Source organism: Denitromonas iodatirespirans, from assembly GCF_018524365.1.
GTDB lineage: Bacteria > Pseudomonadota > Gammaproteobacteria > Burkholderiales > Rhodocyclaceae > Nitrogeniibacter > Nitrogeniibacter iodatirespirans.
On record NZ_JAEKFT010000015.1, the window covers coordinates 1 to 114,049 of the forward strand.

The 114,049-nt window shown below is 65.6% G+C and carries 103 protein-coding genes, 1 tRNA gene and 1 riboswitch (1 of these 105 cut by a window edge); of the genes, 66 read left to right on the forward strand and 38 right to left on the reverse strand.

All coding sequences use genetic code 11. The features are described 5' to 3' along the window. Positions 1–164: 164 nt before the first annotated feature. The 3 genes from I8J34_RS25205 (at position 165) to I8J34_RS13720 (ending at position 3,057) form a co-directional block, all read left to right on the forward strand. On the forward strand, positions 165–524 hold the full coding sequence (locus tag I8J34_RS25205; RefSeq protein WP_370661889.1) for a type IV pilin protein: 360 nt from the start codon (positions 165–167) through the stop codon (positions 522–524). A 785-nt stretch (positions 525–1,309) separates the two neighbouring features. Next, positions 1,310–2,677, forward strand: a complete 1,368-nt coding sequence (gene purB / locus I8J34_RS13715; protein WP_214362183.1) for an adenylosuccinate lyase — start codon at positions 1,310–1,312, stop codon at positions 2,675–2,677. Positions 2,678–2,739: 62 nt separating this feature from the next. Then, the gene (locus I8J34_RS13720; protein WP_214362184.1) at positions 2,740–3,057 is read left to right on the forward strand and encodes a DUF2322 family protein; all 318 of its coding nucleotides are present in this window, start codon (positions 2,740–2,742) and stop codon (positions 3,055–3,057) included. A 65-nt stretch (positions 3,058–3,122) separates the two neighbouring features. Here I8J34_RS13720 and I8J34_RS13725 read toward each other — a convergent pair whose 3' ends face one another. From I8J34_RS13725 to queA, 7 genes are all read right to left on the reverse strand, one after another. Continuing rightward, entirely contained in the window at positions 3,123–3,497 is a 375-nt protein-coding gene (locus I8J34_RS13725) for a hypothetical protein (protein WP_214362185.1), read from the reverse strand. Positions 3,498–3,535: 38 nt separating this feature from the next. Next, positions 3,536–4,468, reverse strand: coding sequence for a protein translocase subunit SecF (gene secF / locus I8J34_RS13730; protein ID WP_214362186.1), 933 nt, complete (start codon positions 4,466–4,468; stop codon positions 3,536–3,538). 21 nt (positions 4,469–4,489) lie between these two features. Then, entirely contained in the window at positions 4,490–4,867 is a 378-nt protein-coding gene (locus tag I8J34_RS13735) for a four helix bundle protein (protein ID WP_255553129.1), read from the reverse strand. Positions 4,868–4,904: 37 nt separating this feature from the next. After that, positions 4,905–6,767: a protein translocase subunit SecD gene (gene secD / locus I8J34_RS13740; protein ID WP_214362188.1), complete on the reverse strand. Its 1,863-nt coding sequence runs from the start codon at positions 6,765–6,767 to the stop codon at positions 4,905–4,907. A gap of 72 nt (positions 6,768–6,839) precedes the next feature. Continuing rightward, positions 6,840–7,163 carry a preprotein translocase subunit YajC gene (gene yajC, locus I8J34_RS13745; RefSeq protein ID WP_214362189.1) on the reverse strand — a complete coding sequence of 108 codons (324 nt, stop codon included), beginning with the start codon at positions 7,161–7,163 and terminating at the stop codon, positions 6,840–6,842. A 57-nt stretch (positions 7,164–7,220) separates the two neighbouring features. Then, positions 7,221–8,336: a tRNA guanosine(34) transglycosylase Tgt gene (tgt, locus tag I8J34_RS13750; RefSeq protein WP_214362281.1), complete on the reverse strand. Its 1,116-nt coding sequence runs from the start codon at positions 8,334–8,336 to the stop codon at positions 7,221–7,223. A gap of 2 nt (positions 8,337–8,338) precedes the next feature. Further along, complete coding sequence (gene queA / locus I8J34_RS13755) at positions 8,339–9,367, reverse strand: tRNA preQ1(34) S-adenosylmethionine ribosyltransferase-isomerase QueA (RefSeq protein WP_214362190.1); 1,029 nt, start codon at positions 9,365–9,367, stop codon at positions 8,339–8,341. Between the two features lie 46 nt (positions 9,368–9,413). On the opposite strand from queA, the gene I8J34_RS13760 reads away from it, so the two are divergent. Together I8J34_RS13760 and I8J34_RS13765 are read left to right on the forward strand one after the other, a co-directional pair. Then, a tRNA-Leu gene (locus I8J34_RS13760) sits at positions 9,414–9,498 on the forward strand. Between the two features lie 106 nt (positions 9,499–9,604). After that, the gene (locus I8J34_RS13765) at positions 9,605–10,549 is read left to right on the forward strand and encodes an alpha/beta hydrolase (protein ID WP_214362191.1); all 945 of its coding nucleotides are present in this window, start codon (positions 9,605–9,607) and stop codon (positions 10,547–10,549) included. A 57-nt stretch (positions 10,550–10,606) separates the two neighbouring features. Here the strand turns inward: I8J34_RS13765 and cobA are convergent, their stop codons facing one another. Further along, positions 10,607–11,557, reverse strand: a complete 951-nt coding sequence (gene cobA / locus I8J34_RS13770) for a uroporphyrinogen-III C-methyltransferase (RefSeq protein WP_230411833.1) — start codon at positions 11,555–11,557, stop codon at positions 10,607–10,609. Positions 11,558–11,702: 145 nt separating this feature from the next. Between cobA and I8J34_RS13775 the strand changes: the two genes are divergently transcribed. From I8J34_RS13775 to ahbB (I8J34_RS13810), 8 genes are all read left to right on the forward strand, one after another. Further along, entirely contained in the window at positions 11,703–13,373 is a 1,671-nt protein-coding gene (locus tag I8J34_RS13775; protein WP_214362192.1) for a cytochrome D1 domain-containing protein, read from the forward strand. A 103-nt stretch (positions 13,374–13,476) separates the two neighbouring features. Next, entirely contained in the window at positions 13,477–14,085 is a 609-nt protein-coding gene (locus tag I8J34_RS13780; RefSeq protein ID WP_214362193.1) for a NapC/NirT family cytochrome c, read from the forward strand. 58 nt (positions 14,086–14,143) lie between these two features. After that, positions 14,144–15,019, forward strand: coding sequence for an ethylbenzene dehydrogenase-related protein (locus I8J34_RS13785; protein ID WP_214362194.1), 876 nt, complete (start codon positions 14,144–14,146; stop codon positions 15,017–15,019). Positions 15,020–15,175: 156 nt separating this feature from the next. Continuing rightward, a complete protein-coding gene (locus I8J34_RS13790) occupies positions 15,176–15,538 on the forward strand; it encodes a c-type cytochrome (RefSeq protein WP_214362195.1) in 363 nt (120 codons plus the stop codon). Beyond that, entirely contained in the window at positions 15,535–16,716 is a 1,182-nt protein-coding gene (locus I8J34_RS13795; RefSeq protein WP_304513393.1) for a cytochrome D1 domain-containing protein, read from the forward strand. Before I8J34_RS13790 ends, I8J34_RS13795 begins: the two co-directional genes overlap by 4 nt. A gap of 3 nt (positions 16,717–16,719) precedes the next feature. Beyond that, on the forward strand, positions 16,720–17,751 hold the full coding sequence (ahbB, locus tag I8J34_RS13800; RefSeq protein ID WP_313799395.1) for a siroheme decarboxylase subunit beta: 1,032 nt from the start codon (positions 16,720–16,722) through the stop codon (positions 17,749–17,751). Next, on the forward strand, positions 17,748–18,218 hold the full coding sequence (locus I8J34_RS13805) for an Lrp/AsnC family transcriptional regulator (RefSeq protein ID WP_214362196.1): 471 nt from the start codon (positions 17,748–17,750) through the stop codon (positions 18,216–18,218). Before ahbB (I8J34_RS13800) ends, I8J34_RS13805 begins: the two co-directional genes overlap by 4 nt. A gap of 1 nt (position 18,219) precedes the next feature. Then, positions 18,220–18,702 (forward strand): siroheme decarboxylase subunit beta, encoded by a 483-nt coding sequence (gene ahbB / locus I8J34_RS13810; protein WP_214362197.1) that lies wholly within the window; start codon positions 18,220–18,222, stop codon positions 18,700–18,702. A 62-nt stretch (positions 18,703–18,764) separates the two neighbouring features. On the opposite strand, the gene I8J34_RS13815 is transcribed toward ahbB (I8J34_RS13810), so the two are convergent. Further along, entirely contained in the window at positions 18,765–19,898 is a 1,134-nt protein-coding gene (locus tag I8J34_RS13815; RefSeq protein ID WP_214362198.1) for an HD-GYP domain-containing protein, read from the reverse strand. Positions 19,899–20,053: 155 nt separating this feature from the next. On the opposite strand from I8J34_RS13815, the gene nirJ reads away from it, so the two are divergent. From nirJ to I8J34_RS13870, 11 genes are all read left to right on the forward strand, one after another. Next, positions 20,054–21,253: a heme d1 biosynthesis radical SAM protein NirJ gene (gene nirJ / locus I8J34_RS13820; RefSeq protein ID WP_214362199.1), complete on the forward strand. Its 1,200-nt coding sequence runs from the start codon at positions 20,054–20,056 to the stop codon at positions 21,251–21,253. Between the two features lie 8 nt (positions 21,254–21,261). Then, positions 21,262–22,821: a nitrite reductase gene (locus I8J34_RS13825; protein WP_214362200.1), complete on the forward strand. Its 1,560-nt coding sequence runs from the start codon at positions 21,262–21,264 to the stop codon at positions 22,819–22,821. Between the two features lie 202 nt (positions 22,822–23,023). Further along, a complete protein-coding gene (locus I8J34_RS13830) occupies positions 23,024–24,409 on the forward strand; it encodes a TIGR03013 family XrtA/PEP-CTERM system glycosyltransferase (RefSeq protein WP_214362201.1) in 1,386 nt (461 codons plus the stop codon). Positions 24,410–24,458: 49 nt separating this feature from the next. Then, positions 24,459–26,549, forward strand: coding sequence for an XrtA/PEP-CTERM system histidine kinase PrsK (prsK, locus tag I8J34_RS13835; RefSeq protein WP_214362202.1), 2,091 nt, complete (start codon positions 24,459–24,461; stop codon positions 26,547–26,549). Next, the gene (gene prsR / locus I8J34_RS13840; RefSeq protein WP_214362203.1) at positions 26,546–27,907 is read left to right on the forward strand and encodes a PEP-CTERM-box response regulator transcription factor; all 1,362 of its coding nucleotides are present in this window, start codon (positions 26,546–26,548) and stop codon (positions 27,905–27,907) included. Before prsK ends, prsR begins: the two co-directional genes overlap by 4 nt. A 2-nt stretch (positions 27,908–27,909) precedes the next feature. Beyond that, entirely contained in the window at positions 27,910–30,699 is a 2,790-nt protein-coding gene (gene prsT, locus I8J34_RS13845) for an XrtA/PEP-CTERM system TPR-repeat protein PrsT (protein WP_214362204.1), read from the forward strand. Between the two features lie 39 nt (positions 30,700–30,738). Beyond that, positions 30,739–32,019, forward strand: coding sequence for a nucleotide sugar dehydrogenase (locus I8J34_RS13850; protein ID WP_214362205.1), 1,281 nt, complete (start codon positions 30,739–30,741; stop codon positions 32,017–32,019). A gap of 10 nt (positions 32,020–32,029) precedes the next feature. Beyond that, on the forward strand, positions 32,030–32,944 hold the full coding sequence (locus I8J34_RS13855; RefSeq protein WP_214362206.1) for a lytic transglycosylase domain-containing protein: 915 nt from the start codon (positions 32,030–32,032) through the stop codon (positions 32,942–32,944). Positions 32,945–32,956: 12 nt separating this feature from the next. Then, a complete protein-coding gene (locus I8J34_RS13860) occupies positions 32,957–33,706 on the forward strand; it encodes a S1 family peptidase (RefSeq protein WP_214362207.1) in 750 nt (249 codons plus the stop codon). A 66-nt stretch (positions 33,707–33,772) separates the two neighbouring features. Then, on the forward strand, positions 33,773–34,393 hold the full coding sequence (locus tag I8J34_RS13865; protein WP_214362208.1) for a flavin reductase family protein: 621 nt from the start codon (positions 33,773–33,775) through the stop codon (positions 34,391–34,393). Between the two features lie 196 nt (positions 34,394–34,589). Then, positions 34,590–34,985: a hypothetical protein gene (locus tag I8J34_RS13870; RefSeq protein ID WP_214362209.1), complete on the forward strand. Its 396-nt coding sequence runs from the start codon at positions 34,590–34,592 to the stop codon at positions 34,983–34,985. 41 nt (positions 34,986–35,026) lie between these two features. Here the strand turns inward: I8J34_RS13870 and I8J34_RS13875 are convergent, their stop codons facing one another. From I8J34_RS13875 to I8J34_RS13915, 9 genes are all read right to left on the reverse strand, one after another. Continuing rightward, positions 35,027–35,476, reverse strand: a complete 450-nt coding sequence (locus I8J34_RS13875) for a regulator (RefSeq protein ID WP_214362210.1) — start codon at positions 35,474–35,476, stop codon at positions 35,027–35,029. A 12-nt stretch (positions 35,477–35,488) separates the two neighbouring features. Further along, positions 35,489–36,346 (reverse strand): SEL1-like repeat protein, encoded by an 858-nt coding sequence (locus I8J34_RS13880; RefSeq protein ID WP_214362211.1) that lies wholly within the window; start codon positions 36,344–36,346, stop codon positions 35,489–35,491. Next, positions 36,343–36,684 carry a DUF2149 domain-containing protein gene (locus tag I8J34_RS13885; protein ID WP_214362212.1) on the reverse strand — a complete coding sequence of 114 codons (342 nt, stop codon included), beginning with the start codon at positions 36,682–36,684 and terminating at the stop codon, positions 36,343–36,345. The genes I8J34_RS13880 and I8J34_RS13885 overlap by 4 nt, the downstream gene beginning before the upstream one ends. Next, positions 36,684–37,172, reverse strand: a complete 489-nt coding sequence (locus I8J34_RS13890; RefSeq protein WP_214362213.1) for a MotA/TolQ/ExbB proton channel family protein — start codon at positions 37,170–37,172, stop codon at positions 36,684–36,686. Before I8J34_RS13890 ends, I8J34_RS13885 begins: the two co-directional genes overlap by 1 nt. 1 nt (position 37,173) lies before the next feature. Then, complete coding sequence (locus I8J34_RS13895) at positions 37,174–37,893, reverse strand: SEL1-like repeat protein (RefSeq protein WP_214362214.1); 720 nt, start codon at positions 37,891–37,893, stop codon at positions 37,174–37,176. Between the two features lie 144 nt (positions 37,894–38,037). Beyond that, positions 38,038–38,673 (reverse strand): response regulator, encoded by a 636-nt coding sequence (locus tag I8J34_RS13900; protein ID WP_214362215.1) that lies wholly within the window; start codon positions 38,671–38,673, stop codon positions 38,038–38,040. Further along, positions 38,645–40,048: a HAMP domain-containing sensor histidine kinase gene (locus tag I8J34_RS13905; RefSeq protein WP_214362216.1), complete on the reverse strand. Its 1,404-nt coding sequence runs from the start codon at positions 40,046–40,048 to the stop codon at positions 38,645–38,647. The genes I8J34_RS13900 and I8J34_RS13905 overlap by 29 nt, the downstream gene beginning before the upstream one ends. 93 nt (positions 40,049–40,141) lie before the next feature. Next, positions 40,142–40,831 (reverse strand): hypothetical protein, encoded by a 690-nt coding sequence (locus I8J34_RS13910; RefSeq protein WP_214362217.1) that lies wholly within the window; start codon positions 40,829–40,831, stop codon positions 40,142–40,144. After that, positions 40,828–41,160 carry a thioredoxin family protein gene (locus I8J34_RS13915; protein WP_214362218.1) on the reverse strand — a complete coding sequence of 111 codons (333 nt, stop codon included), beginning with the start codon at positions 41,158–41,160 and terminating at the stop codon, positions 40,828–40,830. Before I8J34_RS13915 ends, I8J34_RS13910 begins: the two co-directional genes overlap by 4 nt. 216 nt (positions 41,161–41,376) lie before the next feature. Here I8J34_RS13915 and I8J34_RS13920 point away from each other — a divergent pair, with 216 nt between their 5' ends. After that, positions 41,377–42,420 carry a GGDEF domain-containing protein gene (locus tag I8J34_RS13920; RefSeq protein ID WP_214362219.1) on the forward strand — a complete coding sequence of 348 codons (1,044 nt, stop codon included), beginning with the start codon at positions 41,377–41,379 and terminating at the stop codon, positions 42,418–42,420. 9 nt (positions 42,421–42,429) lie between these two features. On the opposite strand, the gene I8J34_RS13925 is transcribed toward I8J34_RS13920, so the two are convergent. Next, complete coding sequence (locus I8J34_RS13925) at positions 42,430–44,226, reverse strand: ABC transporter transmembrane domain-containing protein (RefSeq protein ID WP_214362220.1); 1,797 nt, start codon at positions 44,224–44,226, stop codon at positions 42,430–42,432. Positions 44,227–44,347: 121 nt separating this feature from the next. Here I8J34_RS13925 and I8J34_RS13930 point away from each other — a divergent pair, with 121 nt between their 5' ends. Continuing rightward, on the forward strand, positions 44,348–45,622 hold the full coding sequence (locus I8J34_RS13930; RefSeq protein ID WP_214362221.1) for an oxidoreductase: 1,275 nt from the start codon (positions 44,348–44,350) through the stop codon (positions 45,620–45,622). 154 nt (positions 45,623–45,776) lie between these two features. Here the strand turns inward: I8J34_RS13930 and I8J34_RS13935 are convergent, their stop codons facing one another. From I8J34_RS13935 to I8J34_RS13955, 5 genes are all read right to left on the reverse strand, one after another. After that, complete coding sequence (locus tag I8J34_RS13935; protein WP_230411843.1) at positions 45,777–46,256, reverse strand: DUF3592 domain-containing protein; 480 nt, start codon at positions 46,254–46,256, stop codon at positions 45,777–45,779. Between the two features lie 105 nt (positions 46,257–46,361). Continuing rightward, complete coding sequence (locus tag I8J34_RS13940; protein ID WP_214362223.1) at positions 46,362–46,892, reverse strand: gamma-glutamylcyclotransferase family protein; 531 nt, start codon at positions 46,890–46,892, stop codon at positions 46,362–46,364. Positions 46,893–46,932: 40 nt separating this feature from the next. Beyond that, positions 46,933–47,328: a cupin domain-containing protein gene (locus I8J34_RS13945; protein WP_214362224.1), complete on the reverse strand. Its 396-nt coding sequence runs from the start codon at positions 47,326–47,328 to the stop codon at positions 46,933–46,935. Between the two features lie 212 nt (positions 47,329–47,540). Further along, complete coding sequence (locus I8J34_RS13950; protein ID WP_214362225.1) at positions 47,541–47,921, reverse strand: VOC family protein; 381 nt, start codon at positions 47,919–47,921, stop codon at positions 47,541–47,543. Between the two features lie 67 nt (positions 47,922–47,988). Further along, a complete protein-coding gene (locus I8J34_RS13955) occupies positions 47,989–48,684 on the reverse strand; it encodes a helix-turn-helix domain-containing protein (protein WP_214362226.1) in 696 nt (231 codons plus the stop codon). Between the two features lie 43 nt (positions 48,685–48,727). Between I8J34_RS13955 and I8J34_RS13960 the strand changes: the two genes are divergently transcribed. Further along, on the forward strand, positions 48,728–49,144 hold the full coding sequence (locus I8J34_RS13960; RefSeq protein ID WP_214362227.1) for a hypothetical protein: 417 nt from the start codon (positions 48,728–48,730) through the stop codon (positions 49,142–49,144). Here I8J34_RS13960 and I8J34_RS13965 read toward each other — a convergent pair. After that, on the reverse strand, positions 49,110–50,744 hold the full coding sequence (locus I8J34_RS13965) for a BCCT family transporter (RefSeq protein WP_214362228.1): 1,635 nt from the start codon (positions 50,742–50,744) through the stop codon (positions 49,110–49,112). The two genes, I8J34_RS13960 and I8J34_RS13965, sit on opposite strands and share 35 nt — an antisense overlap. Positions 50,745–51,191: 447 nt before the next feature. Between I8J34_RS13965 and I8J34_RS13970 the strand changes: the two genes are divergently transcribed. Then, a complete protein-coding gene (locus I8J34_RS13970) occupies positions 51,192–52,445 on the forward strand; it encodes a D-amino acid dehydrogenase (protein ID WP_214362229.1) in 1,254 nt (417 codons plus the stop codon). Between the two features lie 103 nt (positions 52,446–52,548). Here the strand turns inward: I8J34_RS13970 and I8J34_RS13975 are convergent, their stop codons facing one another. From I8J34_RS13975 to I8J34_RS13990, 4 genes are all read right to left on the reverse strand, one after another. Then, a complete protein-coding gene (locus I8J34_RS13975; protein WP_230411834.1) occupies positions 52,549–53,727 on the reverse strand; it encodes an acetyltransferase domain-containing protein in 1,179 nt (392 codons plus the stop codon). Continuing rightward, positions 53,724–54,434 carry a DUF4198 domain-containing protein gene (locus I8J34_RS13980; protein ID WP_214362230.1) on the reverse strand — a complete coding sequence of 237 codons (711 nt, stop codon included), beginning with the start codon at positions 54,432–54,434 and terminating at the stop codon, positions 53,724–53,726. Before I8J34_RS13980 ends, I8J34_RS13975 begins: the two co-directional genes overlap by 4 nt. A 30-nt stretch (positions 54,435–54,464) precedes the next feature. Further along, the gene (locus I8J34_RS13985; RefSeq protein WP_214362231.1) at positions 54,465–56,621 is read right to left on the reverse strand and encodes a TonB-dependent siderophore receptor; all 2,157 of its coding nucleotides are present in this window, start codon (positions 56,619–56,621) and stop codon (positions 54,465–54,467) included. 442 nt (positions 56,622–57,063) lie between these two features. Then, positions 57,064–57,372 (reverse strand): hypothetical protein, encoded by a 309-nt coding sequence (locus I8J34_RS13990; protein ID WP_214362232.1) that lies wholly within the window; start codon positions 57,370–57,372, stop codon positions 57,064–57,066. 322 nt (positions 57,373–57,694) lie between these two features. Here I8J34_RS13990 and I8J34_RS13995 point away from each other — a divergent pair, with 322 nt between their 5' ends. From I8J34_RS13995 to I8J34_RS14015, 5 genes are all read left to right on the forward strand, one after another. Beyond that, positions 57,695–58,618: a MurR/RpiR family transcriptional regulator gene (locus tag I8J34_RS13995; protein ID WP_214362233.1), complete on the forward strand. Its 924-nt coding sequence runs from the start codon at positions 57,695–57,697 to the stop codon at positions 58,616–58,618. A 56-nt stretch (positions 58,619–58,674) separates the two neighbouring features. After that, positions 58,675–59,457 carry an enoyl-CoA hydratase/isomerase family protein gene (locus tag I8J34_RS14000; RefSeq protein WP_214362234.1) on the forward strand — a complete coding sequence of 261 codons (783 nt, stop codon included), beginning with the start codon at positions 58,675–58,677 and terminating at the stop codon, positions 59,455–59,457. 2 nt (positions 59,458–59,459) lie between these two features. Next, on the forward strand, positions 59,460–61,634 hold the full coding sequence (locus I8J34_RS14005; protein ID WP_214362235.1) for an acetate--CoA ligase family protein: 2,175 nt from the start codon (positions 59,460–59,462) through the stop codon (positions 61,632–61,634). After that, positions 61,631–62,419: an enoyl-CoA hydratase-related protein gene (locus I8J34_RS14010; RefSeq protein WP_214362236.1), complete on the forward strand. Its 789-nt coding sequence runs from the start codon at positions 61,631–61,633 to the stop codon at positions 62,417–62,419. Before I8J34_RS14005 ends, I8J34_RS14010 begins: the two co-directional genes overlap by 4 nt. A 240-nt stretch (positions 62,420–62,659) precedes the next feature. Beyond that, positions 62,660–63,109: a hypothetical protein gene (locus I8J34_RS14015; protein WP_214362237.1), complete on the forward strand. Its 450-nt coding sequence runs from the start codon at positions 62,660–62,662 to the stop codon at positions 63,107–63,109. A gap of 10 nt (positions 63,110–63,119) precedes the next feature. On the opposite strand, the gene aqpZ is transcribed toward I8J34_RS14015, so the two are convergent. Then, positions 63,120–63,809, reverse strand: coding sequence for an aquaporin Z (aqpZ, locus tag I8J34_RS14020; RefSeq protein WP_214362238.1), 690 nt, complete (start codon positions 63,807–63,809; stop codon positions 63,120–63,122). A 193-nt stretch (positions 63,810–64,002) separates the two neighbouring features. Between aqpZ and I8J34_RS14025 the strand changes: the two genes are divergently transcribed. After that, a complete protein-coding gene (locus tag I8J34_RS14025; RefSeq protein ID WP_230411835.1) occupies positions 64,003–64,320 on the forward strand; it encodes an EthD family reductase in 318 nt (105 codons plus the stop codon). A gap of 5 nt (positions 64,321–64,325) precedes the next feature. Here the strand turns inward: I8J34_RS14025 and I8J34_RS14030 are convergent, their stop codons facing one another. Beyond that, positions 64,326–65,318, reverse strand: a complete 993-nt coding sequence (locus tag I8J34_RS14030; protein ID WP_214362239.1) for a bile acid:sodium symporter family protein — start codon at positions 65,316–65,318, stop codon at positions 64,326–64,328. A gap of 78 nt (positions 65,319–65,396) precedes the next feature. Between I8J34_RS14030 and I8J34_RS14035 the strand changes: the two genes are divergently transcribed. Next, complete coding sequence (locus I8J34_RS14035; RefSeq protein WP_214362240.1) at positions 65,397–66,215, forward strand: AraC family transcriptional regulator; 819 nt, start codon at positions 65,397–65,399, stop codon at positions 66,213–66,215. 6 nt (positions 66,216–66,221) lie between these two features. Here the strand turns inward: I8J34_RS14035 and I8J34_RS14040 are convergent, their stop codons facing one another. Beyond that, positions 66,222–69,518, reverse strand: coding sequence for a DEAD/DEAH box helicase (locus tag I8J34_RS14040; protein WP_214362241.1), 3,297 nt, complete (start codon positions 69,516–69,518; stop codon positions 66,222–66,224). 222 nt (positions 69,519–69,740) lie between these two features. Next, on the reverse strand, positions 69,741–71,684 hold the full coding sequence (gene thiC / locus I8J34_RS14045; RefSeq protein ID WP_214362242.1) for a phosphomethylpyrimidine synthase ThiC: 1,944 nt from the start codon (positions 71,682–71,684) through the stop codon (positions 69,741–69,743). Between the two features lie 34 nt (positions 71,685–71,718). Beyond that, a riboswitch (TPP riboswitch) is annotated at positions 71,719–71,824 on the reverse strand. A 102-nt stretch (positions 71,825–71,926) separates the two neighbouring features. On the opposite strand from thiC, the gene gtfA reads away from it, so the two are divergent. Further along, on the forward strand, positions 71,927–73,366 hold the full coding sequence (gene gtfA, locus I8J34_RS14050; RefSeq protein ID WP_214362243.1) for a sucrose phosphorylase: 1,440 nt from the start codon (positions 71,927–71,929) through the stop codon (positions 73,364–73,366). Here gtfA and thiD read toward each other — a convergent pair whose 3' ends face one another. Beyond that, positions 73,367–74,200: a bifunctional hydroxymethylpyrimidine kinase/phosphomethylpyrimidine kinase gene (gene thiD, locus I8J34_RS14055; protein ID WP_214362244.1), complete on the reverse strand. Its 834-nt coding sequence runs from the start codon at positions 74,198–74,200 to the stop codon at positions 73,367–73,369. 176 nt (positions 74,201–74,376) lie between these two features. Between thiD and I8J34_RS14060 the strand changes: the two genes are divergently transcribed. Then, on the forward strand, positions 74,377–75,927 hold the full coding sequence (locus I8J34_RS14060) for a carbonic anhydrase family protein (protein ID WP_230411836.1): 1,551 nt from the start codon (positions 74,377–74,379) through the stop codon (positions 75,925–75,927). 697 nt (positions 75,928–76,624) lie between these two features. Here I8J34_RS14060 and I8J34_RS14065 read toward each other — a convergent pair. Further along, positions 76,625–78,028: an aminotransferase-like domain-containing protein gene (locus I8J34_RS14065; RefSeq protein WP_214362245.1), complete on the reverse strand. Its 1,404-nt coding sequence runs from the start codon at positions 78,026–78,028 to the stop codon at positions 76,625–76,627. 526 nt (positions 78,029–78,554) lie between these two features. Here I8J34_RS14065 and I8J34_RS14070 point away from each other — a divergent pair. From I8J34_RS14070 to I8J34_RS14100, 7 genes are all read left to right on the forward strand, one after another. Then, positions 78,555–78,875 (forward strand): DUF2214 family protein, encoded by a 321-nt coding sequence (locus I8J34_RS14070; protein WP_214362246.1) that lies wholly within the window; start codon positions 78,555–78,557, stop codon positions 78,873–78,875. Then, entirely contained in the window at positions 78,872–79,525 is a 654-nt protein-coding gene (locus I8J34_RS14075) for a TetR/AcrR family transcriptional regulator (RefSeq protein ID WP_230411837.1), read from the forward strand. Before I8J34_RS14070 ends, I8J34_RS14075 begins: the two co-directional genes overlap by 4 nt. After that, positions 79,525–80,619, forward strand: coding sequence for an efflux RND transporter periplasmic adaptor subunit (locus I8J34_RS14080; protein ID WP_230411838.1), 1,095 nt, complete (start codon positions 79,525–79,527; stop codon positions 80,617–80,619). The genes I8J34_RS14075 and I8J34_RS14080 overlap by 1 nt, the downstream gene beginning before the upstream one ends. Next, positions 80,616–83,771, forward strand: coding sequence for an efflux RND transporter permease subunit (locus tag I8J34_RS14085; protein ID WP_214362249.1), 3,156 nt, complete (start codon positions 80,616–80,618; stop codon positions 83,769–83,771). Before I8J34_RS14080 ends, I8J34_RS14085 begins: the two co-directional genes overlap by 4 nt. Before the next feature lie 110 nt (positions 83,772–83,881). Continuing rightward, on the forward strand, positions 83,882–84,535 hold the full coding sequence (locus I8J34_RS14090) for a protein-L-isoaspartate O-methyltransferase family protein (RefSeq protein ID WP_214362250.1): 654 nt from the start codon (positions 83,882–83,884) through the stop codon (positions 84,533–84,535). 9 nt (positions 84,536–84,544) lie between these two features. Beyond that, on the forward strand, positions 84,545–84,868 hold the full coding sequence (locus I8J34_RS14095; protein WP_214362251.1) for a rhodanese-like domain-containing protein: 324 nt from the start codon (positions 84,545–84,547) through the stop codon (positions 84,866–84,868). Between the two features lie 24 nt (positions 84,869–84,892). Further along, positions 84,893–86,200: a TolC family outer membrane protein gene (locus tag I8J34_RS14100; RefSeq protein WP_214362252.1), complete on the forward strand. Its 1,308-nt coding sequence runs from the start codon at positions 84,893–84,895 to the stop codon at positions 86,198–86,200. Positions 86,201–86,327: 127 nt separating this feature from the next. On the opposite strand, the gene waaA is transcribed toward I8J34_RS14100, so the two are convergent. Continuing rightward, on the reverse strand, positions 86,328–87,590 hold the full coding sequence (gene waaA / locus I8J34_RS14105; RefSeq protein WP_214362253.1) for a lipid IV(A) 3-deoxy-D-manno-octulosonic acid transferase: 1,263 nt from the start codon (positions 87,588–87,590) through the stop codon (positions 86,328–86,330). 140 nt (positions 87,591–87,730) lie between these two features. Between waaA and I8J34_RS14110 the strand changes: the two genes are divergently transcribed. The 9 genes from I8J34_RS14110 (at position 87,731) to I8J34_RS14150 (ending at position 98,018) form a co-directional block, all read left to right on the forward strand. Continuing rightward, on the forward strand, positions 87,731–88,738 hold the full coding sequence (locus I8J34_RS14110) for an NAD-dependent epimerase (protein WP_214362254.1): 1,008 nt from the start codon (positions 87,731–87,733) through the stop codon (positions 88,736–88,738). A 33-nt stretch (positions 88,739–88,771) separates the two neighbouring features. Beyond that, complete coding sequence (gene gmd / locus I8J34_RS14115) at positions 88,772–89,899, forward strand: GDP-mannose 4,6-dehydratase (protein ID WP_214362255.1); 1,128 nt, start codon at positions 88,772–88,774, stop codon at positions 89,897–89,899. Positions 89,900–89,902: 3 nt separating this feature from the next. After that, entirely contained in the window at positions 89,903–90,895 is a 993-nt protein-coding gene (locus I8J34_RS14120) for a GDP-L-fucose synthase family protein (RefSeq protein WP_214362256.1), read from the forward strand. Between the two features lie 47 nt (positions 90,896–90,942). After that, positions 90,943–92,253, forward strand: coding sequence for a lipopolysaccharide biosynthesis protein (locus I8J34_RS14125; RefSeq protein WP_214362257.1), 1,311 nt, complete (start codon positions 90,943–90,945; stop codon positions 92,251–92,253). A gap of 71 nt (positions 92,254–92,324) precedes the next feature. Continuing rightward, complete coding sequence (locus I8J34_RS14130; protein WP_214362258.1) at positions 92,325–93,101, forward strand: DUF268 domain-containing protein; 777 nt, start codon at positions 92,325–92,327, stop codon at positions 93,099–93,101. A gap of 69 nt (positions 93,102–93,170) precedes the next feature. Continuing rightward, positions 93,171–93,902 carry a class I SAM-dependent methyltransferase gene (locus I8J34_RS14135; RefSeq protein ID WP_214362259.1) on the forward strand — a complete coding sequence of 244 codons (732 nt, stop codon included), beginning with the start codon at positions 93,171–93,173 and terminating at the stop codon, positions 93,900–93,902. Between the two features lie 5 nt (positions 93,903–93,907). Further along, complete coding sequence (locus tag I8J34_RS14140) at positions 93,908–95,080, forward strand: CgeB family protein (RefSeq protein ID WP_214362260.1); 1,173 nt, start codon at positions 93,908–93,910, stop codon at positions 95,078–95,080. 12 nt (positions 95,081–95,092) lie between these two features. Then, on the forward strand, positions 95,093–96,958 hold the full coding sequence (asnB, locus tag I8J34_RS14145; RefSeq protein WP_214362261.1) for an asparagine synthase (glutamine-hydrolyzing): 1,866 nt from the start codon (positions 95,093–95,095) through the stop codon (positions 96,956–96,958). A 1-nt stretch (position 96,959) separates the two neighbouring features. Further along, complete coding sequence (locus I8J34_RS14150) at positions 96,960–98,018, forward strand: glycosyltransferase family 2 protein (RefSeq protein ID WP_214362262.1); 1,059 nt, start codon at positions 96,960–96,962, stop codon at positions 98,016–98,018. Between the two features lie 21 nt (positions 98,019–98,039). Here I8J34_RS14150 and I8J34_RS14155 read toward each other — a convergent pair whose 3' ends face one another. Continuing rightward, the gene (locus I8J34_RS14155; protein ID WP_214362263.1) at positions 98,040–99,080 is read right to left on the reverse strand and encodes an IS630 family transposase; all 1,041 of its coding nucleotides are present in this window, start codon (positions 99,078–99,080) and stop codon (positions 98,040–98,042) included. A gap of 240 nt (positions 99,081–99,320) precedes the next feature. On the opposite strand from I8J34_RS14155, the gene I8J34_RS14160 reads away from it, so the two are divergent. From I8J34_RS14160 to I8J34_RS14220, 13 genes are all read left to right on the forward strand, one after another. Then, complete coding sequence (locus I8J34_RS14160) at positions 99,321–100,499, forward strand: O-antigen ligase family protein (protein ID WP_214362264.1); 1,179 nt, start codon at positions 99,321–99,323, stop codon at positions 100,497–100,499. Between the two features lie 62 nt (positions 100,500–100,561). Further along, positions 100,562–101,665, forward strand: a complete 1,104-nt coding sequence (locus tag I8J34_RS14165; protein ID WP_214362265.1) for a CgeB family protein — start codon at positions 100,562–100,564, stop codon at positions 101,663–101,665. A 2-nt stretch (positions 101,666–101,667) separates the two neighbouring features. Next, positions 101,668–102,372 (forward strand): class I SAM-dependent methyltransferase, encoded by a 705-nt coding sequence (locus I8J34_RS14170; RefSeq protein WP_214362266.1) that lies wholly within the window; start codon positions 101,668–101,670, stop codon positions 102,370–102,372. A gap of 48 nt (positions 102,373–102,420) precedes the next feature. Further along, positions 102,421–103,293, forward strand: a complete 873-nt coding sequence (locus tag I8J34_RS14175) for a methyltransferase domain-containing protein (protein WP_214362267.1) — start codon at positions 102,421–102,423, stop codon at positions 103,291–103,293. 341 nt (positions 103,294–103,634) lie between these two features. Further along, positions 103,635–104,468 carry a glycosyltransferase gene (locus I8J34_RS14180; protein ID WP_230411844.1) on the forward strand — a complete coding sequence of 278 codons (834 nt, stop codon included), beginning with the start codon at positions 103,635–103,637 and terminating at the stop codon, positions 104,466–104,468. Next, on the forward strand, positions 104,465–105,697 hold the full coding sequence (locus I8J34_RS14185) for a glycosyltransferase family 4 protein (protein ID WP_214362269.1): 1,233 nt from the start codon (positions 104,465–104,467) through the stop codon (positions 105,695–105,697). Before I8J34_RS14180 ends, I8J34_RS14185 begins: the two co-directional genes overlap by 4 nt. Continuing rightward, the gene (locus tag I8J34_RS14190) at positions 105,679–106,725 is read left to right on the forward strand and encodes a polysaccharide biosynthesis protein (protein WP_304513405.1); all 1,047 of its coding nucleotides are present in this window, start codon (positions 105,679–105,681) and stop codon (positions 106,723–106,725) included. The genes I8J34_RS14185 and I8J34_RS14190 overlap by 19 nt, the downstream gene beginning before the upstream one ends. Further along, on the forward strand, positions 106,722–107,825 hold the full coding sequence (locus tag I8J34_RS14195) for a polysaccharide biosynthesis C-terminal domain-containing protein (protein WP_214362270.1): 1,104 nt from the start codon (positions 106,722–106,724) through the stop codon (positions 107,823–107,825). The genes I8J34_RS14190 and I8J34_RS14195 overlap by 4 nt, the downstream gene beginning before the upstream one ends. Next, positions 107,822–108,952 (forward strand): non-hydrolyzing UDP-N-acetylglucosamine 2-epimerase, encoded by a 1,131-nt coding sequence (wecB, locus tag I8J34_RS14200; protein ID WP_214362271.1) that lies wholly within the window; start codon positions 107,822–107,824, stop codon positions 108,950–108,952. Before I8J34_RS14195 ends, wecB begins: the two co-directional genes overlap by 4 nt. After that, entirely contained in the window at positions 108,937–109,917 is a 981-nt protein-coding gene (locus I8J34_RS14205) for a UDP-glucose 4-epimerase family protein (RefSeq protein ID WP_230411839.1), read from the forward strand. Before wecB ends, I8J34_RS14205 begins: the two co-directional genes overlap by 16 nt. 49 nt (positions 109,918–109,966) lie before the next feature. Next, positions 109,967–110,971, forward strand: a complete 1,005-nt coding sequence (locus I8J34_RS14210; protein ID WP_230411840.1) for an MraY family glycosyltransferase — start codon at positions 109,967–109,969, stop codon at positions 110,969–110,971. 141 nt (positions 110,972–111,112) lie between these two features. Beyond that, positions 111,113–112,993 (forward strand): polysaccharide biosynthesis protein, encoded by a 1,881-nt coding sequence (locus I8J34_RS14215; protein WP_214362273.1) that lies wholly within the window; start codon positions 111,113–111,115, stop codon positions 112,991–112,993. Positions 112,994–112,998: 5 nt separating this feature from the next. Continuing rightward, the gene (locus I8J34_RS14220; protein ID WP_214362274.1) at positions 112,999–113,811 is read left to right on the forward strand and encodes a symmetrical bis(5'-nucleosyl)-tetraphosphatase; all 813 of its coding nucleotides are present in this window, start codon (positions 112,999–113,001) and stop codon (positions 113,809–113,811) included. A gap of 4 nt (positions 113,812–113,815) precedes the next feature. Here the strand turns inward: I8J34_RS14220 and I8J34_RS14225 are convergent, their stop codons facing one another. Then, on the reverse strand, positions 113,816–114,049 hold the end of the coding sequence (locus tag I8J34_RS14225) for a lysophospholipid acyltransferase family protein (protein WP_230411841.1). It continues 471 nt past the right edge of the window; the window shows 234 of its 705 coding nt (coding positions 472–705); the start codon falls outside the window, past its right edge; it ends in the stop codon at positions 113,816–113,818.

The window sequence follows — 114,049 nt, forward strand, 5'->3', positions numbered from 1 at the left end:
GGCCGCGTACTCAAGGTCGGAGAAGCTCGATTGCATCGGAATCGTCACCGTCGTGAAGGAACTATGCGTATTGTCTCAAACAGAGCCGCCCGTGGGGCGATATGCAAACGAAATAATCAGCGTTTCCCAAGCGCGCCCAGCAGGGCTTCACCCTGATCGAACTGATGATCGTCGTGGCCATCATCGGTATCCTGGCTGCTGTGGCACTGCCGGCCTACCGTGATTATGTGACCCAATCCGAAGGTGCTGCTGCCATGAAGGGCGTCACCAGCTGGGTGACCAAGGCGCAGACGTGTATTTCTACGGGCCTCGGCTGCGTTCAACTCAACGCTGAGATTGGTGCCGTGACCGAACTTACCAGCAACCCGGCTGCCGTAGCGGCGAACACCGCAGCCGCTCTGACTTGGAATACGGGCGTTTGCGCCGTGGCTGCGGCTATTTCCGCCGACGGCAATCTGACATACACTTCGAGTGCCACCAACGCCGCCAACAATACTCTTTGCCAAGAAGGCTCGGGTCTGTAATTGGCGAGAGGTCTCTCGATATCGAGATCTCACCAGTACAGGTTGCTTCAACCTTGAAAGACAAGCCCCACCCATCGCGGTGGGGTTTGTTTTTTAGCAAGCCCCGCTTGCGGAGTGAACCGAGCAAACTCTTGGACCCCGAACCTAACTGAGTTTAGGGTCTGGGCAGCGACTTGAACCACGATATCGTTCGTCAGGCAATTTTCCGGGGAGGTGCTCACCTTGGATGCGAGCCGTCATATGTGTCCCTCAATTCGGGGCGACTCTTCAAATTTTTGGCGGCCAGGTTTGGCCTGCTCGGCCTGCATCTCATGTGACGACTGGCACCATGTCAACTCCAGAGAGCCAGAATAGCGGCCTCCGTAATCGAGATCCGCATCGCTGCCCATTGTCTCGCTAAGGCGGAGATGCTTGTCGTCTGCACCGGTAAAGCTTAGCGATTTAGAGTGCGGCCCCGCCGAGATCCTTCAAGAATGTACCGATACCGGATTTGGTGATCGGAAATCTATACAGGGGCCGTTTCTCCGATAGCCTCGCACATCATGATGTCGACGGTTTCAGCGCGCTCTGGTCGCGGAAGCGAACATCTGTGCAGGTCAATCAGCCAGCGGGCAGGTGTGCCTACGAACAGATCGAGGCGCCGGAGAATAACGCTGATTCGATCCATTCACACCTCTGCCGTTCGTCGTAGCAAGTAACGGCCCTAGCACGCGTGAAGGTTCAAGGAGGCTTCCACTGGTCGGTGTCAGGGTAAAATAACCGATTACTTTCGATGGGGGGGCAGCATGTCCAGTTCGACGATTTCGGCAATCTCGCCGCTTGACGGTCGCTATAGCGCAAAGGTTTCGGGGCTTGGCGAGCACTTCTCCGAATTCGGCCTGATCCGCAACAGGGTCAAGGTCGAAGTCGCCTGGCTCAAGGCCCTGGCGGCCGAGTCGGCGATTGCCGAGGTAGCGCCGTTCTCGACCTCCACCCAGGTCAAGCTCGATGGTGTCGTCGAGAGCTTCCTGCCCGAGGATGGCGAGGCGGTGAAGGCGATCGAGGCGACCACCAATCATGACGTCAAGGCGGTCGAGTACTGGTTGAAGAAGCGTTTCGCCGACAATGCCGAGGTGGCGAAGGCGTCGGAGTTCATCCATTTCGCCTGCACGTCCGAGGACATCAACAACACCTCGCATGCGCTGATGCTGAACGATGCGCGCAGCCAGGTGATGCTGCCGGTGCTCGATCGTGTCATCGCCCGCTTCGTTGCCCTGGCGCATGACCTGGCCGATGTGCCGATGCTTTCGCGTACCCATGGCCAGCCGGCGAGTCCGACGACGATGGGCAAGGAGATGGCGAACATCGCTTACCGGCTCAAGCGGGCGCGCAAGGCGATTGCCGGGGTCGAGATGACGGCCAAGTTCAACGGGGCGGTGGGTAACTACAACGCGCACCTGTCGGCCTATCCCGACTTCGACTGGGCGGGCTTCAACCAGCGCTTCGTCGAGTCGCTGGGGCTGGTGTTCAACCCCTACACCATCCAGATCGAGCCGCATGATGCAATGGCCGAGCTGTTCGATGCGACGGCGCGTTGCAACACCATGCTGATCGACGCCTGCCGCGACATCTGGAGCTACATCTCGCTGGGCTTCTTCAAGCAGCGCCTGAAGGAAGGCGAGGTGGGTTCGTCCACCATGCCGCACAAGGTCAACCCGATCGATTTCGAGAACGCCGAGGGCAACCTCGGGGTGGCGAACGCGATGTTCCGCCACTTCAGCGAGAAGCTGCCGATCTCGCGCATGCAACGCGACCTGACCGACTCGACGGTGCTGCGAAACATGGGCGTGGCCTTTGGGCACACGCTGCTGGCCTATGACTCCCTGCTCAAGGGCCTGGGCAAGCTTGAGGCCGATCCGGCCAAGCTGGTGGAGGATGTGGATCAGGCCTGGGAAGTGCTGGCCGAGCCGGTGCAGACGGTGATGCGCCGTTACGGGGTCGAGAATCCGTATGAGCAGCTCAAGGCGCTGACCCGCGGCAAAGGGATCACCAAGGAAGGCTTGCATGCCTTCATCCAGACGCTGGCGATCCCCGAGGCGGAGAAGACCCGCCTGCTGGCGATGACGCCAGCGAGCTATATCGGGCTGGCGACGGAGCTGGCGCGGGCGATCTGAGGCCGCTCAGTGGTGCCACGGGCGCCCGCAAGGGCGCCTTTGTTATTTCTGCAGGAGAAGAGATGAGTTTTGCCGAAACCCTCAAGCAGTTGCCCAAGGTGTCGCATCTGGCCGCACTGACGCTGATCGATGCCGATGGTGCGGAAGTGGCGAGCATCGAGAACAAGGCCGGCCAGGCCGGGTCGCTGGCGGTCTACAACCACCTGGCGCAGCTCTATGGCGCGATCTCGCCGGATGCGGCGAAGAAGGGGCTGGAGCTGTACGCCGAGCATACGGAAGATGCGCGACTCAATCCGGGCAAGCATCCGAACATCGACCGCCTGATCGGGCTGATGGAGCGGGGCGAGACGCTGCGCGTGAAGCAGGTGTTTGCGGTGTGATCCTGGCGTTGCCCAACGAGAAGGGGATGCGTTCTGCATCCCCTTTTTATTGTTGCTGTGCGTGTTCAGGTCTTGGGCTGCTTGGCCTTTTCGGCCGCCTTGGCTTCGTTATGGGCGTTCTTCTTGGCGTTCCAGCCGAGGAACTGGTAGGCGAAGAAGTAGCTCCAGAAGATCAGCGCAGCGAGCGACACCCAGGTGCCGAAGGGCAGGCCTACCGCCAGCACCAGCCCGGCCAGGGCCAGCAAGGCGATGCCGCCGACGAGGTTGATGGTGATGTAGATCGGCTTGTAGCGCGCCGGGTTTTCGAGCTGGACGTTGCTCCAGTTGGCGACCAGATCCAGCCGGTTGCGCTTGCCGATGCGCCAGGCGCGCGACAGCATCAGGCCGGCTAGGCCGAAGATGCCGAGGTAAAGCAGTAGAACGAGGAAATTCACTTCCATCGGGGGCTTCCTTTTGCGGGAGTCCGGCGCGGGCGGTGTCAGACGACCGCTTCTTCCTTCGTCTTCTTGGGTTGGATGAACTGCTCGCGAGACACGCCCAGCCACATCACCAGCGGGCTGGCGACCAGCACCGAGGAGTAGATGCCGAAGCAGATGCCGATGGTCAGCGCCAGGGCGAAGTAGTACAGCGTTTCGCCGCCGAAGAGCAGCATCGACAGCACCATCACCTGGGTACTGCCGTGGGTGATGACGGTACGCGAGATGGTGCTGGTGATGGCATGGTTGAGCACGTCGGGGGTGCTCATGGCGCGCTTTTTCTTGAAGGTTTCGCGCACGCGGTCGAAGACCACCACCGATTCGTTCACCGAGTAACCCAGCACGGCCAGCACGGCGGCCAGCACGGCCAGCGAGAATTCCCACTGGAAGAAGGCGAAGAAGCCGAGGATGATGATCACGTCATGCAGGTTGGCGATGATCGCCGAGATGGCAAAGCGCCATTCGAAGCGCAGCGCCAAATAGATCATGATGCCAATCACCACCAGCAGCAGTGCCATGCCGCCGTCGGCCGCCAGCTCCTTACCCACCTGCGGGCCGACGAACTCGACCCGGCGCAGCTCGCCTTTCGGGCCGTCGATCTTGGCCAGCATCTCGGTCACCTGAGCGGAGACCCGGTTGCTGTCCAGGCCGTCGCGGTTGGGTAGGCGGATGAGGATGTCGCGGGCGCTGCCGAAGTTCTGCACCTGGGCATCGGGGTAGCCGCCTTCGCCGAGCGCGTCGCGGATCAGTTGCACCTGCGGCGCTTCGGCGTAGTTCAGCTCCACCAGCGTGCCGCCGGTGAACTCGACGCTGAGGTTGAGCCCGCGGGTGAGCAGAAACAGCACCGCCAGCACGAAGGTGACCAACGAGATGATGTTGAACACCAGCGCGTGCTTCATGAACGGGATGTCGTTCTTGATGCGGAAGAATTCCATTGTTCAGTGACTCGTAATGGGTTATTGGGGATTGGTCTCGTGCCCGGCGCGAACGCTGGACACGAGCCCGTTGATGAGGCGAAAGACCCGGTCGACCTGATCTTCAATGGCTTGGGTATCTGCCGTAAATCCAAGATCGCGGGCGAGGGTGATCTGGGTGTCGAGTTCGCTCAGAGAGCCGCGCGAGACCGTCAGAAAGTGGGCAAACTCCTTTTTGCTGCCGCGAGCGGCCCCTTCTGCGATATTCGACGGGATGGAAACCGCGGCCCGTTTCATCTGGGCGCACAGTGCAAAACGCTCGTCGGCGGGAAAGCCGGCGGTCAGCGCGTAGGTCAGCTGTGCCAATTTCATGCTTTCCTGCCAAGCAACGAGGCGGCGATGCGGTCGCTCATTTGGCACTGGGATTTCCTCCAATCACACATGACCCATCACCCAATCACCGCTCAGACGGCTTCCACACCTGTCCGATGGACAGGGCGGCGACTTTGCGGCGGCGGCCGTAGATCAGGTTGACCAGCGCGCGCGAGACCAGGATGGCGCTGAACATCGAGGTCATGATGCCCAGGCAGTGCACCACCGCGAAGCCGCGCACCGGCCCGGAGCCGAACACCAGCAGTGCGATACCCGCGATCAGGGTGGTGACGTTGGAGTCCAGAATCGTGTCGAAGGCGCGGTCGTAGCCGGCGGTGATGGCCGCCTGCGGCGAGGAGCCGTTGCGCAGCTCTTCGCGGATGCGCTCGTTGATCAGCACGTTGGCGTCGATGGCCATGCCGAGGGTGAGCGCGATGGCTGCGATGCCGGGCAGGGTGAGGGTGGCTTGCAGCAGTGACAGCAGCGCGACGAGCAGCAGCAGGTTGGCCGACAGGGCGACCACCGACACCAGACCGAACAGCGTGTAGTAGGCGATCATGAACACTGCGATGGCGACGAATCCCCACAGCGTGGAGTTGAAGCCCTTCTCGATGTTCTCGGCGCCCAGGCTGGGGCCGACGGTGCGCTCTTCGATGATCTCCATCGGCGCGGCCAGCGAGCCCGCACGCAGCAGCAGGGCGACGTCGGCGGCTTCGGTGGTGGTCATACGGCCCGAGATCTGTACGCGGCCGCCGGCGATTTCGGTACGGATCACCGGTGCGGTGATGACTTCGCCCTTGCCCTTTTCGACCAGCAGGATGGCCATGCGCTTGCCCACGTTCTCGCGCGTGATGTCGCGGAAGATGCGGGCCCCCGCGGCATCGAGGGTGAGGTGGACGGCCGGCTCGTGGGTCTGGCCGTCGAAGCCCGGCTGGGCATCGGTGAGCCGGTCGCCGGTCAACACCACCTGCTTCTTGACTAGCAGCGGCTGGCTGCCGCGCTCGGTGTACAGCTCGGTGCCGAAGGGCACACGGCCGGCCAGCGCCTCTTCGAGGCGGCCCGGGGTGTCGTCGACCATGCGCACTTCGAGGGTGGCGGTGCGGCCGAGGATGTCCTTGGCCTTGGCCACGTCCTGCACGCCGGGTAGCTGCACCACGATGCGGTTGGCGCCCTGCTGTTGGATCACCGGCTCGGCCACGCCGAGTTCGTTGATCCGGTTGTGCAAGGTGGTGATGTTCTGCTTGAGCGCGAACTCCTGCAGCGTCTTGGCGGCCGGCGGGGTGAGCGTGGCGATCAGCAGGGCCTGGTCGCCGTCGTCGCGATCGACCAGTTGCAGGTCGGTGGTGCTGCCGAGGATGGCCTGGCGGCCGGCCTCACGCACGGTGGCGTCGCGGAAGCGGATCTCGACCGCGTTGCCGTCGCGGCGGATGCCGGAGTGGCGCACGTCCTTGTCGCGCATCAGGGTGCGCAGGTCGCCGGCGGTGGCGTCCATGCGCTTGGTCAGGGCGCCGTCCATGTCCACTTCGAGCAGGAAGTGCACCCCGCCACGCAGGTCGAGGCCGAGGTACATGGGCAGGGCGCCGATCGAGGTCAGCCAGCTCGGCGAGGCCGAGAGCAGGTTGAGCGCCACCACATAGCTCGGATCGCGGGCGTCCGGGTTGAGGGCGCGTTCGATGGCGTCCTTGCCCTGCAGCTGCAGGTCCGTGGTCGCGAAGCGGGCGCGCACGCTGTTGGCGTCGGAGAAGATGCCGGTGTGCGGCAGCTTGGCCGTATCCAGGATCTCGGCCACGCGCGCTTCCATCTGGGCTGCGTCGAGCTTCAGCGTGGCTTTGCCGCTGGAGACCTGGACGGCCGGGACTTCGCCATAAAAGTTGGGCAGGGTGTAGATGAAACCGAAGATCAGCACGAGGCCGATCAACAGGTTTTTCCAGAGGGGGTAACGGTTCATGGGCGAGGGCGCCTGGTGTGGCGTGGATCAGAAACGGAGCGGGCGGCCAGGCCGCCCGTACGAGGTGAAGACTTAGATGCTTTTGATCGTGCCCTTGGGCAGCACGTTGGCCACCGCGAGCTTCTGGATCTTGAGGTTCACATTTTCGGCGACCTCGACCTCGCAGTAGGTGTCGCCCACGCTGGTGACCTTGCCGACCACGCCGGCGAAGATCACTTCATCGCCCTTGGCGAGGGCCTCGACCATGGATTTGTGTTCCTTGGCGCGCTTCATCTGCGGGCGGATCATCACGAAGTACAGCACCGCGAACATCAGCAGCAGGGGCAACAGGCCCATGAAACCGCCAGTGGGGTCCGCTGCACCGGCAGCTTGAGCGTAGGCGTTGGAAATCAGCACGTTGGGCTCCGATCACGTTTCAATGAAAAGGCGGCAAGTATAGCAGTTGCCGCCGACTCACACCTCGGCGCCGCGGCTGCGTTCAATGTGGAAGCGGCGCACGAAGTCGGCGAAGCTGCCGGCCTCGAGCGCCTTGCGCATCTGCGCCATCAGTGCCTGGTAGTAATGCAGGTTGTGGGTGGTGTTGAGCATGGCGCCGAGAATCTCGCCGGTGCGGTGCAGGTGGTGCAGGTAGGCGCGCGAGAAGTTCTGGCAGGTGTAGCACTCGCAGGTCGGGTCGAGCGGGCGGGTGTCGTTGCGGTGCTTGGCGTTCTTGATCTTGAGGTCGCCGAAGCGGGTGAACAGCCAGCCGTTGCGCGCATTGCGCGTGGGCATCACGCAGTCGAACATGTCGATGCCGGCGGCGACGGACTCGACCAGATCTTCCGGCGTGCCCACGCCCATCAGGTAGCGCGGCTTGTCCTGCGGCAGGCGCGGGGCGGTATGGGCGAGGATGCGCTGCATGTCTTCCTTGGGCTCGCCGACCGACAGGCCGCCGATGGCAAAGCCATGGAAGCCGATGTCCATCAAGCCGGCCAGCGAGTCGTCGCGCAGGGTTTCATGCATGCCGCCCTGCACGATGCCGAACAGCGCGTTGGGGTTCTCTTGCGCGTCGAAGGCATCGCGCGAGCGTTTCGCCCAGCGCAGCGACAGCTGCATCGACTTGGCCGCTTCATCCAGCGTGGCGGGGTAGGGCGTGCACTCGTCGAAGATCATCACGATGTCGGAATTGAGCGCGCGCTGGATGCGCATCGACTCTTCCGGCGTGAGGAACAGCTTGCTGCCGTCGATGGGCGAGGCGAACTTGACGCCCTCTTCGGTGATCTTGCGCAGGGCCCCCAGGCTGAACACCTGGAAGCCGCCCGAATCGGTGAGGATGGGTTTGTGCCAGCCCATGAAGTCGTGCAGGCCGCCGAAGGTGTCGAGCACCTCCAGCCCCGGGCGCAGCCACAAGTGGAAGGTGTTGCCCAGGCAGATCTGCGCGCCGATCTCGTCGAGCGCCTGCGGCGTCATGGCCTTGACCGTGCCATAGGTGCCCACCGGCATGAACACCGGCGTCTCCACCACGCCATGGTTGAGGGTGAGGCGGCCGCGGCGCGCGGCGCCGTCGGTGGCCAGCAGGTCGAAACTCAGGCTCATGACGGCCTCCGGGAGAGAAACATGGCGTCGCCATAGCTGAAGAAACGGTAGCGTGCCGCCACCGCATGGGCGTAGGCGGCGCGGATGGTGTCCATGCCGGCCAGCGCCGAGACCAGCATCAGCAGCGTCGACTTGGGCAGATGGAAATTGGTGACCAGCGCATCGACCACATGAAAGCGGTAGCCCGGCATGATGAATAGCTCGGTCTCGCCGCTGCCGGCCTGCAAGATGCCCGATTGCGCGGCCGATTCGAGGGCGCGCAGGCTGGTGGTGCCTACCGCCACCACGCGGCCGCCGCGGGCGCGGGTGGCCGCGATGGCGGCCACGGTTTCGGTCGGCACGATGTATTGCTCGCGATGCATCTGGTGCTCGGCCAGGTTCTTCACCCGCACCGGCTGATAGGTGCCGGCACCCACATGCAGGGTGACCGCCGCGGTGCGCACGCCTTTGTCGCGAATGCGCGCGAGCAGGGCGTCGTCGAAATGCAGGCCGGCGGTCGGCGCGGCGACCGAGCCGGGGTGGCGTGCGAACACCGTCTGGTAGCGCGCCTCGTCGGCTTCGCCGGCGGCGCGGGTGATGTAGGGCGGCAGGGGCAGGGCGCCGTAGCGCTCGGTGTAGTCGATCACCGTGGCGTCGGCAGGGAAACGCAGATGAAAGAAATCGCCCACCCGGCCCAGCACCTCGACCTCGAAGGCATCGGCCAGGCGCAGCGTGCTGCCCGCCTTGGGCGACTTGCTGGCGCGCACCTGGGCAATGGCTTCGTGATCGCCGATCGGCCGTTCGATCAGCACCTCGATCTGCCCGCCGGTGGCCTTCTGGCCGAACAGGCGGGCATGGATGACGCGGGTGTCGTTGAACACCAGCAGGTCGTCGGCGCCGAGCAGTTCGGGCAGGTCGGTGATGTGGCGGTCGCTCAGCGCATTGCCCACCACCAGCAGGCGGCTGGCGCTGCGCTCGGCCAGCGGCGCCTGGGCGATCAGAGCCTCGGGCAGGGTGTAGTCGAAATCGTCGAGCGTGAGGGTCATGTGCTTGATGCGGGATCCGGTTTTGGCGATAATGCGCGGCTAGCCAGCCGGGATGGCGGAATCGGTAGACGCAGCGGATTCAAAATCCGCCGCCGCAAGGTGTGGGGGTTCGAGTCCCCCTCCCGGCACCAGCGCTTCACATCGCGGGCGAAAAGCCCCGAATCTTATCCGTCACGCGACGGGCTTGCCAAGTGCAGCGGTACGGCCCTCCGGCGGAATCCTGCGGAGACTTCCTGCATGGCGCTCGACCCCAAGGCCCGGGCATTGCTCGACATGGTCTATCGCGTGGGGGCGCCGCGCTTCCACGAACTGAACGTGACGCAGGCGCGTCATGCCTCCGAAAAACTGCTGTTCGCCTTCCGCCCCGATGCGCCGCCGGTTGCCTCGGTGACCGAGGTGCCGATCCCGCGCGGCGACGGCTCGGTGCTGATGGCCCGGCTCTATCGCCCGCTGCAGGCCGCGTCCGGCCAGATCCTGCCGCTGCTCGTTTTCTATCACGGCGGTGGCTGGTGCGTGGGCGACGTGCCTTCGTATGACGTGGTGTGCCGCGAACTGGCCAACGGCGCGGGCTGTGCGGTGCTGTCGGTCGAGTACCGGCTGGCGCCCGAGCATCCCTTTCCCGCGGCCTTCGACGATGCGTTGTGGGCGCCCGAGTGGGCCATCGAGCAGGCGGATCTGCTGGAGATCGACCCCGAACGCGTCGCCCTCGGCGGCGACAGCGCTGGCGGCAACCTGTCGCTGGCTGCGGCGCTGGCCTGGCGGGGTCGTGCCGGCCTGCCGCCGCTGCGCTATCTGGCGGCGATCTATCCGTGCACCGAGATCCACAGCACCCGGCCCAGCCGCGAGACCTATGGCGAGGGTTATTTCCTCGATCGCGAGAGCCTGCGCTGGTTCTTCGAACGCTATCTGCCCCATGGCGAGGGCGAGGACTGGCGTGCCTCGCCGATGCGTGCCGAGACGCTGACCGGTCTGCCGCCGATGACGCTGGTGACCGCCGGCTGCGATCCGCTCACCGACGATTGCCTGGCTTTTGCCGAGCGCGCCGAGCGCGAGGGCGTGACGGTACGCCACCACGCCTACGCGGGCATGGTGCACGGCTTCTTCACGCTGGGCGGCTTCTTCCCGCAGGCCAACGAGGCGGTGGCGCAGGTCGCCGCCGATCTGGCCGAGGCGCTGTCCTAGGGCGGGTTTCGACCCGCCCAAATCCATGCCGACACCGATGGCGGCTTGAACCCCGCTCTACGCGTCGGCCGTGTCGAGCGCCTTCTGGTACCAGTCGAGCCGGCTGTGGAGCTTGACCACCTGGCCGACGATCAGCAGCGCGGGCGGGCGTAGCCCGGCGTCGGCCAGGGCGTCGGCCAAGGTGCCGAGCGTGGCGACCACGGTGCGCTGGCGGTCGGTGGTGCCGTTTTGCACCGCGGCGGCTGGGGTGTCGGCCGGCACGCCATGGGCGATGAGCTGGCGCGAGATCTGCGGCAGTGCGCCGATCCCCATGTAGATCACCACCGTCTGGTGCGGTCGCGCCAGCGCGGCCCAGTCCAGGTCGGCGGTGCCGTCCTGCAGATGGCCGGTGGCGAAGGTACAGGACTGGGCATAGTCGCGGTGCGTGAGCGGAATGCCGGCATAGGCCGATACGCCCGAGGCCGCGGTGACGCCCGGCACCACTTCGAAACGCACGCCCGACTGCACCAGCTCTTCGATTTCCTCCCCGCCGCGTCCGAAGATGAACGGGTCGCCCCCCTTGAGCCGCACCACATGCTTGCCGGCCTGCGCCAGGCGCACCAGCAAGGTGTTGATCTCGCCCTGCGGCAGGGTGTGGTTGCCCGCTTCCTTGCCCACGTAGATGCGCTCGGCGTCATCGCGGATGAGCGTCAGGATGTGTTCGCCGACCAGGTGGTCGTACACCACGGCGTCGGCCGCGGCGATGAGCCGGGCGGCGCGCAGGGTGAGCAGCTCCGGGTCGCCGGGACCGGCACCGACCAGGCTGACACGCCCGTCGATGCCGCGCCCGTCGCCCGAGGCCTGGCCGTCGGGTCGCCCGGTGTTGTTGTGGCGTGTCGGGATCGGCCGGCCGGCGACGCCGCGCGCTTCGAGCCGCTCGACGATGCGTCGGAGCAGCGAAGGCAGGGCCGGACCTTTCAATCCATCGTCGTATATCAGACTGCTGTTGCTGCCGGCCATGGTCGTCATCCTCAGGTTCGATGGGGTATGACTGTAACAACCCTTCTATCGGATCAAGATTGATTGGAGTCAAAGACGGGGCCTGTCGCGAGGTTCAACCTTCGTGTCCAGCGGAATGACCCGCAACTGCGTTTTCTTAGAAGGGAGACCGAGCATGAAGACCCGTGGAACCTGGCTGGCGAGCGCGCTGGCACTGGCGGCGATGCCGCTGGCGATCAGTAGCGTGTTTGCGGCTGATGCACCAAGCATGACGGATGCCGAAAAGGCAACCGCCAAGAAAATCTACTTCGAACGTTGCGCTGGCTGTCACGGTGTTCTGCGCAAGGGCGCGACCGGCAAGAACCTTGAGCCGCACTGGGAGAAAACCCTCAAGGACGGCACCAAGCTCGAAGGCGGCACGCTGAAGCTGGGCCAAAGCCGTCTGGAGAAGATCATCGCCTACGGCACCGAAGGCGGCATGGTGAACTTCGACGACATCCTGTCCAAGGATGAAATCAACCTGATGGCCCGCTACATCCAGAACGTGCCGGATGTCCCGCCCGAATTCTCGATGGCCGACATGAAGGCCACCTGGAAGCTCATCACGCCGGTCGACAAGCGTCCGACCAAGCAGATGAACAAGATCAACCTGAAGAACATCTTCTCGGTCACCCTGCGCGACACCGGCGAAGTGGCGCTGATCGATGGCGACACCAAGGAGATCGTCAGCATCGTCAAGACCGGCTACGCGGTGCACATCTCGCGTATCTCGGCCTCGGGCCGCTATGTGTACGTGATCGGCCGTGACGGCCGTCTGAGCCTGATCGACCTGTGGCTCGAGAAGCCCGCCGTGGTGGCCGAAGTCAAGGTGGCCTTCGACGCTCGCTCGGTCGATACCTCCAAGTTCAAGGGCTTCGAGGACAAGTACGCCGTGGCCGGCGGTTACTGGCCGCCGCAGTACTCGATCATGGACGGCGCGACGCTCGAGCCGCTCAAGATCGTCAGCACCCGCGGCATGACCGTCGATGGCGAGTACCACCCCGAGCCGCGCGTGGCCTCCATCGTGGCTTCGCAGACCAAGCCGGAATGGGTCATCAACATCAAGGAAACCGGCCAGATCAAGCTGGTCGACTACTCCGACCTGAAGAACCTGAAGGAAACCACCTTCGAGTCTGCCAAGTTCCTGCATGACGGCGGCTGGGATTCCACCCAGCGCTACTTCCTGGTGGCGGCCAACGCCTCCAACAAGGTGGCCGTGGTCGATACCGTCGAGCGCAAGCTGGCCGCGCTGGTCGATACCGCCAAGATCCCGCACCCGGGCCGTGGCGCCAACTTCGTGCATCCGACCTATGGCCCGGTGTGGACCACCGGTCACCTGGGCGCCGACGTGATCACCCTGATCGGTACCGATCCGGAGAAGCACAAGGACAACGCCTGGAAAGTCGTTCAGGAAATCAAGCACGTCGGTGCCGGCAACCTGTTCGTCAAGACCCATCCGAAGTCCAAGCACCTGTGGGCCGACGCGCCGCAGAACCCGGAGAAGTCGCTGGCCGAATCGGTGGCCGTGTATAGCATCGTCGACCTCTCCAAGGCGCCGACGATCCTGAACGTGGCCAAGGACTCGGGCCTGCCGGAAACCAAGGCGATCCGTCGTGCCGTGCATCCGGAATACTCGGCTGACGGCTCTGAAGTGTGGATCTCGCTGTGGGGCGGCAAGACCGACCAGTCCGCGATCGTGGTGTACGACGACGCGACGCTGAAGCTCAAGAAGGTGATCACCGATCCGAAGATGATCACCCCGACGGGCAAGTTCAACCTGTACAACACGCAGCACGACATCTACTGAGCCACATCCGGTAGACGCAGGACCCGGGGGCTTCGGCCCCCGGCTCACCACCGATTGAGATAGCCATGTTTGCCGTTTCGGGCAAGACAGAGAAGGACGAAAAATGACGGACCAATCCAACGAGAACGCGGACCGGAAAAAGGGCTTTCTGGCGAGCTTGCGCCGTCCGAGCGCCAAGTATTCCCTCCTGACGCTGCTCGCCGTCGGCTTTGTGTCGGGCATCCTTTTCTGGGGCGGCTTCAACACCGGCATGGAAGCGACCAACACGCTGGAGTTCTGTATCTCGTGCCACGAGATGAAGGACAACGTGTATCAGGAATACAAGCAGACCATCCACTATTCGAACCGTACCGGCGTGCGCGCCGTGTGCTCGGATTGCCACGTGCCGAAGGACTGGACGCACAAGATGATGCGCAAGATCCAGGCCTCCAAGGAAGTATGGGGCAAGCTGATGGGCACCATCGACACCAAGGAAAAGTTCGAAGAGAACCGGCTGCGTCTGGCGCGCAACGAGTGGGCACGCATGAAAGCCTCGGATTCGCGCGAGTGCCGCAACTGCCACAGCTTCGAGGGCATGGACCCGGAAGCGCAGAAGAAGCGCGCCGAGAAGAATCACAAGTTCGCCATCGAAGACAACATGACCTGCATCGACTGCCACAAGGGGATTGCGCACAACAAACCCGAGGGCATGACCGAAGAGGATGAAGGTTGATTCACCGGCCGCAGGCCGAATCGTAACAACGCAAGCCAAGACCTACAGGGGGCAAGAGATGAGCATGAAGATTTCCGCAATTGCACTGGGTGCCATGCTGGCCTTTGGGGCCGGCGCCGCGAGTGCCGCCGAACCGGCCGACTGGAGCAAGGTCGCCGCCAAGAAAATCACTGTGTTCTACCCGGGCGTGTCGCCCATCGAGTGGATCACCAAGGGCAGCGACCACGGCGGTGCCCGCCTGCTGAAGAAGGGCGAGACCTGTGTCGGCTGCCACGAGGAAGAGCTGGCCGACATGGGCAAGAAGATGGCCAGCGGCAGCAAGATCGAGCCGACCCCGATCGCCGGCAAGGCGCCATCGATCCCGGTCAGCGTGCAGGCCGCGCATGATGGCGAGAACCTCTATCTGCGCTTCAGCTGGAAAGAGCCGAAGGCCTCGGGCGCGGCGAAGATGGATGCCGACAATCAGGTGAAGGTGGCCTTCATGCTCGAAGCCAACAAGGTCGAGCGCGCCGATCAGTCGGGCTGCTGGGAAACCTGTCACGGCGACGCGCGCACCATGCCCGGCGCCGACGACAAGAAGACCAAGTACGTCAAGGGCGGCGACCTGGCCAGCGGCCAGTACTACGACCTGATGCAATGGCGCAGCGGCAAGGGCGACATGCATGACGGCTACGTGGCCGACAAGCGTGTGATGGAAGGCGGCAAAGGGCTGGTCAAGGCCGAGGGCAAGAAAAACGGCGACACCTGGACCGTCACCTTCACCCGCAAGCTGGCCGGTGGCGGGCAGGGCGACATCGCACTGGCAGCCGGCAAGACCTACAACTTCGGCTTTGCCGTCCATGACGATTTCGCCACGGGCCGCTTCCACCAGGTGTCCATGGGCTACACCCTGGGTATCGATGCCAAGGCCGACATCGTCGCCGCCAAACAGTAAGCCCGATCCCATCGGCTTCGAGGGCGCCTGCGGGCGCCCTTTTTCATCGGCCGCTCCGGGCAATGACCCGATCGCGGGAAGGGCCTTTGACGACCGTCAAGGGCGCTGGCAGGCGCATGGCCTAAGGTGGCGGACATGACAGGGGTGGAGGCAGGAATGCGGCACGATCGATCGCTCTGGGTGCATGTGCTGGTGCTGCTGGGCGTGGCCGTGGTGGCTGCGACGGCGCAGGCCGAATCGCTGAGCCCGCGCCAGCATGAGCTGGTCAACATGGTGCGCCAGGACTGCGGCTCCTGCCACGGCCTGACCTTCCGCGGCGGGCTGGGCCCGGCGCTGCTGCCCGAGGATCTGCATGACAAGCCCGTCGAGTCGCTGGTCGCCACCGTGATGATGGGGCGCCCGGGCACCGCCATGCCGGGCTGGTCGCCGTTCATGACCGAGGCCGAAGCCGAATGGATCGTCCGCCGCCTCAAACAGGGCTTCCCCCCGGTGGCGCAACAGAAGGAGTCGTCGCAATGAAGGGCTGGATGCGTTGTCGGATCGCAGGGCTGCTGCTGGCCGGCGCGCTGAGCGGTTGTGCGAACGGACCGGCGCTGCGCGGCACCGGCGACCTGGGCGTGGTGATCGAACGGGCTACCGGCTCGGTGCAGGTGGTCGAACACAGCGGCCGCACGAGCCTCGGCGCGGTGCCCGGCCTGGGCGACCTGTCGCATGCGCACGTCACCTATTCGCGCGATGCGCGCTATGCCTTCGTGTTCGGCCGCGACGGTGGGCTGACCAAGGTGGATCTGCTGACGCAGCGCATCGTCAAGCGGGTGATCCAGGCGGGCAACTCGATCGGCGGCTCGGTGTCGCAGGACGGCCGCCTGGTGGTGGCGCAGAACTACCAGCCGGGCGGCATCAAGGCCTTCGACGCCGAAACGCTGGAACTGGTCTCCGAAGTGCCGGCCGAGTATGCGCTGGGCCAGTTCTCGAAGGTGGTCGGCCTGGCCGACGTGCCGGGGCAGAAGTTTGCCTACGCCTTGTTCGAGGCGGGCGAGATCTGGGTGACCGATTTCAGCGATCCCAAACATCCCAAAACCGAGCGCTTCCCCGCCGGCAAGCAGCCCTACGATGGGCTGGTGACGCCGGACGGGCGCTACTTCATGGCCGGCCTGTTCGGCGAGGACGGCATCGCGCTGCTCGATCTGTGGCATCCCGAAAAAGGGGTGCGCAAGATTCTCGACGGCTATGGCCGCGGCGAGGAGAAGCTGCCGGTCTACAAGATGCCGCATTTGCGTGGCTGGGCCATGGCCGGCGGTTTCGCCTTCCTGCCGGCGGTCGGTCGCCATGAGGTGCTGGTGGTCGATACGCGGACCTGGACCGAGGCGGCCCGGGTGCCGGTCAAGGGGCAGCCGGTGTTCGTCATGGCGCGGCCGGACGGGCGCCAGGTGTGGGTGAATTTCGCCTTCCCCGACAACGGCTGGGTGCAGGTCATCGACACCCCGACACGCCAGGTGGTCAAGACCCTGGCGCCGGGCAAGGCGGTGCTGCACATGGAATTCACGCCGCGCGGCGACGAGGTGTGGGTGTCCTCGCGCGACGACAACCGGGTCACGGTCTATGACACCGACAGCTTCGCGGTGCGCCAGACGCTGCCGGCCACGGCGCCGTCGGGCATCTTTTTCAGCCACCGCGCCGGGCGCATCGGCTTTTGAGGGATGACCATGCTGCTCGACGCCTGTCTGCCCAAGACCACGCCGCAACCCGTGTTCGCTGACGACGCGGACTTTCGGCTGCTCAACGATTTCCAGCGAGACTTTCCGCTGGTGACGCGCCCCTTCGCGCGCATCGCCGGCGAACTCGGGATCACCGAATCCGATGTGCTGTCGCGCCTGGCGGCACTGCGCGACGGCGGCACGGTGAGCCGTGTCGGGCCGGTGTTTTCGCCGCGCCGGGTGGGCGCCAGCACCCTGGCCGCGCTGAAGGCGCCGCCCGATCATCTGGACGAGATCGCCGCGGTCGTCAGCGCCCACCCCGAGATCAATCACAACTATGCGCGCGAGCACGATTGGAACCTGTGGTTCGTCGTGGCTGCGCCGGATGCGGTGGCGCTGGCGCGGGTGCTGCGCGAGATCCGGCGCGAGACGGGCTGTCCGGTGATCGCCTTGCCGCTGCGCGTGGAGTACCACATCGATCTGGGCTTCGATCTGGCCGGCAAGGGCCGGACCGCGTCGAACGTCAGCTACGGGCCGGTGGAGCCCGAGGTGTTGTCCGCGTCCGAGGTGGCGGTGATGGGGGCGCTGCAAGCCGGCCTGCCATTGATCGGCCGGCCGTTTGCCGGCATCGGCAAGCGCGCCGGCGTGAGCGAGGCCGTGGTGCTCGATACTGTGCGCGACTGGCTCGCTCGCGGCATCGTCAAGCGCTTCGGGGTGGTGGTGCGCCACCATGAACTGGGCTACCGCGCCAACGCCATGTGTGTGTGGGATGTGCCGGATGCGCTGGTCGATGCCGTCGGCGAGCGTCTGGCGGCGGCCGATGGCGTGAATCTGTGCTATCGCCGCGCGCGGGCCGATGGGTGGCCCTACAGCCTGTATTGCATGATCCATGGCCATGACCAGGCGGCGGTGCGCGCGCAGCTGGCGCGCATCGTGGCGCAATGCGGCCTGGCGGACTACCCGTCCGAGGTGCTCTTTTCCACCCGCCGCTTCAAACAGTGCGGCGCGCGCTACGTGGCGGAGCGCCCGTCATGACTGAACGCCAGGCGCCGGTCGCGCTCTCCGACCTCGACCGGCGCATCATCAACGCCCTGCAGGGCGGTTTTCCGCTGAGCGACCGGCCGTATGCCGAGGTGGCCGAGACACTGGGCATCTCCGAGACGGCGCTGCTCACGCGCTTGCGCTCGATGCTCGACAAGCGCGTGCTGACCCGCTTCGGCCCGATGTTCCAGGTCGAGCGCATGGGTGGGCGCTTCGTGCTGGCGGCGATGGCGGTGCCGGAGGATCGCTTCGAGGTGGTCAACACACAGGTCAACGCCTTGCCCGAGGTGGCGCACAACTATCGGCGCGAGCACGCCTTCAACATGTGGTTCGTGCTGGCCACCGAAACGCCGGGCGGCATCGATGCCGCGGTGGCGCGCATCGAGGCGGAGACGGGGCTGCCGGTCTACCCCTTCCCGAAGCTGAAGGAATACTTCGTCGAAATGAAGCTCAAGGCCTGACATGGATGGAATCGATTCGCGCGATCGCGCCCTGATCGTCGCCACCCAGGGCGGGCTGCCGCTGGTCTCGCAGCCCTACCACTTGCTGGGGGAGATGCTTGACATGCCGCCGGCCGAGGTGCAGGCGCGCCTCGCCCGCCTGCTCGACTGCGGGGTGATCCGCCGCATCGGCGCGGTGCCCAACCACTACGCGCTGGGCTATGTGGCCAACGGCATGACGGTGTGGGATGTGGACGACGATCGCATCGACGCGCTCGGCGAGGCGGTGGGGCAGATGCCCTGCGTCACGCACTGCTACCAGCGTCCGCGCCACCTGCCCGACTGGCCCTACAACCTCTTCGCCATGGTCCATGGCCATGATCGCGACGAAGTGCTGGCACAGGCGGCGCACATCGCCGAGGTGCTGGGCGACGCGGTGCGCGCCCGCGACGTGTTGTTCAGTTCGAAGATCCTGAAGAAGACCGGCCTGCGGCTGGTCGGTTGAGCCGCGCCCTCGACGGCGCCCGGCATCCTGGGCGCTCGCCCCACAACTTCTGAGTAACCGTCTTACACCCCGTTGGCGGCGTAGTGCTGCCACATGGCGGTGATCTGCTTGCGCTCGCTGATGAAGGCGTGGACGGCCTCGCGGTCGAGCTGCTTGCCGGCCATCGACTTGAGCAGGTCGAAGGCGTCGTCGAGCGACCAGCGCTGCTTGTAGGCGCGCACATTGGTGAGCGCATCGAAGATGTCGGTGATGGTGATGATCCGCGTCTCGAGCGGGATGTCGTCGCCGCTGCGCCCCTCGGGGTAGCCGCTGCCGTCGACATACTCGTGATGCCAGGCGACGACCGCCCGCAGCAGGCCGACCCGCGGGTTGTCCTCCAGCCGGAAATCCTGCACCAGGCGGTCGATCAGGGCGGCGCCGTTGGTCACATGCGCCTTCATCCGCTCGCGCTCCGCCTCGTCGAACTTGCCCGGCTTGAGCAGGATCTCGTCGGGAATGCCGATCTTGCCGATGTCGTGCAGCGGCGCGTAGAGCGCGATCTCCTGCGCGAAGCTGTCGTTCATGCCGTGCGCCTGGCCCATCACCCGCGCCAGCAGGCCGGCGTAGCCACCGATGCGCAACTGGTGCTGGCCGGTTTCGGTGTCGCGCATGAGGGTGAAATCGCGCGCGAAGCGCACTGCGCCGAACAGGCCGTGGATGGCGTCGATCTCGTGCACCAGCAGCTCGGCCATCAGTGGCGCCCAGTCCACCAGCTCGGTCAGCCGTCCGCCGGGCAGGGGCGCGCCGGCTTGCTGCAGGAGCATCAGTGCGCCGAGGCATTCGTCGCCGCGCACCAGCGGCAGGCACAGCAGCGCTTCGCTGCTGTCTTCGGCCACCCAGCGCACCAGCGGGTCGCGCATCGACGGGCTGCGCACCAGGCGCCGCTTGCCGAGGCATTGGCGCAGCGTCGGGCTGTCGTCGACATGCACGGTGTCGTGCTCGCCGGGCGTTTTGTGTCGGCCGTGTGAATCGATGCAGGTGAGGATGCCGGTACCGGCTTCGTCGAGCCAGATCACGGCCAGCCGGGACGGCGCCGGTAGCCGTTTGACGAGGACGCGCTGCAGGGGGATGAGCAGATCGGGCAGGGCGCTCTGGACGAAGGCGTCGAGCAGGCTGCGATCGATGTGGTCGATGGGCGACAGGCGCCGTGGGTCCATGTTGAGGGGCGGAAATCCGTGTTGAGAATTTTTCTCGTTGTCGTGGTCGCACGTTAGCACCGATGGCGGCTTCTGGCCATGTGGTTGACCGCAATCAACGCGGGGGGACGGGGGGCGGGCAAGAATGGCCGAAGCCCGAATCTGGAGTCGTCCCGATGTTCCGTCTGTCGCAATACATGCATGAACTTGAGCACCCCACCCCGGTGGGGCCGCGCCGCGATCTGCCCGGCCCGGTGGTGATCTGGAACCTGATCCGGCGCTGCAACCTGACCTGCAAGCACTGCTACTCGATTTCGGCCGACACCCACTTCCCGGGCGAGCTGGGCACCGACGAGGTGTTCGGCGTGATGGACGATCTCAAGGGTTTCCGCGTGCCGGTGCTGATCCTGTCGGGCGGCGAGCCGCTGCTGCGGCCCGACATCTTCGACATCTCGCGCCGCGCCAAGGCGATGGGCTTTTACACCGCGCTGTCGTCGAACGGCACGCTGATCACGCCGGAGAACATCGACCGCATCGCCGAGATCGACTACGACTACGTGGGCGTCAGCCTCGACGGCATCCGCGACACGCATGACGAGTTCCGCCGCATGAAGGGCGCTTTCGAGGCCTCGCTCGATGGCATCCGCCTGTGCCGTGACCGCGGCCTCAAGGTCGGCGTGCGCTTCACCATGACCCAGGACAACGCCGCCGACCTGCCCGCGCTGCTGCGACTGGTGGCTGACGAGGGCATCGACCGCTTCTACTTCTCGCATCTCAACTACGCCGGCCGCGGCAACAAGAATCGCAAGGACGACGCCCAGCACCAGCTCACCCGCTGGGCCATGGACCTGCTGTTCGAGACCTGTCTGGACGACCTGAAAACCGGCCGAGTGCGCGAATTCACCACCGGCAACAACGATGCCGACGGCGTCTACTTCTACCAGTGGGTGGCGCGCCGCTTCCCCGACCAGGCCGAGCACATCCGCGCCAAGCTGGTGCAATGGGGCGGCAACGCCAGTGGCGTCAACGTGGCCAACATCGACAACCTCGGCAATGTGCATCCGGACACCATGTGGTGGCATCACACCCTCGGCAACGTGCGCCAGCGCCCGTTTTCCGAGATCTGGGCCGACACCTCCGACCCCTTGATGGCCGGCCTCAAGGCGCGGCCGCGGCAGGTCAAGGGGCGCTGCGGCGCCTGTGTGCATGTCGACATCTGCGGCGGCAACACCCGTGTGCGTGCGCAGCAGCTCACCGGCGATGCCTGGGAAGAAGACCCCGCCTGCTATCTGGACGACGCCGAGATCGGCCTGATGCCGGACGATGCCGCCCGGCCGCGCCTGACCGTCACCCCCTTCGAGCGCCGTCGCGCCTGAGCCCCGTCATGCCCACACTGATTCACGTCATCGTCCTGCTCGCCATCACGCTGGTGGCCAGCCATGCCTCGGCCGCGCCGGCCGACGCCACCCCCTTGTTCGCCCAGCACTGCGCCAGCTGCCACGGCGCCGACCGCCTCGGCGCGATGGGCCCGGCGTTGCTGCCCGACAATCTCTCCCGCCTGCGCAAGAAGGCGGCGCGCGACATCGTGGTCAATGGTCGAGCCGCCACCCAGATGCCGGCCTTCGGCGCCACGCTCGACGACGCGCAGATCGACGCACTGGTGGCCTGGATCTACCAGCCCACGGCCACCCCGCCGCAGTGGGACGCCGCCCACATCGCCGCTTCGCGCATCGTGCATGCCGACGTGGCCACGCTGCCGGCCAAGCCGAGCTTCGATGCCGACCCGATGAACCTGTTCATCGTGGTCGAGGCGGGCGACCATCATGTGTCCATCCTCGACGGCGACAAACTCGAGCGCATCCACCGCTTCCCCTCGCGCTTCGCGCTGCATGGCGGGCCAAAGTTCAGCCCCGAGGGGCGCTTCGTGTATTTCGCCTCGCGAGATGGCTGGGTCACCAAGTACGACATCTGGAACCTGACCCCGGTGGCCGAGGTGCGCGCCGGCATCAACACCCGCAATCTGGCAGTCTCGTCCGACGGCAAGGTGGTGGCGGTGGCCAACTACCTGCCGCATTCGCTGGTGCTGCTCGACAGCGACCTGAACCTGATCAAGGTGATGGACGTGACCGACAAGGAGGGCAAGACCTCGTCGCGCGTGTCGGCCGTGTATGACGCCGCGCCGCGCAAGAGCTTCGTGGCGGCGCTCAAGGACGTGCCCGAGGTGTGGGAGATCAGCTACGACCCGGCGGTCGAGGACATCCCGGTCGGCCTGATCCACGACTTCAAGTACAAGGAAGGCGCCTTCCTGCGCGGCTACCTCAATCCGCGCCGCACCCCGCTGGACGACGTGCTCGACGATTTCTTCTTTACCCAGGACTATTCCGAGCTGATCGGCGCCACCCGGGCGGACAAGAAGGGCCAGGTGGTCAATCTCGACGTGCGCAAGAAGATCGCCGATCTCGACATCGGCGGCATGCCGCACCTGGGCTCGGGCATCACCTGGGAATGGCGCGGCCGCACGGTGATGGCCTCGCCCAATCTCGAGGACGGCAAGATCACCGTGATCGATATGAAGGACTGGTCGGTGGTCAAGGAGATCAAGACCCTCGGCCCGGGCTTCTTCATGCGCAGCCACGAGCAAAGCAAGTACGCCTGGACCGACTCGATGATGAGCCCGACCGCGCGCGACACCCTTCAGGTGATCGACAAGGACACGCTGGAGGTGGTGGCCAAGCTGCGGCCCGAGCCCGGCAAGACACTCGCCCACATCGAATTCACCCAAGACGGCCGCTACGCCATCGCCAGCCTGTGGGAGGACGACGGTGCGCTCATTGTGTATGACGCCGTCACGCTCGAGGAGGTCAAGCGGCTGCCGGCCCGTCGCCCGGTGGGCAAGTACAATCTGCACAACAAAATCACGCGTTCCTCCGGAACGAGCCACTGATCATGAACTTTTATAATCGATTGTTGTTAAAGGGGATTTTTGGTCGGCAAAGCCGGCTAGGCTAAGCCTTCCAGGGCATGACAATGCCGTGCGTGATCTGATTCACGCACGCTTGTGCAGGGCTCGGGTATTGTTCCGTCCATATCGGATCGATTCCACCCGTCGCGCGGCGCGGGTGCAGCTCGATCGGCGAGGACAGACCATGCTCAAAGTATTCAGCCACTATTTTCCCGCGACCACGCTCTACCAGATCATCTTCGATGTCGTTGTGCTCTTCGCGGGGGTGGTGGTTGCGATCGTGCTGCAGCCCAACGTCGGTCTCGAGCACTGGCGCTTGATCGTGCCGTCGGCGTTGTTCTTCGCCATTGCCATGATCGTGCTCAACACGATCACCGGCTTCTACCGCCCGGTGGCCGGGCGACAGCTCCGTGACGTGATCGCCCGGGTGCTGGTCGGTGTCGTCGTCAGTATCCCGGTAGCCTACGGCGTGTTTCTCGTGCTGCCCTGGGGGGAGTTCGCTTCCGAGGCCGTCGAAGTGTCGATGATCCTCTTGATGGGGTTGATCTTGATGATGCGCGGATTGGCGAATCGTGGGCGTTTTGGGGCATTGATGTCGCGCCGGGTGTTGGTGCTGGGTACCGGCATCGAGGCGGAATCGGTGGAGCGCGTGCTGCGCGACCCGGCCTCGCGCGGATTGCAACTCGTCGGCTTTCTGCCCACCAGCGACGAAGATGCGCCCGCCGTGGCGTCCGATCAGATCGTGCGAAATCGCGGGGCGGTGGTGGATGTGGTCGATGAGCTCGGGGTGAACGAGGTCATCGTGGCGGTGCGCGAGCGCCGCGGCGGCGTGCTGCCGCTGCGCGAACTGCTCGACTGCAAGATGCGCGGCGTCAAGGTGTATGACTTGTCCACCTTCTACGAGCGTGTGCGGGGTCAGGTGCGTATCGACACCTTGAAGGCCAGCTGGCTGATTTTCGGTGACGGTTTCCGCCAGGGCTTCTGGCGCAGCCTGGTCAAGCGCTGCTTCGACCTCGGTGCCTCGCTGGTGCTGCTGTTGCTGGCCTTGCCGGTGATGCTGCTGACGGCGCTGGCGATTCTGATCGAGGACGGCGGGCCGGTGTTCTACCGCCAGCTGCGCGTCGGCCAGAACGGCCGCCAGTTCAAGGTGATCAAGTTCCGCAGCATGAGGACCGACGCCGAGAAGGACGGCCGGCCGCGCTGGGCCCAGTCCAACGATGACCGCGTCACCCGCATCGGGCGCATCATCCGCAAGCTGCGCATCGACGAGCTGCCGCAACTGTTCAACGTGTTCATGGGGGAGATGAGTCTGGTCGGCCCCCGCCCCGAACGCCCCTTCTTCGTCGACCAGCTCACCGGTGAGATCCCGTTCTACGCGGTGCGCCACTGTGTCAAACCCGGCGTCACTGGTTGGGCCCAGGTGCGCTACCAGTACGGGGCGTCGGTCGATGATGCGGTGCAGAAGCTTCAGTACGATCTGTACTACGTCAAGAACCACACCCTGCTGCTCGACATTCTCGTTCTCGCCGAAACCGTTCGCGTGGTGCTCACCGGCGAGGGCGCGCAATAAGGCGGCCTGCCTGTGCTTCCGGCCGGCTCGCTGGCCAAGGTGACTCATGATGGTTGAGCAGACGAGTGCGGCGGTCTGGGGTTATGCCCTGGCCGCCGTGGCATTCGGGCTTTTCGGGGTGTATCTCGCCGCCGCCTGGCGTGGCCGGGGAGCCGGCGGGCGCTTGCTGCTGGCGGTCGGGTCGAGCGCCGCCTGGTGCGTGGCCAGCGCGGCGATGATCTCCGGCCTGGCCTATGCCAGCGTCGCGGCGATCCTGCTATCGGTCGTGCGCGATGCCGCATGGCTGGCCTTCGTGGTCGGGCTGATCGGACAAATCGACGGCAGCCACCGCCGCTGGCCGGCACGCGTGGCCGTGGTGGTGGTGGTCCTGCGCCTGGCGACCGCGGTGATGGCGGTGCTCAACCTGCCCTGGCCGGTCGATCCTCAGCGGGCGCTCATCTTCCTGCATCTGGTCGCCGCCGTGTATGCGCTGGTGCTGGTCGAGCAGCTCTACCGCCTGCTGCCGGCCGAATCGCGCTGGGGGCTCAAGCCGTTCTGCCTGGCCATGGCAGCCTCGGCGGTGTTCGATCTCTACCTGTATGCCGACGCCTTCCTGTTCGGCGCCATCGACCGCGACATCTGGAGCATCCGCGGGCTGGCCCATGCGCTGGTGCTGCCGCTGATCGCCATTTCCGCCTCGCGGGTGCCGGGCTGGGCGATCCGTCTGTCGGTGTCGCGGGAAATGGTGTTCCACTCCACCGCGCTGGCGGCCTCCGGCCTGTATCTGCTGCTGGTGGCGGCGGCCGGCTACTACGTGCGCTACTTCGGCGGCGACTGGGGCCGGGCGCTGCAGGTCACGCTGTTCTTCGCCGCCTTGCTGCTGCTGGGCGTCGTGGCGGTGTCCGGTACGCAGCGCGCGCGCTTGCGGGTGTGGCTCAACAAGCACCTGTTCCCGTACCGCTATGACTACCGCAACGAGTGGCTGAAATTCACCCGAGCGCTGTCCGCCAGCGGCGACCACCAGGATCTCGGCCAGACCACCATCCGGGCGCTGGCCGATCTGGTCGAGAGTGCCGGCGGCGGCTTGTGGCTCGATGACGGGCAGGGCCGCTTCGTCATGCGCGCCCGCCTCAACATGCCGGAGTCGTCGGCCGAAGAGTCGGCCGACGATCCCTTGTGCCGCTTTCTGGCGGCCGAAGGCTGGGTGTTCAACCTCGAAGAGTACCGGATGAGGCCCAAGACCTACGGTAACCTGACCCCGCCGCGCTGGTTGTCGGAGATGGAAGACGGCTGGCTGGTGGTGCCGCTGACGGCGGATGAAGCGCTGATCGGTTTTGTGGTGCTGCTGGCGCCGCGCACGCCGGTGGATATCAACTGGGAGGTGCTCGATCTGCTCAAGAGCGCCCAGCGCCAGGCTGCCAGCTATCTGGCGCGCATGCAGGCGGCCGAAGCGCTGATCGAGGCGCGCAAGTTCGACGCCTTCAACCGCATGTCGGCCTTCGTGGTGCACGATCTGAAAAACCTGGTGGCCCAGCTGTCGCTGATGCTCAAGAATGCCGAGCGCCACAAGGACAACCCGGAGTTCCAGGCCGACATGCTGGAGACCGTGGCGCATGTCGAAAAAAAGATGCGCGACCTGATGCAGCAGCTGCAGAAAAAGACCACCATCGAGCGCGACCGGCCGATGGATCTGGGGCTGATGTTGCTGCGCATCGGCAAGCAGCGGGCACACCTGAAGCCGCCCGTGACGGTGACGCTCGACACCTCGCCGGTGCTGGTGAGCGCCAACGCGGAGCGGCTCGAGCGCGTGGTGGGCCATATCGTGCAAAATGCCCTCGACGCAACAGGGGAGAATGGTATGGTGACGGCATGCCTTCGCCGGCTTGACGCGGGCCGCGCACAGATCGAGATCGCGGATACCGGCTGTGGCATGTCGCCCCAATTCGTGCGCGATCAGCTGTTTCGTCCGTTCCAGACGACCAAGGCCAGTGGCATGGGCATCGGGGTGTTCGAGGCGAGGCAATACCTGCGCGAACTGGGGGGCGACATCCGGGTGGACAGCACGCCGGGGGAGGGGACCGTCATGCAGCTCACGCTGCCGGTGTTGCCGCCGACCGCCGATGACGTCGCTGCCATCGCCCAATCTGACGCGGAACCATGACTGAGAAACAACGAACCCTGATGGTGGTCGAGGACGATCCCGCGCTGCAAAAGCAGATGCGCTGGGCCTTCGGCGATTACGAAACCGTGCTGGCCAGCGACCGGGAAAGCGCCATTGCCCAATTGCGCCGGCACGAGCCGCCGGTCGTGACCATGGACCTTGGGCTGCCACCCGATCCCGATGGCGTCCGCGAAGGCTTCCAGCTCCTGCAGGACATGCTGTCGCTGGCGCCGGACACCAAGGTCATCGTGCTGACCGGCCAGCATGACCGCGAGAACGCGGTGCGCGCCGTCGGCATGGGCGCCTACGATTTTTTCGCCAAGCCCTTCGAGCCCGAATTCCTCACCCTGACCATCGATCGCGCCTTCCGCCTGTACGACCTGCAGCGCGAAAACCTGCGCTTGCAGGAAGAGCGCGGCTCGGCCCTGAACGGCATGCTGACCCGCGATCCGGGCATGCTCAAGGTGTGCCGCACGGTCGAAAAGGTAGCCTCGGCCAACAACGTGACGGTGGCTCTGCTCGGCGAAAGCGGCACCGGCAAGGAAGTGATTGCCCGCGGTCTGCACCAGCTGTCCTCGCGCAGCAAGCAGCGTTTCGTGGCGATCAACTGTGCGGCCATCCCCGAGGCCTTGCTCGAGGCCGAACTGTTCGGCCACGAAAAAGGCGCCTTCACCGGTGCGGTCAAGCAGACCCTGGGCAAGATCGAGACGGCCGACAAGGGCACCTTGTTCCTCGACGAGATCGGCGATCTGCCCATGCCGCTGCAGGCCAAGCTGTTGCGCTTCCTGCAAGAGCGCGTGATCGAGCGCATCGGCGGGCGCGCCGAGATCCCGGTGGATGTCCGGGTGGTGTGCGCCACGCACCAGGACCTCAAACGCTTGATCGAAGAAGGGCGCTTCCGCGAGGATCTCTACTATCGGCTGGCGGAGATCGTGATCGAGATTCCGCCGCTGCGCGAACGCCCCGGCGATGCCAGCCTGCTGGCCCATGCCTTCGTCCAGCGCTTTGCCGAAGAGAACGGGCGCGGCAGTCTGCGCCTGACCGATGACGCCGTCTCCGCGATCGAAGCCCACCGGTGGCCGGGCAACGTCCGCGAGCTGGAGAACTGCGTGAAGCGGGCGGTCATCATGGCCGACGGAAACCGTGTCACCTCCGACGACCTCGGGCTGGCACCGGTCGACGAATCGCTGGAATTGCTCAACCTGCGCCAGGTGCGTGAAGCGGCCGAGCGCTCGGCCGTCACCAAGGTGTTGTCGCGGGTGAATGGAAATATTGCCCGTGCAGCGGAAGTGCTCGGCGTCAGCCGGCCGACGCTGTACGACCTGATGAATCGCTACGGAATCAAGAAGGAGGCCTGACTGTGCCTTTCCGCGCCAATACTTCACGCCGTTTCCGGCCCAGCCGCCTGATCACCGTCCTGCTCAGCGTCGCCCTGCTCGCCGGTTGCGGCGGCAGTCCCGAGGACATGGTGGCCTCGGCTCGCGACTACCTCCAAAAGGATGACGCCAACGCCGCGGTGATCCAGCTCAAGAACGCCTTGCAGGAGAAGCCCGATCTGCCCGAGGCGCGCTACCTGCTCGGCAAGATCAACTTCGAGCGGGGCGATCTGGCCGGTGCCGTCAAGGAGCTGCAGTTCGCCCTGCGCCTCGGCTACGACGAAGCGCTGGTGACCCCCATGCTGGCGCGCGCATTGGTGCGTCAGGGGCAGCGCGAAGAGGTGATCCGCACCTATACCGGCACGGCGCTGAAAGATCCGAAGGCGCTGTCCGATCTGCTGACCGTGCTCGGTGACGCGCGCATCAGCAGCAACCGCGACGAAGCGGCCCGCGACTATCGCGAGGCGCTCAAGGCGAACCCCGACAACGCACTGGCCAAGGTCGGGCTGGCCCGGGTGCTGGCGCTCGACAGCAAATTCGCGGAGGCGCTCAAGGCGCTCGACGAGATCGTGGCGCAAACCCCGGACGTGCCCGAGGCACATGCCACCCGGGCCGAGGTGTTGTTCGCCTCCGGGCGTCTGGAAGACGGGCTGGCGGCGCTCAAGCAGGCCATTGCGCTGCATCCCAAAAACCCCAGCCTGCACTTCGCCCTGGTCAGCACCTTGCTGCAGGCGCGACGGGTGGACGAGGGCAAGACCAGCCTGGCCGAGATGAAGAACGCCATCGGCGGCTCGCCGGTGGTGACCTATCTGCAGGCCTATGTCGACTTCCTCGAGGATCGCCTCGAGCCGTCGCGCGACGGTCTGCAGGAAGTGCTGAAGGTGGCACCGGATTACATGCCCGCGCGGCTGCTGGCCGGCAGCGTGTTCTTCCGGCTGAACGACCAGCTCCAGGCCCAGGTGAATCTCAACAAGGTGCTCGAAGCCGCGCCCGGCAACCCGGTCGCCCGGCGCCTGCTGGTGATGTCCTACATGGCGCAGCGCGATGCGGCACGCGCCATCGAGGCGCTGCGGCCCTTGCTCGAAACCTACCCCGACGTGCCGGAGGTGCTGACGCTGGCGGGGCAGGCCTATTTGCTGGCCGGCGACTTCGAACAGTCCTCGGCCTTCTTCGCCAAACAGGTGGCGCGTCATCCCGAGGATGCCCGGGCGCGCACCCGGCTCGGCATCAGCCGCCTGGCGGCCGGCAATGTGGACGCCGGTCTGGCCGATCTGGGCGAGGCCAGCGCGCTGGATTCCGATGCCGGTTATGCCGACTTCGCCCGCGTCACCGCCTTGCTGCGCGAAGGCAAGTTCGACGAGGCGCTGGAGGCCCAGGCGACGTTGCAGAAGAAGCTGCCCGACAATGCGCTGACCCACAATCTGCGCGGCGGTATCATGCTCGGCAAGGGCGATCTGGACGGTGCCCGCAAGGCCTTCGAAGACGCCCTCAAGACTGACCCTGGCTTCCTGCCGGCGGCGACCAACCTGGCGCGGCTCGACTTCCGCGCCGGCAAGGCGGATGCCGCGCGGGCGATCTACCAGCGCATCCTCGAGAAAACACCGAAGCGCGCCGACGTCCTGTTGGCCCTGGCCGAACTGGAGATGGCCGCGGGCGGCAGTTTCGAGACCATCAGCGGGCTGCTGCGCGGCGCGGTCAACAACGCGCCGGAATTGCTGGCGCCCAAATTGCTGCTGACCGACTACCTGCTGCGCACCCAGCATCGCGCCGACGCGCTGGCCATGGCGCGCGAGGCGCAGACGGCGGCGCCCGGTCATCCCACGGTGCTCAAGCTGCTCGGCCATGCGCAAATGGCCAACGGGGATGTCCAGCAGGCGCTGACCGCCTTCCAGAAGCGGGTCGACCTCGAGGGGACCAACGCCGAGGCCTTGCTGGATCTGGCGCGTGCGCAACACCTGAACGGCAACAGCAAGGGCGCCGAAGCCAACCTGCGCAAGTCGCTCGCTCAGCGCCAGGATTTGTTCGAAGCGCAGCGCCTGCTGATCTCGATCCTCATCGCCGACAAGCGCTTTGACGAATCGGTGACGCTGGCCCGAGGCATCCAGAAACAGCTACCGGCCTCCGGCCTGGGCTTCGTCTTTGAGGGTGACGTGTATGTGGCCAAGGACGACTGGAAGGCCGCGCTGCCGCTCTTCGAGAAAGCCCACAAGCTCACCCCGAACGCGCTGACGGTGGTCAAGCTCCATGCCGGCCTGGCCCGTAACCAGCGCGCCAAGGAGGCCGACAAGCTGGCCGACGCGTGGCTGAAGGCGAATCCGAAAGACCTCACCATGCTCAGCTATACCGCCGAGTATCTGCTCGCCCAGCAGCGCCTGGACGAGGCCTACACGCTGTACCTGCAGATCAACGAGCTCACGCCGGACAATGCGCTGGTGCTCAACAACCTGGCCTGGATCGCGAGCGAGAAAAAAGACCCGAAAGCCAAGGACTTCGGCCTGCGGGCCCTGGAACTGGCGCCCGAAAATCCGGCCATTCTGGACACCGTCGGCATGATCGAAGTGGCGGGCGGCGGCGTCGAAGCCGGCGTCAAGAAGCTCGAAAAGGCCCATCAGTTGGCGCCCAAGTCGGCGATGGTGTCGCTGAACCTGGCCAAGGCCTATGTCAAGGCCGGTCGGGCCGGCGAGGCGCGCGAACTGCTGAACGCGCTGACTGGCGAGTACCCGGTCGGCCACCGCATCTACGAAGAAGCCAACGCGCTGCGCAAAACGCTTTGAACCATAATTTCACCCTTCATCGTTAAGGAATTTGCACCCGTGACCACCGTTGCAGTGATTGGCCTGGGCTATGTCGGTTTGCCGCTGGCCGTTGAATTCGGCAAGAAATTCAAAACCCTGGGCGTCGATCTTTCCGCCCAGAAAGTGGCCGCCTACCGCGAGTATCGCGATCCGACCGGCGAAGTGGCCAGCGACGACCTGCGCGCTGCCACGCAGCTGAGCTGTCACACCGACCCGTCGGTCGTGGCCGAGGCGGATTTCGTCGTGGTGGCCGTGCCCACGCCGGTCGACGCCGCGCGCCAGCCCGATCTGTCGCCGCTCGAGAAGTCCTCGGCCGCGGTCGGCAAGTACCTCAAGAAAGGTGCCATCGTGGTGTACGAGAGCACCGTCTACCCCGGCGCGACCGAAGAAGTCTGCATCCCCATCCTGGAGGCGAACTCCGGCCTCAAGTGGAAGCAGGATTTCTTCGTCGGCTACTCGCCGGAACGCATCAACCCGGGCGACAAGGAACGCACCGTCACCAAGATCGTCAAGGTCGTCTCCGGTGATACGCCGGCCACGCTCGAGAAGGTCAAGGACATGTACGGCGCGGTGATCACCGCTGGCGTCTATCCGGCCGCGACCATCAAGGTGGCCGAGGCGGCCAAGGTCATCGAGAACACCCAGCGCGACCTCAACATCGCGCTGATCAACGAGCTGGCGGTGATCTTCCATGAGGTCGGCATCGACACGCTCGACGTGCTCGAAGCGGCCGGCACCAAGTGGAACTTCCTGCCCTTCCGGCCGGGCCTGGTGGGCGGCCACTGCATCGGCGTCGATCCCTACTACCTGACCCACAAGGCCGAAATGCTGGGCCTGCACCCCCAGGTGATCCAGGCCGGGCGGCGCATCAACGACGGCATGGGCAAGTATGTGGCCGAGCAGACGGTCAAGCAGCTGATCCAGGCCGGGCACTCGATCAAGGGGTGCAAGGTAATCGTGCTGGGGCTGACCTTCAAGGAAAATTGCCCCGACCTGCGCAACAGCAAGGTCATCGACGTGATCCGCGAACTGCAGAGCTTCGGTTGCGAAGTGGTGGTGCACGACCCCGTGGCGGAGTCCGCCGAGGCCATGCACGAATACGGCGTCACCCTGGTGGACTGGGCGGATCTGCCGCCGGCGCAAGCCATCGTGGCCACGGTGTCGCACCGCGCCTATGCCGAGATGACTGTACCGGAGCTGACCCGCGCGCTCGACGACAATGGCGTTTTCATCGACGTGAAATCGTCCTTCGACCGCAAGGCGCTGGCCGATGCCGGCGTTCGCCTCTGGCGTTTGTAAGAGGGATGTCATGAAGCCCTTGCGTAGCCGCCTCGCCGTGTCGCTTGCCTTGCTGGCGAGCGCGGCCGGGGCGGTCGGCGCCGCGGGGTCGGCGCTGTCGCCCGAACAGGCGGCGGCCATGCGCCAGCATGCCGAGTATCTTCATGCGGCCGGTGTGGCCTTCGAGCATGGCGAAGGCGTGCCGCGCGAGCCCTTGCGGGCGGCGGCTTGCTATTGCGAGTCGGCCCGCCAGGGTAATGCGGACGGCATGTACGGGCTGGGCTGGATGTACGCCAACGGCCGCGGCGTGCCGCGCGACGATGCCTATGCCGGCACCTTGTTCGCCATGGCGGCCATGCTCTCGCACCCGCAGGCCGAGCGCATGCAGCGCTTCACCGGCCCCTACACCGGCGCGGTCCCCGACTGCCTGCTGGCCCCTGCATGGGAGCAGGACGATTCGTTGATCGACCGTCTGATGGCCGGCCTGCCGGCCGATCGCCACCCGATCATCGAACAGGTGGCACGCACGGCACCGGAGTTCGGGGTCGATGCCCGCTTCGCCCTGGCCATCGCCTCGACCGAATCGGCCTTCAATCCGCAGGCCCTGTCGCCGCGCAATGCCATGGGCGTGATGCAGCTGATCCCCGAAACCGCCGCCCGCTTCAAGGTGCGCGACGCGCTCGATCCGGCGCAGAACATCCGCGGCGGCCTGGCCTACCTGCGCTGGCTGCTGGCCTATTTCCGTGGCGATGTCCGGCTGGTGGCGGCTGCCTACAACGCCGGCGAAGGCGCCGTCGAGCGCTATCAGGGCGTGCCGCCGTATCCCGAAACCCGGGCCTACGTGAGCCGCATTCAGCATTTTTTCAGCGAACAACGCCACCCCTACGACGCAAGTGTGGTTGAATCGTCAGCAGTCATGGCCCCGTTTTTCGTGGCCGACCGCTAACGGAGCTTGCGCATGCATCGATGGTTTCGCCTTGCCGCCGGCCTGCTGATCGTCATCGCCATGGCGTCGGCACGGGCCGATCTGCCCGCCACCGTGGCGCGCATCAAGCCGTCGATCGTCGCGGTGGGCACCTACGAGCCGACCCGCAGCCCGGCCTTTCGCTTTCTCGGCACCGGCTTCGTCGTCGGCGACGGTCTGACCATCGCCACCAACGCCCATGTGCTGCCGGCCAGCCTGGACGCCAGTCTGCGCGAGTCCCTGGCCGTGGCCATCCCGCTGGGGGACAAGGTCAACGTGCGCTCGGCCGAGAAGCTGCGCTCGGACCCCGCCCATGACCTGGCCACCCTGCGCATTGTCGGCCCGGCCCTGCCGGCGCTCAACCTGTCGGATGTCGAGGTGCTGGAAGGCCAGTCGGTGGCCTTCACCGGCTTTCCGATCGGCAGTGCGCTGGGACTCAAGCCGGCCACACATCGCGGCATCGTTGCGGCAATTACCCCGATCAGTATCCCCCGGGGCAATGCGCGCGAACTCAACGCACGGCAGATCCGCAGCCTCGGCAGCGATCCGTTCTCGGTCTACCAGCTCGACGCCACGGCCTATCCGGGCAACAGCGGCAGCCCGCTGTTCGACCCTGAGTCCGGCGTGGTGATCGGCGTGCTCAACATGGTCTTCGTCAAGGAGACCAAGGAAAACGTGCTGAGCAAACCCTCGGGTATCAGCTACGCGATTCCGGCGCGCTACCTCAACCAGCTGCTGCCCTGAGGCCCCGGCGCCGGTCGCGCGCCGACGCCGGCAAGGCGCCGGCCATTCCCCCGCAGAACGCCACCCATGTCCGACACCGAACACTTCTACGAGCCGCGCCTGGGCCACGGCCTGCCGCATGACCCCTTCAACGCCATCGTCGGTCCGCGGCCGATCGGCTGGATCGCGTCGCGCAGCGTCGAGGGCGTGCTCAACCTGGCGCCCTACAGCTTCTTCAACGCCTTCAACTACACCCCGCCGATCATCGGTTTCGCCTCCACCAGCTACAAGGACACGGTGCGCAATATCGAAGAGACCGGCGAATTCGCCTGGAACCTCGCCACCCGCGACCTGGCCGAGGCGATGAACCAGACCTGCGCCGCGGTGCCGCCCGAGGTGGATGAATTCGCGCTGGCCGGCCTCACGCCGGTCGCCTCGCGCCTGATCGGCGTGCCGCGCGTGGCCGAAAGCCCGGTGTCCTTCGAATGCCGCCTCAGCCAGATCCTGCAACTGCAAAGTGCTGCCGGCGAGACGGTGCCGACCTGGCTGGTGCTGGGCGAAGTGGTGGTCGTGCATATCGACCGCGCGCTGCTCAAGGATGGCATCTACGACACCGCCAACGCCGGCCACATCCTGCGCGGCGGCGGGCCGGCGGACTATTTCACGGTCGGCCCGGCGCAGCTGTTCCGCATGAAGCGGCCGGGCTGATGTGGTCGCCCGCACGGGCGATGCATGTCGCACTGGCAAGTTGTGCGGCGCTGATCTAGGAGTAGAAGCAGGCACCCCGACATGCGGGTGCCGGCCTGACCGAGTCCATGACCATCGACCCTCGCGGCCCCTGGCCGTGCTCTCGAAGGCGGCGACGGGCGTCCTGCCCGCCGCCGGGTGACATGAGGAGAGCGAGATGAAACGTTGGCAATGGGGCCTCGGCGCGCTATGCCTGGGCCTGTTGTTCGGGGGTGGGGCGGCGACGGCCGCGGTGCCGCGGGTGGACCTGGGCCTGGCGCAAAGCCTGTCGATGTGTGACGGCAAGGCCACCTACACATACGTGATCACCTGGAAGGCGCGCGGCTCGGGCGGCCGGTACCAGATCAATACCGGCAACCAGTGCCGGCTGGCGGGCCAGGTGTGCGGCATCAGCAGCAAGACCTGCTACGCCCAGTGCGGTGCCAGCGGCGATTGTCGCGCCGAGGTGGCGGGCTGTCTGATCGGCCGCGGCTCGCCGTGGATCCAGGCCTACGGGATGGACGGCTCGGGCTATCAGCGCATCTCCGCGCCGGCCCCGGGGCGCTGTCTGTGAGGGCTGCGCCGGGGGCGCGGCGTTGCCCCCGGCGGTCAGCCCTACTGGCCGGCTTGGTTCCCTTGCTGGGCGAACAGGCCGGCGACATCCGCCACGCTGAGCGTGGCGACGGTGTCGCCGTTCGCATCGAGCACATCGAAGAGCACGCCGTTGGCGCTGCCGCGGGTGCTGTAGAGCACCAACGCGCCGTCGGGGCCGCCGCCTTCGCTGTGCGGCTCGGCGTCGGCGGCGGTGCGGGTGTGCCGGCCCACCGGGCGGGTGTCGGTCAGCGTGCCGTCGGGGGCATAGAGGCGGTGTTCGCCCGCGAGCACCAGGGTGTGGGTTTCCGAGCGGTGGCGGTGCAGGAAGATCGGCGCGTCCGAGTCGTAGCGGATGAGGAAGTCGGTGATCTGGCGCGCTTCGTCGACGGCCAGCACGTTGTAGTGGAAGTGCGGAAAGTCGCCGAGGCGGTGCCAGGCGAAGGCGGCGTCCAGGGGGCTGAGCGTGGTCATGACGGTCTCCGGTCACGGGTGGTCGGTGAGGGGTGTCCAGGCGGGGTCGGCATAGACGCTGCCGTCCTCGCGGCGCCAGGCGTAGTGCACGCCATGGGCGAGAAAGTCGCGCGCGTCGCGGTCGCCGGCTGATGCGGCGGCCTTGAACAGGCGCAGGGCGGCCTCGCGATCCGGCGCGGTGCCGACACCGAAATACAGCGCGGTGGCGTACTGGACGCGGGCGCCCTGGCTGTAGCCCGGGGTGTGGCTGGCTTCGGCCTGGCGCAGGTAGTCGGTCATGCGCTCGGGCCGACGCGGCACGCCGAGGCCGCTTTCGAAGAACTGCGCCAGCCGCACCAGGCCGCCGGCATGCCTTTCGCGGACGCAGGCGGCGAGGATCACCAGCGCCGACTCGTAGTCGCCGCATTTTTCCAGCTCGAACAATGCCGACGAGAAATGGCCGGTGCCGAATTGGCAGCTGGCCTTGAGGGTGTAGACGTCGGTGTCCGGCGCGCCGGCGGCGGTTTCCGGCCCCCGGCACAGGTGGTTGGGGCGCGGCAGGTGCGGCGCACGGTCGGCAACCTGGCCCATCCAGCGCTCGGCCGCGGCGCGCTGGCGCGCCTGGGGGGCGGGGAGGTGCCAGTCCAGGCGGGTGCCGCCGGTGGTTTCGTCCCAATCCACGCTGACCTCGACCGTGCCGGCCTCGGGCAGCTGGAGACGGCCTTCGAAGCGGTCGAGGTCGAGTTGTGCGTGCTCGCGCAGGCCGTCGCTATCGAGCTGGTCGAGCAGGGCACGCCATGCGCGTTCGGGGGCGACGGCGATCGGCACGGTGTCGGCGGCGGCGGGGGCGGCCAGCAGGGCGGTCAAGAGCAGGGCAGGGAGACGTGTCATCGGTGGACCTCCGGGGTGGGTGGGACGGTTTCGGGGACGTACACCATCGAACCGTCGGGCAGGCGGTAGGCGATGCCGGCGCGCACGCCCTGGCCGATGCCGGCGGTGCCGTCGGCGCGGTAGCGTTCGATGCGCTCGCCGTCCTTGACCACCAGTTCCATGTCGGCGGTGCCGGGGTTGCGGATCAGCGTCAGCGCCTCGGCGCCGTAAGGCGACAGCGGGCTGTTGGCGATGGCCAGCAGCAGGGCGGCGATGAGCACCAGGAACACGTCGATCAGATTGACTACCGACAGGATCGGGTCTTCGTCATGCGCGTCGTCGCGCAGCGGGGGGCGCATCAGGCCATCTCCGCGCGCTGTGCGGCAATGGCGTCAAGATCGCGCACATACCAGCGCCGCCGCCAGGTGAGCACGGTGTAGGTGATCGAGGCGGCGATCAGCGCCAGGATGACCGCCGAGAAGGCCACCGCCAGCGCCTGCGAGACATCGGCCAGCTGCCCGTCGCCGAGCGCGCGCAGCGCTGGCCCCATCGGAATCATGGTGGCGACCAGGCCGAGCATGGGGGCGATGCGGGTGGCGAGGCGGGCCAGCTCCAGGCGCTCGTGGGCGATGCGTTCGAGCGTGGCGGGGTCGAGTTCGGGGCGGGCCCGGGCCAGCGCCAGCAACTCGAAACCCGCGGCGTGGCTGCCGCGGCGTTGGCGGGCTTGCCAGGCCAGGGCGCCGAGCGCCGCGAAGGCGTAGGCGAACAGTGCGGCGATGGCGATCAGCACCGGCGCCAGGAACAACTGGCCCAGGCTGTACATGGCGGTATCGAGGGCGGCGACCATGTCAGCAGGCCCCCTGCCGTTCGCCGCGGGCGCGGGCAGCGGCACCCGCGGCGAGCAGCGCCGTCAGAACGGCGATCAGGCCGAGGGCCGGCGTGGGGGCGGGTGCAGAGGCCGGGGTGACGGGCGCCAGCCGTGGCCCGACGCTGTCGCGGGCGGCGCGCTGGGCGGCGACGGATCGGCCGCGCTGGTCGCGGTCGGCGGTGTGGGTGCCGCTGTCGAGAAAGGCCTGGGCGTCGGCGTCGCCCTCGGCGGCCGCCTCGCGAAACCAGCGCTCGGCCGCGGCCTCGTCGCGTTCGACACCGCGCCCCAGGTACAGGGCCGTGGCGTAGTGCAGCTTGCCGAGCGTGGCGTACTCGCGGTCGTCGCTGTGCGCGGCGCGGCGCATCAGATCGGTGGCCGCGGCGCTGTCCTGCGCGATGCCGGTGCCGTCTTCGAGCAGCAGCGCTTTCCAGATCATGGCGCCGACATAGCCGGCGGCGATGCAGCGGTCGAAGATGGCGTGGGCGGTGGCGTGATCGCCGCATTTCTCGGCCCAGTAGCCGTAGGCGCACATGGTCGAGCTGGGCGCCTGGCGGGCCCAGTGGGCGATCGACAGATCACTCTGGGCGGCGTCCGGCGCGCCGCCGCAGTGGGTGGGCGGGATTAGCGCCAGGGCCGGCGTGGCGGCACCGAAGGCGAGGGCTGCGATGAGCGTGTACAGCGGGCGAAAGCGGCGGGGCATAGGGCGCTCCGTGGGGATGACGGCGCCCATCGTGACCGGCGCCGCGATGCGCCGGAAGGGGGGAAAGCCGGTGCGGGCAGATTGCCCGGCCATGCTCGGGTGCATCGCCCACCGGCGGTGGTCAGTCGCGGCCGGGGAGGTCTTTCAGCTACCGTCGAGGCCGTGCCGGGCGGCGATGCGCGCCAGCTCGATGTCGTTGCGGGCGCCGAGCTTGCGCTTGATCTGGTAGTGGCTGTTCTGCACCGTTTTTGCGCTGATGTGCAGCCGCACGCCGATGTCGGCATGGCTGGCGCCATCGAGCAGCTGGCGCAGGATCTCGAACTCACGCGGCGACAGCGTGTGCAGCGGGTCGTCGGCCTGGTCGAGCAGGGCCATGGCCAGTTCGGGGGCGATGTCGGGGCTCAGCGCGCGCTCGCCCGCCGCCACGCGATACACCGCCTGCACCAGCACCGCCGGTTCGCTGCTCTTGGTGATATAGCCGAGCGCACCGGCCTTGAGCGCCTGGGCGGCGAACAGCGCTTCGCGATGCATGCTGAAGGCCAGGATGCGGGCGCTCGGCGCGCGCTGGCGCAGCCGGCCGATCAGCTCCACTCCGCCCATGTCCGGCAATGCCAAGTCGAGCACGATCACGTCGGGGGGGTGCGTGCGCAAGGCGGCCAGGGCCTCGGCGGCGCTGGCCGCTTCGGCGACGATGCTCAGATCGCCGCGCCGCTCCAGCAGGCGGCGGTAGCCCTCGCGCACCACGGCATGGTCATCGACCAGCAACAGTCGGAGGCTCATCGGCACTCTCCCCGCAGATCATGGCCGCCGCCGGAAAACGGGCGACCAGCCGCATGCCCCGCGCCGGGCGGGGCGTCAGCGAAAATTCACCGCCGAGCGCCTCGACCCGCTCGGTCATGCCGAGCACGCCGAGCCCGCTGCCGGCGGTGTCGTGCGCCGTGCCGGTGCCGTCGTCCTCGAGCGTGAGCACGATGCCTTGCCCACCGCCGACGATGCTCAGGTGGACATGCGCGGGCGCGCCGTGGCGCAGGGCGTTGGCCAGGCCCTCCTGAGCGATGCGGTAGAGGCTGACGGTGAGCGCATCGGGCAGCGTGTCGAGATCGTCGGCCATCGTCAGTCGGATGTCGCAGCCCGGTTGGTGGCGGAGGGCGGTGTCGACCAGCTGGGCCAGACTGGCGCGCAAGCCGAAGGCCTCGAGCCCGGCCGGTCGCAGCTGGTGCAGGATGCGCTGCAGGTTGTCCATCATCCCGGCCGCCGTGCGGGCGATGGCGTCGATGGCCGCCCGGCGGGCCGGTGCCGGCGCATCGGCGGCACAGGCGGCCTCGGCGCGAATCGACGCCAGCGACTGGCCGAACTCGTCATGCAGCTCGCGTGCCAGCCGGCGGCGCTCCTGTTCGCGCACCGACAGCAGGCGCCGGGCCAGCTGGCGCTGGCGGCGGTCGGTGTGCTGCAGGCGGTCGGCCAGGTGGTCGAAACCTTCGGCGATGCGGCGCAGTTCGACCAGCGCCGGGCGCGGCATGCGTGCCGCCAGATCGCCGCTTTCGAGCTGTCGCAGGGTGTCGAGGATGCGTTCGGTCGGGCGCAGGGCGCGGCGCACCGGCAGGTAGATCAACAGGTTGAGCAGCAGCACGCCGGCGGCGATGGCCAGCACCAGGCGCATCTGCTGCCACACTGCGGCGGCTTCGGCGTCCAGGTCGGGGGTGACCACCACGTCGCCGACGGTGATGCCGGGGTACTGGCGGATGCGGCCGCTGTAGCGCGCGCTCGCGCCGAGGCGCCAGCCCAGCAGCGCGCGCACCGGGGCGGGGGCCGCGGCGGTGGTGTCGGAGAAACAGCGCCGGCGCGATTGCCCGGTATGGAAGGTGTTGACCTCGATGCACAGCTTGAGCAGCTGGCCGAGTTCGTCGGTGAGGGCGAGCTGCAAGGCGTCGAGGCTGCGGTCGAAGCCGTCGCGCGGGGTGTCGAGCTCGCGGCCGATCAGCTGCTCGACGGTCGGGCCGCTGTGGACCACATGCTGGCCGATGCGCTGCGCCGCCTGTTCGACAACGGCCGCCGCGGCCAGCGCGCCGATCAGGCCGGCGAACAGGGTGACCCGCAGGATCAGGTGGCGCTTGAGGTCGAAGCCCGGCGTGGGCGGAGCGTCGGCAGACGTCATGGGGTCGGTCTTGCGAGGCGGGGCCGCCAGTGTACTGCGCGTCGGGGGTGGCGGGCAGGGGCCGCGGCCACGGCGGGCAATTTGCCCGGCGCCTCAGCGCGTCGCGTAGTGGCGGATCATCTTCAGCGACCGCCCGTAGCCATGGCGGATCTGCGCTTCGTCGTAGCGGTGTTCGGTGCCGACCGGGCAGGCGAGCCGTGCCAGGCAGGTGGTGGCGCAGGGGGAGTCGGGCTGGCTGCGGTAGGCGATGCAGCGCGCCAGCGAGAAATCGCGGTCGGTCAGGGCATCGGCTGGGCAGGCGCTGACGCAGGGGGTGTCGGCGCAGCGTGTGCAGGGGGACTCGGTGTCGAGCGGCGCGGTGAGGGGCAGTGCGGTGTCGGTGACCAGCACCACACGGTAGGCGAACCAGCTGCCCCAGCCGGGCTGGATGCCGACGCGAAACGGGCTGGCGTGGTGCCAGCCGGCGAGCTGGCCGAGGCGTTGGAGGCCCACCGGGCTGTCGCCGGGGTAGAGCAGGCGGGCGCGGTAGCCGGGGCAGTGCTCGGCAAACCATTGGCATACCGCCTGCCGGCTGAAGTCGTCGATCGGGTCTGAGCCGCCGGTGCCGGCCGCGGTGATCGCCCGCCACAGGGTGGGGCCGGCGTTGCCGATGAGGATCAGCTGGCGTTCCCCGGGCGCGGGGGCGATGGTGGCGCGCAGGTCGTCGGGCAACGCGGCCAGGTCGAACACCGCCTGCAGGTTGAGGCCGAGGCGGTCGAGGGCGTCGAAGCGCTCGCCGTTCATGCGTTCGCCTCCAGCTGGGCCAGTGCCTGTTCGATGGCCGCCTCGTCGCTGGGACGCACCAGCCGGGCCACTTCGCGGCCGTGCTTGAGGAACACCAGCGTCGGCCACAGGCGTACGCCGAAGCTGCGCCCGAGCCGGCGCCCGGGGCCGTCTTCGACGCGGATGTGCTGCACCTGCGGATGACGCGCCAGCGCGGCCAGCACGCGTGGGCTGGCGGCACGGCAGTAGCCGCACCAGTCGGTGCCGAAGTCGAGCACGGTGGGCGTGTCGAGCGCGTCGACCTCGCTGCGGGTCAGGGGGATGTCGCGATAGGCGGTGGCGGGGGCCATGGGTCGAGAAATCGGTCGAAGGGAGGAGCGTCAAAGCATAAACCAGCGGCCTTCGATGCGCGATTCAGCAAGCAATGCCTGATTGTCGGCATGGTGATGACATCGTAATTTCTGCCATAATGCCCGGCGTGCGGACGCTATCACCTTCGGATGAGTGGCGCCGAGCTGAATAATCCAGGTTTTCCGTCACACGGCGCGAGAAGGAATCCGGCTCTCATGGTGCATTCCGACGAACAGGCTCAGGCAGGGGGCGCCCATATGGCGGCGCGGGAAGACGATATCGCCTTCCGGATCATCGATTTGCTGCTGGCGCATGGCCTGAGCACGGCGCCCTTGCACTACGCCGTGGCCCATGCCCATCTGGACGGGAGCCATCCGGCGATCTCGGCGGCGATTGACGCGCAGCGGACGCAGGGCAAGCCGTTCGATGCCTGCTTCATGGCCGAGCTCTACGAAGAGCACCTGGCCGCCGAGGCGATCCGCCATGCGTGTGGTGTAGGCTCCGATGTGGCCCGCCTGCTCGACGGCCTGCTCGACCAATTGCAGCAGGCCGATGCCGGCTCCAGCAACTTCAAGGCCTCGCTGGACGAAAACATCGGCCGGCTCGATCCGGCCGGCAGTTCGCAACACCTCAAGACCGTGGCACAGCGCCTGCTCGAAGCGGCGCTCAAGGCCAGCGAGAGCAACGACGTGCTCAAGCAGAATCTCGAAGTGGCCGACCAGGAGGCGCGCCAGCTGCGCAGCGAGCTGGCACGCCACCGCCGCGAAACCCTCACCGATCCGCTCACCGGGCTGCTCAACCGGCGCGGCATGGAATTGGAGATGGCGCGCGTCTTTGCCGATGAAGCGGACGGCCAGAGCGCGATGCTGGTGCTCGACATCGACCACTTCAAGCATGTCAACGACACCTACGGCCATGCGGTGGGCGATGTGGTGATCCGCAAGGTGGCGCAGGCGGTCAGGCAGTTGATCCCCGAGGGCGCGGTGCCGGTGCGCTATGGCGGCGAAGAGTTCGCCGTGCTGCTGCCGCCGTGCTCGCCCGAGCAGGCCTGCGGGGTGGCCGAAAAGATCCGTCGCAGCATCGAAAAGCTGCGCCTGGTGCGCCGGCATGACAAGCTGGCCATCGCCCAGTTTACCCTCTCGGTGGGCGTGGCGATGCGCGCGCTCGGCGACGATCTGGAGGGGCTCTTCCAGCGTGCCGACCAGGCGCTCTACCGGGCCAAGTCCGGCGGGCGCAATCAGGTGATGCTGGCGGCCTGAGCCCCTGGTTCAGAAGTCCAGCTGCAGCGCGGCCAGCCGGGCATACAGCCCGCCCTGGCGGCGCAGGTCCTCGGGCGTGCCGATCTCGACGATGCGCCCCTTGTCCATGACCACGATACGGTCGGCCTGCTGCACCGTGGCCAGGCGGTGAGCGATGATCAGCGTGGTGCGCCCTTCCATGGCGGCGGCCAGGCCTTGCTGGACGAGGATTTCCGATTCGGCGTCGAGCGCGCTGGTGGCTTCATCCAGCAGCAGCAGGCGCGCGCCCTTGAGCATGGCGCGGGCAATCGCGATGCGCTGGCGCTGGCCGCCCGACAGGCGCGTACCGCGCTCGCCGAGAAAGGTGGCGTACCCCTCGGGCAGGCGTTCGATGAATTCATCCACCCGCGCCGCGCGCGCCGCCTGCAGCACCGCGGCTACGTCCGCCTCGGGGCGGCCGTAGCGGATGTTGTCCATGGCGCTGGCGGAGAAAATCACCGGGTCCTGCGGGACGATGGCGATGTCGCGGCGCAGGTCGTGCAGGCGCAGCTCGCGGATGTCCTGCCCGTTGATGCGGATGGCACCGTCCGACACCTCGTAATAGCGCAGCAGCAGCTGGAACAGCGTGGTCTTGCCGGCGCCCGAGGGGCCGACCAGGGCCACGTTCTCGCCCGGCGCGATGTCGAGGCTGACGTCGTCGAGCGCATTGATCTGCGGGCGGGCCGGATAGGCGAAGCGCACATGTTCGAAACGGATCGCCGCCTGCGCTGCGGGGGCCGGGCGGCTTGGTGTGGCCGCTTCGCGGATGGCCGGTTCGGCCTGCAGCAGTTCGAGCAGGCGCTCGGTGGCGCCGGCAGCGCGCATGGTGTCGCCCCACACCTCGGCCAGCGTGCCCACGCCGCCGGCCACCAGTGCGGCGTATAGCACGAAGGAGAAGAGCTGCCCCTCGGTCATGGCGCCGGCGGCGACCTGGCGCGCGCCGATCCACAGCACGAAGATGATGGTGCCCATGATGGCGGTGATGATCAGCGCGGTGAGCGCGGCGCGCACCCGGGTGCGGCGGATGGCGGTGACGAAGCTGGTTTCGGTGCGCGCGGCGAAGCGCCCGGCCTCGGCCGCCTCTTGGGTGTAGGCCTGCACCGTGGGCATGGCGTTGAGGATCTCGCCGGCCAGCGCCGAGGCGTCGGCGATGCGGTCCTGCGACTCGCGCGACAGCGCCCGCACCTTGCGGCCGATGGCGAAGATCGGCAGCGCCAGCAGGGCCATCAGCCCGAGGTTGAGCGAGAACAGGTGGAAGCTGGTCACCGCCAGCATCACCATGCCGCCCACGCACTGGAACAGGCTGCGCAAGCCCATCGAGATCGAGCTGCCGACCACGGTCTGGATCAGCGTGGTGTCGCCGGTCAGGCGCGACAACACCTCGCCGGTCTGCAGGGTTTCGAAAAACTGCGGCGACTGCCCCAGCACCCGCGCATACACCGCACTGCGCAGGTCGGCGGTGGCGCGCTCGCCGATCCACGACACCATGTAGTAGCGCCCGGCCACCGCCAGCGCCCACACGCTGGCCAACGCGAACAGCGCGAGGAAGCGGCCGTCCAGGCTGAGGCCGTCGGCGGGCGGCGAGGCATGGCCGAAACCGGCATCGATCAGATCGCGAAAGGCCAGCGGCACCAGCAGGATGGCCGCCGAGGCCAGGCACAGCAGCACAAAGGCCGCCGCGATGCGCCCGCGGTAGGGCCGCAGGAAAGGCCACAGCCCGCGCAGGGCCGACAGACGCTGGGGGCCGACAGGGCGGGACGGGGCGGAGGAGCGGGAGCGGCGAGCCATGCGCGCGATTATCCTGGAAACGGCCCTTGGACGCGCCCGGGTGTGCGGCGGGCAGGCGCGCTTGCCGTCGTCATGGGCTACAACACAAGCAGGGGCATCTCTGGCGCAAGGGGGATGAACGATGACTAACGACCCAGGCTTGTTGTTCTCGCCGATCACCATCGGTTCGCTCACGCTGCCGGCGCGGCTGTTCAAGACCGCCACGGCCGAGACTCGCGCGGATGCGGACGGCTTCGTGACCGATGAAGTGATCGACTTCTACCGCCCGATCGCTGCCGGTGGGGTGCCGTTGATCATCACCGGCAACCTCTACATCAGCCGCCAGGGCAAGTCCGCGCCGCGCCAGCTCGGGGCGGACGCCGACGACAAGATCCCCGGCCTGGCGCGCATGGTGGACGCGGTGCATGCACAGGGCGCGAAATTCTTCGCTCAGCTCAACCACTGCGGCCGCCAGGTGGTGCCGGACTTCGTCGGCGCGAGTGAGGTGGTGTCGGCCTCGGCGGTCAAGGACCTGCTCACCGGTACCCGCCCGGAAGCCATGACGGTGGCGCAGATCCGGCAAGTGATCGACGATTTCGCCGCCGCCGCGGCGCGCTGCCAGCAGGCCGGCTTCGATGGCGTGCAGATGCATTCGGCCAACGGCTACCTGCTGAGCCAGTTCCTCACCCCCTACACCAACCGCCGCACCGATGAGTACGGCGGCTCGCTCGAACGCCGCACCCGCTTCGGCCGCGAGGTGTACCAGGCCATCCGTGGGCGCGTCGGGCCGGACTACCCCATCATCCTCAAGATGAATGGCGCCGACCGCCTGCCGCTGCGCGATGGGCTCAAGACCGATGAGCTGGTCGACGTGGCGCGCATCATGGCGGCGGAGGGCATCGACGCGGTGGAGATCTCGGTGGGGCACTACGAGTCCGGCTTTCCGATGGTGTGCGGCACCTTCCGCCGCTGCCTGCGCCACATGATGCGCGGCAGCATGGCGCACCTGCCGCCGCTGCGGCGCCATCTGCTGCGGGTGTTCCGGCCGCTGGTGACGGTGGCCTGCGACCTGCTGTGGCCGGGGCGCGAGGGCTTCAACCTCGACTACACGCCGAGCTTCAAGGCGGCGCTGGATATTCCGGTGATCTGCGTCGGCGGCTTTCGCACCCGCGAGACCATGGAAGCTGCGCTGCAGAACGGGCTGTGTGACGCGGTGTCGGCCGGGCGGCCCTTCATTGCCGACCCGTGGCTGTTCCGTCACCTGCGCGACGGCGAGCCCGGTCCGCGCTGTGTGGACTGCAACGGCTGTGTCGGCCACCTCGGCGCCCAGCCGGCCGACTGCTACCACCCGCGCGTGCGCGCCGAAAAGGACGCCATGCTGGCTGCGGCGCCCGGCGGGGTGCCGCCTGGCGCCTGATGCGTGTCACCGCCAAGCTGCCGGCGGCTCGAGGCGGATGGCCGACGCCGTGCGGGCCGTGCGGCAGCCCGCCTGAGAATCGCGATCGGGGCGAATACCGTTGGTCATGGGCGCCGAAACCCGAAACCCGGGAGGAGGCGACCCTCCGCCGTGGCTATGCGGAATGCGTTTTCACGAAAATGGTGATGCCAAGAACCGATAGCACGATGGCCAGAAACGCCACCAAGAACCATCCGCCGGAAGAGATCCCCGGCTTCAATACCGCCTCGCTGGGTTTGTCCGGGTTGTAGAAAACTTGAACTTGAGCGCCCAGCGGGTAGTGACTCAACAACTTTTGGTGAAAGGACTCACTGTTGCTGCGCAAGTAGAGAAACTCGATTCGTCGGGACGTGAAGCTTTTGCCACCAATCATGTACGAGTATTCGACCAGCGCTTCATAGACTTTTGAAACTGTCGTTCCGGTTCCTCGTGTTGTTTTTTTGGACAGCTCGCTTCTGACAACTTCTCCAGAGACACTTGGCCATTTTCTGGAGCTCGCGTAGCGCGGTAAAAGAAACACGAAAGTGTAAAAAGCCCCGAGGAGAGCCCCCGAAAACACGATGAGCAGAGGAGGTTCGACTTGCTTCAACAACATCTCGATCACTTGGTGTACTCCGTTTCCATTGAAGGAGAGGCATCGCCCGCGTGCCGGCCGATCCTCCATTGGCCCCGGATTCCGCTGCGCTGCATTCGGCTACGGCTACGGCTGCGACTCCGGCGCCTGATGCCGGGCGCGATGAACCCCACGTTCGCGCGCATCCCGTTCGGCATCCGGATCGTCGATCGTCTCAACCGCTGCGATGCGCGCCACATAGTCCGTCGGCAGGCCGGCCTCGCGGGCGCCGGTCAGCACATGATGGACATACCAGGCAAACGGCCGCAGCGTGGCATCCACCCGTAGCGCACGGTACATGAATGCCTCGATCACCGCGCCATCCGCGTTGCCTACCGCCACCGACACCCCCGCGTAGCCCGGCCCCTCGATGGCGTCGAGCACCGCCTTTTCCGCCGTCGTGAGGCCAAACAGCACCCCTAGCACGCGGTCCGTCGCATCGCCCGTGGCGATCACGTCCAGCTTCGCGGAGCCGTCGGCGCCGCACTTGTGAAAGCGCAGCACATGCCCTGCCAGCGTCGCCACCCCGAGCCGCCGTGCCTCCGGAATGCGCGCGCGCAGGCGCGCCGCCGACATGTTGGAGCCGTAGGCGAAGTAAGTGAGGAGGCTATCGGGCATGGGCGGGTATTTTACGGATGGCTGCTGCCGACATCACAACTCACAGCTCGGTCCGGTTCTCGGTCCCTTCGCCCGGCGTGACAAACAGCATCCGCGTGGGCACCGAGGTCTTCGCCGTATGCCAGGTGCCGGCCGGCACCACCACATACTTGCCCGGCTGATCCAGACAAATGCTCGCGTCCCCCTCCGCCGTGCGCAGCACCATCTCCACCCGGCCCGCCAGCAACACCACCACCTCATCCCCGGCCGGATGGCGCTCCCAGGTCGGCCAGTCGGTGGCGAAGGCGTATTCGGAGATCAGCACGCGGCCCTTGAAGTGGTCGAAGTTCGTGTCCAGATCGGTGTAGATGGACGGCGTGACCGGAACCGTGCTGACCGACAGGTCGGGATTCAGCACGGCAAAGACTTCGGCGAGTTTCGGGGCGGTGGCGGACATGGTGGGGGTCTCCTGGGGGTTGTGTTCAAGCGACCTTCGGCGTGCTGCGATTAAGCACAGGGAGAGACTACGGTTTTTTTTCGACAGCATGTCGATCTTGCATGCTTGGCGGAAATCCGTGGTCTCTTCCCCATCTTCCCGAGATGCCACGCGTTACCGCATGCGCGTGACCCGGATTCCGCTACGCAGCATCCGGGTCACGCGTGCCGGTCCTAGTGCATCGAGTTCAGTCCGAACATGTTCCCCTCCGTATCCTTACAAAGCGTGACCCAGCCGAACTGGCCAATGGAGAATTTGGGGCGCACGACCTTGCCGCCGGCTGCCGCTACCCGTGCTTCTTCCACGGCGCAGTCATTCACCGTGAAGTAGATCATGGTGCCGCCAGGCCCCGGGCGGGAATGGGGAGACTTGACGAGCGCGCCGGCGGCACCGTACGCGCTCATGTTTGCGGGAAAGCTCCGCATGACAGTCTCTCCGGTCGGGTCGCCAATCGGCTCCAGTGGCTGCTGGAATACGGCCTCGTAGAAGATCACGGCGCGGTCCATCTCTTCCACGTACATATCGAACCATCCAATCGCGTTCGGCTTATCCATCTCAGGCTCCTTGGTTACAGGTAGAGCCGTGAGGATAGTGGCCTCGCTCTGCGCGGTCTTGTAGAAATCAGACGCCGAAGCGCTTGCGGTATTGCACCGGGGTGTAGCCGATAGCCTGCCGAAAGGCATGGGTGAAATGAGCCTGATCGGCGTAAAGATCGAGATAGTGTTTTCGGAAAGACTGTTGCACGCGCAGAACTTTGAGCAGGTCGTGTGGCGCAAATCCGGTGAGCCGTTTGAGTGTGCGCTGCAGCTGACGAGAGGACACACCAACCACCGCCGCCATATCGGCCACGGATCGGATGGCATCGATCTGTGACAAGATGCGCGCCATATCGTGGTTTGCGCGGATGTGGCTATGCGCTATACACCACCGCACCTGCTCGGCAAGCACGTGCGTCATGTCCGCGAATTCGAGACCGACGAGTCGTCGATTCGTCTGTACCAGCGGCAATGTGCCTTGGTACGGCGCGCCGACATACCGATTCAAAATCTCGTTCCGGTCCCCTTGCCACACCCCCGGATAGAACTGCACTCCCACGTAGTGGAAGAAGGTGCCGAGGTTGAGTGTCGTGGCTGCGGTATGGAGTGCTGTGATACCGGCAATTTCGGTGTCGACCAGGTTGAATAAGAGATTCACGCAGGCGTCGGGCAGCGCGTGATAGTGAAAGTCCTCTGGCAACGTGGCAAGTGTCCGCAGTTCCCAGAAGCAGTGCACCACATCAGACAAATCGTCGGTGGGCGCCAACTCGGTGTAGCGCACAGCCGATCCGCGAACCGAGAAACCGTCGGGTGCAGGGGAATACATGGTCGATAGATTCGATGGGGCAAGCGAGGATATGGTCGCGCAGATGGGGGCGGATTTTACGTTCTTTGCCGACTCTTGGCATTTTCGGGCCCGGTCCCTGGGGGCTTGGTCGGCTGCGGCGGTGGTGACTCCGGCGGCCAACATGCACCTCCAGATCTGCGCATCGTGGCAGAAGATCGACCCGCCGGTTTTCGATGGCGTTGGCGATCTTGACGTGTTCGGGTTCTCGTCCGAGCAGAGCTCGTCGGTGACGCTGACGAGGATGGTACCCGTCCGCTTGCCTTTCCCCTTTTCGTCATTGCGCCGTGCGCAGGCCGCTCGGAATGAAAAAACGCCGCAAGCGAGTGCTTGCGGCGCGGCCTTGTCAACATCGGAGACGATCAGCTGGCCTTGGTCGCTCTGTGTGCTCGTATGAGGCCGATGTAGAGGCTGATGCACATGGCCAGAAGAACGATGGTGAATGGGAAGCCCGTTGACACCGCCATCGCTTGCAAGGCGTTCAAGGCCTCTTCGCCACCGACCAGCAACAGGGCGGCTGCGACCAGTCCCTCGAAGGTGCACCAGAAGACCTTCTGTGCGACCGGTGCATCGGTCTTGCCACCGGAGGTGATGGTGTCGATGACCAGCGATCCGGAGTCCGACGAGGTGACGAAGAACACCAGCACAAGGATGATTCCGAGGATCGAGGTGATCGTCGTCAGCGGCAGATGCTCAAGCATGACGAACAGTTTCAGCTCCAGTGCGGCGTCCTTCACGGGCGCTGCGGCGTCAGCCATCACCTGGAAGACCGCGGTGCCGCCGAAAGCACCCATCCACAAGACGCTCACCACCGTGGGGACAATGATGACGCAGAAGATGAACTCGCGGACGGTGCGGCCGCGTGATACGCGTGCGATGAACATGCCGACGAAGGGCGACCACGAAATCCACCAGGCCCAGTAGAACGCGGTCCAGCCTTCCATGAAGTTGGTGTCTTCGCGACCGAAGGGATTGGACAGCGGGATCAGCTCCTGCACATACGCGATGCCACCGGATACGATGGTGTCGAAAATCGCCTGGGTCGGACCGACGGCAATGACGAATATCAGTAGCAGTGCCGCCATGCCGATGTTGACTTCGGACAGGATCTTGACGCCGCCGTCCAGGCCGCGGAGGACCGATATGAGCGCCATCGCGGTAATGATGGCGATCAGGACCACCTTGGCCACGTCGCCGGTACCCCAGCCGAACAGGTGGTTGAAACCCGCCAGCGCCTGTTGGGTACCGAACCCCAGGGAGGTTGCCAGACCGAACAGCGTCGCGAACACCGCGACAATGTCGATGATATGGCCCCACCAGCCCCAGACGCGCTCGCCCAGGAGCGGAAAGAAGGCCGAGCGCAGCGTCAGCGGCAAGCCGTTGTTGTAGGTGAAGAACGCAAGCGACAGCGCAACGACCGCGTAGATCCCCCAAGGGTGAAGTGCCCAGTGGTAAATGGTCGCGGCCATCCCGAGGTCACGGGCAGCCTCGGCATTTCCGGCGGCGGCCCCGAGCGGCGCCCAGTCGGTGCGCGCGCCGGCCTCCTGGGTGACTCCCCCCATGGAAGAGGCAAAGTGCGACATGGGTTCGGAAACACCGAAGAACAGCAGTCCAATCCCCATGCCGGCCGCGAACAGCATGGCGAACCAGCCAATGTACGAGTAGTCGGGCTTGGCGTCCTGTCCGCCGAGACGGATCTTGCCGAGCGGCGAAAACATCAGGAAGGCGGCAAAGAGAAGAAAGATGTTGCCCGCGCTGAGGAAGAACCACGCGAAGGTGGAGGTCAGGGCTGGACGCAGCCAGTTGAAGAATTCGGCGGCCTGATCCTGGAAGGCCAGTGTGATGAGTACGAATGCGACGATCGACAAGCCGGAGATCGCAAATACGGGGTTGTGAATATCCAGCCCGAATGGCGTGACGTTATCCCGACCGATTTCGTAATCTGTTTCAACCGGATGCGGGACCAGTTCATCTTGACCCACTATGGCATCTGTCATGGGGGTTCCTCCTCTGTTATGCGCAGCGCCAAAGAGTCGTCGGTGTGGATGATTGCCTGAACTGGCGCGCGGCGCCGTTCAAGTATTACCGCATTTTTATGTGTGTGTCTCGCCCGGTGCGACGGGATCTTTGCACCATGCGACATCGTTCGCGTTGAGTAATGGCCGTGTTTTGGCATGCGCCAAGCATTGTTGTTCGTCGGGTCGCCGGGCGGGAAGATGCCTGCAGGAAGAGGTCAGAGGTGGCTGTCGTCGAGTCGTGTGGCGTGGATCATCCGCCGCTCGCCCAGCCCGATCTGCCGTCGACTCTTTTCGTCGCAAGACGCGGTTTTCGATGATGACGGGCCAAGTGCGTGATCTGTATGGGCCGCGTCTGGAATGGCGCTTGCGCTATAACGAAGCATGCGGCCATCCGGGCCGTCCTGCAGATCGCAAGGGAGTTGCCCCATGCATGTTCTCGTTCTCGGTAGCGGTGTGATCGGCACCACCATGGCCTATTACCTGGCCCGCGACGGGCATGAGGTGACGGTGGTGGATCGTCAGCCCGGGCCGGCGCTGGAGACCAGCTATGCCAATGCCGGCGAGGTGTCGCCCGGCTACTCGGCGCCGTGGGCGGGGCCGGGTGTTCCGGTCAAGGCGATCAAGTGGATGCTGATGCATCACAGCCCGCTGGTGATCAAGCCCATGCTCGACCCGGCGATGTGGCGCTGGGGCCTGGCCATGTTGCGCAACTGCACGGCGGCGCGCTATCGCCGCAACAAGGGCCGCATGGTGCGTCTGGCCGAATACAGCCGCGACTGCCTCAAGCAGCTTCGCGCCGACACCGGCATCGAGTACGACCAGCGCAGCCAGGGCACGCTGCAGCTGTTCCGCACCCAGAAGCAGCTCGACAGCGTGGGCAAGGATGTGGACATCCTCAAGGCGTTCGACGTGCCCTACCAGGTGCTGGCGGGCGATGCCTACCTGGAATACGAACCCGCGCTGGCGCAGGTCAAGGACAAGTTCGTCGGCGCCCTGCGCCTGCCGGGCGACGAGACCGGTGACTGCTTCAAATTCACCCAGCGCCTGGCGGTGATGGCCGGCGAGCTGGGGGTGGATTTCCGCTTCGGGGTGAACATCCAGGGCGTCGACAGCGAAGGCGACCGCATCACCAGTGTGCGCACCGACGCCGGCGTGCTCACGGCCGACAGCATCATCCTGGCGCTGGGCAGCTATTCGCCGCAGCTGCTCAAGCCGCTGGGCATCGACACGCCGATCTATCCGGTCAAGGGCTTTTCGATCACGGTGCCGATCAGCGATGCGGCGATGGCGCCGGAATCGACCATCATGGACGAGACCCACAAGGTGGCGATCACCCGCCTGGGCGACCGCATCCGGGTGGGCGGCACGGCGCAGCTGTCGGGCTACGATCTGCGGCTCGACCCGGCCCGCCGCGGCACGTTGGAATTCGTGGTGGGCGACCTCTTCCCCAAGGGCGGCGATGTGGCGCAGGCCGAGTTCTGGACCGGCCTGCGGCCGATGACGCCCGACGGCACGCCGATCCTCGGCGAGACGCGCTATCGCAACCTCTACCTGAGCACCGGCCACGGCACGCTGGGCTGGACCATGGCCGCCGGCACCGGCCGCGTCATGGCCGATCTGATCGCCGGGCGCTCGCCCGAGATCAGCATGGAGGGCCTGACCGTGGCCCGCTACCACTGACTGCCCCGACCGCGCGCCGCTAGAGCGCGATGGCCGTCCGTCGATTGCTGCCGACCTGCGGGGGCTGGGCCGGGGGGCTCGTGTGTCGGCGTGGTGTCGGGGCTCAAAAATAGCTGAGCCAGGCCTTGCGACTGTTGCGTTTGTAGTTGGCGAAGGCGCGGCAGGGGAGATAGAGGAGCGCCAGCAAGGCCACTGCCAGCGCCCAGATCTGCCAGACATGGCCGACGCTGAAGCGCCCGCCGTCCCCGCTGCCCCACAGGGTAAGGGCGGCCAGATACAACAGGTGCAGGACGTAGAGGTGCAGGATGTAGAAGAACATCGGCGCGCGGCCGAACTGGGCCAGCACCGCCAACCGGCCCGTGCCGCGCTCCAGGCGGGCGAGGGCGAGGAGGCCGACGCCGAGGGTGAGGAGCAGGAACAGCAGCGACGGCGGGTACTTGGTCACATTGACGAAGGACATGAGCGTTTCGAGCGGATCCTGTCCGGGTTGCCACAAGGCCGCCTGGCCATAGGCGCCGGTGGCGCGCAGGACGACGAAACCGAGCAGCGCGCCCGCACCGGCCAGCCACCAGACGCGGCGCCGCCGCTCCGGCGCGACGTCGCGCTGGTACAGCCGGCCCGCGACATAGCCGAGGGCGATCACGCCGATCCACGGCAGTACCGGGTAGGACGTGCGTGCGCGCAGCCCGGCCCCCAGGTCGATGATGCTACGGTCATGGAGGATGGCCCATGGCACGAAACCGGCGTCACCGGCGGCGACATGCAGGCCGTCGAGGGCGTTGTGCCCGGCGATGATGCCGATCGCCACCGCCAGCAGCGCCGGCCACGGTAGCCACAGCAAGGCGGAGAGGGCGATCATCGACAGCCCGATCGCCCAGATCACCTGCAGGTAGATCATTTGCGGGGGGAGGCTGAAGGTCCACGCAAAGTTCACCACGCTCAGCTCGAGCAGAACGAGGAACACCCCGCGTTTGAACAGATACGCACTCGCCGCGCGCCTTGGCGCGACGTGTTTGTGGCCGTAGAGCCAGGCACCGATGCCGGTCAGGAAGACGAACACCGGTGCGCAGACGTGGCTGGTGAGGCGGGTGAAGAACAGCGCCGGTGCGGTGCCCGCGACGTCCATCGGGTCGGCCACCTGGAGATGCAGGTAGAAGTACTCGCGGACATGGTCGACGAGCATCAGCGCCATCACCAGGCCACGCAGCACGTCGATCGCGAGGATACGGCCCGACACGAGCCCGTCCGGCAGGCCGCCCGCGACCGGCATCGACGGGCTCATTCCGGACGGTGTCCGAGGGCGAAGGACAGCGATGCCAGATGCTCGGTCTTGTCCGCCAGTGCGGCGTCGTCGGGAGCGGTGCTGTGCTTTGCGACGATCACGTTGAGGCCCTGATTGCGTACCTTGACGGTGACGAGGCCATGGGCATCGGTCCGCAGCGGCTCGCCGTCGGGGTCGCCGACGAAGTCGGCAATGACTTCCGCGCCGGCCACCGGCTGCCCGCGGAACTGCACGCGCAGCTGCAGGTCGTCGTCCTTGTGTTGCGGCAATGCCGCCGCGACCGGGACGATCTGCAGCGCATGGTCGGGCAATGCGGCCAGCGGGGCTTTCAGCGGTGCGCGCAGGTGCACGGCGTATTTCAGGTAGCGGCCGCTTTCCTGCGCGCCGGGGACGGCGTCCTTGGTCTTGCCGAACCATTTGCCCTCCGGCCCCTTGGTCCAGAAACCGTTGTCGAGCACCGCGGCGACGACCGCGGGCTTTTGCTGAAGGTCGACGAACAGCAGTCGGCCGACCGGCGCCAGCCCGGTGGCGACCGACTCGCCGGCCGCGTCGTAGGCGGCGACATGGCGGATTTTCGTGGCGCGTTTGGCGGTGTCGAGATCCTCGGCGCCTTCGCCGTAGACCAAGGCGAGATCGCCGCCGCGCTGCGCGAACCAGATGCCGTGCGCGCCGGCATGTCCGGCGGCAAGGGCGAGGGTGACCAGCAACAGTCGGGAGATGCGTTTCATGATGTGCTCCTAGAACTTGTAGTGGGCGCCGAGCGTGACGGTGCGGGGCTCGCCCGGTGTCAGCCACGAGCGGTCGTAGCTGCTGGCGATGTATTCGCGGTCGAAGAGGTTTTCGACACTCAGGGTCAGGCGCAGCTGGCGGACCATCTGCCAGTAAGCGGAGAGCTTGACCGTGGTGTAGGCGGGCAGGGTGAAGGTGTCGATGTAGTTGCCCGAGCGCTCGCCGATGTGAGTCACGCCACCGCCGGCGCCCCACAGCCCGCCGTCGGCGAGGGGGGCTTCCCACATGGCGAACAGGCTGGCGCTGTGGGTGGGCACGTTGGCCAGCGGCTTGCCTTCGAGGTTGACCACCTGGCCGGTCCACCAATCGACCGCGCCGCCCGTGTCTTTGGTGACTTCGGTGTCGAGCCAGGCATAGCTGGCGCTGACGCGCAGGTTCTGGGACAGCTTGCCGGAGAGGTCGAACTCGATGCCGCGGCTGCGGACTTCGCCGGCCGCGATCGAGAACACGCCGTTGGGGTCGGAGCCGGTGAGCACGTTCTCTTTGTCGATCTGGAACACCGATAGCGTGGCACCGAGGCGCTTGTCCGCCGATTCGAACTTCACCCCGGTTTCCAGCGCGCGCCCCTTCTCGGGGTCGAAGGCGTTGCCGTTGGCGTCGGTGCCGGTATTGGGGCGGAAGGACTGGCCGGCGGCGGCATACCAGGACCATTGACGGTCGATGAGGTAGGTGACGCCGATGCGCGGCGACACCGCCGAGTGGGTCTGTTCGACCGTGCTGCCGTTGAGGTGGTTGTCGATCGTCTCTTCGAAGCGGTCGTAGCGCAGACCGGCGAGCAGTTTCCAGCGGTCCGTGAGCTGGATCTCGTCCTGCACGAAGAGGGCCGTGTTGTCCTGCGTCTCGCTGCGGTTGGTGATGACCGCACCCGAACCGCTGGCCAGCGTGGTGTAGACCGGCGTGTTGCGGATGTTGTCGATGCGCATCGCGTTGTTGAGCTGACGCATCAGCACGTCGGTGTCGAACCGGTAGGCCTCGGCGCCGACCAGCACGGTGTGGCGCATGCCGCCGAGCTCCAGCTGGCCCTGCAGCTCGCCCTGCACGGTGAGGTCGTCGGAGGCGTAGTCCCGATAGCGGCGGCGCAAGGTCACGCTGTCGCCGGTGACGTCAACGAAAGGCTTCACCTCCGAGGATGTGCCCTCCAGCGTGCTGCGCTTGTAAGCGATGCCGAGGCGGCCACGCCACTGCTCGGACAGTTCATGCTCCAGCGTGATCTGATGCGTGTGGTTCTCCTGGGTCACGTCGCCGTCGTTCGGATCGCCCAGGAAGTTCTCGCGCGGCACGGCATGGAGCTTGCCGTTGACGGCGACGATGCCGCGGTCGAGCGGGGCCTGCTGGCGCAGGTACTCGCCATCGTAGGACAGAAAGCTGCGCTCGGAGAGCACCCAGGTCAGCGCGGGTGCGACGAGTTGGCGCTCGCTGTCGACATGGTCGCGGACCCCCGCCTTGTCTTCGGCGGCGACGTTCAGGCGGTAGGCGAGGTTGGCGCCGATCGGGCCGGTGGTGTCGAGCGCCGTGCGATAGCTGTCATGCGTGCCGGCGTAGAACTCGACCCCGTGCGAGGCCTTGAACTGCGGCTTCTTGGTGACGATGTTCACCGTGCCGCCTGGCTCGCTGTTCCCGTACAGGGCGGCCGACGGCCCCTTGAGGAACTCGACGTTCTCCACGTTGGCCATGTCACGCGGTGCGTTGAAGCCGCGGTTGCTGGAGAAGCCGTTGCGCAACAGGCTCATGCCGGTGTTTTCGTGCCCGGAGAAGCCGCGAATGGCGATGTTGTCCCAGGTGCCGCCGAAATTGTTCTGGCGCGAGACCCCACTCACCAGGTCCAGTGTGTCGTCCAGGCGCACCGCTTCTACATCGTCGAGCACCTGGCGGGGCAGCACCCGCACCGCCTGGGGGACTTCACGCAGTGGGGTGCCGGTGCGCGTCGCGCCTGAGGCGTCGAGCTGGTAGTACTGGGTGCCGCTGGTTTCCTGCACCTGTACCGTGGGCAGCACCACGTCGCCGACGGGCTGTGCCGTTTGTGCCCAGGCGTTGGTGCAAGCGGCCAGGGCGCCGAGCCCTGCGTACAGCACGGGCCTGACCAGGCGGGTCGGGGGCGCGCACACGGCATGTGTCAGTGGCGAAGACGGCGGCGTAGTGGCAGGCACGTGTCTGGCCATCCGTGCAGCAGCGCTGCTCGGATCGCGAAGGCTTTTGGCCGGCATGGCAATCAAGGGACCCTCCTGGGGCGGGTGTTTTGAAAGGGCCGCATTATGGGCTGTGGCGAGCGGTATCGCAATCGATTCTCATCCGCATTCATGCGAATGGCGTGTCGCTGGCCGTGGCCCGACGCTCGCCAGGCCCGCCGTCATGGAGGTTTCTGCAACGCGTGGCCTTGGTGCGGCACGTGGCCGCAATGCGAAGGGCGCGAGAGGTGGTGCCGGTGGCCGCCTTGCCGACCGGCGCCCGCGTCAACAGCAGCGCTGTCGCGCGTCTGGCGTGTTCACGCGCCCCGGCCCGCTGCTGCGGGCGAGTGCGGTGTGCCTTGGGGGGGGAAAGGTCAGCGGTTCAGTGCAAGGGAATGGGGCGTTCGGCGAGGACCTGTTTTCGGCCCTTGGCGGTGAAGCGCACGTGTTCCTGGTGACCGTTGCGGCAGCGCATGTACACCGAGCTCAGGATGCCGCCGGACGCAGCGATGCAATCTTTCTTTGATCGCGGGGCGATGGTGATCCATTCGGGCGGGTGGTCGGTGATCGCGTCGCCGGCGCTGGCCGTCATGTTGCCTATGCGCTGACCGGCCGCGCGGGCCAGACCCGATTCGGCAACGGCGGTGGCCGACCAGGCGGCGACAAGAAGCGGGATCAGACGCAAGTACATGCAAAGGCTCCGGGGGCCGGTCAAAAAAGCTGTCAGGTAGGCGCTACGGCTGCGGTTTCGGCCTGGCGCATCGGGGTCAGGCCGCAGCCTGTCGGGGCGCCAAGTATAGGTCGGCGATCTTTGATTCACCCGTGAAGAATGCCCGGTAGGGATAGGTTTCGATGGGCGATGGGCGCCGCGAGGTGGGCGGGCTTGCCATGCTGGGTGAGCGCAATTATTCTTGCACTGCTGTTTGAAATGCAATTTTAGTTGCGTGCAGTGCAGCATCTGCATCCCCGATCCACGTCCGATTTCACCGAGAGCCGCTCTGAGCCTTATGTTGATGGACGCGCACCTGCCCGATCCGCCATCGCCGCCACGCAGCGTGGAAGCGCTGCGCGAGCTGGTGGTGCGTATCCGGCGCGGCGAGGCGCAGATGTCGCTGGGGCGAAAGGCGCTGGACGTGGTGGCGCGGCTGGTCGAGCGCCCCGAGGAGGTGGCGGTGCGCTCGATCACCGAGCTGGCCGCGTCGCTCGGCGTCAATGCCTCGACCCTGTCGCGCCTGGCGCGCACCTTGGGCTATGCCGGTTTCTCCGATTTCCAGAGCGTGTTCCGCGAGCGTGTGGCGGGGGTGCATGGCCATTTCTACAGCCGCCAGGGCCATCGCCTGATCGATGCGGAGGAGGGCGCCGACGACTATGTGGGCGTGGTGGTGCAGCTGGCGCGCGAGTCCATCGCCAATGTGGAGAGCTTTCTGGCCCAGATCGACGCGGCCGAGTTGCGGAAAGTGGCGCGCCTGATGGCCCGTGCGCGCCGGGTACGCATGTATGGCGTGCGCCAGATCCATGCGGTGACCAGCCTGTTGTCCTACGGCCTGAGCCTGGTGCGGCCGGATGTGTCGCTGCTCGATTCGCCGGGCCAGGGTATTGCCGAGGCGCTGGCGCAACTGGGTAAGGGCGATGTGCTGGTGGTCTCCAGCGTCAAGCCGTACAGCCGACGGGTGGTGGACGTGGCGCGGATCGCCGCCGATGCCGGCGTGGTGGTGGTGGCGCTGACCGATTCGCGCGCCTCGCCGCTGGCGGCGCGGGCGGCGCATGTGTTTTTCATCCCGCACCAGAGCAGCTTCATCAGCAACAGCATCGGGGCCTACGTGGTGTTCTGCGAGGGCTTGATCAATCTGGTGGCCAAGGTGCTCGGCGGCAAGGCGCTGCGGGCGCTGGAGCGCCAGGAGCAGTTCCTTGAGGCGCTGGCCATCGAAATGAGGTGACGCCGCGCACGGCGTCGACGGACAAGAACGGATCCGCCGGATCCCCAGGAGCGAACATGGCTTACGAAACCATTCTGTATGAGATGAAGGACGGCATTGCCGAGATCCGGCTCAACCGTCCGCACCGGCTCAATGCGGTGACGCAGACGCTGTATGACGAACTGAACGACGCGCTCGGCGTGGCCGAGGCGGACAAGGACGCGCGCGTGGTGTTGCTCACTGGCGAGGGGCGGGCCTTCTGCGTGGGCGCCGATCTCAAGGAGCACAAGACCGGCCGCACCGCTTTCGACCGGCGCCAGTACCTGCGCGGCGAGCAGATCGTGTGCAAGCGGCTGATGCTGCTCAAGAAGCCGGTGATCGCCGCGGTCAATGGCTATGCGCTGGGCGCCGGCGCCGAAGTGGCACTGGCCTCGGACTTCATCCTGATGGCCGAGAGCGCGCAGATCGGTCTGCCGGAGGTGAGCATCGGCAACTACCTGGGCGGCGGCATCACCTATCTGCTGCCGCGCCTGGTGGGGCTGGCCAAGGCACGTGAGCTGGTCTTCCTCGGTGAGCGGGTGAAAGGCGAGGAGGCGGTGCGCATCGGTCTGGCGAACCGGGTGTTTCCCGACGAGGGCTTCCTGGATGCGGCCCGCGAGTTCGCCCAGCGCGTCGCCAGCAAGGCGCCGTTTTCGATGGAGCTGGCCAAGGAGCAGCTCAACATGGCCGCCGAGCGCACGCTCGATGCCGCGCTCAGCGCCGAGCTCGAAGGCATGATGTTCGTCGGCACCACCAAAGATTGGCAGGAAGGCATCGACGCCTTCGCCGAGAAGCGCACACCGGTATTCAAGGGGGAGTGATCATGGCTATTGCCCAACATCAATCGCTCAGCGGCCGCAGTCCGCTGCATGACATCCTGGCGCCCGAGGCGATTGCCATCGTCGGCGCCTCCTCCGATTCGACCAAGCGCGGCTACAAGGCCATGGTCGGCTTGATCAAGGACGGCTACGAGGGCGCCATCTACCCGATCAACCCCAAGGCGGACATGATCCTCGGCGTCAAGGCCTACCCCTCGCTGGAGGCGATTTCGGGCAAGATCGACCTGGCGCTCATCTGCACCCCGGCCTCGAGCCTGCCCGGCATCATCGCCGAGTGCGGCAAGAAGGGCGTCAAGGGCGCCGTGGTGCTGGCCAGCGGCTTCAAGGAGATCGGCGGCGAGGGCGTGAAGCTCGAAGAAGCCATGATGGCCGCCTCGCGCGAGCACAATGTGCGCATCATCGGCCCGAACACCTCGGGCATGTTCAACCTGCACAAAAAGGTCAATCTGCTGGCGCTGGCCAACGTCAAACCGGGCCACGTGGGCTTCATCTCGCAATCGGGCAACATGCTGTTGTCGCTGGTGCTGGAGGCCGAGCACAACCGGCATGTGGGCTTCTCGACCTATGTCGGCCCGGGTAACCAAGCGGACATCGGCTTCAACGACTACCTGCGCTATCTGGGCGAGGACGACCAGACCCATGTGGCGACGCTGTATGTCGAGGGCTTCCGCGACGGCGAGCGCTTCTTGCAGGTGGCGCGCGACGTCACCGCCGTCAAACCGGTGGTGGTGTACAAATCCGGCTCGACCGAACTGGGCGCCAAGGCCGCCAGTTCGCACACCGGTGCGCTCGCCGGCAGCTACGCGATGACGGTCGACCTGCTGCGCCAGGTGGGCGTGAGCGTGGTCCACCAGTCCGACGAAGTGCTGCCCGTGGCCGAGGGGCTGGCCCAGTTGCAGAAGGCGCCGGGCAAGCGGGTGGCGGTGGTCTCCGACGGCGGCGGCCAGGCCACCATCTCCTCCGACCGCCTGTCCGAGGCCGGGCTGGAACTTGCCACGCTGTCCGACACCACCCAGCAGCGCCTGCGCGACGTGCTGTTTCCGCAAGCCTCGGTGATCAACCCGGTCGACGTGGCCGGCAGCACCGACGCCAACCCCGCCCTGCTGGCCACCTGCATGGAGATCGTGGCGGACGACCCCAATGTGGATCAGATCTTCCTCGTCGGCATGTTCGGCGGCTACAGCATTCGCTTTGCCGAGCAGTTGCTGGGCGACGAGATGCGCGGTGCCGAGGCGATGATCGAGCTGGCCCACCGGGTGGACAAGCCGCTGGTCATCTACAGCCTGTATGCGCCGATCAAGCCGCCGGCGCTGCGCCGCCTGCACGAGGCCGGTCTGCCGGTGTACAGCTCGATCGAGCACGCCGTCCAGGTGCTCGCCGCGCTCGGCGAGCGGGGGCTGTATCTCAAGAACGCGGCTGACCAGGTGCCGATCGAGGCGGTGGTGCCGCATGCCAACCAGCTGGCCGTCTTCGAGAAGGCGCGGGCCGAAGGGCGCGACCTGTTCGAGGTCGAGGCCAAGGCCTTGCTGCGCTCGCACGGCATTGCGGTGGCCGAAGAGATTTTGGTCACCGACGCCTCGGAGCTCGCCGACGTGGCCGCCCACTTCGGCGATCAGGCGCTGGTCATGAAGGTGGTGTCGAAGGACATCCTGCACAAGTCCGACGCCGGCGGCGTCAAGCTCTTCCTGAAGGGCGAGCAGGCGCTTAGGGACGCCCACGACCAGATCATGCGCTCGTGCAAGGCCTACCTGCCCACCGCCGAGATCAAGGGCGTGCTGGTCACGCCCATGGCCAAGAAAGGCACCGAGGTCATCATCGGCGTGAGCCGCGACCCGATCTTCGGCCCGGTGCTGATGTTCGGCCTGGGCGGCATCTTCGTCGAGATTCTCGAAGACGTCGCCTTCCGCGCCGTCCCCCTGTCGCGCCATGCGGCCGAGTCGATGGTCGAGCAGATCAAGGCGCGCAAGATCCTCGAAGGCGCGCGCGGCGAGGCGGCGGTGGACAAGGCCGCGCTGGTCGACCTGCTGCTCAAGGTGTCCAGCATCGTCTCGGCCTACCCCCACCTGGCCGAACTCGACCTCAACCCGGTGCTCGCCTACGAGGATGGCTACGCCATCGTCGACGCGCGCATCATCGTCGACCAGGAGACCTCGGCATGAACGCCCCCGCCCTCACCGACGCCACGCTCGCCATCGACGGCCGCGTGGCCATGCTCACCTTCAACCGCGACGATGTACGCAATGCCCTCACCGGCACCGGCCTGATCGACGACATCGTCAAGGTGGCCGAGTGGGTGAACGGCTGCGACGACGTCTCGGTGCTGGTCATGACCGGCGCCGGCAGCGCCTTCTCGGCCGGCGGCAACGTCAAGGACATGGCCGAGCGCGGCGGCGACTTCGCCGGCGACGTGGCCGAATGCGCCGACCGCTACCGGCGCGGCATCCAGCGCATTCCGCTGGCCCTGCACAATGTCGAGATCCCGGTCATCGCCGCGGTCAACGGCCCGGCCATCGGCGCCGGCTTCGACCTGGCCAACATGGCCGACATCCGCCTCGCCTCCAGCAAAGCCAAGTTCGGCGAAACCTTCCTCAACCTCGGCATCATCCCCGGCGACGGCGGCGCCTGGTTCATGCAACGCCTCATCGGCTACCAGCAGGCCTTCGAACTCACGCTCTCCGGCCGCATCGTCGGCGCCGACGAAGCCAAGACGCTCGGCATCGTCCTCGACGTGGTCGAGCCCGACCAGCTGATGACGCGGGCCGGCGAGATCGCCACCCGCATCGCCACCCAACCCCCCAAGGCCACGCGCCTGACCAAGCGCCTGATGAAGATGGCCCAGCGCATGGAGCTGAAGGATTTCCTCGACCTGTGCGCCACCTTCCAGGGCATGTGCCACAACGAACCGGAGCACCTGGAGGCGGTGCATCGGATGTTGAAGCGGTAGGGGGCGGCTTGGCAATTGTCACGCGCCCTGTAGGGCGGGTTTCAACCCGCCACGGTCGGCTAAAGCCGACCCTACATCAGGGGGAATGGACCAACAAAAACGGACCGCAAGGTCCGCTTTTGTTGGCAAGAGCGGTAGATGAAGGCGATCGGAGAATCTGTTTGTCATTGTGCCTGGGCGTCACATATCCTTGGTGGGGCTTTTACCATCCGTTCCGAATATTCCTTGAGCCCAAGCGCCATGAAACGCCTGCTTCTTCCCTTTGTGCTTCTTGGCCTTGTGCTTGCCTGCCAGGCGGCGGAAATCACGCTGCGACCGACGCCTGACGCCGCGCCGGCTGGTCTTGGCGAAATCGCCGAAGACCGCGCCTGCACCCGCGCCTACCGGCATCAGGACACCTGGCTGATCGAACGCCGCTGTGCGGACCCGTCGCCGGGAATCATCCTGGTCGATGCGGGCGGTACGCGCCGCTTCGCCAGCTACGATTCCGCATTTACCGATTGGGCATGGCAGGAGGAATGCAATCGCGAAGAGGACTGCTACTACACCCTCTCGCTGGATAGGCAAGGCCGGATCACGGCCTTTGCCTATCACTTCGACATCAATCTGAGCGACGGGGTGGTCCGCGTGCGGGTCGAGCGCGACCGGCTGGTGGTGACCGACAAGCGGATCACGGATCGTCCGTCGTGAGCCTACGCGGTCAAGCGTCCTCGCGGCCGATGAGGCGATAGGTCAGCGCGCCGAGAATCGCGCCGACGATCGGTGCCAGCCAGAACAGCCACAACTGGCCGACCGCCCAGTCGCCGACGAACAGCGCCACGCCGGTGCTGCGCGCCGGGTTCACCGAGGTGTTGGTGACCGGGATGCTGATCAGGTGGATGAGCGTCAGCGCCAGGCCGATGGCAATCGGTGCGAAGCCGGCCGGGGCGCGACGGTCGGTGGCACCGAGGATCACCAGCAGGAAGAACATCGTCATCACCACTTCGGTGAGCAGCGCGGCGGTGAGCGAATAGCCACCGGGCGAGTGCGCGCCGTAGCCGTTCGAGGCGAAGCCGGCCGAGACGTCGAAGCCCGGCGCGCCGCTGGCGATGACATAGAGCACGCCGCCGGCAACGATGGCGCCGGCCACCTGGGCCGCGATGTAGGGCAGCAGCCGGCTGGCCGGGAAGCGGCCGCCGGCCCACAGGCCGATCGATACCGCCGGGTTGAGGTGGCAGCCCGAGATGTGGCCGATGGTAAAGGCCATGGTCAGCACCGTCAGGCCGAAGGCCAGCGCCACGCCATGCAGGCCGATGCCGACCTCGGGAAATGCCGCTGCCAGCACCGCGCTGCCGCAGCCGCCCAGCACCAGCCAGAAGGTCCCCAGGAATTCCGCGCCATAGATTTTCATTGTCGATCTCTCGATAGGATTGGAGCGCGCACTGTATGAGCGGGAGCGGGGGGCGGCAATGCGCATGGCGTTAAATCCTGCGTCATGGCGGTGACGATGTGTGTCGGGGGCGCGTGGCCGTCGGGCTTGCGTCTGCGGGCGGGGTTCGGGCACGATCGGCGCGCGGGCGCGTCGCCCGTTTTTCCGGAGAGCGATGGTGATCAAAGTCAGCGTGATGTACCCCAACACCCCCGGCGCGCGGTTCGACCACGACTACTACCGCGATGTGCACATGCCGCTGGTGAAGGCGCGCATGGGCGATGCCTGCCGCTCCTACACGGTCGACCGCGGTCTGGCCGGCGACGGCCCCGGCACGCCGCCGACCTATGTCGCCATGTGCCACATTTTCTGCGACTCGGTCGAGGCCTTCGAGGCCGGTTTCGGCCCGCATGCCGACGAGATCCTGGCGGACATCCCCAACTACACCGATCTCGCGCCGGTGCTGCAGATCAGCGAGGTGGTCGTCGGCTGAGCGGCCTAGGTGGCGTCGGCCGCGCCGGCCGGCGTGTGGTCGCGCTGCGCGTAATGCTGCGCCAGCGCGGCGCAGACCATCAGCTGGATCTGGTGGAACAGCATCAGCGGCAGGATCAGCGGGCCGACCGCCGCACCGGCGAAGAGGATCTGCGCCATCGGCACGCCGGTGGCCAGGCTCTTTTTCGAGCCGGCGAAGACGATGGTGATGCAGTCCTCGGTGCTGAAGCCCAGGCGCAGCGCCAGCAGCTGGGTGGTCCATAGCACGATGGCCAGCAGCAGGCAGCAGACGAAGGTCAGGCCGACCAGGTCCATCATCGGCACCAGTTGCCACAACCCGCCGGCGACCGCGTCGCTGAAGGCGGAGTACACCACGAGCAGGATCGAGCCCTGATCGACGAACTTCAGCCAGCCGTGATGGCGGCTGACCCAGGCGCCGATCCAGCGGCGGGCGAGTTGGCCGGCCATGAAGGGCACCAGCAGCTGCATCACGATCTTGCCGACCGCGTCGAGGCCCGAGCCGCTGCCGTCGCCGGCGTCCATCAACAGCATCACCAACAGCGGCGTGACGACGATGCCCAGCAGGCTGGAGGCGGCAGCGCTGCAGATGGCGGCCGGCACGTTGCCGCGCGCCATCGAGGTGAAGGCGATGGCCGACTGCACCGTCGCCGGTAGCACCGACAGGTACACAATGCCGCGGTACAGCGCCTCGCCCACCAGCGGCAGCACCAGCGGCTTGAGCGCCAGCGCCAGCAGCGGAAACAGGATGAAGGTGCAGGAGAACACCAGCAGATGCAGGCGCCAGTGGCTGGCGCCGGCGATGACGGCGGCGCGCGACAGGCGGGCGCCATGCAGGAAGAACAGCAGGGCGATGGCGACATGGGTGAGGCCGTCGAACAGCACGGCGCCGCGGCCGGTGGCCGGCAGCAGCGTGGCGGCCGCCACCACGGCGAAGAGCGCAATGGTGAAAGGGTCGAAGAGGCGTCGCAGGTGTTTCATGGGGCGTCCGGGTTGTGCGGGTTTGAAGTGCACGGTAGCGTGATCGGAAATTTCCGGCTAACGCCATAAAGGCATCAGATGTCGCTCAACGGACAAAAACCGCTCCCGGATGCACGCCGGCTGCGCGATCTCAAGGTGTTGCCGCGCCCGCTCTACGGCCATGTCGAATCGCTGCCGAACCGGGTGATCGGCTACCGCCACCGCCATCCCTGGGGGCAGTTCGCCTATGCGGCGGAAGGCGTGCTCGACGTGCTGGCCGACGCGGGGCGCTTCGTTGCGCCGCCACAGCGCGCCGTGTGGATTCCGGCCGGGGTGATGCATCGCGTGGTGTGCAGCGCGCAGACCCAGGTGCGCAGCCTGTACGTGGCGCGCGAGATGCCGGGCTGGGCCGCCGACCGCTGCCGCGTGCTGGTGGTCAGCCCGCTGCTGCGCGAGCTGATCCGGGCCTTCAGCGCGGTGCCCGAGGCCTATGACGAAGCAGGGCCGGATGGCCGGCTGGCGGCGGTGCTGCTCGACCAGATCGCGGCCGCGCCGGAAGTGGCGCTGATGCTGCCGCTGCCGACCGACCCGCGCCTGCGCCCGTTGTGCGCCCGGGTGCAGGCCCGCCCGGAGCGCCACATCACGCTGGCCGACTGGAGCGCGCGGATCGGCGTGTCGGAGAAGACGCTGAGCCGATGCTTTCTGCGCGAAACCGGTCTCACCTTCCGGGTCTGGCGCCAGCGCATGCGCCTGCTCGGCGCGTTGCCGGCGCTGGCGCAGGGCGAGCGCGTCACCGACGTGGCGCTGGCCTGCGGCTACGAATCGCTGTCGGCTTTCATCGCCGCGTTCAAGGCGCTGTTCGATGCTACGCCGGGCGAATTCCTGCAGCGCCACCGGGCCTTGCAGCGCGACGATTGAACCGCCTTAGACCGGTGGCAGCGGTTCGAAAAGGCGTTCGAGATCCACCGGGTCGAACTTGGCGAGTGCGGCGCCGTCGGCATGGATCACGCTTTCGGCCAGTTCGGCCTTGCGCGCCTGTAGGTCGAGAATCTTCTCCTCGATGCTGCCTTCGACCACCAGCTTGTAGACGAACACCGGCTTGTCCTGGCCGATGCGGTGGGCGCGGTCGGTGGCCTGGTTCTCGGCCGCCGGGTTCCACCACGGGTCGTAGTGGATCACGGTGTCGGCGGCGGTCAGGTTGAGGCCCACGCCGCCGGCCTTGAGGCTGATGAGAAACACCGGCACGTCGCCGTTCTGGAAGCGCTCGATGGCCGCTTCGCGTTTGCGGGTCTGGCCGGTGAGCTTCACCCAGCCGATGCCGAGGGCGTCGAGTTCGGCCTCGATCAGCGCGAGCATTTCGGTGAACTGCGAGAAGATCAGGATGCGCCGCCCCTCTTCGACCAGGGCCGGCACCATCTGCATCAACAGGTCGAGCTTGGCGCGCTCGCGCACCTTCTGCGCCGCCGGCGTCTTGAGCAGGCGCGCATCGCAGCACACCTGGCGCAGCTTGAGCAGCGCGTCGAGGATCTGGATGCGGCTGCGCGCCAGACCGCGTTCGGCGATGGCCGCGCGCAGGCGCTTGTCCATCGCCACCCGCACCGTCTCGTACAGATCGCGCTGGCGGCCGGTGAGCTCGACGCCGCGCACCACCACCGTCTTGGGCGGCAGCTCGGTGGCCACCCGGTCCTTGAGCCGGCGCAGCACGAAGGGGGCGAGCCGACGGGCCAGCAGCTCGCGCCGTACGCCGTCGCCATGCTTCTCGATGGGCGTGCGCCAGCGGCGGGTGAAATCGGCGCTGGTGCCCAGGAAGCCGGGCAGCAGGAAGTCGAACTGGCTCCACAGCTCGCCCAGATGGTTTTCCAGCGGCGTGCCGGTCAGGCACAGGCGGTGGCGGCTTTGCAGGCGCCGTACCGCGCGGGCGGCATGGCTGTTGGCGTTCTTCACCGTCTGCGCTTCGTCGAGGATCAGCAGGTGGTAGTCGTGCGCGGCCAGCGTGTCGATGTCGCGCCACAGCAGGGGGTAGGTGGTCAGGCACACGTCATGGTCGGCAATGGCCTCGAACTGTGCCGCGCGGTCCTTGCCGTGGAGCTTGAGCACGCGCAGCGAGGGCGCAAAGCGGGCCGCCTCGCGCTGCCAGTTGAAGACCAGCGAGGTCGGCAGCACGATCAGCGAGGGGCGGTCCATGCGCCCGCTTTCCTTTTCGATGAGCAGGTGCGCCAGGGTCTGGGCCGTTTTGCCCAGGCCCATGTCGTCGGCCAGCACGCCGCCCAGATCGTGCGCGCGCAGGTGTTGCAGCCAGGCCAGCCCCTCGCGCTGATAGGGGCGCAATTGCAGGCCGAGGCCGGCCGGCGGTGCGACCGGGCGCACCTCGTGCATGCCGGCCAGCTTCGCCTGCCAGGCCGCCAGCGGCGCAAAGCCGGCCTGCTGCCAGCCGGTGTCGAGCGCGGCGGCCAGGCGGGGGGCGTCCAGCACGGCCACCCGGCGTGAGCCTTCGGCGTCGGAGTCGAAGAGGTCGATCAGCGTCGTGGCCAAAGGCTTGACGCGGCCGGCCGGCACCACGATGCGCATGCCCTCGGGGGTGTGCAGGTCGATGGCTTCGTCGTCGGGAATCTGCGCCAGTGCCTGCGGATCGCGCCAGCGCGGGTCGTGGTGGAACAGCGTGTGGAGCAGCGGCGCCAGGTCGAGGCGCTGGCCGTCGACCTCGATGCCGAGCGTGAGCGCAAACCAGCCGGCATCGTCTTCTTCCAGATCGGCGAACCAGTCGTCCACCTGGAACACCAGATGGCGAAAGTCCGGCGCGCAGTCGATGTGCCAGCCGGCCGACCGGAGGGCGGGTGCCTGTTCGGCAAAGAAGCGCGTCCAGGCGTCGTCGCTGGCCAGCCCGAGCGCGCGCGGCGGCAGCGGCGAGAAGGCGTGCACCTTGCGCTCCGGCACCGGGGCGAAGCCGGCGGCCTTGAGGGCGGCCATGGCGGCGGCCTCGGCATCCGGCCGGCGGTGCACCCGCACGGCACGGCCGTCCGGCAGAGAGAGCAGGGTGTCGTCGCTGCCGGCAGGCACGATGGCGTCGCCATAGCGGAACTCGGCGCAGGCGAAATCGTAGGTGTCGTTGGTGGTGCGCCGATAGTCGCGATGCGGGTCTATCTGCCAGGCATAGGCCGAGTCGAGGGTCAGCCGCGGCTGCGGCTCGGTGTCGATCGTCGGCAGGGTGGCGGCGCCGCCCGGCGTAGGCAGCTTGGGGGCGTGCTCGGCCAGAGCCGCGGTCACCAGTGGCACCTCGGCGGCATTGAGCGGCGGCAGGCGCATCAGCGCCAGGATCGCGGTTTCATGGGCGCAGCGCACGGGACCGGCTTGCGCCATCGCGCTATCCAGATAGCGCAGCGGGCGAGTGGCCAGCACCGGCGCATCGCCGGGCTCGGCCCGCACCCGCGGCGCCACGCCGAGTTTGCCCGGCTGCCAGTCGACGGCCACGGCGCGGGGTTTGCCGGCCGTGAGTGCTCGCAGGGGATGGTGGCTGTCGGCGGCGACATAGACCCGCTGGGTGTCGAGCAAGGCATCGAGAAGCTCCGCACCCGGCGCATCCTCGAAACGGATGAACCCATATTGGCCGTCGCGCCTGAGCCGGCGCAAGGCGCGAAACACCGCCAGATCGCTCTCGACGACGAAGGACGGTGGCTTGACCAGCGCCTGCTCGTGGTTGTACCAGGGCGTCCCGCGGCTGGCGAAACCGCCGTTGGCGCCGAGGGCGGCCTTGAACGTGGCCAGCTTGTAGAACGCGCCGTCTTCACCGCCGGTCAGTGCATAGAAGATGCCGACCTGGTTCTTCTGCGGCGCACGGCCGCGCCTCGACTCGCGGGCCAGTTCGACGCCCAGCGAGCGCGCCCAGTCCAGCACTTCGCGCCGCGGCTGCTCGCTGACGCAGCCGGGGCGACGGGCGGCGAGCAACAGGGCGGCAGCATGCTTGCAGCGACTGCCGACCGGGCAGGTGCAGGTGGCGGTGATCTCGAGCGAGGGTTCGCCGAAGAGCGCGCGCATGTCGAGGCGCACCGTCGTGCGGTAGGGCTGGCGCTGCGTGCCCTGGATATTGGCCGACAGCGTGTTGCCGGCCACGTCGATCCGCCCGACGCGCGTGACATAGCCGCGCCCGCGGGTGAGGGCGTTGCTGGAGAAGAACTCGGCGAGCGTCTCATCGGTCAACGCGGCGAGCAGGCGGTTGAGATTCATGGCGACGATTCTGTGGTGCGTGTCAGCGCTTGCGCCCGTCGGTGTTTGCCGACCGCGGCGGATTGGTGCCATCCGACAGGGGCAGGGGCCAAGCCTGCCAGATCCGGCGAGGCGAAAATCGTCGATCATACCGAAGTCGACGGGCGACTCGGCGCTTGTGTGGCGGATGATCCAATGCAAACGGGCCGCATGCGCGGCCCGTTTGCATTGGGGAGCGGCGGCTTACACCTTCCGGTACACCTCGGCGCCCTGCTTCACGAACTCCACCGCCTTCACCTCCATGCCCTGCTTGAGCGCGGCCTGCTCGTCGATGCCCTGCTGGGCGGCGTAGTCGCGCACATCCTGGGTGATCTTCATCGAGCAGAAGTGCGGCCCGCACATCGAGCAGAAGTGCGCCACCTTGGCGGACTCTTTCGGCAGCGTCTCGTCATGGAACTCGCGTGCCTTGTCCGGATCGAGGCCGAGGTTGAACTGGTCGGCCCAGCGGAACTCGAAGCGCGCTTTGCTGAGCGCGTTGTCGCGGATCTGCGCGCCCGGGTGGCCCTTCGCGAGATCCGCCGCATGGGCCGCCAGCTTGTAGGTGATGATCCCTTCCTTCACATCGTTCTTGTTCGGCAGGCCGAGGTGTTCTTTCGGGGTCACGTAGCACAGCATCGCCGTGCCGTACCAGCCGATGGTGGCCGCGCCGATGCCGCTGGTGATGTGGTCGTAGCCCGGGGCAATGTCGGTGGTCAGCGGGCCGAGGGTGTAGAAGGGCGCCTCGTGGCACTGCTCCAGTTGCAGATCCATGTTCTCGCGGATCAGGTGCAGCGGCACATGGCCCGGGCCCTCGATCATCACCTGCACATCGTGCTTCCAGGCAATCTGCGTGAGCTCGCCGAGCGTCTTCAATTCGCCCAGCTGGGCTTCGTCGTTGGCGTCATAGATCGAACCGGGGCGCAGGCCATCACCGAGGCTGAAGGCCACGTCATAGGCCTTCATGATTTCGCAGATTTCCTCGAAGTGCGTGTAGAGGAAGCTCTCCTTGTGATGCGCCAGACACCACTTGGCCATGATCGAACCGCCGCGCGAGACGATGCCGGTCATGCGGTTGGCCGTGAGCGGCACATAGCGCAAGAGCACCCCGGCGTGGATCGTGAAGTAATCGACGCCTTGCTCGGCCTGCTCGATCAGCGTGTCGCGGAAGATCTCCCAGGTCAGATCCTCGGCCTTGCCGTCGACCTTCTCCAGCGCCTGGTAGATCGGTACCGTGCCGATCGGCACCGGCGAATTGCGGATGATCCACTCGCGGGTTTCGTGGATGTTCTTGCCGGTGGACAGATCCATCACCGTGTCGCCGCCCCAGCGGATCGACCAGGTCATCTTGTCGACTTCCTCGTTGATGGACGAGCCCAGCGCCGAGTTGCCGATGTTGGCGTTGATCTTCACCAGGAAGTTGCGGCCGATGATCATCGGCTCGGACTCGGGGTGGTTGATGTTGTTGGGGATGATGGCGCGCCCGCGGGCCACTTCGTCACGCACGAACTCGGGCGTGATCGTCTCGGGGATGGCGGCCCCAAAGCTCTGGCCCGGATGCTGGCGGGTGAGCAGCGCCGCCATCTTGGCGCCCGTGGGGCCCGAATTCTTCAGCGACTCGACATAGGCGGCGCGGTTCATGTTTTCGCGGATCGCGATGTACTCCATCTCCGGTGTGATGATGCCGCGCCGGGCGTAGTGCATCTGCGTCACGTTGGCGCCGGCCTTGGCGCGGCGCGGCTTGCGGTGCAGGCCGGGGAAGCGCAGCTCGTCGAGCTTGGGGTCGGCGGCGCGCTGGCGGCCGAATTCGGAGGACAGATCCGGCAACACCTCGGTGTCGCCACGCTCCTCGATCCATGCGGCGCGCAGCGCCGGCAGGCCGGAGCGGATGTCGATCTTCGCTGCCGGGTCGGAGTAGGGGCCCGAACAGTCGTACACATAGATCGGCGGGTTCGGCTCAGCCGGCGCATCGGACGCGGTGCCGGGGGCGGCGAACATCAGCGGGGTGTCGTCCTGCGAGATCTCGCGCATCGGCACGCGGATGTCGGGGCGCGAGCCCTGGATATAGACCTTGCGTGAATTGGGCAGCGGGGCGATGGCCGCTTCGTCCACATGGGCGCTGGCGGCGAGGAATTTTTCGGTGGCGTTCATGCATGCTCCTTGTTGGCGGATTCCGGGTAACAAGGAGCGAATGGCCGCGCTTCCCTGCGTTGGCATTACCCGAACAGGTTCAAAGGGTTTTTCTCAGCCGGCCCAAGACGATGTCGGGCCAGGCACCCCTAGCAGGGCGATACGTTACGCCGGGAGTGGCCGACTGTAAACCGGCCGCCCTTTCCCTGGGCGCTCATCACTGGCATGGTGTCGACGAAAGTGTTGCTGGGGCGAGGAGGCGCATGCGGCTGAACAATGCGGTGCAGTTGATCGTGTATCCCGACCGGATCGGCGCAGATCTGACCGATCTGGCGCGGTTTCTGGACGGGCCGGTGGGCGCGGCGATCGGCGGCCTGCATCTGCTGCCGCCGTTTCCGTCGAATGCAGACGGCGGTTTCTCGCCGCTGACGCATCGGGAGATCGATCCGGCGGTGGGCACCTGGGGCGATGTCGAAGCGCTGGCGGCGAGGTTCGATCTGTGCCTCGACCTGGTGCTCAACCATCTGTCCGACCACTCGCCCGAGTTCCGGGATTTCGTGCGCCATGGCGCGGCGTCGAAGCATGCGCCGCTGTTCATCGATGTCGATACGATGGACGAGATCACCCCCGACGATCTGGCGAAGATCCATATCCGCAAGGAGAAGGAGCCGTTTCGTGCCGTGGTGCTGGCCGACGGGCGCGAAAAGCGCGTGTGGTGCACCTTCAGCGCCCACCAGATCGACCTGGATTACCGCTCGCCCGAAACCTTTGCGCTGATGGAGGAGAACCTGCGCGAGATGACTGCGCATGGCGTCAAGCTGTTCCGGCTCGATGCCTTCGGCTACACCACCAAGCAGATCGGCACCAGCTGCTTTCTGGTCGAGCCGCAGGTGTGGCACATCCTCGACTGGTTTCGCGACACGGCGGCCCGCTACCACGCCGAGGTGCTGCCCGAGGTGCACGACCACCCGAGCTGGCAGTACGCCATCTCCGCGCGCGGGATGTGGAGCTACGCCTTCGCCCTGCCGCCGCTGGTGCTGTATGCGCTGCTCGACGCCAACAGCGTCTATCTCAAGGCGTGGCTGCGCATGTGCCCGCACCGGCAGGTCACCGTGCTCGACACCCATGACGGCATCTGCATCCCCGATGTGGAAGACATCCTCCCCAAGGCGGCCATCGAGGGCTTGCTGGAAAACGTGTCGGCCCGCAGCGCCGACCCGATCATGCGCGGCTCGGCGGCCAATGTGCACAGCGTGGGCGCCATCTACCAGCTCACCTGCACCTTCTACGACGCGCTCAAGCGCGACGACGACGCCTACATCGCGGCGCGGGCGATCCAGTTCTTCGCCCCCGGCATCCCGCAGGTGTACTACGTGGGGCTGCTGGCCGGGCAGAACGACACGGCGCTGATGGAGGCGACCGGCGAGCTGCGCGACATCAACCGCCACCGGTATTCGCTGGCGGAGGCCGAGGCGGCGCTCAAGCAGCCGGTGGTGGAGCGCCTGCTCGCGCTGATGCAGCTGCGCTCCACCCATCCGGCCTTCGGCGGCGAGTTCGTGCTGGAGTATTCGAACGAAACCAGCGTGGCGATGGGCTGGCGCGCCGGCGATCAGGTGTGCAAGGCGCTGATTGATCTGCGCTTTCGCACCACCACCATCACCTGCACCGACCCGGCCGGCGGCGAGCGCACCTGGCGCGCCTGATCAGCGCCACAGCGCGTGGAAGTGGTGCACCGGGCCGTGGCCCTTGCCGACCGCCAGCTGGCCCGAGGCGGCAATCGCACCGAGCAGGTATTGGCGCGCATCGCGCACCGCCGCCTCGACCGGACGGAGTTGGCCAGCACGCTGCGGCAGTAGGGCGGCGATGGCCGATGAGAGCGTGCAGCCGGTGCCGTGGGTGTTTTTGGTGTCCAGGCGCCGGGCCGGCAGCTCGACCATGCGGTCGCCGTTGAACAGCAGATCAATCAGCTCGCTACCCGGCAGGTGCCCGCCCTTGAGCAGCACCCAGCGCTCGCCGCTGTGCGGCAGCAGTTCGCGCAGGCGCTCGGCGGCGCGATACATCTCCTTGAGCGATTCGGGCGCGCGGCCGTCGAGCAGCACACCGGCTTCGGGCAGGTTGGGGGTCAGCATGAACACCTGCGGCAGCAGCGCCTCCTTGAGCATGGCCACCGCCTCGCGCGCCAGCAGGTGGTCGCCGCTCTTGGCCACCATCACCGGGTCGAGCACCACGTTGGCCGGTCGGTAGCGGGCCAGGCCCTCGGCCACCGTGCGCACGATGCCGGCGGTGCCGAGCATGCCGATCTTGACCGCATGGATGGTCACATCGTCGAACAGGGTGTCGATCTGCAGCTTGAGGAAGTCGGTCGGCGGCGTGTGGATGCCGGTGACGGCGGTGGTGTTCTGCGCGGTGAGCGCGGCCACCACGCCGCAGCCGTAGGCGCCCAGCGCCGAGAAGGTCTTCAGGTCGGCGAACACGCCGGCGCCGCCCGAGGGGTCGATGCCGGCGATGGTCAGTACGTTGGGAATGCTCGATGTCATGCGGGGTCTCGGTCTCTCAAGGAAACGCCGGGCCGTCCCAAGTTTCCTTGACCCCCTCGGGGGGCGGGCTGGGCGAAGCCCGGCCCTGGGGGCGCTCAGCGTTCAAGAATCCGGCGAGGGTGCCGAAAACCGGATTATCCCCTTTCTGCAAGGGCGTGTTGTTCGGAGAGCTGGTCATGAAGCGTCGCATCCTGTTTACCGTGATGGCCCTGGCGGTCGCCCTGCCGGCGGTAGCTGCCGACTGGACGATGATCGTCAAGGACCGGACGCGGCGGATCGAGATCGATCGCGACAGCGTGCTGCAGTCCGACCCCGGCACCAAGGTGGCCTGGGGGCGCATCGTGCTGTCCGCCGAGGATGCCGAAGAGGCCGGCTACGCCACCGTCAAGGCGCTCAACCGCTACGACTGCAAGCACCGCAACTTCTCGACCGTCAAGCGCGTGTACCTGGATGCCGACAACCGCGTGATCCGCGAGGAGCGCGTGGCCGAGGAGCGCATCATCGAGGTCAACCCGCGCAGCGTGGACGAAGGCCTGTGGCGCGAAGTATGCAAACCACCCGCGGCCATGGACGTAGCGGCCCTGGCCGAGGCCGCCAGCGCCGCCGCGGCGGCACAAAAGGACAAGGACAAGAGCGAGGCCAAGGTCCGCCATGCCGACCAGCGCACCGCGCCGGCCGACCGCGCGACGGCAACGCCGGTGGCCGATACCGAGGCGGTGCGGCACCCCACGGCCCTGCCGGCCGACCAGGTGGAAGTGCGCACGCTCGACAAGGGCCAGTCGCTGGTGCCGCCGATCCCGCGTCTGGGCCCTGCAGGACAGCCGGCGCCGGCCGCCCCGGTGGTCGAGGCGCCTGCGCCGACGCCGGTCGTGCCGGAGCGCGTCCAGGCCAAAGCGCCCCCGTCCGCGCCGGCCGTCGTGACGGCACCGGTGACGCGCCCGGCGCCGCCGGTGGTTCGCAAGGCAACCCGCGCGCCGCGGCCCAAGCCGGTGCTCGCCAAGGTCACCCGGCACGAGGACACGCACGAACCGACCTCGGTCGAGGTGCACAAGTCGATCCACTGGGACTACGAAGGCCCCAACGGCCCGGCACGCTGGGGTCAGCTCAACCCCGCCTGGAAGACCTGTGACAGCGGCAAGCGCCAGTCGCCGATCGACATCCGCGACGGCATCCGGGTCGACCTGGAGCCGATCAAGTTCGACTACGTGCCCACGTACTTCCGCATCCTCAACAATGGTCACACCGTGCAGGTGAGTGTCGGGCCGGGCAACACCATGTCGGTGATGGGGCGCACCTTCGACCTGGTGCAGTTCCACTTCCACCGCCCCTCCGAAGAGCGCATCAACGGCCGCGGCTTCGACATGGTGGCGCACCTGGTGCACAAGGATCTCGACGGCCGGCTGGCCGTGGTGGCCGTGCTCATCGAGCGCGGCGACGCCCATCCGACGGTGCAGACGCTGTGGAACAACCTGCCGCTGGAGCAGCATCACGACTACGCGCCGGCGGTGCCGATCAATGTCGCCGAACTCCTGCCGCAAGCGCCCGAGTACTACACCTACATGGGCTCGCTCACCACGCCGCCGTGCTCGGAGGACGTGTTGTGGATGGTGATGAAACAGCCGATCAAGCTGTCAGCCGAACAGATCGCCATCTTCCAGCGCCTCTACCCGATGAACGCCCGGCCGGTGCAGCCGGACAACGAGCGGCTGATCAAGGCATCGCGGTAGGGGGGGCGGTTTCGGCACCGGGGGGCCGGTCTTTGGTGCCTCCGGCGGAGGGGCGTTGGCCGGGTCTCGCCCCGGCGGGCGACTTACTTTCTTGCTCGTGCAAGAAAGGTAAGCAAAGAAGCACGCCCCACTGTCGTGGCCCTGCGGGCTTCCCTCCCTCCGCAAGCACGGGGCGGGCAGCTTCGCAAACTCGCCCTTCGGGCTCAAACAGCGAAGCCGCTTTTTCCGCCCCGCACTTGCTGCGCTCGGCACGACAGAGGGGGAGTGGGGAGCCCGTAGGCAACGACGGCACAGACTCTCGTAGGGCGGGTTTTAACCCGCCAATGGTCAGCGAACGAATACCGATGGCGGGTTTAAACCCGCCCTACGACGCACCGCCCGAGCGGACGATGGCGAAGCCGAGTCCGCGTGCCCTCCCCCTTCTGTGCCGCCGAACGGAGCCGGGGGACGGCGGGAATTGTCGTGTCGCTGTTTGAGCCCGAAGGGCGAGTTTGCGACACGACCCGCCGGCGCCGGGCGTAGAGAGGGCACCGGCGAAGCCGGCGGCACAGTCGGGGGCGTTTTCTTGATTACTTCTTTGTCGCGACAAAGAAGTAAGTCGCCCGCCGGGGCGAAACCCGGCCAACGACCCTTTCAGCCATCGACCCAAGCCCCGATCCGATCAACGATCCGGCGCAGGCGGCCGGGTAAATCGCCCCTACATCGCCGCAAGCTGCTCCGCCAGGAAATGCTCTAGCCGCGGATCGTCCGAAAACGCCACGTTGAAGCGCAGCCAAGGGCTGGCCTGCATCTGAGGGCGGAACACCTTGCCCGGCGCCAGCATGATGCCCGACTGGGACGCGCGGGTGGCCAGCGGGGCGGTGTCTTCGAGGCCGGGGGCGCGGGCCCAGACGAAGATGCCACCGCGCGGTTCGTGGAAGACCGTCATGTCGAGCCGTTCGAGCATGCGCAAGGCGCGGGTGGTGGCTTGCTGGATGCGGCCGTGCAGGCGTTCGACGTATTTGCGGTAGTGGCCGTCGGTGAGCATCTGGTAGACCAGCTGCTCGTTGAACTCCGAACTGCTTACCCCGGTGAGCGTTTTCACATCGGTGAATTCGGCCACCAAGTCCGGCCGGGCGGCGATGAAGCCGACGCGCAGGCTACCGGACAGCGTCTTGCTGAAGCTACCGACATAGATCACGCGGTCGAGCTGGTCGAGATTGGCCAGGCGCGTGGTGGCGCGCGGGTGCAGGTCGGCGTAGGTGTCGTCCTCGATCACCAGGAAGTCGTGCTTGGCGGCCAGTTGCAGCAGGCGGAAGGCCTTGGGCGGTGACAGGTTGGCGCCGGTCGGGTTGTGCAACACCGAGTGGGTGAAGAACACGCGCGGTTTGTGGTCGGCCAGCAGGGCTTCGAGCGCCTCGGTGTCCGGGCCGTCGGCATTGCGCGGCACGCCGACCAGTTTGGCGCCGAGCAGGCGCAGGTTGCCGAAGAAGTTGAAGTAGCCGGGGTCGTCGACGAACACCGTGTCGCCGGGTTTGATCAGGCGCCGCGCGGCGATGTCGAGGGCCTGTGTGGCGCCGTGAGTGAGCACGATCTGCTCGGGCGGTGCGCCGATGCCGAACTCGGCCAGCCGGACTTGCAGCTGCTGGCGTAGCGGCAGATAGCCCTGCGGCGTGCCGTAGCTGGTGACGCGGGCGTCGGCCCGGCGGCCTAGGGCGCGCAGGTGGCGGCGCAGGCCGTCCTGGTCGAGCCAAAGCGTCGGCAGCCAGCCGGCGCTGGCCTTGAGCATGCCGGGGGCGTCGTCGAGCGCCTGGCGCATCAGCCAGGCCACGTCCACCGCCCGGTCGGCCACCACCGGGCGCTTTTCGCTCGGGGCCACGGCGCGCGGGGCGATGTAGAAGCCGGAGCCGCGGCGCGAGTGCAGGTAGCCCATGGCGACCAGCCGATCGTAGGCTTCGACCACGGTAAAGCGGCTGACCTGCTGCATCTGGGCCAGGCGGCGGATCGGCGGCAGGCGCATGCCGGGGCGCAGGATGCGGTCGTCCACCTGATGGCGGATGGCCTCGACGATCTGCTCCACCAACGGGGTCGATTGGCCGGGGTCGATACTGAGTTGAAGCATCTTGGCTCTCCTGGGGTGCCGGAATGCGTTTGTCGTGCGCCGCATCCTCTTGTGTTCGGCAGGTGTGCAGAAAGTATTGTCCAATTGTTCGGAATTGTCATGTCCTGCGTGCGGGGTCTGCGGCTCGGGTAGGACGAGCGGTCTTGCGCGTTGGCGGAGCTTCCTTTCCTGGGCGCACCGAAGCGCCGAAGGATCGACCCCAAGCCCCAAGCCCCAAGCCCCTCGAACCCGCGACAGCACGACAGCACGACAGCACGGACCAGCACGGACCAGCACGGACCAGCACGGACCAGCACGGACCAGCACGGACCAGCACGGACCAGCACGGACCAGCACGGACCAGCACGCGGGACGTGGGACGTGGGACGTGGGACGTGGGACGTGGGACGTGGGACGTGGGACGTGGGACGTGGGACGTGGGACGTGGGACGCGGCAGGTAGGCGCCTGCCGTCAGTCGATGCCCGCTTGCAATGCTGTTTCCATTTTGGTAAATAACTGACCGGTCAGTTATTAATCGAGTGCGAGATGGACGCCCTGCTCGTCTGTCTGCGCGCTGCGATGGCTGTGCGGGTGTCTGGGTTGGGGCGTGTGTGTCTGCGGAGGAAAGGTGTGGGTTCTTGTCTGGCGAACCCGGTGTTTTACGCCAAGGTCGCGCGCTTGCTCGGTATCGGGGTGCGCTCGGTGTGGCCAACGCTGCGCTTCATGCGCCAGTGCTGGTGCGAGACCAGCGAGCTGCCGGACGATGCCGCGCTGGCCGGAACGCGACGGCTGATCGGGTTGGGATTGATGCTGGCGGCGGTCTTGCCGGTGCTGGTGGTTTTGATGGTATGGGGGATCGGGGCTTGACCGACAAGGCAACACACAAAACACCGGTGCGGCGGCGCAAAGAAGCGCGTCCGCAGGAGCTCACCGCGGCGGCCCTGGCGCTGTTCGTCGAGAAGGGCTTCGCGGCGACACGGCTGGACGAGGTCGCGGCGCGCGCCGGTGTCTCGAAAGGCACGCTGTACCTGTACTTCGACAGCAAGGAGGCCTTGTTCCTGGCGGTGATCCGCGAGGGCATCGTGCCGGTCATCGAAGAGGGCCGCAAGCTGCTGGCAGCGCATGCCGACGACCCGGAGCGCATGCTGCGCGAATACCTGTTCGGTTGGTGGGCGATGATCGGCAACACCGAACTCGGTGGTGTGCCCAAGTTGATGACCTCGGAGGCACAGAATTTCCCCGAGGTGGCGCAGTACTACGTGCGCGAGGTGATCCAGCCGGGCAAGGCGATGATGCGCGAGATCCTCGATCGCGGCGTGGCCAAGGGCGTGTTCCGCGAACTGGACACCGAGATGGTGACCCACATCCTGATGGCGCCGCTGCTGCATCTGGCCTTGTGGCGGCATTCATTTGCGGCCTGCTGCCAGGTGCCGGACATGGACCCACAGAGTTATCTTGAGAGTTTCTTTGATCTGGTGCTCAAGGGCCTGGCGGCCGCACCGGAAGGAGGCAAGTGATGTTGCGTGCTGTGGTGATTTCATTGTCGGCGCTGGGCGTGCTGGCCGGCTGCTCGGCGCCCGAGTCCGAGGCGCCGCCGCCGGCCACCGTGCTGGTGCAGACGGTGACGCAGGATGGCGCCGAGGCAGGCAGGTACTTTACCGGCGAGATCGTGCCGCGACATGCCTCCGAGCTCGGCTTCCGAGTCGGCGGCAAGTTGGTGGCGCGTGCGGTCGATGTGGGCAGCGTGGTGCATCGTGGCGACGTGCTGGCGCGTCTCGACGGTGAGGACATGCGCCTGGGGGCCAATGCGGCGCAGGCCCAGCTGGCGGCGGCCCGGGCCGAGTTGTCGCTGGCCCAGGCGGAGCTTGAACGGGTGCAGACCCTGCGCGCCCAGAACTTCGTCAGCGAGTCGGCCGTCGATGTCCGGCGCACCTCCCGCGATGCGGCAGCGGCGCGGTTCAAGCAGGCCACAGCGCAGGCGGCGCTGGCTGGCAACCAGAGCGACTACACCACGCTGGTGGCCACGGCCGACGGTGTGATCACCCAGGTGAGCGCAGATGCGGGTCAGGTGGTGGCGGCCGGTCAGCCGGTGGTGACGCTGGCCCACGATGGCGCGCGCGAGGTGAAGATTGCCGTGCCCGAAGGCCATGTCGCCCGCATGCCGGTCGGCACGCCGGCGCGGGTGCGGCTGTGGTCCGACACCACGACGGTCTTGCCGGCCACGGTGCGCGAGGTGTCGCCGGCGGCCGACCCGCAGACGCGCACCTATGCGGTCAAGGTGCAGGTCGAGGCCGAGGCGGCCCGCCTGCCGCTGGGGGCGACGGCCACCGTGGCGCTGGCCGGGGGCGAGGCGCCGGGCGTGATCCTGCCGCTGCGTGCGGTGGGCGAGCAGGACGGGCAGCCGGTGGTGTGGGTCTTCGACCCGGCCACCGAATCGGTGGTGCCGACCCCCGTGACGGTGAGCCGCTACTCCGAGCGCGGTGCGCATGTGGCTGGCGGCGTGGCCGACGGTGCGCAGGTGGTGGTGGCCGGCATTCATCTGCTGCGCCCCGGTCAGACGGTCCGCGCCAAGCCGGCGTCGGCCGCCGTTACGCTGGATGCCAAGCGATGAGGCACTTCAATCTCTCCGAATGGGGCCTGCGCCATCAGACGATGGTGCTGTATTTCATGCTGGTGCTGACGTTGATCGGCATGCTCGCCTACAAGGGCCTGGGCCAGTCCGAGGACCCGCCCTTCACCTTCAAGGTGATGGTGGTGCGCGCCGAATGGCCGGGCGCCACGGCGGCCGAAGTGGCCGAGCAGGTGACCGACCGGCTGGAAAAGAAACTGCAGGAAGTGGCCCAGGTGCATTTCATCCGCAGCTACTCGAAGCCGGGTGAGGCGCTGATCTTCTTCTCCGCCAAGGATTCGACGCCGCCGAGCGAGATGGACGGCATCTGGTACCAGGTGCGCAAGAAGATCGGCGACATCCGCCACACCTTGCCGGCCGGCGTGATCGGGCCGAGCTTCAATGACGAGTTCGGCGACACCTTCGGCAATATCTTCGCCCTGCACGGCGACGGGCTGGACTATGCCGAGCTCAAGCGCTATGCCGAGGCGGTGCGCGCCGAGCTGCTGCAGGTGCCGGACGTGGCCAAGGTGAGCTTCATCGGCGAGCAATCCCAGCGGGTGTTCATCGAGTTGTCGAACACCAAGCTGGCCACCTTCGGCCTCAGCCTGAACGATGTGACCGGTGCGCTGGCGCAGCAGAACGCCATGACCAGCGCGGGCTTTTTCGAGACTGACGAGGAGCGCATCTACCTGCGGCCGGACGGCGACTTCGCCGACATGGACGCGATCCGCGACACGGTGATCCGCGCCGGTGGGCGCAGCTTCCGCCTTGGCGACGTGGCCGAGGTGCGCCGCGGCTTCGAGGATCCGCCGGGCGACCGCATGCGTTTCATGGGCCAGCAGGCCTTCGGCATCGGGGTGTCGATGCGCGCGGGCGGCGACATCATCGCGCTGGGCCGGCATCTGGACGAAGCGGTGGTGCGCATCGAGGCGCAGCTGCCGGTGGGCGTGGAGCTGGCCCGCGTGGCCGACCAGCCGCGCGCGGTGCAGCGCTCGGTCAATGAGTTCGTCAAGGCACTGGCCGAGGCGGTGATCATCGTGCTGGTGGTCAGCCTGCTCAGCCTCGGGCTGCGAACCGGCATCGTGGTGGTGGTGACCATCCCGGTGGTGCTGGCGATTACCTTTTTGTGCATGCGCGAGTTCGGTATCGGCCTGCACAAGATCTCGCTCGGCGCGCTGATCTTGTCGCTCGGCCTGCTGGTGGACGACGCCATCATCGCGGTCGAGATGATGGCCACCAAGATGGAGCAGGGCTGGGACCGGGTGCGTGCGGCCAGCTTCGCCTATACCTCGACCGCCAAGCCGATGCTGTCGGGCACGCTGGTGACGGCAGCCGGCTTTTTGCCGATCGCCACCGCGGCCTCGAGCACCGGCGAGTACACCCGCTCGATCTTCCAGGTGACGGTGATTGCCTTGCTCATCTCCTGGGTGGCGGCGGTGGTCTTTGTGCCCTACCTGGGCTTTCATTTGCTGCCCGACTTCTCGAAAAAGAAGCAGGCGGCCGGGCCGGGGCGCTTGGCCCGCCTGGCAGGGCGGTTGTCGCCCACGCTCGGCCGCAAGCTGGCGGCGCGCGCCGCGGCGGTGCCCGAGCACCATGACGAGTACGCCATCTACCACACTGCCTTCTACACTCGCTTTCGCGCCGTGGTGACGACCTGCGTGCGCCACCGCTGGTGGGTGATCATCGCCACGCTGGCGATTTTTGCCGGCTCGATCGGCGTGTTCCGCCATGTGCCGCAGCAGTTCTTCCCCGATTCCACCCGGCCCGAGCTGCTGGTGGACCTGGAGCTGCGCGAGGGCGTCTCGCATGCGGCGACCGACGAGGCGGTGCAGGCGATCGAGGCCTTGCTGAAGGACGCGCCCGGCATCGAGAACTACGTGGCCTACCTGGGCGCCGGCAGCCCGCGCTTCTACCTGCCGCTGGACCAGAAGCTGAGCCAGACCAATTTTGCGCAGTTCGTCATCCTGACCACCGGGCCGGAGGCGCGCGAGGCCTTGCGCAGCCGCCTCATCGAGCACTTTGTCAACGATGCCTCGGGCGTGCTGGGTGTGGTCAAGCGCCTGGAGAACGGCCCGCCGGTGGGCTACCCGGTGCAGTACCGGGTCAGCGGCCCGGAGGTTGACACGTTGCGCCGCATCAGCCACCAGGTGGCCGACCGGATGCGCGCGCATGAGGCCTTGTCGAATGTGCATCTGGACTGGGAGGCGCCGTCGAAGATCGTGCGCCTGCGCATCGACCAGGAGAAGGCGCGCCTGCTCGGCCTGTCGTCGGCGCAGATCGCCGCCTTCCTCGACACCTCGCTGCATGGCATGGCGGTGACGCAGTTCCGCGAAGGCACCGAGACCATCCAGGTGCGCCTGCGCGGCGCCACGGCCGAGCGCACGCATCTGTCGCTGCTGCCGGATCTGGCCATCCCGGTGGCCGGCGGCCGCTCGGTGCCGCTGGCGCAGGTGGTGACGCCGGAATACGGCTTCGAGGACGGCGTGATCTGGCGACGCGACCGGGTGCCGACGGTGACCGTGCTGTCCACGCTGTATGGGCATCTGCAGCCGGCCCAGGTGGTGGCGGCGCTGGCGCCGGCCATTGCCGACATCCAGGCAACGCTGCCGCTCGGCTACCGCATCGCCGTCGGCGGCGCCGTCGAGGAGAGCGCCAAGGGCGGCTCGTCGGTGGCGGCCGGCATGCCCTTGTTCCTGGTGGTGGTGATCACCGTGCTGATGGTCCAGCTGCAGAGCTTCTCGCGCGTGGCCATGGTGCTGCTCACCGCGCCGCTGGGGCTGATCGGCGTGACCGCTTCCTTGCTGCTGTTCAACAAACCTTTCGGCTTCGTGGCCATGCTCGGCACCATCGCGCTGTCGGGCATGATCATGCGCAACTCGGTGATCCTGGTCGACCAGATCCGCCAGGATGTGGAGGAGGGGCGCACGCCATGGGAGGCGATCATCGAATCCACGGTGCGCCGCTTCCGGCCGATCATGCTGACCGCTGCGGCCGCCATCTTGGCCATGATCCCGCTCACCCGCAGCGCCTTTTTCGGCCCGATGGCGGTGGCCATCATGGGCGGCCTGACGGTGGCCACGGTGTTGACGCTGATCTTTTTGCCGGCGCTGTATGCCGCGTGGTACCGAGTCAAACCCGATGCGGTGGCATGAGGCGGCCCCGAGCCAAGGCCGCGCGGCGGTGCAGCAACTACGTTAAAATGCGAGCGTTTGCGCCTATCTTATAAATTAGTGTGTGCTAATATTCGCACCGGGAGCCGATGATGGATTTTGAACGCGCGCGTTTCAACATGGTTGAACAGCAGGTTCGCCCGTGGGATGTGCTGGATCAGGACGTGCTTGAGTCGATGATGACGGTCAAGCGCGAGGAATTCGTGCCCGCGGCCCACAAGGCGCTGGCCTTTTCCGAAGCCGAGATCCCCATCGGCAACGGCCAGATCATGTTGGCGCCGGTCGTCGAAGGCAAGGTGCTGCAGGCTCTGCAACTCAAGCCGACCGATACGGTGCTGGAGATCGGTGCCGGCTCGGGCTACTTTGCCGCGCTGCTCGCCTCGCGTGCCGACTGGGTGCGCAGCATCGAGATCGACCCCGAGCTGGCCGCCCTGGCCGCCGCCAACCTGAAGGCGGCCGGCGTGGAGAACGCGGTGGTCGAAGAAGGCGACGGGGCCGAAGGCTGGCCGGCGCGCGCGCCCTACGACGTGATCGTCGTCTCCGGCGGCATGCCCGAAGTGCCGGCGGCGCTCAAGTCGCAGCTGAACGTCGGCGGCCGCCTGTTTGTCTTCGTCGGCGAAGCGCCGATGATGGTCGGTCGCCTTGTGACTTGTGTGGGCGAAGGCCAGTACTCGTCCGTCGATCTGTTTGAAACCGTGGTGCCGGCACTGCGCAATGCGCGCCGCGCCGACCCCTTCCGCTTCTGAGGACTGCCCATGCGCCAGATGCGCCCGACCGAACTGAAAGACTGGCTCGACGACCCGGCCCGTGAGGCGCCGGTGCTGCTGGATGTGCGCGAGCCCTGGGAGTTCGAGCTGTGCCATCTGGACGGCTCGGTGCTGATGCCGATGTCGTCGGTGCCGGTGCGCCTGGACGAGCTCGACCCGGCGGCGCAGACGGTGGTGATCTGCCACCACGGCGGGCGCAGCATGCAGGTGGCCCTGTTCCTCGCGCAGCGCGGTTTCGACCAGGTTATCAACCTCGCCGGGGGCGTGGCCGGCTGGGCCGCCCAGGTCGACCCCGGCATGCCTCAATACTGAACACGCATCGACGCGGAGAATTGCATGAAGCGCACCCTGAGTATCGTATTGGCCAGCCTGATGTCGGCGTCCGCGTGGGGGGCGGACCTGATGTCGGTGTATCGCGACGCCCTGAAGTACGATGCCCGCTTCATGGCCGCCAAGGCGCAGCGCGAGGCGGGCCAGGAGAAGTCCATCCAGGGGCGGGCCGGGGTGTTGCCCGGCATCGGCATGTCGGCCACCACCACCTGGAACGACAACACCTATACCGGCACCGATCGCAGTTTCAACAGCAACACCTACGGCGCCGAGCTGCGCCAGCCGCTGTTCAACCGCGCCGCCTGGACGCAATACGAGCAAGGCAAGCTGCAAACCACGCTGGCCGATGCCCAGTTCGAGCAAGCGCGGCAGGACCTGATCATCCGGGTGTCAGAAGCCTATTTCGCGGTGCTCAATGCGCAGGACGCCGCCGAAGCGCTGCGTAGCTTGCGCACCGCTGCCACCCAGCAACTGGAGTTGGCCAAGAAGAGCTTTGAAGTGGGCACCGTGACCATCACCGATGTGCACGAGGCTCAGTCGCGCTTCGATCTGGCCTCGGCCCGCCTGATCGCCGCCGAAAACGAACTGGAAGTGGCGCGCCAGCGTCTGGCGCAGATCATCGGCAAGGAGCCCGAAGCCGTGGCCGGCCTGCGCACCGGCGTCGAACTGGGCCGGCCGCAGCCGGACGACATGCGCCAGTGGGTGAGCTCGGCCGAGCAGGACAGCTACGGCGTGCAGATCCAGCAGATCGCCACACGGATCGCCGACCGCGAGGTGGTGCGCAACGAAAGCGGGCACCTGCCGACGCTGGACGTGGTGGCCCGCTACAACCAGTCCGATGCCGGCGGCAGCAACTTTGGCGCCGGGCGCACCGAAAACACGATCCGCACGATCGGCCTCGAGCTGAACGTGCCGCTGTACCAGGGCGGCGCGGTGTCCTCACGCACCCGTGAAGCGGCCGCGCTGCTGACCAAGGCCGAGGCCGACCTGGACGATGCGCGGCGCAGCGCCGCGCTGGCCGCGCGCCAGTCCTACCTGGGGGTGACCAGCGGTCTCGCGCAGGTGAAGGCGCTCGAAGCGGCCGAGGTGTCGTCGCGCTCGGCGCTCGACGCCAACCGGCTGGGTTACGAAGTGGGCGTGCGCATCAATATCGACGTGCTCAATGCCCAGAGCCAGCTCGCCGACACCCAGCAGCAACTGGCCAAGGCGCGCTACGACACGCTGATCGCCCAGCTGCGCCTGGCGGCTGCGGCGGGCGCGTTGAGCGAGCAGGATGTCGAACGCCTCAATGCGCTGCTGACGACGGCACCCTGAGGCTGCTGCTGGTCTGCTTTGCTATTGCCGCGCCCCAGTAGGGCGGGTTTCAACCCGCCATGGTCGGCTAAAGCCGACCCTACGCGGTATCGAGAATTCGCAAGCACTACACGAGTCGCCCGGCGACTCAACCGTCGATCAAAGGGGTGAGCAGGGCGACGGTGCGCGCCGTCGCGCCGCCGTGCTGGTGGGCAAACCGGCGCCCGGCCTCGCCCATGGCCTTGCGCCGCGGCGTGTCGCCGAGCAACTCGAAGGCCTCGCGCAGGGCGTCCGGCACGGTGCCGAAGCGCAGGCCCGCCCCGGCGTCCAGCGCGGCATCGCTGGCATCGCTGAAATTGTAGGTGTGCGGCCCGAGCAGCACAGGGCGGCCGGCGGCGCAGCATTCGATCAGGTTCTGACCACCGAAGGGCAACCAGCTGCCGCCCATCAGCACCACATCGGCCAGCGTGTAGTAGGCCGCCATCTCCCCCATCGAATCGCCCAGCCAGACCTGCGCATTGGCGTCCGGCACGCCATCCGTGCTGCGCCGGGCAAGCCGCAGCCCGCGCTCGGTGGCGAGCCGGGCGACATCGTCGAAGCGCTGCGGATGGCGCGGGACGATGACCAGCAGCGCGGTGTCGCGCGCGGCGTGGGCCAGGAAGGCGTCGAGGATCAGCGCCTCTTCGCCTTCGCGCGTGCTGGCGGCGAGAATCACCGGCTGTGGGCCGATCCGGCTGCGCCAATCGGCGCCCAGTGTCAGCGCCGCGGGCGGCAGGGCCATGTCGAACTTGAGGTTGCCGGTGACCACCGGCGCGTGAGCGCCAATCTGCTGCAGGCGAGCCGCGTCCCCTTCGCTTTGCGCCGCCACGACGGCGAAGCGGCCGAAGGTCTCCCGCGCCAAGGCGATGAGCCGCCGGTAGCGGCCGGCCGAGCGGGCAGACAGGCGGGCATTGACCAGCGCGCAGGGCACGCCGAGATCCTGGCAGGCGGCCATCAGGTTGGGCCACACCTCGGTCTCCATGACGATGCCGATCTGCGGCGAAAAATGGCGCAGAAAGCGCCGCTGCAGCCAGGGCAGGTCGTAGGGCAGGTAGACCGACACCACACGCTCGCCATAGCGGCCGAACACCGACTGCGCCGTCTCCCGCCCGGTCGGCGTCATGTGCGTGAGCACGATGCGGTGCGTGGGGTAGCGCAGGGCCAGGGCGTCGACCAGCGGCTGCGCGGCGCGCGTCTCGCCCACCGAAACGGCATGGAGCCACAGGCACGGGCCGTCGAACGGCGTCGCGTAGCGACCGAAGCGCTCGCCGATGGCCGACGCGTAGCCCGGCTGCCGGCGGCTGCGCCACAGCAGGCGCGCCATCACGGCGGGCAGGGCTATCACCCACAGCAGGGTATAGATCAGTCGCATTGTCCCGGGAGCGCCGAAAAGCGGGAAATTATACGACGCAACGCCTGTCGGCGCGGGCGACGAAATGCCGTTGTGCACTGCCTCATGACGCTCGGCTGTGAGAGAATACCGCCTTGTTTTTTCGGATCAGGGATCATGCGATGAAGGTGTTGGTGACTGGTGCGGCCGGCTTTATCGGCATGCACGCCTCGGAGCGGCTGCTGGCGCGCGGCGATCAGGTGGTCGGCCTCGACAACCTCAACGACTACTACGATCCGCAGCTCAAGCGCGACCGGCTGGCGCGGCTCGAACCGCATGCCAACTTCCGCTTCGTGAAGATGGATGTCGCCGATCGCGAGGGCATGGAAAAGCTCTTCGCCGACGAAAAATTCGACCGCGTCATCCACCTGGCCGCCCAGGCCGGCGTGCGCTACTCGATCGAAAACCCCCACGCCTACATCGACAGCAACATCGTCGGCTTCATGAACATTTTGGAAGGCTGCCGTCACAACAAGGTGGCGCATCTGGCCTACGCCAGCAGTTCCAGCGTGTACGGCGGCAACACCAAGATGCCGTTCTCCGAGCACGACTCGGTGGACCACCCCATCAGCATGTACGCGGCCACCAAGAAGGCCAACGAGCTGATGGCCCACACCTACAGCCACCTCTTCGGCCTACCGACCACGGGGCTGCGCTTCTTCACCGTCTATGGCCCCTGGGGCCGCCCGGACATGGCGCTGTTCCTGTTCACCAAGGCCACGCTCGAAGGCCGACCGATCGACGTGTTCAACCACGGCAAAATGCAGCGCGACTTCACCTACGTCGACGATATCGTTGAAGGGGTGATCCGCGTGCTTGACCACACGGCCGAGCCGGATCCCGAATTCAACGCCGACCAGCCCGACCCGGGCCGCAGCAAGGCGCCGTTCCGTGTCTTCAACATCGGCAACCACAGCCCGGTTCAATTGATGGACTACATCGGTGCGATCGAATCCGCGCTGGGCATGGAGGCGAAGAAGAACTTTCTGCCGATGCAGGACGGCGACGTGCCGGCCACCTACGCGGATACCTCGGAGCTCAATGCGTGGACGGGGTTTCAGCCGGGCACGCCGGTCAAGGAGGGGGTGGCGCGGTTTGTGGCGTGGTATCGCGAGTATTTTTCGGTTTGAACGAGGGGCTGGATGTCCGGTCGAGGAAAGAGCATGTCGAGTAAGCAGCCCAAAGTCGCCCTCATTACCGGCGTGACCGGCCAGGACGGCGCCTACCTGGCCGAATTTCTGCTCAAGAAAGGCTACGAGGTGCATGGCATCAAGCGCCGCTCCTCACTCTTCAATACCGACCGGATCGACCATCTGTACCAGGATCCGCATGTCGACAACCGGAACTTCATCCTGCACTACGGTGACCTGACCGACTCCACCAGCCTGGTGCGCGTGATCCAGAAGGTGCAGCCCGACGAGATATACAACCTCGCCGCCCAGTCGCATGTGGCGGTCAGCTTTGAAGAGCCCGAATACACCGCCAACGCTGATGGCATTGGTGCGCTGCGTATCCTCGAAGCCATCCGCATCCTCGGGCTGGAGAAAAAGACCCGCTTCTACCAGGCCTCCACCTCCGAGCTGTACGGCCTTGTGCAGGAAACCCCGCAGAAGGAAACCACCCCCTTCTACCCGCGCAGCCCCTACGCGGTGGCCAAGCTCTACGCCTACTGGATTACGGTCAACTACCGTGAGGCCTACGGCATGTATGCCTGTAACGGCATCCTTTTCAACCACGAATCGCCGGTGCGCGGCGAGACCTTCGTCACCCGCAAGATCACCCGCGCCATCTCGCGTATCGCCCTCGGCCTGCAGGACTGCCTGTACCTGGGCAACATGAGCGCGCTGCGAGACTGGGGACATGCGCGAGACTATGTCGAGATGCAGTGGCTGATGCTGCAGCAGGACGTGGCCGAAGACTTCGTCATTGCCACCGGGGTGCAATACAGCGTGCGCCAGTTCGTCGAATTCGCCGCCGCAGAGTTGGGAGTGACCGTCCGCTTCGAGGGTGAAGGCGTCGATGAGGTCGGTGTGGTCGCCGCGATCACCGGCGAACAGGCCAGATGCAAGGTGGGCAATGTCATCGTCCGGGTCGACCCGCGCTATTTCCGCCCCACCGAAGTCGAGACCCTGCTCGGCGACCCCACCCGCGCCCGCGAAAAACTCGGCTGGACGCCCAGGATCACCCTGGCCGAACTGGTCAGTGAAATGGTGCGTGCCGACTACACCGCGGCCAAGCGCGACGCGCTCGTCAAAGACGCCGGCTACCAAGCCTACGACTACCACGAGTAAGCCATGGACAAGACCGCCCGCATCTACGTGGCCGGCCACCGCGGCCTTGTTGGCTCGGCCATCGTGCGCAAGCTCAAGGCCGACGGCTACACCCATATCCTCAAGCGCACTCACGCCGAACTCGACCTGACCGACGCAACGGCGACCGAGGCCTTCTTCGCCGAGCACAAGCCCGAGTACGTGTTTCTTGCCGCGGCCAAGGTGGGAGGCATTGTCGCCAACAACACCTACCCGGCCGAGTTCATCCGTGACAACCTTGCGATCCAGACCAGCGTGATCCACGCGGCCTGGAAGCATGGTGTTACCCGGCTGCTGTTTCTCGGCTCGAGCTGCATCTACCCCAAACATGTCCCACAGCCGATGAAAGAGGAACACTTGCTCACCGGCCCCCTCGAGCCCACCAACCGGCCCTACGCCCTGGCCAAGATCGCCGGCATCGAGATGTGCTGGAGCTACAACCGGCAATACGGCACCAAGTACCTCGCCGCCATGCCCACCAACCTGTATGGCCCCGGCGACAACTACCACCCTGAGAATAGCCACGTCATCCCTGCGCTGATCCGCAAGTTTCACGAAGCGAAGGCGCGCGGCGACGCCTCCGTCACCGTCTGGGGTACAGGCACACCGCGGCGTGAATTCCTGTTCAGCGACGATATGGCCGACGCCTGCGTGTTCCTCATGAGCCTGTCCGACGACAAGTACGACAGTCTGCTCGGCAGTGATGAATCCAGAACCGGGAAGTTCGAACCGCCGCTGATCAACATCGGCGTGGGCGAAGATGTGACGATTCGCGAACTGGCAGAGACGGTTTCCGAGGTGGTCGGTTATCGGGGCGACATCGTGTTCGACACAACCAAGCCGGATGGGACTCCGCGGAAGCTGATGGATATGGGAAGGCTGCAAGCCATCGGCTGGCGTGCCAATACTGGCTTTCGGTCGGGGCTATCGCGCGCCTATTCGGACTTTCTTTCGCATGGCGCGACGGCGCTCGGCTGACATGAGTTTGCACGCGATTCACCCGGCGTGCTTGTTGTGAGTCGGCCATGATCGGACCGGCGCGCGCCAGGCAGATTCTCAGATCGCAGCTCGGTCAGAATATTCTGACCAACTACGCCGCCACGGTCTGGCTGGGTGGTCTGAGTATCCTGTTGATTCCGTTGTATCTTCGGCTCTTGGGCCCGGCTCAGTGGGGCGTGGTAGCCATCTGCATGGTCATTCAGGGCGTATTGACTTTGTTGGATGCTGGTCTCGGCCAGGTCATGTTGCGTGATGTCGCGAGGAGTGCCCGGGAGCCGACGGAAGTGGCCCTCGTGTTCCGTGTTTTTGCGCGCGCCTACTGGGTGCTCGGGGCCATTGGCTTTGTGGTGGGGCAACTTGCGGTTCCTTGGCTAACCGAGACATGGTTTAACCAAGGGCAAGGCGTGCCTGACGGAGCGGATATTGCGCTGCGGTTGGTACTCGTACAGTTTTTCTTTCAGTTTGCGAACGGCGCGCATGGCGGATACTGGAACGGTGTCCAAGCCCAGAAACTCGCGAACATGAGGCAATGTGGCTTCGCCACGGTGAAACACGCCGGAGCGTTATTGCTCATTTTCGTATGGCAACCGGCGGCAATTGCCTATCTGGCGTCGTTCGCTGTCGTGTCGATCGTCGAGTGCGTATTCAACGCGCTGACAATTCGAAGCGAGCTTCGGGATGCGCCGCGTGTGCGCCTGTCCCGGGAGCGTTTTTTGCGGCTGGGACGGGAAACCTCCGTGCTCGCTGCCGGCGTGCTCATCGGCATGTCGGTATCGCAGATCGATCGCGTTGTGTTGTCGCGGGTAGTGAGCGTCGAAGATTTTGGTCGCTACGCGATCGTGGCGAGTCTTGGGCTGGCATTCCTGCAATTGCAGTATCCGTTGATGCGGGCCTTTTTCCCGCGGGTCGTGCATGAAGATGCGACAGGGGGAAGCGGCTCGTTCAGGAAACTGGGCGCAGGGATCCTCGTTCTTTGTGTCTTGCCTTGCTTCGCGGTGGCGCTGGCGGCCCCCTGGGTGCTGGCGCTTTGGTTGAACGACTCCCCGGTAGCAGCTGCTGGTGTAGCACCCCTGAGGCTGATCTTGTGTGCCGTTGCAATCAACGCGGTATACCACCTCCTGTATCAGCGAATCCTCGCCCGAGGACATGGAAAAGCAGTTGTGCTGATCAACTTGGCGGCACTCATCGTCACCGTTCCTGTCACGGTGTTCATGGCGAATGCTCATGGGATCTTGGGGGGGGGCGTCGCCTGGCTGACATCAGCATCGATTCAGCTCGCGCTAGGTGTTGTCTGGATCAGGCGTGAGATAAAGACTCGGCCATTGGCGGTGGGTTAGGGCAGAATCGGGCGGAACAGGCTTCCTCGGTTGCGCGGCGTGGTGCGCGACGACATGAAAGATAGGAATGAATGAGACACACTGACTTTTTCGAGCGTTTGAACCGATACGCGAGGCGGGTTCTTTCACGCTATCAACAGGCTTTTAGCGCCATTCCGCAGTATTTGGCGTTGAAGCGTGTCGCTGATCCTCGGTTCAGAATGCGCTGGACCGATCGCTGGTTGTGTTTTGGTGATGCGACCGCCCAGACCGGTTTTGACCGGCACTATGTGTTCCATACTGCCTGGGCCAGCCGGGTGCTCGCGGCTACACGGCCGGCAATGCATGTCGACATCTCCAGTTCGGTGTTTTTCGTCACAATGGTCTCCGCCTTCGTGCCGGTACGGTTCTACGACTACCGTCCTGCTCAGTTCGGACTGTCAGGTCTCGAATCGGCGCATGCGGATCTGACGAAACTGCCGTTTGACGATGAGAGTGTCGAGTCGCTCTCTTGCATGCACGTCGTAGAGCATGTGGGATTGGGGCGTTATGGTGATCCGCTCGACTATGATGGGGATCTGAAGGCGATCTCGGAACTGAAGCGTGTCGTTGCGCGGGAGGGGCAGTTGCTCTTCGTGGTGCCGATGGGTGGTGAGCCTCGCATCCAGTTCAACGCGCACCGGATATACACCTATAGGCAGATCGTCGAGCTGTTTAGCGATTTCGAGCTGGTCGAATTTTCGTTGATTCAGGATGGACGAACCGAGCCCGCTTTTGTACGGAACGCCACCGAGTCGTTGGCGAACGCTCAGGGATACGGCTGCGGGTGCTTCTGGTTCCGCAAGCCCGCTGAAAGGCGTCCGGTCTGAAGAAGGCTGCCCGGGATGCATTGCTGCGGACCGTGCAAGACACAAATTCAAATACAGGGTTTTGAAGGTATGACGTTGTTCAGGGATTGGATCCAGTCTGTTTTCAATTTCAATGATCATGAGCGAGGCAAGTTCATTGCGCGCGTGGCGGCGGCTACGCCCACGGGCGCTCGGGTGCTGGATGCCGGCGCCGGGCCGTGCCGACACCGACCGCTGTTTGCGCATTGCGAGTACCGCGCTCAGGATTTTGCAAAGTACGAAGGCTCGGACCACAGCTACGGCGAGCTCGACTACGTTTGCGATATCACCAGTATCCCTGAGGCCGACAATACATTTGATCTCATTCTGTGCTCGGAGGTGTTCGAGCACATTCCCCGTCCGGATGAAGCGGTGAGGGAGCTGGCCCGGCTTCTCAAGCCGGGTGGGACACTCGTCCTGACAGCACCCCAAGGGTCCGGCATCCATATGGCGCCCTATCATTTCTATGGTGGATTCAGCCCGTATTGGTATCGACACTTCCTTCAGCTGAACGGCCTTGTGCCCACCGAAATCACGGCCAATGGCGGCTTTTTCAAACTCTACGGCCAGGAGTCCCAGCGTTTTCTGGGGCTGGCTACACCGCGCTCGACGCCTAGCCGCCTTGCATTCTTACCACTCAAGGTGGTATTGGCGGTGTGGTTCCGCGGTGTGATGCCCCTGGTTTGTCATCTGCTTGACCCAATGGATGCCAAGCGGGAATTTACGGTTGGCTATTTCGTTCGGGCGACCAAACCGGCGACATTGGCGAATGTGAAGGCGTGATGCCCGTGGCGTTTCGTCAATGGCTACGTACGATCGGGCCGATTGATCGCACCGTTGCGAGGATCCGTGCGCGGCAGACCCGCGCTGCGTACGAGGATTTCTGCGTGCGATTTGGGGCAGAGCTTGGGCCAGGACTTGCCGCACGGGTTCGTCATCGTATGGCGGAGGTGAGACTGGCGGCACGCGCGAACACGCCTCGCGTGTTCTATCTCGGCACCGATGAGTTTCAGGACCGCAGTGGTTTCCTGCAGGCCTTGTCTCGGTATGCGGATGTACGTGTCTTTACGCGCGAGGACGGCGCATATGGGCAGAACGACCCGCGCCCGCCGGAGATCCGCATCCCCGCGATCACGGCGCGTTTGCTGGCCTTGCTGGAATCGCATGCGGCCGAAGGCTGGACTCCGGACGTGTTGATGGGGCAGACGTGGGCTTCGGTGATCGATCCTGACGTCCTCTCTGTCGTGCGACAGCGTTGGGGCGCGCTCATCATCAACATCTCGATGGATGATCGTCACCAGTTCGTTGGGCCCAAACTCAAGAACGGGCAATACGGGGGGGTGCTGCCCTTGGTACCGCATCTGGACCTGGCCTTGACGGCGGCGCCGGAGTGCGTTCGTTGGTACGAGTCGCAGGGTTGTCCGGCCCTGTATTTTCCAGAGGCGAGCGACCCGGAGATTTTCCGGCCCATGCCGACGCAGCCCAAGGTCCACGATGTGAGCTTCGTCGGGGCGCGCTACGGCATTCGGGAGAAACTCGTCACCGCGCTGCGCGGCGCCGGCATCGATGTGCATGCCTACGGGTCGGGTTGGGAGGGCGGGCGCTTGCCCGTCGACGCGGTGCCGGCACTCTTTGCGCAATCCCGAATCATCCTGGGGGTAGGCACGATCGGGCATTGTGATGATTTCTATGCCCTGAAGCTGCGTGATTTTGATGCGCCGATGTCCGGCAGTTGTTACCTCACGCACGACAATACCGATCTGCATGGCCTGTTCGATGTCGGTCGAGAGATCGTGACCTATCGGAATATCGACGACTGCCTCGAGAAGGCGAAGTACCTGCTGGCGCACGAAGACGAGCGCGAGTCGATTGCACGTGCTGGTCATGCGCGGGCGGTTGGCGAGCATACGTGGGATTTGCGTTTTGCCGGCCTGTTTGGGCTTTTGAAAGGGCTGGGCTGAGGCATGTGTGGTGTGATCGGCCTGGTTGGCACCGACGTAGGGGCGATCGAGGCTTTTGATTCGTGGCGAGACCGGCTTCATCATCGCGGCCCGGATGACGCCGGAACCTGGCGATCGACTTGTGGGCGAGTCGTTCTCGGGCATCGGCGCCTGTCGATCCTTGACCTGAGCGAAGCGGGCCATCAGCCTATGGTGTGCGCCAGTGGACGCTACACGATCGTATTCAACGGCGAGGTGTACAACTTCGTTGAATTGCGACGTGAGCTTGAAGCGCGCGGTCACGTGTTCAATGGTTCGGGTGACACCGAAGTGGTGCTGGCAGCTTTCGTCCAGTGGGGTGAAGCATGTCTGTCGCGCTTCAATGGCATGTTTGCCTTCGCCGTATTTGACAGGGGCGATGCATCGTCGCCGGCGACGCTTTTTCTAGCGCGCGACCGGGCGGGCAAGAAGCCGCTGTATATCGCGCGTCAAGGGGGGGCTCTGGCGTTTGCCTCCGAGCTGAAGGCCATTCCCGACCGTCTGCGCGGCGGATTCAGCCCGGATGCGCTCAACCACTATCTCGCGCTGGGCTACGTGCCCGGCTCGTTGTGCATTCTGGAAGGCGTGGAGAAGCTTCCGCCGGCGCATGCCGCGCGCTACCGTCTGGACAACGGCGCCTTCGAAACTTGGCGCTGGTGGAAGCTGCCGCGCCTTGAGGCGGATGAGAAAGTGCCGGTCGAGCAGCTCGTCGATGAGGCTGAGGCGCTGCTTCATGATGCTGTCCGCTTGCGGCTTCGAAGCGATGTGCCGGTTGGAGTGTTGCTATCGGGCGGGCTGGATTCGAGCCTCGTGGTGGCCAGTGCAGCACACGCGTCGAGTTCACCGATCAAGACCTTCACCATCGGTTTTCCGGGCTCAAGGCTGGACGAGACCGGCTATGCCGAGATCGTTGCCCGCCATTTTGGTACGGATCACCATGTGCTGCCGTTGCCCGAGCCCTCGCTGGCGGTGCTCGATGAGCTGGCGCCGATGATCGATGAGCCGATTGCCGACTCGTCGCTATTGCCCGCCTATCTGGTATCGAAGCTGACGGTAGGCCATGTCAAAGTGGCGCTCGGTGGTGATGGCGGGGATGAGCTCTTCGGCGGCTATGGCGACTACACCACGGCCATGGCCGATGCGGCGCGGTTTGGTTGGATGCCGCCTGTGGCGTTTCGTCTTGGCGCCCGTTTGGCGGGTTCGCTGGCGCCTGGCGTGCGAGGCCGCAACAGGCTGTCGGCGCTGCGTGGAGGGCCGTTTCAGTCTTTGGTGTGGGGCACGCCATATTTCGATGCGACGGCGCGTCGCCGGCTGCTGTCGGACGACATGCTCGATGCCTTGGGCGATCGGCTCATGGCGCCTGAGCTGTTCCGGCTCGGACTGTTTCAGACCGGACAAGACCCGGTCGACGCCATGACCCGAACTCACTTCGGCAGCATTTTGCCGGATGATTTCCTCGTGAAAGTCGACCGAGCCAGCATGGCGGTCAGTCTGGAGTTGCGCTGTCCGCTGCTGGATATGCGACTCATTGAATTTTGCTTTGGTCGCGTGGCGAGTCGCTGGAAGGTGCAGGGGCGCGAGGGGCGCCGCTTGCAAAAAATGCTCGGCGAGCGACTCTTGCCCCGGAAACTCGACATCGAACGAAAGCAAGGGTTTTCGATTCCACTCAATGAGTGGCTGCGTGGCGCAGACGCGCAGCGAACTCGTCACCTGGCGTCCGGTTTGCCGCGCTGGTTCAAGCCCTGTGAAGTCGAAGCCTTGCGCGCCGGGCATGCCAATGGCCGTGCGAATGGCGGACGTCTCTTTGCGCTGATGATGCTCGATCTGGCGTGCCGCAATCTCGGCCAGACAAGGAACTGATATGACCTCGCCCAGACTGTCTGTCTGTATTCCTGCCTATAACCGTGCTGGCCAGCTCCCGCCCTTGCTCGACTCCATCTTCAGGCAAAATTTCGATGACCTTGAGGTGGTAATTGCCGAAGACGGTTCGCCCGAGCGCGATGCGATTCGACAAGTCGCGGAGACGTATGCCGACCGCTACCCGGGTCGGCTGCACTACGTCGAGAATCCGAAGAACCTGGGTTATGACGGCAACCTCCGCCGCCTGATCGAACTGGCGCATGGTGACTTCGTGGTGTTCATGGGGAACGATGATCTCATGGCCCCCGAGGCCGCCGCTCGGATCGCATCCGCCGCGACGCGGCACCCGAATATCGGCGTTGTTCTGCGCAGCTATGCCTCCTTTCACGACGACCCGCAGCACGTCGAGCAGGTATTCCGCTACTTTGATGGTGAGCGCTTCTTCCCGGCCGGCATCGACACCATTGTCACCTTCTTCCGGCGATCGGTCTTCATCTCCGGCATGGTCGTGAATCGCGAGGCCGCGCTCGCATGCTCGACGCCCGAATTCGATGGTTCGCTGCTCTATCAGCAACATCTCGTCGGGCATATTCTGGCAAAGCACAACGGCGTGTACGTGCCCGACATCCTGTCTTTCCATCGACTCGGAGGAACGCCGGATTTCGGAAACAGTGAGGTTGAGCGTGGGCGCTTTGTGCCGCGAGAGCAGACACCGGAGTCCTCCGTGCATTTCATGCGGGGCATGCTCACTATCGCGCGTTCCCTTGAGACAAAACTCGGACTGCCGCTGTATGTCCCGATCCTGAAAGACATTGGTAACTATTCGTATCCGATCTTGTCGATTCAGGCGGACCGGTCGGCGAGCGTTTTTCTTCGATACCTTCTGGCCCTTGCTCGCCTTGGGTTCTGGCGAGTCCCTTTGTTTTACGGCTATGCGCTAGGGCTGCTGTCTCTCGGGCGCCGACGATGCGATACCGTGATTGCCAAGATTAAAAGAAAACTCGGACGGGCGCCGCGGCTGGGGGCAGTCTACGAAGGGAACAAAGAGGGGCGCTATTAACCCGGCAATCAAATAGACAATTTACGAAGCGTACCGCACATACTCATGCTTAAAATAAGACCGCACCCGATCCGGCATCGCTGCAATGCGCTTCATGCAGGTGCGCGCTTTTTCAAGCAGTGCGGTGGCCGTCTTCGCGATCGGACCGGAGCGAATCGTCGTCTTCAGGTCGCGGTTCAGATATTCGTCGGGATTGAGCTCAGGCGCATACGGCGGAAGGTAGAACAACTCGATCTTCTCGGCGTTCTGCGCCACCCACTCGGTCACCCGCTTGGCGCGATGCACACGCAAGTTGTCGACGACCAGGAACACCTTGCGCTGTGCATCCTGGATCAGATCCTTCAGAAAGACGATGAAACGATCGGCGTCGATCGCGCCCTCGAAGAACGAGAAACGCACCAGCCCCTGGTTCGTGATGGCCGAGATCATGGAGGTCGATCCATGGCGACCCGCCGGGAGCCGAAGCTCCGGCGTCACCCCGGCCATCGAGTAGCCGCGTACCCAGTGCGAGTCCTGGCGGATCGCGGTCTCATCACCCCAGTAGATCTCGGCATCCTCGGCTTTCGCACGCGCGGCGATCATCGGATACGTCTCCTTGTACCAAGCGTTGAACAGATCCGGATTCTGCTCAAGGGCACGCTTGACCGGGCGCTGCGGCGTGAAACCCCAGCGACGAAGGTACTCGCCCACGGTGCGAATCGGCATCTCGATTCCGAACAGTTCCTTGACGGCGAGCATGACGGCACGTCGATTCCACAGTGCAAACTCAAGTTTCAGTTGCGCAGGGTTCGAACCGATGATCTTCAGCCTCAATTGCTCTTCCTGAACCAGCGTCAGTGTGCGACCCGAACCGTGTCGCCGGCCCCGCTGCCCGCCTTGGATGACCGCATCGACACCACTCGCCCCAGCGCGGCGAGCCCATTTCAATACCGTACCCACATGCACGCCAACCACCTCGGCAATGTGCACCCACGAGTAACCCTGCTGGCGAAGGACAAACGCTTGGCGGCGAATGTGTTCGAGCGCTTCTCGCGGAAGCTTTCTGGCATCGACTTTTTCCATGCCCCAATTATATCAGAACCTATTTAATTGCCGGGTTAATAGCCGCTTCTTTGCGGTATTTGTATCAATTTTCGCATTGCAGCGGGCATGAAATGAAGTCACGATAGAATGCCGTCATTGCAGCACGAAGTATGTGAAATGGAACATCTTGCAGGCGCGCCGCACCTCCGGCGTACAAGAAAAGACGTGGCGATGAGCCTCCGTGCGCATGCCGGGAGAGTTCTCTTTCCGGGATTCTGCGTGCTGTTCTACCTGTCGGGGATTTACCAGATCCCGTTTGCTGATATTTCTGCAGTGTTGATTGCACAGGCCAAGCACCTCATCTTTGGGATGATGATGCTGGCGATGGCGGCGGTCATCGACTGGAAGCGAGTTCGGTTTTGTCCGTTTGCGATAGCGTGCATGGTGTGGGTGCTTCTGCATGTCGTAAATTTTGTTGTTCGGATCGATCCGGTCGGGATCTATGTTCAGCGGCTCGGGCAAGCGGCGTTTATCTGGCTCTTCGTGACGCTGGTGTCGCAGTCAGGGAAGGATTGGCTTGCCAGTCTGTCCGCCTGGTACTCCGCACGACTTGTCGCCGTTGCTTGTGCCATCGTCTCAGGCGCCGCCTTTCTTCCGGAGGTGTCGGCCAGCCTGACGAACGGCTTCGGCAACAATCGCGTGAACTTTTCGATCTGGCTGTCGCAGTTTGTTTTTCTGAGCTTGATGCTTATCCTGCCTCGTGCCGACAAGGTGTCGGAGATGGGGTGGCGCGTTCTTTTCCTTGTGACGCCGGTGCTTGTCTTGCAGACCTTCTCGGGTGGTCGCTCCGGCTTGCTCGCGTCCTGCCTTCTCGTTTTGTGGTTCGCTGCACGGTATGCAGGTGTTCGTGGGTTTGTCATGGCGCTTGCCTATCTTGGTCTCGTCGTCCCAGTTGCGGCGGCGGTAGCTCCCGCCCCGGATCTTGTTGCCGGAACCCACGTGTTTCGGGCGCTGCGGCCGGAGGGGGCTGGCTGGCTGGCATGGCTTGATCGGTTGTCCAGCTACCGAATCGGCATTGCGGCGAGCGCCCTGGAAACGCTTGATGCTGCGGGCGCTCTGTCGGGCGTTGGCGTGGGGAATTTCAAAGGCTGGGCGATCGGTGGTTACTGGCAGGTTCACAACATCTATATCCGGACACTCGGCGAGTTCGGTGTTGCTGGTCTGGTAGTGCTGGTATACATCCTGACTCGGCCGTTCATGGTGCATCGCGGCGTTGTTTGGAAGGATCCTCGGTTGGCGTTTGTCGCAGTTTGCATGGTTGTCGGGATGCTGCATCCGGACTTTCTCCTGACCGCTATCGGAACGTGCATGATCTACTGGCTGTGTTTTGCGTCGATGATCCGGGAGGCGTCTGTCCTGCGTCTCGCTGGTGGAACCCCGCAGCCAAAGATCCGCTGAAACGCGGGAAGTCGTTCGTTGGCTAGGTACAATGTGCGACCGAATAGGCAAGAGCGAAGTTGATGCGTGTACTGGTTGTCGGCGACTGGCATTCCGAATTGCATGAAGAGGTGGTTTTTCGGGCGTTGAGCCAGTTGGGCCACGATGTTCACGGATTTAAGTGGCACCACTATTTCTCCGCATTGCCTGGTTGGGTTGGCCGAGTGCGTCATGTTCTTCAGCGGCTTCAGGATAAGTTCGTCTCAGGCCCGTTGCTATCGCGGATCAACCGGGACCTTCTCATATGCATCGAGCGTCTCAAGCCCGAAGTGATTTTTTTCTATCGAGGCACGCACGTAACCGCTGCGACATTGCGGGAAATCCGTAGGCAAGTTCGGGGGGTCGTCCTCGTTGGGTACAACAACGATGATCCCTTTGCCCCGCACCAGCCGCGGTATCTTTGGCGCCATTTCCTCAAGGCTGTGCCCGAATACGATCTAGTCCTGGCTTATCGGCATGCCAACCTGCCTGAGTATCGTGCTGCGGGTGCTCGACGAGTGGAGTTGTTGCGCTCGTGGTACGTTCCCGAGCGTAATCATCCGGTGACTCTGTCGGCCGATGAGCGTGAGCGGTTCGAGGCGGACGTGGTGTTTGTTGGTCATTACGAACCGGATCAACGGATCGACTATCTAGAAGAGATCGTTCGGCAGGGGTTCCGGTTGCGCTTGTTCGGGCCGGGTTACGATTGGAATCCGGTGATTCGGCGCTCGCCGTGGCTGCGGGACCAAATCCCGGTTCAGTTGGTGTGGGGCGAGGACTACAATCGGGCGCTTTGCGGCGCGAAGATTGCGCTGTGTTTCTTCTCGAAGCTCAATCGCGACACCTATACGCGACGGTGTTTTGAAATCCCTGCGACCCGCACCCTGATGCTGTCAGAGTACTCCGACGATCTGGCGACGCTGTTCGAGCCCGGTGAAGAAGTGGCGCTGTTTGCCACTCGCGATGAGATGATGGCCAAGATCCGTGAGTATCTCGCCGACGATGCGCTTAGAAGCGCTGTCGCGCACGCAGGATGTCAACGCGTGCTTGAGGGGCGGCATGATGTTGGCTCACGGATGGAAGATGTTATGGCATGGGTATCGTCCATCCAGGGCGGGCAAACGAAACAAGAATCTGTTGAGGCTTAGGAATGTTGCTACGTTGGATAATCGATCGAACCGTTTCGGTCTTGGGATTTGCGCTTTCCGGGCGGAAAGTGACGGCCGGCCCGGTGTCGGACGACGGGAAGATCAAGGTCAATATGGGCTGTGGTCTCGCCATTGCGCCAGGTTGGATCAACGTTGACGCCAGCTTGAATGCCTTGTTTGGCGGTGCGCCGTCAGACGTGCTCAGGCTCTTGTACCGCACGACCGGCGCGAGTCGATACTACAGTCGTGAAGACTACTGCCGACTCCTCGGTGAGCATCGGTTCGTGTTTCACGACCTCGGGCGTAGCCTCCCGTTTCACGAGAGATCAGTCGATTTCTTCTACTCGTCGCACTTCTTCGAACATCTTTTCAAGAAAGATGCCGAGCGATTGCTTCGGGATTGCCACCGCGCGCTCCGCGACGGCGGTGTGATTCGGATTGCGGTGCCGGATCTGGCCTACGCTGTATCGTTGTACCAAGTTGGCGATGTAAAGAAGATGCTCGACGACTACTTCTTTGTTGATGACTTGTCGAGCTATCTGGCGCGTCACAAATACATGTATGACTTCGAGTTGCTGGCAGAGGCGCTCGCGCGGGCAGGCTTCCGCGACATCAAGCGCTGTGCTTATCGGGAAGGACTAACGCCGGATATCGATACGCTCGACAACAGGCCAGACGAAACTTTGTTTGTCGAGGCCGTTCGCTGATGCGCGCTTGGGGCGTTTGCCGGTATTTTCGAGGAGACGGGGGCGTGCATGCAGGATGAGTCAGTCTTGATGCGGCAGTTGCGCCGCTTTGGTTTTGAATCCAAAGCATGGGCGATGCGGCGCTTTCATTGCCCTGTTAACCCAGATGCGCTGGTGCTTGAGGTCGGCTCCGGCGGCAATCCCTATCCGCGGGCCAATGTCTTGCTCGACGCGTACGAGACTACGCGTGAACGTCACTGGGCGCCCTTGAGTGCAGATCGACCGACCGTTCTCGGTTTTGTTGAAAACCTGCCGTTTCGTGACCAGGTTTTTGATTTTGTCATTGCTGCTCATGTGCTTGAGCATTCCACTCAGCCCGAGCAGTTTTTGAGCGAATTGCAGCGGGTCGCGCGAGCGGGCTACATCGAGGTGCCTGATGCGTTTCTCGAGCGTGTGAATCCTTATCGCGATCACCGTCTTGAGATCACGTGTCGCGATAATACCTTGTTAATTTGGAAGAAGCCGTCTTGGCGTCCCGAGAAGGACATTGTTGAACTCTATGAGGACCGCGTCAAATCGGTGATGACCCGCTCACTGGTGCCTAGGCATCCCTTCGAGTTCCACGTGCGTTACTACTGGGAAAACAAGATTGCTTATCGGGTAATCAATCCTGAGGTAGATGCCGCCTGGGCGCCGCCCGAGAGCGCGCCGCATGGTGGTGTGGCAGGTGGCGTGCGTGCCCAGGTGAGGGATTTTCTTCGTTGGGGCTTGTCGCAGCGGCGTCGGAACGCCAGCATCGTGCTTGACCCATTGCTACGGTGCCCGACCTGCCTTGGCGAGAGCCTGACCCGATCGTCCGAATTGATCGTATGCGCACAATGCAACACCGTCTATCCGGTCAGGCGCGGTATCCCGGTGATGAATGAGGGGGCGGCCGCGTGACTGATGTAGTGCGCACGCGGGGGCTGCATTTGGGCATTGATGCGTCGAACATCCGCCTCGGCGGTGGCCTGACGCATCTGTCCCAACTCCTCGCCGCCGGAGACCCCGGCGGTGTAGGCATTGAACGGGTAACTGTGTGGGCCTGCGCTGGCACAGCGGCGCAATTGCCAGAGCGTCCCTGGCTTCGGATTCTTAGTCCTGCGTGGACAGAGGCGTCGATGTTGCGTCGCGGCGCTGGCCAACAGCGAAGGCTTCCAGCTGCGCTGCAAGCCGAGCAATGCGATGCGTTGTTTTCGCCAGGGGGAACCTTGCCTGGGCGATGCCCGGTGCCAAGCGTGACCATGTCGCAGAACATGCTGCCGTTTGAACCGAAAGAGGCCCTGCGCTTTGGTCGGTTCAGTCTAATGCGCTTGAAAATGCGTCTGCTTAGAGCGACTCAGGGACGGTCGTTTCGCCAGGCTGACGGCCTTATATTTTTGACCCGGTATGCCCAGGACGTGGTGAGTGCGGCATTGGGCGGGCTGCGCGCCCAGAAAGCCTTGATTTCCCATGGTGTCGAGCCACGATTTTTTTGCAAACCTCGCTCACTCCGCGCGCTTGCAGAGTGTTCGCCAGAGGCCCCTTTTCGGGTGCTGTATGTGTCGATCATGATGCCTTACAAGCACCAGATTGAAGCGGTACGGGCAGTAGGTCGGTTGCGCGGCCAAGGAGTTCCGATCGAGCTATCGCTGGTCGGCGCGCTTTGGGGGCAGTACGGTGCTGCCGTCAAGGCGGAGTGTGAGCGCCTGGATCCGCAACATACGTTCCTGCATGTGCTCGGTGCGTTGCCGTTCGCCGATCTCCATCGGCGCTATGGTGAAGCCGACGCATTCCTGTTTCCGTCCAGCTGTGAAAATCTGCCGAATATCCTGCTCGAGGCCATGGCGGCGGGATTGCCGATTGCTAGTGCACGCAGTGGACCGATGCCGGAGGTTCTGGGCGACTCCGGCGTGTATTTCGATCCGACGTCCGACGCAGAAATGGCCGCCGCCGTGCTGACGCTGGCCGAAGACGTGGATCTGCGCCAAACGCTGGCGGCGAACGCCTATGAACGGGCTCAGGCCTATTCGTGGGCGAGATGTGCTGAGCAGACGTTTGCATTCATTGCGCAGGTTGCCAATGAGGCTGCGCGATGAAGTTACTGGTGGTGTCCCAGTACTTCGCGCCAGAGAACTTCCGCATTAACGATCTGGTCGCCGGCATGGTGGCGCGGGGGCACCAGGTGACGGTGCTGACCGGTCAGCCGAACTACCCGCAAGGACAGTTCTTTACCGGCTACGGCTGGCACGGACCACGAGATGAAACGCTATGCGGTGCCGAAGTGGTGCGCGTCCCGCTGATGCCGCGTGGTGCGGGTGGCGGGCTGCGGCTGATGCTGAACTACCTGTCTTTTGTCGTGACCGGCATCTGGGGCGCCTTGTTTCGCCTGCGCGGCGATTTCGATGCCATCTTTGTCTTTGAAGTGTCGCCCGTGACCGTCGGCATTCCCGCGATGGTCGCCAGTCGGCGGTTTCGTGCGCCGGTGCTGTTCTGGGTGCTGGATCTGTGGCCAGAGTCGCTGGAGGCTACGGGGGCGATCCGCCATCGTGGGGCATTGGCGCTTGTTGGTCACGGTGTTCGGTGGATCTATCAGCGTTGCGCGCGGGTGCTAGTGGCATCGCAGGCCTTTATGCCTTCGGTTGTCGAATTCGGCACACATCCAGCCGATGTTCGGTACTTTCCCAATTGGGTAGAGGGGGACTATCGCGCGGAGGCTGACTGTGAGTTGCCAGCTTTGCCCGCGGGTTTTCTGGTGATCTTTGCGGGCAATCTGGGTGCAGCCCAGGATTTGCCCGCGGTGTTGCGTGCGGCTGCCGCGACGCGAGACCTGACGGATGTGCATTGGGTGTTTGCCGGTGACGGTCGAATGGCAGGCTGGGCGCGTGAGGAGGTGATTCGCTTGAGTCTGCGTGACCGTGTGCACTTCCTCGGTCAGCTTCCTTCCGCGAAAATGCCAGCACTGTTTGCTCGGGCGGCGGCGCTGCTGGTGAGTCTTCGACCGGAGCCGATTTTCGCGAAGACCGTGCCGGGCAAGGTACAGTCTTATATGGCCTCGGGCCGACCGATGCTGGCCATGCTCGATGGCGAAGGTGCGCGCCTGGTAAACGAGGCGGGTTGTGGGTTGGCCTGTGCGGGGGGCGACTCCGAGGCATTGGCCGCGCATGTGCGTGCCTTGCGTGGCATGGACGAGGTGCAGCGCGAGGCGATGGGGCGTGCCGGTCGGGCGTATGCGGACGCCCATTTTGATCGGGATCGTTTGTTCGACCAGCTGATCGGCTGGATCGATGAAGTGGTGAGGGAGCAAGCGTGCAGCAAGACGAATTGAAAGACCTTTTCGAAGGCAAGACGGTTTTGATTACCGGCGGCACCGGTTCTTTCGGGAACGCCTTCCTGCAATACCTGCGGCCTTTTGGCTGTCGCGAGGTGCGGGTTTTTTCGCGCGACGAGCTCAAGCAGGAACATATGCGTATCTCCCTGGCCGATCCGAGCCTGCGCTTCTACATTGGCGATGTGCGGGATCGTGCGAGTGTCGATGCGGCCATGCTGGGTGTCGACTACGTGTTCCACGCGGCCGCGCTCAAGCAGGTGCCGTCGTGCGAATTCTTTCCGATGCAGGCGGTCCAGACCAACATCTCCGGCAGCCACAACGTAATCGAATCGGCGATCGTGCATCGGGTCAAGCGTGTGGTGTGTCTGTCTACCGACAAGGCGGTGTACCCGATCAACGCCATGGGCATGACCAAGGCGTTGATGGAGAAGGTGACGCAGGCGGCCGCACGGGCCAATTTCAGTGGCGACACGGTGCTGTCGAGCGTGCGCTACGGCAACGTGATGTGCTCGCGCGGCTCGGTGATTCCGCTGTTCATCAAGCAGATCCGTGAAGACAAACCGATCACCGTGACCGTGCCGGAGATGACGCGCTTCTTGCTTGCGTTGTCCGAGGCGATCGCACTGGTGGCCTTCGCTTTCAAGCATGGCAAGCAGGGTGACTTGTTCGTGCGCAAGGCGCCTGCATGCACAGTGGCGGATCTGACCACCGCGCTGCAGAACATGTTCGGGGCGACTGCCCCGGTCAAGGTGATCGGTATGCGCCACGGCGAGAAGCTCTACGAAACGCTGGCCACGCGCGAGGAACTGGCGCGTGCGCAAGACATGGGCGACTACTACCGGGTGCCGATGGATGACCGCGACCTGAACTATGGCAAGTACTTCACCGAGGGAGATACCCGAGAGCCCGAGATCGATGACTACACCTCGCACAACACCGAGCGCCTTGATGTGGCAGGCGTAGAGCGCCTGTTGCGTTCGCTGCCCGAGGTGCAGGCTGAACTGGTGGCGGCGGGGCGCGTATGAAGATCGGCATCACCGGCGCGGAGGGGCTGCTCGGCTTTCACTTGCGCGCGCGCTTGCAGGCGCTGGGTGGCCATGAAGTCCGGCTGGCGAACCGGGCGACGTTTTCGTCGGAGGCTTCGCTGGACGCCTTCGTCAGTGGCCTCGATGCACTGGCCCATTTTGCCGGCATGAATCGCGGCGACGAGGACGAGGTCGAGGCGGTCAATTCGGCCTTGGCCGAGGCACTCGTGGCGGCCATGGTCCGGACGCGTTCGGCGCCAACCGTCGTGTTTTCCAACTCGACCCATGTGGACCGCGACACCGGCTACGGTCGTGGCAAACGGCGTGCGGCAGAGGTGCTGGGCGCGTGGGCGACTGACTGTGGCGCAAACTTCACAGACCTCGTTCTCCCGCACGTGTTCGGCGAATTCGGCAAGCCATTTGCCAACTCGGTGGTTTCGACGTTTTGTTGGCTGCTGGCCAATGGCGAGACACCTGAAATCCATGTGGACGGGCACCTCGAACTGGTTCATGCCCAGGTGGTGGCAGAGCGATGCCTGAGCGCCATCCAAGCCTGCGAGAGCGGGCGCGTCCGTATGGCTGGCGAGCCGATCCAGGTCAGCGGGCTGCTTGAGCGGCTGACTGCGTTGCAGGCGCAATATGGTGCACAGATCATGCCGGCGCTGAGCGACTCGCTGACGCTTCGCCTGTTCAACACGCTGCGCTCATATCTCTTTCCCAAGCACTATCCGGTAACTCTGCAGTTGCATACCGACAACCGTGGTTCACTGTTCGAAGCGGTCAAAACGCACCAGGGCGGGCAGACCTTCTTGTCGACCACCCGCCCGGGCATCACGCGCGGCAATCACTACCATTTGCGCAAGGTCGAGCGTTTCCTGGTCGTCAGCGGCGATGCCGAGATCTGTCTTCGCAAACTGTTTTCAGACGAAGTCGTCCGCTTCCGGGTTAGCGGTGAGGCGCCGTGCTACATCGACATGCCGACCTTCCATACCCATTCGATCACGAACGTGGGCAACACGGAGGTGGTGACCTTGTTCTGGGCGAACGAGATTTTCGATCCGGCCGATTCGGACACCTATGCGGAGGCGGTAGAAGCGTGAACAAGCTCAAAGTCATGACGGTGGTGGGCACGCGGCCGGAAATCATCCGGCTGTCGCGTGTCATGTGCTGCCTCGATCGGTTCGTCGATCATGTGCTGGTGCATACCGGTCAGAACTATGACTACGAGTTGAACCAGATATTTTTCGACGACCTCGGCCTGCGCAAGCCCGACCATTTTCTGGATGCCGTCGGCGGATCTACCGCGGAGACCATCGGCAACGTGATTGCGCGGGTGGATCCGGTGCTGGCGAGCGAGGCGCCTGATGCTGTCTTGATTCTTGGCGACACCAATAGCTGTCTGGCAGCCATTGCGGCCAAGCGGCGTCATATTCCGGTCTTTCACATGGAAGCAGGGAATCGCTGCTTCGACGCACGGGTGCCGGAGGAGACCAATCGCAAGATCGTCGACCACACGGCCGACATCAACATGCCCTACAGTGATATCGCGCGCGAGTATCTGCTGCGCGAGGGGCTGTCACCGGACCGCATCGTCAAGACCGGCAGCCCGATGTTCGAAGTGTTGTCGCACTACCGTCCGCGGATCGAATCCTCTGGCGTTGTTGATCGGCTCGGGCTGAAGGATGGCCACTATTTCGTCGTCAGTTGTCATCGCGAAGAAAACGTCGACGCCCCGGAGCAATTGCTGCGTCTGGCAGACGCGCTCAACAGCCTGACGCGCGAGTACGGACAGCGCGTGATCATGTCGACCCACCCGCGTACGCGCAAGCGGCTCGAGGCTGCGGGCGTGGCACTCGATCCGCTGGTCGAGTTGATGAAGCCGCTCGGCTTCTTTGACTATGTAAAGCTGCAGATGGCGGCCCGTGCAGTGCTGTCTGACAGTGGCACTATCTCTGAGGAGGCATCCATCCTCAACTTCCGCGCGCTGAATATTCGCGAGGCGCACGAGCGGCCCGAGGCCATGGAGGAAGGTGCCGTCATGATGACCGGCCTTAGCTGGGGGCGCGTTCGTCAGGGCCTGGATATCCTCGAGGCTCAGCCTCGCGGCAGCGAACGTTTGCTGCGCCTGGTGGGTGACTACGCTATGCCCAATGTGTCCGACAAGGTTCTGCGTGTTTTGCTCAGCTACACCGACTACGTGAATCGTACGGTGTGGCGCAAGGCCTGACCGTCATGCGGGTTCTTGTGACCGGCGCCAGCGGGTTTGTCGGGCAGGCGGTGATCCGACGTTTGCAGCGAGACGAGGGCGTTGCGGTGCGCGGTGCCTTCCGCACGCTGCCTGCATCGGCGTTTGACGGCATCGAAACCAGCCCGGTCGGCGATCTCGGGCCCCATACGGACTGGCGAGGCGCCCTGGTCGATGTCGACCTAGTGGTCCACTGCGCCGCCCGCGTGCACGTCATGCACGACACCGAAGCCGACCCGCTGGCCGCCTATCGGCGCAGCAACGTCGAGGGAACGTTGCATTTGGCGCGATCGGCGGTGGCGGCGGGATGTCGGCGCTTTGTCTTCATCAGCTCCATCAAGGTCAACGGCGAGGCGACAGTGCCGGGGGAGCCGTTCTCCGAAGCCAGCGCACCCGCACCCCTTGATCCGTATGGTGTTTCCAAGCTGGAAGCCGAGCAGGGGCTATTCGCGTTGGCGGAGGAAACGGGGCTGGAGGTGGTTGTGGTGCGACCGCCGCTGGTCTATGGCCCAGGCGTGAAAGCCAATTTCCGGTCCATGATGCGTTGGTTGCAGCGCGGTGTGCCGTTGCCGTTTGGTGCCATCGACAATCGGCGCAGCCTGGTCGGCCTGGACAATCTGGCGGATCTGGTGGTGTGCTGCGCGACGCACCCGGCGGCGGCCAATCAGGTGTTCCTGGCCGGGGATGGTGAGGATCTGTCGACCTCCGAATTGTTGCGGCGTGTCGCCCGCGCCCTGGGGCGACCGGCGCGGTTGTTGCCGGTGCCGGCCGCATGGATGTCAGCCGCGGCCCGGCTAGTGGGGCGCCAGGCCTTGGCGACGCGCTTGTGTGGCTCGCTTCAGGTGGACACGAGCAAGGCGCGGACCGTACTGGGGTGGCAGCCTCCCGATACTGTGGACGAGGGTCTGCGCAAGACGGCGGTCGATTTCCTCGCCCGTCTCAAGTAGCGCGTTGCGTGGTTTGGATGAAAACGATTCCCTGATGAGTGCCTGGTTCTTGCCCCTGATCGTGGTCGGTGCCTTTTTCCTGACCGGCAGGCTGCGCCGCTATGCCTTGGCCCGCAGTCTGATGGACGTACCGAACGCTCGCAGTTCGCATGTGGCCCCGACACCCCGTGGCGGTGGCGTGGCCATCGTGCTGTGTTTCCTCGGGGTTCAGCCGTTGCTCGTGGCGCTCGGGGCGTTGAACTCAGCCGGCGCGTGGGCGATCGGCGGTGCCGGGGCGCTGGTGGCGCTCATCGGTTTCCTCGACGATCACGGCCATATCGCGGCGCGCTGGCGCCTGCTGGCCCACTTCGGGGCGGCGGTCTGGGCGCTGGTGTGGTTGCAGCCGCTGGGCATCGTGCCGGCCGGCGTGTCCGGCAGCCTCAGTGGCGTGCTCATGGTGCTGGCGGCGTTGTATCTGGTGTGGATGCTCAATCTCTACAATTTCATGGATGGCATCGACGGCATTGCCAGCGTCGAGGCCATCTGCGTCTGCGTGGGCGGGGCGCTGCTCTACTGGCTGCACGGCGCCAGCGCCGCGGCCTTGGTGCCCTTGTCGCTGGGCGGAGCGGTGCTCGGATTTCTGGTGTGGAACTTCCCGCCGGCGAAGATTTTCATGGGCGATGCCGGCAGCGGCTTTCTCGGCATCGTGCTGGGCATCCTGTCGTTTCAGGCGGCGGCGGTCTCTCCGTCTCTGTTCTGGAGTTGGACGATCCTGCTCGGTGTGTTTGTCGTCGATGCAACCTACACGCTCTTGCGGCGGCTGTTCCGGGGCGAGCGGGTGTATGAGGCGCATCGCAGTCATGCCTACCAGCAGGCATCGCGTCGGGCGGGCCGGCATCTGCCTGTGACCTTGACGGTCGGGGCACTCAATCTGCTCTGGCTGCTGCCTGTGGCGGTGTGCGTGGCCCTGGGGCTGTTGGCTGGTTGGGTCGGGGTGCTCGTTGCCTACCTGCCGTTGGTATTTTTGGCGGTGCGTTTGCGTGCCGGGGCGCCGGAGAGGGCCGCCGCGCCATAGTGCTGCTGACGTTTGAGGGGCTTTTCCGATGTCCGGGGTGGTTGCGGCGCAACATGCCGATATAATGGGCGGCATATCCGCCGGTGCCGTATCAGGTCAGTCTTTGCATGACACGCACCCGCCACAATCGACGCTCTGATCATGCCCATTCGTACTGTCCTCATCGTTCTGTTCGACTTGGTGACCGCCGCCGTGGCCTGGTCGGCCGGCTTTCTGCTGCGCTTCAACTTCGAGTGGCCTGTGGGCTATGGCACGAAGTTCACCCTGAGTCTGTTGATCCTGCTGGTGGTGCACGCGGCCGCCTGCCGCTGGGCGGGCCTGTACCGGGGCATGTGGGTGTTTGCCAGCCTGCCGGATCTCAAGCGGGTGCTGAAGGCCGTCGGTGTCTCGTCGGTGGCGCTGCTGGTGATGCTGGCGGCGGATCGCACTCTGCCGGGCATACCTCGCTCGATGATGATCCTGTACCCCTTGCTGCTGATCACCATCATGGGTGGTGGCCGAGCCACCTGGCGGATGTGGAAGGAGCATCGCCTGTATGGCGATCTGCGCGCTGCCGGCAAGCCGGTGGTGGTGGTCGGGGCCGGCACGGGCGGCGCCATGCTGGTGCGCGAGCTGGAGCGTAGTCCGGACTGGCGGGTGGTGGCGCTGGTCGATGACAACCCGGCCAAGCAGGGGCTGGAACTGTATGGCTGCCCGGTGGCCGGTGCGGTCAGCGAACTGCCGCAGGTGTTGAAGGACTTCAAGGCCCAGCATGTGATCTTGGCCATGCCCTCGGCCGCCGGTGAAACCTTGCGCCGGGCAGCGGATCTGGCGGTGCGTGCGGGTGCCCACACCTTCACCGTGCCCGGGCTGGAGGACCTCATGAGCGGCAAGGTGGCCATCAATGCCATGCGCCCGGTGGAGATCGAAGATCTGCTCGGCCGCGAGGCGGTGACCATCGACTCGGCGGATGTAGGCGCCATGATCGGCGGCAAGACGGTGCTGGTCACCGGGGCTGGCGGCTCGATCGGCAGCGAGTTGTGCCGCCAGTTGGCCAAGTTCTCGCCGGCGCGGCTGGTGCTGTTCGAAGCCAGTGAATTCGTGCTTTACACCATCGAGCAATGGTTTGCCGGTCACCAGCCTGGGGTACATATCGTGCCGCTGGCGGGCGACGTGAAGGATGCGCAGCGGCTCGACGAGATCTTTGCCGAATGGCAGCCGGCGTTGGTCTTCCATGCCGCGGCCTACAAGCATGTGCCGTTGATGGAAGTCGGCAACGCCTGGCAGGCGGTGCGGAACAACGTGCTGGGCACCTTGCAGGTGGCGCGCTGCGCGCAGCGTCATGGCGCGGAGCGCTTCGTGCTGGTGTCGACCGACAAGGCGGTGAATCCGACCAATGTGATGGGCGCCACCAAGCGCCTGGCCGAGATGGTGTGCGAGGCGCTGCATATGCAGGGCGGCGCGACGCAGTTCGAGATGGTGCGCTTCGGCAACGTGCTGGGCAGCACCGGCAGCGTGATTCCGAAATTTCAGGAGCAGATCGCCCGTGGCGGCCCGGTGACGGTGACGCATCCGGAGATCACCCGCTACTTCATGTCGATCCCCGAGGCGGCGCAGCTGGTGTTGCAGGCGGCGAGCATGGGGCGCGGCGGGGAGATCTTCGTGCTCGACATGGGCGATCCGGTGCGCATCGTCGATCTGGCGCGCAACATGATCCGTCTCTCGGGCTATTCGGAGGACGATATCCGTATCGCGTTCACCGGTTTGCGGCCGGGCGAAAAGCTCTACGAAGAGTTGCTGGCCGATGCGGAAGAAACCCGCGAGACGCCGCATCCCAAGCTGCGCATCGCGCGCTCCCGCCCGGTACCCGCGGATTTCCTGGCAGCGCTTGACGCTTGGCTGGCCTCGTCGGGGCCGGTGGCCGACGATGCGGTGCGCCAGGGCCTGCTGCGCTGGGTGCCGGAGTATGCGCCGGCCCATGGGCGACCCGCGCTCAAGGTGGTGGCGGGGGCCTTGGCCGGTGGCGACGTTCGACGGGCCTGATATCGGTGGCGACCTATGTGATCGGCGACGTCCAGGGTTGCCATGATTCGTTGCTCGCGCTGGTGACCAAGATCGGTTTTCGGCGCACGCGCGACCGCCTGTGGTTTGTCGGCGACATCATCAACCGCGGGCCGAAGTCGCTCGAAACACTGCGCGCCATCCGCGGGCTCGGCGAGGCGGCCACGGTGGTGCTCGGCAATCATGATCTCTACTTGCTGATGGTGGCGGCCGGCTGGCGCAAGCGCGGCAAGGACGACACCCTCCAGCCGATCCTCGATGCCCCGGATGCCGACAATCTGCTCGACTGGCTGGCGAGCCGGCCGCTGATGCATGTCGAGGGTAGCTTTGCCATGGTGCATGCCGGCCTGCTGCCGCAATGGACCATCCCGCAGGCGCGGGCGCTGGCGGGTGAGGTTGAAGCCGTCCTGCAGGGGGCGGGGCGCCAGACCTTTCTCGCCGACTTGGCGGGCAACACACCGGCCGAGTGGTCCGACGCGCTCACCGGGCAGGACCGTCTGCGCTGCATCGTCAACGCCATGACGCGGATGCGTTTTTGCACGCCGGGCGGGGAAATGGAATTCAAGCACAAGGGGCCGCCCTCGAATGCGCCGGCCGGCGCCATGCCCTGGTTTTGCGTGCCTGGCCGCCAGCACGACAGTCACACGGTGCTGGCCGGGCACTGGTCGGCCCTGGGGTTGCACATCGGCCCCGGGTTTGTCGGGCTGGATACCGGCTGCCTGTGGGGCGGCAAGCTCACCGCCTATCGCCTCGAGGACGGCAAGGTCTTTCAGGTGGCGGCGGTCGAAGCGGGCAAGTGATCGCTCAGGCGGCTGCGCGCTCGGCCGCCGCCAGCATCTCAGGGGCGACGCGGGCGGCGATCGCCGCATGGGCGGCGTGGGCGATGTCGCGGCGGTTGGCGGCGGTCGTGGGCAGCGCAGGCAGCACGGTCAGATGCACCTCGATGCATGGCGCGGCAGTGATCGCCGACAGGCTGTCCATGAAGCTCAGGTCGCCATCGTAGGCCGCAGCACGGGTGAAGGCGCCGTCCGGCGTGCG

Coding starts and splice junctions, on each gene's coding strand:
- I8J34_RS13925 (WP_214362220.1), bottom strand. CDS start 44,226: ATGGCTCGCCGCTCCCGCTCCTCCGCCCCGTCCCGCCCTGTCGGCCCC.
- I8J34_RS14070 (WP_214362246.1), top strand. CDS start 78,555: ATGGACGCCCTGCTCGTCTGTCTGCGCGCTGCGATGGCTGTGCGGGTG.
- I8J34_RS14155 (WP_214362263.1), bottom strand. CDS start 99,080: ATGGAAAAAGTCGATGCCAGAAAGCTTCCGCGAGAAGCGCTCGAACAC.
- I8J34_RS13915 (WP_214362218.1), bottom strand. CDS start 41,160: ATGGCCCCCGCCACCGCCTATCGCGACATCCCCCTGACCCGCAGCGAG.
- I8J34_RS13890 (WP_214362213.1), bottom strand. CDS start 37,172: ATGGTCGCCGCCCTCGATACCGCCATGTACAGCCTGGGCCAGTTGTTC.
- I8J34_RS13995 (WP_214362233.1), top strand. CDS start 57,695: ATGGACGCGCACCTGCCCGATCCGCCATCGCCGCCACGCAGCGTGGAA.
- cobA (WP_230411833.1), bottom strand. CDS start 11,557: ATGACGACCATGGCCGGCAGCAACAGCAGTCTGATATACGACGATGGA.
- thiC (WP_214362242.1), bottom strand. CDS start 71,684: ATGAACGCCACCGAAAAATTCCTCGCCGCCAGCGCCCATGTGGACGAA.
- I8J34_RS14175 (WP_214362267.1), top strand. CDS start 102,421: ATGCAGGATGAGTCAGTCTTGATGCGGCAGTTGCGCCGCTTTGGTTTT.
- I8J34_RS13815 (WP_214362198.1), bottom strand. CDS start 19,898: ATGGACCCACGGCGCCTGTCGCCCATCGACCACATCGATCGCAGCCTG.
- I8J34_RS14135 (WP_214362259.1), top strand. CDS start 93,171: ATGACGTTGTTCAGGGATTGGATCCAGTCTGTTTTCAATTTCAATGAT.
- secD (WP_214362188.1), bottom strand. CDS start 6,767: ATGAACCGTTACCCCCTCTGGAAAAACCTGTTGATCGGCCTCGTGCTG.
- I8J34_RS13905 (WP_214362216.1), bottom strand. CDS start 40,048: ATGACGTCTGCCGACGCTCCGCCCACGCCGGGCTTCGACCTCAAGCGC.
- I8J34_RS14085 (WP_214362249.1), top strand. CDS start 80,616: ATGAGGCACTTCAATCTCTCCGAATGGGGCCTGCGCCATCAGACGATG.
- I8J34_RS13940 (WP_214362223.1), bottom strand. CDS start 46,892: ATGCCCGATAGCCTCCTCACTTACTTCGCCTACGGCTCCAACATGTCG.
- I8J34_RS13990 (WP_214362232.1), bottom strand. CDS start 57,372: ATGTACTTGCGTCTGATCCCGCTTCTTGTCGCCGCCTGGTCGGCCACC.
- I8J34_RS13935 (WP_230411843.1), bottom strand. CDS start 46,256: ATGTTGTTGAAGCAAGTCGAACCTCCTCTGCTCATCGTGTTTTCGGGG.
- I8J34_RS14110 (WP_214362254.1), top strand. CDS start 87,731: ATGAAGGTGTTGGTGACTGGTGCGGCCGGCTTTATCGGCATGCACGCC.
- I8J34_RS14150 (WP_214362262.1), top strand. CDS start 96,960: ATGACCTCGCCCAGACTGTCTGTCTGTATTCCTGCCTATAACCGTGCT.
- I8J34_RS14185 (WP_214362269.1), top strand. CDS start 104,465: ATGAAGTTACTGGTGGTGTCCCAGTACTTCGCGCCAGAGAACTTCCGC.
- I8J34_RS14130 (WP_214362258.1), top strand. CDS start 92,325: ATGAGACACACTGACTTTTTCGAGCGTTTGAACCGATACGCGAGGCGG.
- I8J34_RS13785 (WP_214362194.1), top strand. CDS start 14,144: ATGAGCATGAAGATTTCCGCAATTGCACTGGGTGCCATGCTGGCCTTT.
- queA (WP_214362190.1), bottom strand. CDS start 9,367: ATGACCCTCACGCTCGACGATTTCGACTACACCCTGCCCGAGGCTCTG.
- I8J34_RS13945 (WP_214362224.1), bottom strand. CDS start 47,328: ATGTCCGCCACCGCCCCGAAACTCGCCGAAGTCTTTGCCGTGCTGAAT.
- I8J34_RS14165 (WP_214362265.1), top strand. CDS start 100,562: ATGCGTGTACTGGTTGTCGGCGACTGGCATTCCGAATTGCATGAAGAG.
- I8J34_RS25205 (WP_370661889.1), top strand. CDS start 165: ATGATCGTCGTGGCCATCATCGGTATCCTGGCTGCTGTGGCACTGCCG.
- I8J34_RS13920 (WP_214362219.1), top strand. CDS start 41,377: ATGGTGCATTCCGACGAACAGGCTCAGGCAGGGGGCGCCCATATGGCG.
- ahbB (WP_313799395.1), top strand. CDS start 16,720: ATGACCATGCTGCTCGACGCCTGTCTGCCCAAGACCACGCCGCAACCC.
- I8J34_RS13900 (WP_214362215.1), bottom strand. CDS start 38,673: ATGAGCCTCCGACTGTTGCTGGTCGATGACCATGCCGTGGTGCGCGAG.
- I8J34_RS13975 (WP_230411834.1), bottom strand. CDS start 53,727: ATGAGCCCGTCGATGCCGGTCGCGGGCGGCCTGCCGGACGGGCTCGTG.
- I8J34_RS13860 (WP_214362207.1), top strand. CDS start 32,957: ATGCATCGATGGTTTCGCCTTGCCGCCGGCCTGCTGATCGTCATCGCC.
- I8J34_RS13855 (WP_214362206.1), top strand. CDS start 32,030: ATGAAGCCCTTGCGTAGCCGCCTCGCCGTGTCGCTTGCCTTGCTGGCG.
- I8J34_RS14040 (WP_214362241.1), bottom strand. CDS start 69,518: ATGAATCTCAACCGCCTGCTCGCCGCGTTGACCGATGAGACGCTCGCC.
- aqpZ (WP_214362238.1), bottom strand. CDS start 63,809: ATGAAAATCTATGGCGCGGAATTCCTGGGGACCTTCTGGCTGGTGCTG.
- I8J34_RS14065 (WP_214362245.1), bottom strand. CDS start 78,028: ATGCTTCAACTCAGTATCGACCCCGGCCAATCGACCCCGTTGGTGGAG.
- nirJ (WP_214362199.1), top strand. CDS start 20,054: ATGTTCCGTCTGTCGCAATACATGCATGAACTTGAGCACCCCACCCCG.
- I8J34_RS13865 (WP_214362208.1), top strand. CDS start 33,773: ATGTCCGACACCGAACACTTCTACGAGCCGCGCCTGGGCCACGGCCTG.
- I8J34_RS14195 (WP_214362270.1), top strand. CDS start 106,722: ATGAAGATCGGCATCACCGGCGCGGAGGGGCTGCTCGGCTTTCACTTG.
- I8J34_RS13805 (WP_214362196.1), top strand. CDS start 17,748: ATGACTGAACGCCAGGCGCCGGTCGCGCTCTCCGACCTCGACCGGCGC.
- I8J34_RS14035 (WP_214362240.1), top strand. CDS start 65,397: ATGTCGCTCAACGGACAAAAACCGCTCCCGGATGCACGCCGGCTGCGC.
- I8J34_RS14010 (WP_214362236.1), top strand. CDS start 61,631: ATGAACGCCCCCGCCCTCACCGACGCCACGCTCGCCATCGACGGCCGC.
- I8J34_RS13885 (WP_214362212.1), bottom strand. CDS start 36,684: ATGCGCCCCCCGCTGCGCGACGACGCGCATGACGAAGACCCGATCCTG.
- I8J34_RS13795 (WP_304513393.1), top strand. CDS start 15,535: ATGAAGGGCTGGATGCGTTGTCGGATCGCAGGGCTGCTGCTGGCCGGC.
- ahbB (WP_214362197.1), top strand. CDS start 18,220: ATGGATGGAATCGATTCGCGCGATCGCGCCCTGATCGTCGCCACCCAG.
- I8J34_RS14215 (WP_214362273.1), top strand. CDS start 111,113: ATGCCCATTCGTACTGTCCTCATCGTTCTGTTCGACTTGGTGACCGCC.
- I8J34_RS13725 (WP_214362185.1), bottom strand. CDS start 3,497: ATGGAAGTGAATTTCCTCGTTCTACTGCTTTACCTCGGCATCTTCGGC.
- I8J34_RS14000 (WP_214362234.1), top strand. CDS start 58,675: ATGGCTTACGAAACCATTCTGTATGAGATGAAGGACGGCATTGCCGAG.
- secF (WP_214362186.1), bottom strand. CDS start 4,468: ATGGAATTCTTCCGCATCAAGAACGACATCCCGTTCATGAAGCACGCG.
- I8J34_RS13830 (WP_214362201.1), top strand. CDS start 23,024: ATGCTCAAAGTATTCAGCCACTATTTTCCCGCGACCACGCTCTACCAG.
- waaA (WP_214362253.1), bottom strand. CDS start 87,590: ATGCGACTGATCTATACCCTGCTGTGGGTGATAGCCCTGCCCGCCGTG.
- I8J34_RS13970 (WP_214362229.1), top strand. CDS start 51,192: ATGCATGTTCTCGTTCTCGGTAGCGGTGTGATCGGCACCACCATGGCC.
- I8J34_RS14080 (WP_230411838.1), top strand. CDS start 79,525: ATGTTGCGTGCTGTGGTGATTTCATTGTCGGCGCTGGGCGTGCTGGCC.
- I8J34_RS14005 (WP_214362235.1), top strand. CDS start 59,460: ATGGCTATTGCCCAACATCAATCGCTCAGCGGCCGCAGTCCGCTGCAT.
- I8J34_RS13825 (WP_214362200.1), top strand. CDS start 21,262: ATGCCCACACTGATTCACGTCATCGTCCTGCTCGCCATCACGCTGGTG.
- I8J34_RS14025 (WP_230411835.1), top strand. CDS start 64,003: ATGGTGATCAAAGTCAGCGTGATGTACCCCAACACCCCCGGCGCGCGG.
- I8J34_RS13895 (WP_214362214.1), bottom strand. CDS start 37,893: ATGCCCCGCCGCTTTCGCCCGCTGTACACGCTCATCGCAGCCCTCGCC.
- I8J34_RS13775 (WP_214362192.1), top strand. CDS start 11,703: ATGAAGACCCGTGGAACCTGGCTGGCGAGCGCGCTGGCACTGGCGGCG.
- I8J34_RS13765 (WP_214362191.1), top strand. CDS start 9,605: ATGGCGCTCGACCCCAAGGCCCGGGCATTGCTCGACATGGTCTATCGC.
- I8J34_RS13780 (WP_214362193.1), top strand. CDS start 13,477: ATGACGGACCAATCCAACGAGAACGCGGACCGGAAAAAGGGCTTTCTG.
- I8J34_RS14120 (WP_214362256.1), top strand. CDS start 89,903: ATGGACAAGACCGCCCGCATCTACGTGGCCGGCCACCGCGGCCTTGTT.
- thiD (WP_214362244.1), bottom strand. CDS start 74,200: ATGACATCGAGCATTCCCAACGTACTGACCATCGCCGGCATCGACCCC.
- I8J34_RS13790 (WP_214362195.1), top strand. CDS start 15,176: ATGCGGCACGATCGATCGCTCTGGGTGCATGTGCTGGTGCTGCTGGGC.
- I8J34_RS13950 (WP_214362225.1), bottom strand. CDS start 47,921: ATGGATAAGCCGAACGCGATTGGATGGTTCGATATGTACGTGGAAGAG.
- I8J34_RS13965 (WP_214362228.1), bottom strand. CDS start 50,744: ATGACAGATGCCATAGTGGGTCAAGATGAACTGGTCCCGCATCCGGTT.
- prsR (WP_214362203.1), top strand. CDS start 26,546: ATGACTGAGAAACAACGAACCCTGATGGTGGTCGAGGACGATCCCGCG.
- gmd (WP_214362255.1), top strand. CDS start 88,772: ATGTCGAGTAAGCAGCCCAAAGTCGCCCTCATTACCGGCGTGACCGGC.
- I8J34_RS14090 (WP_214362250.1), top strand. CDS start 83,882: ATGGATTTTGAACGCGCGCGTTTCAACATGGTTGAACAGCAGGTTCGC.
- prsK (WP_214362202.1), top strand. CDS start 24,459: ATGGTTGAGCAGACGAGTGCGGCGGTCTGGGGTTATGCCCTGGCCGCC.
- I8J34_RS13870 (WP_214362209.1), top strand. CDS start 34,590: ATGAAACGTTGGCAATGGGGCCTCGGCGCGCTATGCCTGGGCCTGTTG.
- I8J34_RS13960 (WP_214362227.1), top strand. CDS start 48,728: ATGGTCGATAGATTCGATGGGGCAAGCGAGGATATGGTCGCGCAGATG.
- I8J34_RS13910 (WP_214362217.1), bottom strand. CDS start 40,831: ATGAACGGCGAGCGCTTCGACGCCCTCGACCGCCTCGGCCTCAACCTG.
- I8J34_RS14095 (WP_214362251.1), top strand. CDS start 84,545: ATGCGCCAGATGCGCCCGACCGAACTGAAAGACTGGCTCGACGACCCG.
- I8J34_RS13930 (WP_214362221.1), top strand. CDS start 44,348: ATGACTAACGACCCAGGCTTGTTGTTCTCGCCGATCACCATCGGTTCG.
- I8J34_RS14015 (WP_214362237.1), top strand. CDS start 62,660: ATGAAACGCCTGCTTCTTCCCTTTGTGCTTCTTGGCCTTGTGCTTGCC.
- I8J34_RS14100 (WP_214362252.1), top strand. CDS start 84,893: ATGAAGCGCACCCTGAGTATCGTATTGGCCAGCCTGATGTCGGCGTCC.
- I8J34_RS14125 (WP_214362257.1), top strand. CDS start 90,943: ATGATCGGACCGGCGCGCGCCAGGCAGATTCTCAGATCGCAGCTCGGT.
- I8J34_RS13880 (WP_214362211.1), bottom strand. CDS start 36,346: ATGACACGTCTCCCTGCCCTGCTCTTGACCGCCCTGCTGGCCGCCCCC.
- I8J34_RS14060 (WP_230411836.1), top strand. CDS start 74,377: ATGAAGCGTCGCATCCTGTTTACCGTGATGGCCCTGGCGGTCGCCCTG.
- I8J34_RS14170 (WP_214362266.1), top strand. CDS start 101,668: ATGTTGCTACGTTGGATAATCGATCGAACCGTTTCGGTCTTGGGATTT.
- I8J34_RS13720 (WP_214362184.1), top strand. CDS start 2,740: ATGAGTTTTGCCGAAACCCTCAAGCAGTTGCCCAAGGTGTCGCATCTG.
- purB (WP_214362183.1), top strand. CDS start 1,310: ATGTCCAGTTCGACGATTTCGGCAATCTCGCCGCTTGACGGTCGCTAT.
- I8J34_RS14180 (WP_230411844.1), top strand. CDS start 103,635: ATGTCGCAGAACATGCTGCCGTTTGAACCGAAAGAGGCCCTGCGCTTT.
- I8J34_RS13875 (WP_214362210.1), bottom strand. CDS start 35,476: ATGACCACGCTCAGCCCCCTGGACGCCGCCTTCGCCTGGCACCGCCTC.
- gtfA (WP_214362243.1), top strand. CDS start 71,927: ATGCGGCTGAACAATGCGGTGCAGTTGATCGTGTATCCCGACCGGATC.
- I8J34_RS14030 (WP_214362239.1), bottom strand. CDS start 65,318: ATGAAACACCTGCGACGCCTCTTCGACCCTTTCACCATTGCGCTCTTC.